Origin of the sequence: Luteimonas campi, assembly GCF_051162505.1 — a bacterium.
Lineage (GTDB): Bacteria > Pseudomonadota > Gammaproteobacteria > Xanthomonadales > Xanthomonadaceae > Luteimonas.
The window spans coordinates 57,672-169,435 of sequence record NZ_JBNWEM010000005.1 but is presented as its reverse complement, the minus strand read 5'-3'; the positions used below and the strand labels follow the sequence as shown (position 1 = coordinate 169,435).

Here is a 111,764-nt window from a genome sequence, read left to right as displayed (position 1 = left end):
CACTCGGCTCGGACTGCCCCTGACCCTGCTCCCCGCCGAGGCCCGCTCGGCGGAACCCGGCGAGCTGCGCCTGGTCGAGATTCCCGCTCCGGCGCCATGCACGCCCGGCGTCGCCGACCCGCGCAACGCGGCCTCCGTGATCGAAGCTCTCACCCGCGCGATGTCGGCCTGCGACGACGGCACCTGCCACGGCATCGTCACCGGTCCCGTGCACAAGGCCACCATCAATCTCGGCGGCATTCCCTACTCCGGTACCACCGAGCTGCTGGCGGCGCACGCGCGCTGCGAGGTGGTCATGATGCTCGCCAACGACATCGTCCGCGTCGCGCTCGCCACCACCCATCTGCCCTTGCGCGAGGTGGCCGATGCGGTCACGCCCCTGGCGCTGGAGCGCGTCCTGCGTATCCTGCACGGCGCGCTGCGACGCGATTTCGGCATCGATGCGCCGCGGATCGCGGTGCTCGGGCTCAATCCGCACGCAGGCGAATCCGGTCACCTGGGACGCGAGGAGATCGAGGTGATCGAGCCGCTGCTCGGCCGGCTGCGGGGGGAAGGCATGGACCTTCGCGGCCCCCTGCCTGCCGACACCGCCTTCCTGCCCGCGAAGCTGCGCGGCTTCGACGCGGTGCTGGCGATGTACCACGACCAGGGCCTGCCGGTGCTCAAGTACAGCGGTTTCGAACGCGCGGTGAACCTGACCCTGGGCCTGCCCTGGCCGCGCGTGGCGGTCGATCACGGTACCGCCTTCGATCTGGCCGGAACCGGGCGCGCGGATCCGGCGAGCCTGTATGCCGCAATCGAGACTTGTGCGCGACTTGCCCGGCGCGGCCGGCACTGACGGCGCGCCCGCTCGCAGGCAGGCCCGGCATGCACGGCGGGGCCGCCATCGGCATATCCTTTCCACTGCAATGACCGGCGCCGCGGCAACCGGCCGCCGCCCCAGGATCCACATGCACGAACCACCCGTCTCTTCGGACAACCCCGCCCGCAAGACCATGCAGGACATCGACTGGAACGACTTCCTGAAGGTCGAACTGCGCGTCGGCCGCGTACTGTCGGCACGCGCATTCGCCGAAGCGCGCAAGCCCGCCTATGTGCTGGAGGTGGACTTCGGACCCGACATCGGCGTGCGCAAGTCGAGCGCGCAACTCACCGCGCTGTACCGCGCGGACGAGCTGGTCGGCCGGCTGGTGGTGGGCGTGGTGAATTTTCCACCCAAGCAGATCGGCCCCCTGATGTCCCAATGCCTGGTGACCGGCTTCCACGACGCCGATGGCGCGGTCGCGCTGTGCGTGCCCGACCGCGACGTGCCGCTCGGGACCCGTCTGCTGTGAGCGGCTTCGGCAGTCCGGCCAAGAAGTCGCTCGGGCAGCACTTCCTGCACGAGCGCGGAGTGGTCGAGAAGATCGTCCTCGCGGTCGATCCCCGGCCCGGCGACCGCCTCGTCGAGATCGGTCCCGGCCAGGGCGCGATGACCTTCCCGCTGCTGCAGCGTCACGGCAGCCTGACGGCGATCGAGTTCGACCGCGACCTGCTGGCACCCCTCACCGAAGCGGCGCGCGCGCATGGCGAACTGACCCTGGTGCACGCCAACGTGCTCGACGTCGACTTCACCGCGCTGGCGCAGGGCCAGCCGATCCGCCTGGTCGGCAACCTGCCCTACAACCTGTCCTCGCCGATCCTGTTCCATGCGCTCGACCATGCGTCCGCGGTCCGGGACATGCATTTCATGCTGCAGAAGGAAGTGGTCGACCGCATGGCGGCGGACCCCGGCAGCAAGGTGTACGGGCGGCTGAGCGTGATGCTGCAGGCTTGGTGCCGGGTCACGGCGCTGTTCACGGTCGGGCCGGGTGCCTTCCGTCCGCCGCCCAAGGTCGATTCCGCGGTCGTACGGCTGGTGCCGCGAGCCCCTGAAACGGTCGGTATCGACGACCCGGCACGTTTCGCGGCCATCGTGCGCGACGCGTTTGGCCAGCGTCGCAAGACGCTGCGCAACGCCCTGTCCAACCTGTGTGACGAAGCCACGATCCGCGCGGCCGGGGTGGACCCGCAGGCGCGCGCCGAGCAGCTGCCGGTCGCCGACTTCGTCCGGCTGGCCAATCACGCCGCGGGCTGATCGACATGCGGTGCCGAAATCGCGGCCGCGGACGGTCAACGTAGTCGAACCGTTCACGGCCAGCGCATACACTGGGCACATGAGCCGGAACGCCGACTACAGCCTCGAGATCCAGATCGCGACCCAGTTCCTCGACGAGGAATCCGAGCCCGAGGACGACCGCTACGTGTTCGCCTACACCATCCGCATCCGCAACCTGGGCCGCCTGCCGGCGCAGCTGATCGCCCGCCACTGGATCATCACCGATGCCAATGGCCGCACCGAGGAGGTGCGCGGCGATGGCGTGGTCGGCGAACAGCCGCGGCTGGAGCCCGGCGAGCAGTTCGTCTATACGTCCGGCGCCACCCTGCCTACCGCGGTCGGCACCATGGAAGGCAAGTACGACATGGTCGGAGACGACGGCACCCGGTTCGACGCCCCGATCCCGCCCTTCACGCTGGCCGTGCCCCGCACCCTGCACTGACGCGCGCATGGCCGTCTGGGCGATCGGTGACCTGCAGGGCTGTTACGGGCCGACGCAGCGACTGCTGGAGAAGATCCGGTTCGATCCGGCGCGCGACCAGCTGTGGTTCTGCGGCGATCTGGTCAATCGTGGCGGCGAATCGCTGCAGACGCTGAGGCTGGTGCATTCATTGCGCGCCAATGCCGTCAGCGTGCTCGGCAACCACGACCTGTCGCTGCTGGCGATCGCCGAACGCAGCCGGCCGGAGCAGCGCAAGGTCAAGCCCGACCTGCAGTCCGTCCTGTTCGCCGAGGACCGCGACGTCCTGCTGGACTGGCTGCGTGTGCAACCGCTGGTCCACGTCGACCGCAGGCTGGGATGGCTGATGGTGCATGCGGGCCTGGCGCCCAAGTGGACCACCGCCATCGCCGAGCAGCATGCCCGCGAGATCGAGCGCAAGCTGCGTGGAGACGAAGCGCGCAAACTGCTGCGCAACATGTACGGCGACCAGCCGGCGTGGTCGCCGCGCCTGCGCGGATCCGATCGCGATCGCGCGATCATCAACGTGTTCACGCGCATGCGCTACTGCTCACCGCGCGGGCGCATCGCCTTCGAGGAAAAGGGCGCACCGGGCACGCAGCAGCCGGGCCTCTATCCGTGGTACGAGGTGCCGGGTCGGGCCGAGCGCGACCTCCGGATCGTCTGTGGCCACTGGTCGTCGCTGGGCCTGTTCATCGGCCACGGCGTGCACGCGCTCGACACCGGCGCGGTCTGGGGCGGCACGCTGACTGCCCTCCAGCTCGATGCCGAAGGACTGAACGTGGTGCAGGTACCCGGGCGCGAGGCCGCATCCTGAGGCGCGGTCGCTGGCGGAAGCCGGCGACGGAGTCGCGCGGTGCCCGGCCGGGTCCACCGCGGGGCGGCTATCGCGACACGGCGGGCGCGGCGCGCACGTAGTCCACGAACTCGAAGGCGAAACGGTGCCTGGCGTCGGCGTCGCGACGCACGCGCGACACGGGCGTCCACTCGGCAGCCTCGTAGGCCGGAAAGAAAGTGTCGGCATCCGCGACCACGGTCTCGACATGGGTCATCCGCAGGTCGGTGGCGCGCGGCAGCGCAAGCGCATAGACCTGCGCCCCGCCGATCACGCACAGCTCGCCTGCGCCCTCCTCCTGCGCAATGGCCTGCGCCTGGTCCAGCGACGCCACCTCGCGCATGCCCGCGAACGGGATGCGGTCGCCACGCGTCAACACCAGGTTGGTCCGGCCCGGCAGGGCGCGCCCCAGCGATTCGGCTGTCCTGCGTCCCATCAGCACCGGCTTGCCGAGCGTCAGCGCCTTGAACCGCCTGAGGTCGTCGGGCAGGTGCCAGGGCAGCGCATTGTCCCTGCCGATCGCACGCTTGCGATCCATGGCCACGATCAGGCCGATGCGCATCGGCGGATCCGTCTCGCCTGGCGCGGTCGCTGCGCCCAGGCGCGTGCCGGACGCTGTCGCGCTCACACCGCCACCGGCGCCTTGATCGCCGGGTGCGGGTCGTAGCCCTCGATGGCGATGTCGTCGTAGCCGAACGCGAACAGGTCCGTGACCTCGGGGTTGAGCCGCAGCCTCGGCAGCGCGCGCGGCGCGCGCGCCAGTTGCTCGCGCGCCTGCTCGAAGTGGTTCGAATACAGATGCGCATCGCCCAGCGTGTGCACGAAATCGCCCACGCCCAGGCCGGTCGCCTGCGCCACCATGTGGGTGAGCAGCGCATAGCTGGCGATGTTGAACGGTACGCCGAGGAAGATGTCGCCGCTGCGCTGGTACAGCTGGCAGCTGAGCTTGCCGTCGACCACGTAGAACTGGAACAGCGAATGGCACGGCATCAGCGCCATCTGCGGCAGTTCCGCCACGTTCCAGGCGCTGATCACCAGCCTGCGCGAATCGGGATTGCGGCGGATCTCGTCCACCAGCCACTGCATCTGGTCGATGTGGCCGCCCTTGCCGTCGGGCCAGGCACGCCACTGCCGGCCATACACCGGGCCGAGTTCGCCGGCCTCGTCGGCCCACTCGTCCCAGATACCGACGCCATTGGCCTTGAGGTAGCCGATGTTGGTGTCGCCCTTCAGGAACCACAGCAGTTCGTGGATGATCGAGCGCAGGTGCAGCTTCTTGGTGGTGACCAGCGGGAAGCCTTCCCCCAGGTCGAAGCGCATCTGCCAGCCGAACACGCTGCGGGTGCCGGTGCCGGTGCGGTCGGACTTCTCCGCGCCATGTTCCAGCACGTGACGCAGGAGGTCGAGGTAGGCCTTCATGGCGAACCTGCCGCGCGCACGGGCCGCAGCGTCGGCGCACTGCGCGACTTCCACAGCAGGAACAGGCCCAGCGCGACCAGCGGCAGCGACAGCAGCTGGCCCATCGTCAGCCAGCCGAAGGCCAGGTAGCCGATGTCCGCATCCGGCACGCGCACGAACTCGACCACGAAGCGGAAGACGCCGTAGAGCAAGGCGAACAACCCGCTGACCGCGTAGCGCGCCCGCGGCTTCGACGAATACCACCACAGCATCGTGAACATCACCAGGCCTTCGAGAAACGCCTGGTACAGCTGCGAGGGGTGGCGCGCGAACGCGTCGAGCGCGCCGCTGGCGAACTGCACCTGCAGTTGCTCGGCGGTCCGGCCGGCGAGTTCTGGGTCGGTCGGAAACACCACGCCCCAGCCCGCCTGCGTGTACTTGCCCCACAGTTCCGCGCCGATGTAGTTGCCCAGTCGCCCGAAGCCCAGCCCGGCCGGCACCAGCGGCGCCACGAAATCCATGGTGTCGAAGAAATGCAGCCGGTGCTTGCGCGACCACAGCCAGGCCGCGACCAGCACGCCCAGCAGGCCACCGTGGAAGCTCATCCCGCCTTCCCAGAGCTTGAGCATGCGCACCGGCTCGGCGAGATAGCCGTCGAGGTCGTAGAACAGGATCGACCCCAGCCGGCCGCCCAGCACCACGCCGATCATGCCGTAGAACAGCAGGTCGCCGAAGGCGTTCGCGTCCACCGGCAGGCGCCCGGCGCGGATGCGCCGGTTGCCCAGCCACCAGGCGCTTGCGAAGGCCAGCAGGTACATCAACCCGTACCAGTGCACGCGCACCGGCCCGAACGAGAACGCGACCGGATCGATCTGATGGAGATGGATCATGGGAACGCCTGGACTCCCGACGCTATGCGGTCATTGTGCCCGACGTCCGGCGGCCACCGGACGTCGGGCCTGCGGGTCTTCAGAGCGGAACGTCCACGCCGGTGGTAGGCTTCTCGCCACGCCGGCGCGCATTGCGCTTGACCCACAGGTTGAGGCACTCCACCAGCGCGGAGAAGCCCATCGCGCCGTAGATGTAGCCGCGCGGGATGTGCGCGTCCAGGCCCTCGGCGATCAGATACGCGCCGATCAGCAGGATGAAGGCCAGCGCCAGCATCTTGATCGTCGGATTGTTGTCGATGAAGTTGCCCAGCGGACGCGCCGCCAGCAGCATCACCGCGACCGCGATCAGGATCGCCGCCACCATCACCGGGATGTAGTCGCCGGCCATGCCCACCGCAGCGATCACCGAATCGAGCGAGAACACGATGTCGATGATGGCGATCTGCGCGATCACGCCGCCGAACGACACCTTGGGTTTGGTGTCGACATCCTCGGATTCCGGCTCGCCGACGACCAGGTCGCGGATCTCCATCGCGCCCTTCACCAGCAGGAACAGGCCGCCCAGGATCAGGACCAGGTCGCGCACCGAAATGCCCTGGCCCAGCACCGAGAACAGGTCCGTGGTCAGGCTCGCCAGCCAGGCCAGGGTCAGCAGCAGCGCGATGCGGGTGATGCAGGCCACGGCAATGCCGAACTTGCGCGCGAACTCGCGTCGTTCCGGCGGCAGCTTGCTGACCGCGATCGAGATGAACACCAGGTTGTCGATGCCCAGCACGATCTCGATCGTGCTCAGGGTCAGCAACAGGATCCAGACCTGCGGATCGCTCAACATCTCCAACATCGAAGCACTTCCTCTTTTCGGTTTCTAGAACCAGCGCGGACCCAGCACCAGGCCCCACACCAGCAAAACGTTGACCATGCACACGAACACCGCGGCCGATCCCATGTCCTTGGCGCGTCCGGCCAGCTCGTGCCGCTCGGGACCGTAGCGCTCGATCACCGCCTCGATGGCGGAATTGAGCAGTTCGACCGCCAGTACCAGCAGGCAGCTGCCCAGCAGCAGCGCGCGTTCCACACCGCTGTCGCCCAGCCACAGCGCCAGCGGGCCGAGCAGCGCCAGCAGATACACCTCGAGCCGGAACGACGACTCGTGCAGCCACGCCGCCCGGAGACCCTGCAGCGACCAGAGGGTCGCCAGCAGGATGCGGCGGGGACGTCGCGGCAGGTGTCCGGTCTCGTCGGCCATCAGGCGGCACCGCGGGCCGGCCGGCAGCCGGATTTTCCGGTCCGCCCGACGACCGTGCCGGGGCAGGACTGCGACGGAGTCGGCGGCATGCAGCGATCAGCAACGCGGCCACGGCCGCAACCGGGCAATTTTGCCATATCCGGGCGTGATTCCTGCGTCCGCGGGCGCGGTTGCAGCCGGCTCGCCCGTGCTCCACCGCGACCGCAGTCACGCGCGTCCCTGCGCCCACGGCAGGCCCATCCGCCCGCCTCCGTGGGCCTGTGACCGGCGTGCGCGGGATTTCGCCGGGCAACTTGGATCCGCCGCGACCCGGCCGCCGCGACGACCACAGCGCGGCTGCGCAGGCCCGGGGAATGTCCGGCCGATGGCTCCGGGACCCGGGCCTCCGGCATGCGGCCCAGCCGCTGCGCAGGGCGACCGCTATTGCTGTCGCAAGGCCTCGATCGGATCGAGCTGGCTGGCCTTGCGGGCGGGGTAGTAGCCGAAGAACAGACCCGTCGCGATGGAGAAGCCCGCGGCCAGGGCAACGACCTGGCCGTTGAGTTCGACCGGAAGCTCGCTGTTGAGCTGGCCCACCAGCAGCGCGCCTGCGATGCCGATCAGGATGCCGAGCAGGCCGCCACCCAGCGAGAGCAGCATCGCCTCGGCGAGGAACTGGCGACGGATGTCGGTCGGTCCGGCACCGACCGCCATGCGCAGGCCGATCTCGCGGATACGCTCGGTCACCGACACCAACATGATGTTCATGATGCCGATGCCGCCGACGATCAGCGAGATCGTCGCCACCGCCCCCAGCAGCCACGACATCAGCCGCGTGGTGGCGGTGCGCGTGGCCACGATCTCGGACATGTTGCGCACGCGGAAATCGTCCTCGGCGCCCGGCGCGATGCGGTGGCGCTGGCGCAGCAGCGATTCGATCTCGCCCTGCACGTAGGCCAGGTCGTCGGGATTGGCGACCGCCAGCGAGATCTCCATCACCGCGCCGGGCGGCATGCCCATCGATCCCAACAGCCGGCGGCGCGCGGTCTCCAGCGGCACCATCACGATTTCGTCCTGGTCGCGCCCCCAGCTGCTCTGGCCCTTGGGCGCGAGCGTCCCGGCCACGGTCAGCGGCACGCGTCCGATGCGGATGGTCTCGCCGATGCCGCTCTCTTCGCCGAACAGCTCGCGGCGCACGGTCTCGCCGATCAGCACGGACTTGTCGTCGCCCGCCTCGTCGAAACCCTGGCCCTCGTTCACCGTCCAGCCGTTGATGACCAGGTAGTCGGCATCCACGCCCTGCCAGCTGCTGTTCCAGTTGCGCTCGGCATAGACCACCTGGCTGCTGCCACGCAGCGAACCGGAGATGTACTGCACCTCGGGAACCTCGCTGCGGATCGCGTCGACGTCGCCCTGGCTGAGGGTGAAGAAGCTGCTCGCGCTCATGCGCACGCCGCCACTGCTGCGCGCGACGTTGGGCGAGATGTCCAGCCGCTGCGAACCCAGCCCGGCCACCATCTTGTCGATCTCGGCCTGGGTGCCCTGCCCCACCGACACCATCACGATCACCGAAGCGATGCCGATGATCACCCCCAGCGAGGTCAGCGCACTGCGCATCCAGTTGCCGCGCAGCGCGAACAGGGCGGTGCGCAGGACGTCGGTGAAGTTCATCTGGTTCGTGGATCCGTCATTGGTGACTGGGAAACATGTTTCGCGACGGCGTCCTGGCCTGCGATCGCGGTCGCGGTCGCGGGATGGCGGAGGAGCGCCGCCCGCCTTCCGCGCCGCCCCCGGCCGCCTGGATCACGGCTCCTCATGCAATTCGCCGTCGCGCATCACGCAGGTGCGGTCGGCGTGGGCGGCGACCTCCGCATCGTGCGTGATCAGCACCACCGTGTGGTCCTCGTCGCGCAGCCGCTTGAACAGGGCGAGAATTTCCTCCCCAGTCCTGGAATCCAGCGCGCCGGTCGGCTCGTCGGCCAGCAGGATCGGAGGCCGGTTGATCAGAGCGCGCGCGATCGCCACGCGCTGCTGCTGGCCGCCCGACAGTTCGCTGGGCCGGTGATGGGTGCGGCCGGCCAGCCCCACGGCGGCCAAGGCTTCCTGCGCCAGCCGCCGGCGTTCGTCGGGCGGCACCTGGGCGTAGCCGAGCGGCATCGCCACGTTGTCTTCGGCCGACATCCGCGGCAACAGGTTGAAGCCCTGGAACACGAATCCGATCTTGTCGCGGCGCAGCGCGGCCAGCTGTTCGCGATCGAGCGTGGCCACGTCGACGCCGTCGCACAGGTATTGCCCGGAGGTCGGCGTGTCGAGGCACCCGATCAGGTTCATCAGGGTGGACTTGCCCGATCCGGATGGCCCCATGATCGCGATGAACTCGCCGCGCGAGATGCGCAGGTCCACGCCCGCCAGCGCGACGACCTCGGCCTCGCTGCCTTCTGCATAGACCTTGCGCAGGGCGCGGGTCTCGATCACCGGTGCGTCGCTCGCGCTCATCGGCGCGACCGCTCGCCGGTGATGATCTCGTCGCCCGCCTCCACGCCGCCGCGGACTTCCGTGCTGCTGCCGTCGCTGGCACCCACGCGCACCTGCACCGCCTTGCGCTGCCCGTTCACCAGCCGGTACAGGGTGGCGCGGGTCGCATTGAGCGATGCGGCCAGCGCGGAGTTCCAGCGTGCGCGCTGCGTCTCGTCGAGCGTGCGGGTGAAACCGGCGAAGTTCTCCTGCATGCGCTCGAGCATGCGTTGACGCATCTGGGCACGCAGTGCGGGATCCGGCGCGCCGGCGCGCATCGCCATGCCCGGCGGACCGCCCGCACCGCCGCGCGGCGCCGCGGCTCCACCGGGCGGACGCTGCGCCTGGGCGCGCTCGCGCTGCGCCGCCACGGCCGCGTCGAAGGCGGCGCGCTGGCTGGCGTCGAGGTCGAGCTCGGCCGCCACGCGCTCCAGCTCCTCGATCATGCCGGCGCCGCCACGCCCTCCCCCGCCCTGGGCAGGCGCGGCATCGCCGACCGGCTTGTAGCGCAGCGCGGCGTTGGACACCTTCAGCACGTCCTGCCGGTTGCTGACCTCGATCTCGGCGTTGACGGTGAGGCCCGGCAGCAGCGTGTTGTCGGAATTGTCCACGCTCACCACGACCGGATAGGTCACGACGTTGTTGGTGGTGGTGGCGGCCAGGCGCACCTGGTCGACCACGCCGCGGAACTGGCGGTCGGGAAAGGCGTCGGCGGTGAACGAAACCGTCTGCCCGCGCTTGACCTGGCCGATGTCCGCCTCGTCCACCGCCAGTTCGATCTTCATCTTCGACAGGTCTTCGGCGATGGTGAACAGTTCCGGCGCCTGCAGGCTGGCGGCCACGGTCTGGCCCGGCTCGATCGTGCGGGTGAGCACCACCCCGTCCACCGGCGAGGTGATCACGGTGCGCTCGAGGTTGACGCGCGTGGTCTGGGTGGATGCGCTCTGCTGGCGGATCTGGGCCTGGGTGGCGGCCACCTGGGCGCGCGCCTGGTCGAGCGCGGCGCGCGCCAGGTCGATGTCGGCCTGGGCGACCAGCTTCTGGGTACCGAGGTCGGCCTTGCGGCGGTAGTCGAGTTCGGCATTGCGCAGGGTCGCCTGCGCCTGGTCCAGCGAAGCGCGCGCGCTGGCGATCTGCGCAGCCCCCTGTTCGATCTGCGCCTCGTAGGTGCGTGGATCGATACGTGCCAGCACCTGACCCTGGCTGACCTGGCTGTTGAAGTCCACCAGCACCTCGGTGACCTGGCCGGAGATCTGGCTGCCCACGGTCACGGTCGAGATCGCGCTCAGCGTGCCGGTGGCCGAGATCGCCACCCGGATGTCGCCGCGTTCGACCTGGACCGTACGCCAGGGCGATTCGTCGGCGTTCTCGCTCGCGCCGCCCCACCAGCGCCAGGCGATGGCGGCGAGCGCCGCGACCACGGCGGCGGCCACGAGGAGACGGGGGAACGGCCGCCGGCGGCGGGGCGCGGGTTTGCTCATGCAAGGGTCCGGGAACAGTCTGGCGTCGAAGCTGGCTAACGCACCATCCCGGCGCCGGTTGACAGCACCCGCGGCGGCAGTCAGGAAGCCGCGAGGGGCGCGAAGCGCAGGGTGGCCACCGTGCCGCGGGATTCCACGCTCTCCAGCCTGAGCTGCCAGCCGAACCGGCGCGCCAGGCGGCTGGCGATGGTCAGCCCGAAGCCCTTGCCCAGCGGGCTGAAGGCATCGGCGCGGAAGAACGGGTCGTACACGTGCTGGAGGGTCTGCGCCGACATGCCGATGCCGCTGTCGCGCACCACCACCGCGTCGGCCTCCACGCGCACCTCCACGCTGCCCTCCTCGGTGAAGTTGCAGGCGTTCTGGACGAGGTTGCGCACGATCATGGCCAGCACGCTCGGCGGCGCGAACAGCTTCGGTGCGGCGACGGCCTCCATGCGCAGTTCGACCGGCTTGTCGAGCAGCGAGGGGCGCGCTTTTTCCACTTCCTCGCGCACCACCGCACCGACGTCGAATTCCTCGCTCACCGGAGCGACGCCGCTCTCGCGCGCGAGCACCAGGAAAGCGTCGATCACCGCCTCCATGTCCCGTGCCGCGCGCTGGATCCGCTCCAGCGGCCTGCGTCCATGCGGCGGCAGGGCAGGATCGGCCAGCATCATGTCGCTGGCCACCCGGATCACGGTCAGCGGGGTGCGCAGCTCATGGCTGGCGTCGCGGGTGAAGTCGCGCTCGCGCTGCACGAATTCGCCTACGCGCGATGCCAGGCCGTGCAGCGCATGCGACAACGCCTGGACTTCGCGGCTCGGCTCCTCGACGAAGCCGGATACCGCCAGCGGCGTGGTCAGATCCCCCTGGGTGGGATCCCATCGCGCGACCTCCTCCGCCAACCGGTTCACGGGCAGGACCATCCTGCGCGACTTGCGGTAGGTGAGCAGGGTGACCGCCAGGGCAGTCATCAGACCGAGCAGGATCATCACTCCCGCCGCGGTCCACATCAGCTCGTCCACCGCCCGCGTGCGCAGTACCAGGTACAACACGCCCTCGGGCCTGCGCTGCACCAGCACCGCCTTGTGCGAGCGGTAGACGAAGTTCACCCCCTCGGGCAGCGAAGCGACGTAAGGTGGCAGCGCGGCCTCTTCGCTCGCCGGGCGGAAGTAGCCCTGCAGGGTGCTGGTCGCGGGCAGGTGGGTGCTGAGCCGGCTGCCCGACTGCCGCACCCAGAACGCCTGCGCCTCCACCGTCAGCCGCTGTCGGACCAGCGCGTCGCGCGTCACCAAGGTGAGCAGGCTTACGCCGAACACCACCGCAAGGACCAGCAGCAGCCCCTGGGTGACGAACGCGTAACGGATTTTCCGGGGCAACCCCTGCGGCATGCGTGGTTCCGCAGGATCAGGCAGGCGACTGGTCGATATCCGCGATCCGGTACCCGGCACTCTGCACGGTGTGCAGCAGCGGCTTGTCGAACGGCTTGTCGATGATCTTGCGCAGGTTGTAGAGGTGGCTGCGCAGGGTATCCGAATCGGGCAGCCCGTTGCCCCAGATCTCGCGTTCGATCTCCTGGCGGTTCACCACGCGGGGAGACTCGCGCATCAGGATGGTCAGCAGCTTCATGCCGATCGGCGAGAGCTGCAGTTCGGTGCCGCCGCGGGTGGCGCGCATGCTGGCCGGATCGAGCACCAGGTCGGCCACCTTCAGCACCTCGGAACCCACCTGGCGGCGCTCGCGGCGGATCAGGGCCCGCAGCCTGGCTTCGAGCTCCTGGATGGCGAAGGGCTTGGTGAGGTAGTCGTCGGCGCCCGAGGACAGGCCGCTCAGCTTCTCGTCCAGCGTGTCGCGGGCGGTCAGCATCAGCACGGGGGTGGACTTGCGGGCCTCGGCGCGCAGGCGCTTGCAGACCTCGACGCCGTCCAGGCGCGGCAGCATCAGGTCCAGCACGATCACGTCGTAGCTGTTCTCCACCGCCAGCCGGTAGCCGTCGAGGCCATCGGAAGCGTAATCGACCTCGAAACCGCGGCCTTCCAGATATTCGCCCACCATTTCCGAGATGTTGCGGTTGTCCTCGACGATCAGGACCAGCCCGCCGGTTTCCTGCCCTGCACGCATGTTTGGTTCCTCGAAGGGGTCTTCAGCTTTGTGAAAGGTGCCAGCCGGGCTGTACAAGCGCCGTGAAGACCGGGAATGCTTTACGCGCCGCCATTTCCCCTGGATCCGCCATGCCCCCCTTCGACCGATTCTTGCCGATCCTGCTCCTGCTCGGCTCCAACATCTTCATGACCTTCGCCTGGTACGGGCATCTGAAGTACAAGTCCTCGGCCCTGCTGCCGGTGATCCTGGTGAGCTGGGGCATTGCGTTCTTCGAGTACTGCCTGATGGTGCCGGCCAACCGGCTCGGTTCGGCGTTCTACTCGGCGCCGCAGCTCAAGGGCATGCAGGAGGTCATCACCCTGCTGGTCTTCGCCGGATTCTCGGCCTGGTATCTGCAGCAGCCGCTGAAGTGGAACCACTGGGCGGGCTTCGGCCTGATCGTGGTGGCGGCTTGGCTGATCTTCATGGACTAGATGCGCCTGGCGCTTTGCTTGCCTTCCATGCGCAACCGGCGGCGCGCACCCTGCGTGCACGACCCGAACACCTTGGACGAGGGCGCCCCGGCGGCGCGAACGCCGCCAGCCTGATGGTCAGAACCGGATCCTGCCCGTCAGGATGTCCTTGAACATCACCCAGTCGCCGGCGAAGGAATAGAACGGATGGCGGAAGGTCGCGGGCCGGTTCTTCTCGAAGAAGAAGTGCCCCACCCAGGCGAAAGCGTAGCCGCACAGCAAGGCCGCCAGCAGCCACCAAGGCTCGCGCTGAAAGATCGCCAGCGCGACCAGCACGATCGCGCCGCAACTGCCGATGAAGTGCAGGCGCCGCGATGTGCGGTTGGCGTGCTCGGCCAGGTAGAACGGATAGAACTCACGGAAACTGGCGAAGCGTCGCATTCCCTTCCTCCGGTCACGCCGGCCTGGGCGAGAACATGATGACGGCCATGCCCAGCAGGCACAACGCCACGCCGATCAGGTCCCAGCGCGTCGGCCTGACCGCGTCCACCCACCAGAGCCAGACCAGCGCCACGCCCACATAGACCCCGCCGTAGGCTGCGTAGACGCGTCCGGTCGCGGTGGGATGCAGGCTGAGCAGCCACACGAACAGCGCCAGGCTGGCCGCGGCGGGCAGCAGCAACCAGGCGCTGCCGCCCCTGCGCAGCCACAGCCAGGGCAGGTAGCAACCGACGATCTCGGCGATCGCGGTGGCGACGAACAGGAGCAGGGTCTTCATGGCAGGGCGCTCTGCGGCGACGGGTCCACGCGGGCCATCGGCGCGACGACCGTGCTCACCGTTCCGCGTCCTTCACCCGCGCCCAGTAGCCCTCCTGCGCTTCCAGCGACAGGTCCTGGAGACGATGTCCGTCGGCAGCCGCGAGCGATTCCATCGCCCGGAAGCGCCGCTCGAACTTGAGGTTCGCGCCACGCAGGGCCGACCTTGGATCGACCTGCGCATGCCGCGCAAGGTTGGCCGCGACGAATAGCAGGTCGCCGAGTTCTTCCTGCAGCCTCGCGCGTGCGGCCGCATCGTCCGGCGCCCCGGCCACGGCCGCGAACTCGGTCCGCACTTCCTCGATTTCCTCGTGCAGCTTGGCGATCACCGGGCCGGGGCCGGGCCAGTCGAAACCGAGGCGCGCGGCGCGGTTCTGCAGCTTCACGGCGCGCTGCCATTCGGGCAGGCCGCGCGGGATGCCCGCCAGCGCGGAGGTGTCGGCATCGCCGGCAGCGGCGCGCTCGGCGCGCTTGATCTGTTCCCAGTTCGCGGTCTGCGCCTGCGCATCGGCCACCGTCGCGCCGCCGAACACGTGCGGATGGCGCCGGACCATCTTGTCGCAGATCGCCGCGACCACATCGCCGAAATCGAACGCCCCCTGCTCCTGCGCCATGCGCGCATGGAACACCACCTGCAGCAGCAGGTCGCCCAGCTCGTCCTTGAGCGCGGGGAGGTCGCCACGATCGATCGCGTCGGCCACCTCGTAGGCTTCCTCGACCGTGTAGGGCGCGATGCTGGCGAAATCCTGCTCCAGGTCCCAGGGGCAACCCCCGTCGGGATCGCGCAGGCGCGCCATGATCGCGATCAGGTCCCGGATGTCGCGCTGCGGCTCACTCATCGCCGGCTCCTTGTACGTGGTGGAACCCGGGCGAGGCCCCGCGATCCGGACGCACCCCCGCCATCCACCTGCAAGGTCGACGCGACTTCGGATGCAGGGCAGGCATGCCCGCCCTGCCGGGGCAGGCGGGCGCGGCGTCGCCCGGTCACCCGTCCAGCCACGATCGCCACGGCAAGGCCGGGTCGCCCAGGGCGATGAACTCGCCATTGAGCAGCGTGTCCCGCTGGTTGTAGCGGAAAGGCCGGCCAGCCGGGTCGAACAGCACGCCGCCGGCGCCCTCCAGGATCGCCTGGCCGGCGCCCGTGTCCCATTCGCTGGTGGGACCGAAGCGCGGATACACGTCCATCGCGCCTTCGGCGATCCGGCAGAACTTGAGCGATGAACCCAGCCCGACCGGCTCCACCTCCCCCATGCGCGACATCACCGCTTCGGTACGCACATCGCGATGCGAACGGCTCGCCGCCACGCTCAGCGGCGCCGCCGCCGGCGATCGCGCGCGCGCGGGGCGCTCGCCACGCGGGTCGCGTACCCATGCGCCCTGCCCCGGGCCGCCGAACCAGACGATGCCGGTCACGGGCGCCTGGATCACTCCGAACGTCGCCACGCCGTCCTCGATCAGGGCGATGTTGACGGTGAATTCGCCATTGCGCTTGACGAACTCACGGGTCCCGTCGAGCGGATCGACCAGCCACAGCCTCCGCCAGCGGCGCCGGGTGGCGGTGTCGACCAGGTGCGCCGATTCCTCGGACAGCACCGGAATGTCGGGCGTGAGCGCGGCCAGCCCATCGACGATGCAATGGTGCGCGGCCAGGTCGGCCTGGGTGAGCGGACTCTCGTCGGCCTTGTGCTCGACCTCGAAACAGGACTCGTACACCTGCAGGATCGCCCGCGATGCGGCCTGGGCGATGGCGATCACGCCCTCGCGCAGGTCCGGGGGCAGCGCGGACGGCTCAGCCATCGGCTTCGCGCCGCAGGTACTGGCGCGCGGCCACCAGCGCGGCGATCGAACGCCCTTCCGAAAAGTCCTCGCGCAGCGCCAGTTCGTCCAGCGCATCGAAGCGCCACGGCACCACTTCCAGCTCCTCCGGCTCGTCGCCCGGCAGGCGCTCGGGATACAGCTCGCGCGCCAGCACCACGGTGGTCTCGTGGCTCATGTAGACGGGCGCCAGGGTGAGGGTGCGCACCACGTCGAGGCGGCGCGCGCCATAGCCGGCCTCTTCCTTCAGTTCGCGGTTGGCCGCCTGCAGGGGCGTCTCACCGGCGTCGATCCGGCCCTTGACCAGGCCCAGCTCGTACCGGTGCAGGCCGGCGGCGTATTCGCGCACCAGCAGCACGGTGTCGTCATCGAGCAGCGGCACCACCGCCACCGCGCCGTGGCCCCGCCCGCGCAGGCGTTCGAACTGGCGGCGCTCGCCGTTGCTGAACTCCAGGTCCATCCGCTCCATGCGGTAGGGCCCGGCGTCATGCTCGGTGATGCCGTGGATCGTCGGCAGGCGGCGGCTCACGACGTCGCCCCGAACGGACGCGCCTCGAGCGGGTCCGCTCCCAACAGGCCAAGGGCGATAATGGTGGCATGTCGAATCACGATGGCTCCATTCTAGACGAGGCGGATCGCTGGCGTTCGCGCGACCTGGCGGTGCTCTGGCACCCCTGCACTCAGATGCGCGAGCACCCCGATGTGCTGCCGCTGCTCCCCGTGGCGCGCGGGGACGGCGCCTGGCTGGTGGGTCACGACGGTCATCGCACGCTCGATGCGGTGAGCAGCTGGTGGGTCAACCTGCATGGACACGCGGAACCGCGCATCGCCGCGGCCATTGCGCGCCAGGCGAGCACGCTGGAACAGGTGATCCTGGCCGGGTGCTCGCACCCGCCCGCGGTCGAACTGGCCGAGCGCCTGCTGGCGATCGCCCCGCGCCAGGCCGGGCGCGCACCGCTGGCGAGGGTGTTCTACGCCGACAACGGCTCGGCCGGGATCGAGGTGGCGCTGAAGATGGCGTTCCACTGGTTCCGCAATCGCGGCGACGAGCCGCGACGCACCAAGTTCGTAGCGCTGCAGAACGGCTATCACGGCGAAACCATCGGCGCACTCTCGGTGGGCGACATCCCGCTGTACCGGCGCATCTACGCGCCACTGCTGCTGGAATCGGTGTTCGCGCCCTCGCCCGATGCCTTCCTCGCGCGCGACGGCCAGAGCGCGCAGGCCTGCGCCGAAGACGCCGCCGACGCGCTGGCCCACCTCCTGGACGAGCACGCCGGCGAGATCTGCGCGCTGGTGCTGGAACCGCTGGTGCAGTGCGCCGGCGGCATGCGCATGCACCATCCTGCCTACCTGCGGCGCGTGCGCGAGCTGTGCGACGTGCATGGCATCTTCATGATCGCCGACGAGATCGCGGTCGGCTTCGGCCGCACCGGCACCATGTTCGCCTGCGAACAGGCCGGGGTAATGCCCGACCTGCTGTGCCTGTCCAAGGGCCTGACCGGCGGCTTCCTGCCGCTGGCCGCGGTGCTGGCCACCGATGCCATCTACCAGGGCTTCCTGGACGACTCGCGCGAACGCGCCTTCCTGCATTCGCACAGCTACAGCGGCAATCCGCTGGCCTGTGCCGCGGCGCTGGCTTCGCTGGACATCTTCGCCTCCGACGACGTGCTCGGGCGCAACCGGCGCACCGCGGCGCGCATGGCCGAGCTCGCCGCCCCGCTGGCGGCGCATCCGCATGTCGCCGACGTGCGCCAGACCGGCATGATCCTCGCCATCGAGCTGGGCCAGGACGGCAGCCGGGCCACGCCGTTCGATCCGGCGCGCCGGGTGGGCCTGCATGCCTACCGGCACGCGCTCGCACGCGGCGTGCTGCTGCGCCCGCTGGGCGATGTGCTGTACTGGATGCCGCCCTACTGCATCGACGAGGCGCAGCTGCAGCTGCTCGCCGACGTCACCCGCTCGGCCATCGATGCGGCGACCGCCTGAGCCCCGCCATGCGGGCGCCGCATGGACGGCGACGGGTCGGGCATGCGTTCCGCGGCGTCCCACGGCGCCCGTCCCCGCCCGACCTCGCGCGGGCGACCAGGCTTCCTTCCGCCACCTCCGACCACGACCACGCACATGCGCCTGACCCGCACCCACGTCGATCTCGCTCTCGCCCCCGGTGCACGCCTGCGCCTGCCCGAGGAAGCGGCCAGCCATCTGCTGCGCGTGCTGCGCCTGCGCCTGGGCGATGCCTGCGTGCTGTTCAACGGCGACGGCCACGACTATGACGCGCGCATCGCGTCGCTGGACAAGCTCGGCGGCGAAGTGGAGGTGCTCGGGCTGCGCGCCGTGGAGAACGAGTCGCCGATGCGCATCACCCTGCTGCAGGGGATCGCCCGCGGCGAGAAGATGGACCTGATCCTGCAGAAGGCCACCGAGCTGGGCGTGGCTCGGATCGTACCGGTGGACGCCGAACGCACCGAAGTGCTGCTGGAAGGCGCGCGCCTGGCCAAGCGCGTCGCGCACTGGCGCGGCGTGGTTTCGTCGGCCTGTGGCCAGTGCGGCCGCGCCCGGCTGCCGCAACTGGACGATCCGGTCGACATCGCCGGCATCGGCGACGTGGCGCCGGACGCGGACCTGCGGCTCACCCTGGATCCCCAGGGCGCGCATGCGCTGTCGACGCTGACTGGCGCGTCCAGCGGCGCGGCGCCGGCTGCCATCGCGCTCGCGATCGGGCCGGAAGGCGGCTGGGCGCCACGCGACCGCGAACACCTGCGCGCGGCCGGATTCGAAGGGTTGCGGCTGGGCCCGCGGATCCTGCGGACCGAAACCGCCGGCCTGGCGGCGATCGCTGCGCTGCAGTCGCTGTACGGCGACCTGCGCGGCTGATCTCAGGCGGCCATGGCGCCGCGCAGGGCCAGTTCGATGCCGTCGATGTCGGGAACCAGCGCGGCCTCATCGTTGAAGCGCACCTGCGCCAGGACGCCCGGCGCCAGCGGGCCGCGCTCCTCGTCCTCGGACAGCCGGTCGCGCGACACCGTCACCAGGCGCGGGAAGCCGCGCGTGAGCAGGGCGAAGTACGGCATCGTCGGCTGCCCGCCCAGGGTCTTGAGCACGATCACCTTGTGGCCCAGCCCGCCCCGCTCCGGCCCGTGCCCGCTGAACGGGGCGAAGGCGACCAGCGGCAGCCGCCAGCCGCGCCAGCGGATCGTGCCCAGCAGCCAGTCGGGCGCATCGTCGACCGGGTCGGGTTCGGCGTAGGACAGCACCTCGGAAATGGTCGCGTTGGGCAGCAGCAGGCGCGCGGCTTCGGTCTGGATCAGCACGGCGCGGATGTCGGAAGGGGCGATATTCATCACGGCATCCCGTTCGGATCGGTGGGTGGGCGTCCGACGGGCGCCGGCCAGCGGGCCAGCAGCGCGGCCGCCAGTTCGGAGGGACTGCCATGCGCGGCCCCGGCCTCGATGGCCGCCCGCGCGGCAGCGGGGTCGTAGCACCCTTCGTCAGGGGTCTGGCCCAGGACCAGGCCACCCCAGCCTCCGCCGGCCAGCGACGGCACCAGCGCGGTATCCGCACCGCTGAGGAACAGCACGGCGCTGTCGTCGGCAGGCAGTCCGGCAGGATCCAGCGGCTCGGCGGCATCGAAGACCCAGCCCGAGCTCGCAGCGCGGAGACCCAGCCCCGGCGGCACGAAGTGGATGCTGCCCGCGGCAGCCTGCTCCCCGGCCTCGGCCACGCTCACCGGTACCGAGGTCGCGCGCGTCATCTGCTTGACCAGTCGGTCGTAGCGGCCGCCCTCCAGCTGCAGGCGGATGAGGATGGCCCTGGGGAAGCCGGCCGGCAGCGCGGCCAGCAACTGGCGCACCGCATCCGGCCCGCCCAGCCCGGCCTCGATCAACACCAGACCCGGCGTCTTGCCGTTGCCATAGCTGTCCGGATCCACCAGCGACAGACCGGCGCCCAGCGCGTCCAGGTCGAAGGACGGGGCGACCTTGGCCGCCGCGACGGGCGCCACGGGCAGATGGTCGTCGTCCACCAGGCTCAGCGCAGAGAAATCCAGCCGCGCCGGCGCGCCGCCGGCCTCATCGTCGCGCGTCTGGCTCGGCGGCGGGGCTGCGCTGTCGATCAACGGCTCGGCGGAGTCGCCCGGTGCGTCGTGACCCGGCTTGGCGGCGGCCGCCTGCGCGGCCAGGAATTCCTCGATGCCGGCCGGCGCATCTTCCGCCTGGTGGGCGCGGCTGAAGCGTTCGGGGTCGAACGACAATTCCTCCAGCTCCCCCGCCTGGCCGTCGTCGAGCGACAGGGTGAATGTGCTGAACGCCTGTTCGGGTTCGATGTCGTCGCCCGAGCCGGGGCTGGAACCGGCGGCGTCGGCCTGCCAGTCCACCGCCATGCCGGAGGGAACCTCCTGGCTCTCGTTCGGGCCCGTGCCCTCGACGCCTTCAAGGCCGGACTCAGGCGCGCCCGGATCGCCCGCGTGCGGCACGGATGGCGATGGGTCGAACGCGGGCAATGCCTGTTCCTGCAGCCAGTCCGCGCCAGCCGCGACCGGATCTTCCACGTCGGGCGAGGCCAGCAGACCTTCGAGCCCGTCTTGCGGCACGGCGTCGGCGCGACCCTGGGCCTCGTCCCTGAGCGAGACGATGGCATCGTCGAAATCCATGAGCGCCAGGGGCGCGCGCATCGGCTCGGCGGTCAGCTCGAGTTCGTCGCCGGCTCCCGCGCCCGCGGGCAGCACGTCGTGGTGCCGGTGCAGCTTGGCCGACAGGTGGCGCATCCAGCGCGCCGCATCCCAGCCGGTCCGCTGCGCAGCCTGTTCGGCCTCCTCGAAGATGACCATGTAGGCCGGGTCCGCGAGCACGTCCTCGAAGCGTTCGATCGCATCCTCGATCGCCGGCTCCAGCGCCACCAGCACCGCCTGCGGCTGCGCCTGACGGACCTGCTGCGGCTCGGCCTGCATCGGATCGGCCACCAGCACCACCTCCGCGCCGGCCTCGCGCAACGCGTCGGCGATGCGCTCGCAGGCTTCGCCCGCGCGGGCGAGCAGCGCGACGCGCGGCGCTGCCTCACTCGCGGCCATGCGAGACCTTCAGCAGCTCGTTCACGTTGCGCATCAGCTCCGGCTCCTGGTACGGCTTGCCGAGGTAGCGATCCACGCCCAGGTCGAAGGCGCGCTGGCGATGCTTCTCGCCGGTACGCGAGGTGATCATCATGATCAGCACGTCGCGCAGGCGCGGATCGGCCTTCATGTGCTTGGCCAGCTCGTAGCCGTCCATGCGCGGCATCTCGATGTCCAGCAGCATCAGATCGGGCACGCGTTCGTCCATCCGCTCCAGCGCGTCGAGGCCGTCCTTCGCGGTCAGCACCTCGAAGTTGTGGCGCTCCAGCACGCGGCCGGTGACCTTGCGCATCGTCACCGAGTCGTCGACCACCATCACCAGCGGCACCCGGCGACGCTCCACCTGCAGCGGTTCGGGCGTCGCCTCGCGCGGCAGCACGGCGTGACGGCGGGCCAGCGGCGCGACGTCCAGGATCACGACCACGCTGCCGTCGCCCATGATCGTGGCGCCGAAGATGCCCGGGATCGAGGCGACCTGCGGGCCGACCGGCTTCACCACGATCTCGCGGCTGCCGATGATCTCGTCCACCGCCACCGCGGCGCGCAGTTCGCCCGAACGGACCAGCAGCAGCGGCATCTGCAGCAGGCCTTCGGCACGCGCCGGCGCATGGCCCACGAGCTGACCGAGGTCGTGCAGCGCGTACTCCTCGCCACCGTAGGGATAGGCGGCCTCGCCCGAGGCCAGCAGCCCGCGTTCGATGCGGCCCACGCCGCGGACCGAAGCGATCGGCACCGCGAACTGGGTTTCGCCGATGCGCACGAACACCGCCTGGGTGACGGCCAGTGTCTGCGGCAGGCGCAGGGTGAAGCTGGTGCCCTGGCCGCGGCGGGTGGCGATGTCGAGCGACCCGCCGAGCTGGCGGACCTCGCTGGCGACCACATCCATGCCCACGCCGCGGCCGGCGAGGCGGCTCACCTCGTCTGCGGTGGAGAAGCCCGGCTCGAAGATCAGCGCATCCAGGTCGCCGTCGCTGAGCGTCGCGCCGGGACGCACCAGGCCCCGGTCCTCGGCACGGCGGCGGATCGCCTCGCGGTCCAGGCCCGAACCGTCGTCGCCGATCTCCAGCACGACTTCCGAACCTTCGCGGCGCACGGCGATACGCACCGTGCCCTCCTCGGGCTTGCCTGCGCCCTGGCGCTGCGCCGGGGTTTCGATGCCGTGGGCCACCGCGTTGCGCAACATGTGTTCCAGCGGCGCGGTCATGCGCTCGAGCACGTTGCGATCGAGCTCGCCCTGCGAGCCGTCGAGCCGCAGTTGCACCTGCTTGCCGGTTTCGGAAGCGGCCTGGCGCAATACGCGGCGCAGACGCGGGACCAGCGCATCGAACGGCACCATGCGCGTGCGCATGAGGCCTTCCTGCAGGTCGGAGCTGACGCGAGACTGCTGCAGCAGCAGGGTCTCGTACTGGCGGGTCAGTTCGTCGAGGGTCTGCTGCAGGCTGGCCATGTCGGCCGCGGACTCGCCCAGCGCGCGCGAAAGCTGCTGCAGGTTCGAGAAGCGGTCGAGTTCGAGCGGATCGAAGGTCAGGTCGCGCGCGTCGCTCTCGCGCTGGTAGCGGGCGATGATCTGCGCTTCGGTCTCGATGTCGAGGCGGCGCAGCTGGTCGCGCAGACGCGTATTGGTCTGCTCCATCTCGTTCATCGCCGCGCGGAACGCACCGAGCTGCTGCTCCAGGCGCGCACGGTAGATCGCCACCTCGCCGGCGTAGTTGACCAGGCGATCGAGCAAGTCGGCACGAATGCGTACCTGTTCCTGCGGCGCGCGGATCGCCATGTCGTCGTCGGTGCCGATGTCCGCGATCGGCGTGGACAGCGGTGCGAGCTCCGGCTTCGGCGCCGCAGCCGACGCGGTCGAGGACGGATCTTCCTCGGCCACCAGGGGGCGGCCACGCGCGAGCGCGTTGAAGGCGTCGATCAGCGGCTGCGGCATCGCGATGGCGCGCCGCTCGGCCACCCGGGTAACCATCGCGTGCAGCCGGTCGAAGCCGCCTTCCAGCAGGCCGATGCCGGTGCGGTCGAGCTCGCAGCGCTGTTCGACCACCGCCTCCAGCATCGATTCCATGGCGTGGCCCAGCTCGCCGATGGTGAACACCCCCGCCATGCGGGCGCCGCCCTTGAGCGTGTGCAGGTCGCGCTGCAGCGCGATCAGGGGCTCCCGGGCATCGGGCGATTCGCGCAGCTGGGTGAGCGCCGTATCGGAATGGTCGAGCAGGTCGCCGCTTTCTTCCAAGAAGATGTCGAGCAGCTCGATGTCGAGCCTGGAGGTATCGAAAGGTTCGTCCGGGTCCTCACTGGCCAGCACGCGCGCGAGGAGCGCCGCGACGGCCGCATCGACGCCGGGAAGCGCGGCGGGACGCGCCGACTCGGCTGCGGACTGGTCGTGTTGCGCCGTGTCCGCGGCGGACTCGGCGAACTCCGTGGCGATCCCCTCGACTGCTTCGGGTTCGGCTGGCGGCTCGGCACCTTCGGCTTCGAGCTGCTCCGCTTCAAGTTGCTCGGCTTCGAGGCGTTCGGCTTCGAGACGTTCGGCTTCGAGACGTTCGGCTTCGAGGCGTTCGACTTCGAGGCGTTCGGCTTCGAGGCGCTCGGCTTCGAGGCGCTCGGCTTCGAGACGTTCGGCTTCGAGACGTTCGGCTTCGAGACGTTCGGTTTCGAGGCGTTCGGCTTCGAGGCGTTCGACTTCGAGGCGTTCGGCTTCGAGGCGTTCGGCTTCGAGGCGCTCGGCTTCGAGGCGCTCGGCTTCGAGACGTTCGGCTTCCAGGCGTTCGGCTTCGAGGCGCTCCGTTTCGAGGCCCTCTGCATCGAGACGCTCAACTTCGAGACGCTCAACTTCGAGACGCTCTGCTTCGAGGCGCTCTGCTTCGAGGCGCTCTGCTTCGAGGCGCTCTGCTTCGAGGCGCTCTGCTTCGAGGCGCTCTGCTTCGAGGCGCTCTGCTTCGAGGCGCTCTGCTTCGAGGCGCTCGGCTTCGAGGCGCTCGGCTTCGAGGCGTTCGGCTTCGAGGCGTTCGGCTTCGAGGCGTTCGGCTTCGAGATCCGCTTCGTTGGGCCCCATCCCCGCATCGCCACGCGCGAGGTCCGTACCGTCCTCCGGGGCCACGCCAGTGGGCGCCGGTCCGATCTGCCTACCTTCCTGGATGAAGGCGCCGTACGCGCTCAGATCCTCGGTGGTGAGTACCGGCGCCTCGGCGTCCTCGACCTCCTCCATGGCCTGCGCGTCGACCAGGGCAGCCAGGCCGCTGGAGGCTTCAGGCAGGCTGTCGCGCAGCGCAATCAGCTGCGCGGACAACCCGTCCAGGGGCAGCAGGGCGGGCGCGGGTCCCTTCAGGATCTCGACCGTCGCCCGCACCGTGGTGGACAGCTCGGCAATCGCATCGACGCCCTCGGGCACGGCGGCGGCGCGCGATGCCAGCAGGCGCCTTGCGTAATGCTCGGCCGGGCCCAGCACGCTGTTGATGACCGGCACCTCGGTCATCGCGAACGCACCATTCATGGTGTGCAGTGCGCGCAGCAGGGCATCGCTGCCGCTGGTCTCGCCGGCGCGCGCCTGCGCAACCCAGGCATCGACCGTCTGCAGGTGGCCCTGCACTTCGGCGTCGAGGATCTCGAGCAGCAGCGCATCGATGCTGGCAGGCACCGGCTCATGCGCGGGCGCCGGGGCCGGTCCGGGCTCGGGCGCGGATTCCGGTGCGGGTTCCAGCGGCGCCTCGACAACATCGCGTACGGGCTCGGCGACATGCGTCTGCGCGTCCGGAACGACAATGGAGGCACGGGCCGCCTCGGGCGGCATGGTCTCCTCGCCGGCCGCGATCCGGTCGGCGGCGTCCTGCAACGGCCCCAGATCGGTGGTGAGGCTGCGCTCGCGTCGCAGCGCCGCCTGCAGTTCCGGCAGGGTATAGAAGGCGCGGTCGACCATCGCGATCACCGCCGCGCTGGGCGGACGCGACCGGTCGAGCACGCGGTTGAGCATGTTCTCGACTTTCCAGCTGAACTCGCCGAGAGCGCGCGCGCCAACCAGCCGTCCACTGCCCTTGAGGGTGTGAAACACGCGCCGGATGGGACGCAGCCGCTCCATGTTCTCGGGCGCCGCTCGCCACTGCGGCAGCAGCGAATCGAGATTGTCGATCTCCTCGGCGAATTCCTCGAGGAACACCTCGCGGATCTCTTCGTCGATCTCCTCGCCCACGGTCTCGAACCCGCCGACGATCGTCTGCTCCTGCTGCTCCGCCGCCTCCTGCACCGGTGCGGCGGCCTCGCCCGCCGCGGCCGCGACAGGAGTCTCGACCTGGGCCGGCGACACGCCTGCGTCGATCTGGGTCTCGGCGACCGGCGGCACCACCGGCTCGGGCGACGCCTCGATCGCTGCCGGCATCGGTTCCGGCAGCGGCCAGTAGCCCAGCGCTTCCAGGCTGCCCCGGGCGATGTCCAGGATCTCGTCGCGGTTGCCGCGCTGTTCGCGCAGCGCCTCGAGGTAGTACTCCAGGCTGGCCAGCGCATCGGCCAGCGTATCCAGCTGACGGCCGTTGGGTACGCGCTGGCGCGCGATCAGCTCGCGTTCGGTGTAGCGACTGACGGCGACCAGATAGTCGGCCGGCTGCCCAAGTTCCATCATGCGCAGCGCGCCGGCCACCTCGTCGAGCAGGCGCGGCACGTCGGTCAGCTGTTCGTGCTGCCAGCTGGTTTCGACGAAAGCCACCAGCGCCTGGCGCGCCTGCACGAAGTTGGCGATCGCCTCGCGCACGATGGTGTCGACCACCTGGCGGGCCTCGCCGGCGAACAGGTCGCCGCTCGCACCGGTCGTGGCCGATTCCGCCGCGCCCAGACGCGCCACCTGGTCGTCGAGCGTGGCATCGACGTAGAGCAGCGCACCGGCGACGTCCAGCAGCGCATCCTCGTTCGCGGCCATCGCGCCGTCGAGGATGGCCTGCATCGCGTCGCGCTGCTGCTGCACCACCTTGCGCGCCGCCCCGAGGCCGAGCATGCCGAGCGTGTCCGCGACCCGCCCCAGCGTCTCGGCGTGCGGCTGCAGCGCGGCGAGATCGTCGGAGCCGGTGCGCAGGTGCAGGTCGAGCGCGTCCTTGACGTGCAGCAGGTCGTCCTTCACCGCGGCCGACACGGTGTCGAGCAGGGCCCGGTTGCGTCCGCTGATGCTGCCCTGCGCGTGTTCGAGCTCGGACTGGGTGGGCAGTGCCGCCTCGAGTTCGAACAGCTCGCGCAGCTCGCGCAACGCAGGGTGGCCGTCCTCGGGATGATGGGCGACGTGGTAAAGCAGCTGACGCGTCGGCTCCTGCGCGGCTTCGCCGCTGGCCTCGGCGTAGCCGTCGTTGTCGAGCAGCGCGCGGCGCGTTTCGCGTTCCACGCCGGCAAAGACCTTGCGCAGCGCCGAAGATGGCGGCAACGCCCCGTCGGCCAGCGCGCGCGCCACGCGCGACGCCACCCACAGCATGCGCTGCACGGGCACCTGGCGCACGTGGCCCAGCAGCGCGTCGAGCGCGGGCACCAGCGCCGACAGCGCATCGGCCGTCGCGTGTTCCTGCCACTGGCCGATGGCACGCTGCAGCGCTTCGAGCAGCGGCGGGATATCGTCGTTGGACGCGGATCGCCCGCTGGCGATATCGCCCGGCAGTGGACGCTCCAGGTCCGGCGAGAACAGCACGCTCTCGCTGAGCAGGCTCTCGCCCCGCGACGCCCGCAGTTCGTTGAGCAGCGGCAGCAGCACGATCGGGATGTCGCGATGCCCGCCCTGCAGGCGTTCGAGGTAGTCGGGCAGCAGCACGATGCCGCGCAGCAGCGCGGCGCAGGCGGCATCGCGGTCGCCCACGGAGCCCGCGTGCAGCGCAAGCGCGACCTGCTCCATTTCCTCGGCGACCATCGCCGGTGCGTACAGCTCGACCATGCGCAGCGTGCCCTGCACCTGGTGCAGGTAGCCGGCGCACAGCCGCATGCGGCCGACATCGGCCGGGTCCTCGACGTAGTCCTCCAGCTCGGCCTTGGCCAGGCGCAGGGTTTCGTCGAGCTCCGGCTTGATCCAGCCCAGCGCAGTGTGTTCGAGGGCCTCGCGCAGGGCAGTCATCGGCTGTCTCCGCGCCTGCTGTCGTGCAGCGGCCTGCGACCGGTCGTCGTCGCGTTCATCCCGTGTCCTGGCTCCGTGCTCAGGCCGGCAGCTTGAAGTCGGCCACCGAGCGACGCAGGTTGGCGGCCAGCTGCGCGAGGTTGCCGATCGACTGCGCCGTCTGGTTCGCGCCCTGCGAGGTCTGCGCGGTGATCGACTGGATCGTGTTCATGGTCTCGGTGATGTTGGTCGCCGCGGCGGACTGCTGCTTGGCCGCAGTGGAGATCCCGAGAATCAGGCCGGCGAGGTTGCTCGACACGTTCTCGATCTCGCCCAGTGCGGTACCGGCGTCCTCGGCCAGGCGTGCGCCCGCGACCACTTCGGAGGTCGTCTGCTCCATCGAGCTGACCGCTTCGTTGGTGTCGGACTGAATCGTCTGCACCAGGGTCTCGATGCGCTTGGTCGCGTTGGATGCGCGTTCGGCCAGTCGCTGCACTTCGTCGGCCACCACCGCGAAGCCGCGGCCCGCCTCGCCGGCGGACGCCGCCTGGATGGCCGCGTTCAGCGCCAGGATGTTGGTCTGCTCGGAGATGTCGTTGATCAGTTCCACGATCGAGCCGATTTCCTGGGAGCTCTCGCCCAGGCGCTTGATGCGCTTGGACGTCTCCTGGATCTGGTCGCGGATCGAGTCCATGCCGGCGATCGTCTCGCGCACCACGCCCGCGCCCTTGGTCGCGATCTGCACCGAGCGCTGCGCCACGTCGGCCGATTCGGCCGAGTTGCGCGACACCTGGTCAATGCTCGATGCGATCTCGGTGATGCGGCTGGACGCGGAGTTGATCTCCTGGGCCTGGTGCTCGGCGGCCTCGGCCAGGTGCATGGCGGTGGCCTGCGTCTCCTGCGCGCTCGATGCCACCTGCGCCGAGGTGTCGTTGATGGTGCCTACCAGGTCGCGGAGGTTTTCTACCGCGAAGTTGATCGAGTCGGCGATGGCGCCGGTCATGTCCTCGGTGACGGTGGCCTTGACCGTCAGGTCGTTTTCGGCCAGCGCGCCGATTTCATCCAGCAGGCGCATGATCGCCTCCTGGTTGCGGTTGTTGAGCTCCATCGTGTCTTCGTAGCGCTTGCGCTGGGCGCGGTTCAGCGACCAGAGCAGGCCGCCCAGCGCGACGATGGCGAGCAGGCCGGAGATGATGCTGATCCAGACGTTGCCCAGCACGCTCTTGTCGTTGAGCGAGCCGAACGCGGTGAACGCGGAGAACAGGTCCTGGCTGTCGGACAGCAGCTTGTCCGAGCCGCCGGTGAGCGCGGCCGAAGCGGCCTGGGCCTGGAACAGCGCCGGAGCGCTGGCGATGATCGCGTCCAGGTCCTGCTTCATCGCGGTCCAGCGCTCGACCGCCTGGTTCAATGCGGCCACGGCGCCGCCGTTGCTCAGCGCCTGCACGTTCATCGTCTGGTCGCCGGCGCGCAGGCCTTCGAGCACCTGCTCGAACACGCCCACGTCGCGCGCCAGCGCGTCGCCCGCGATCGAGGCGCCGCTGCCGCCGGCCTGGATCTCGGCCACGCGGCGCGCCATGTTGCCGGCCAGCACGTTCTGGCGCAGGGCGATGTAGACCTGCGAGGCGGGCGAACCGCTCGAGGACATCGCGCGCACCAGTTCGTCCAGCTGCGCCTGCAACTGCGGCACCGCCTGGCTGAAGCGCTGCGCGTTGGCGGCGAAACCGCTCACCGCCTGCTCGCTGGCCGCCACCTGCTCGGCACTGGCCGCCAGCGGCGTCCAGGTCGCGGTCACGGTCTGGATCGGCCCGGCCACGCCCGTGGTGGTGCCGAAGTTGGCGTTGAGCTGCTCGACGTCGCGGTCGATCAGCGCCTTGGTCTCCTTGAACGCCGCGAAGGCGGCCGCGTCGCCGGCCACCGCTTCCCGGCCCTGGTTGGCCAGGCGCTGCGAATTCACCTGCAGGCTCGAGGCCGCGGTACTCGCGCCGCCCAGCCGCGCCGCCTTCCAGCCGGCGTAACCGGTATTGGCGCCGAAGATCACGAGCGTGGCGACCAGCGCCGCGATCCAGAAGTTGCTTCCCAGCCCGCGCCCCTTGCCGGCGACCGTATCGACTACTGTGCTCATGGTCCCTTACCCCTGCCCCTGCTTCTGTCCTGCGGACGCGACCGTCAGGCCGCCGCTTGTCTAAATTCCGGCGTGCGCGCCAGCCTGGCCAGGCTGAACACGCCCCACTCCTGGTCCGCCTGGCGGTACGCGCGCTCGATGAAGTGCACGTAGCGGCCCTGCGCGACGGGTTCGGCGTCCACCTGCTGCTCGTCGTGGAAGCTGCGCTGGCCGTACAGCTCGTCGATGGTGACCGCGACGTTGCCGTCGGGCTGGCGCACGATCAGCACGCGCTGCGCCTCATGCAGTACCGTGCGCTCGCCCTCGAGGAACTGGCGCAGGTCGACGATGGGCAGGAGGTTGCCGCGCACGTTGCCGACCCCGAGCATCCACGCCTGCGCCCCCGGCACCGGCGTGACCTGCGGCAATGGCAGGATCTCGAGCACTTCGTCGAAGGCCGACGCCAGCCGGCGCTCGCCGATCCGGTAGCCGACGCCGCGCCACAGGCCCGGCGCGTCGAACTGTTCCGGCAGGCCCGCGACGTGCGCCAGGCTGCGCTGCTCGTAGTCGAGCAGCATCGCGAACGGGTCGCGATGCGAATTCATCCCGCTGCCCCCAGCAGCCGGTTGACCTCGCTGATCAGCACGTCTTCCTTCACCGGCTTGACCAGGTAGCCCTTGGCGCCCTGGCGCATCCCCCAGGCCTGGTCGGTTTCCATGCCCTTGGTGCTCACGATCAGCACCGGGATCTCGCTGGTGCCGCCGTCGCGACCCAGCGCGCGCGTGGCCTGGAAGCCGTTCATGCCCGGCAGCACCACGTCCATCAGCACCAGGTCGGGCTGTTCGCGCTTGCAGGTCTCGATGCCGTCCTCGGCGCTGGACGCGGCCAGGACCTCGTGACCGTTGCGCTCAAGCAGCTGGGTGAGCACCGCGGTATCGGTCGGCGAGTCTTCGATCAACAGGATTCGGGCCACGGCGGTTCCCCCTTTCACGCCTTGACATGGGTACGGATCGCGTCGAGGAGTTCCTCGCGCGTGAATGGCTTGGTGACGTACTGCTCGGAGCCGACGATGCGGCCGCGCGCCTTGTCGAACAGGCCGTCCTTGGAGGACAGCATGATCACCGGCGTGTTCTTGAACAGCTGGTTGTTCTTGATCAGCGCGCAGGTCTGGTACCCGTCCAGGCGCGGCATCATGATGTCGACGAAGATGATCTGCGGCTTCTGGTCGGCGATCTTGGCCAGCGCTTCGAAACCGTCGACGGCCGTCACCACGTCGGCGCCTTCGCGCTTGAGCAGCGTCTCGGCGGTCCGCCGGATCGTCTTCGAGTCGTCGATGACCATCACCCGCAGGCCTTCGAGGCTGCCGGCGCGGCTTTCGTGTTCCGTCATGCGTCCTTCCCCCGGCGCACAATGCCGGGCCACTGCCCGCACTGCCGCGATCGCCGTATATTCCAGCCTCGCGCGGGACTGTCAAGCGTCGATGAAGAAGATTGCGCAAGTCGGCGCAGGCACGGGCGAAACGGGCTCTCGCGGCGACTGCTAACATTTGTCAGAAACTGCCACTGGTGGGTCATATGCAGCTGAACGTCGTGGTGGTGATGGATCCGATCGGGTCCATCAACATCGCAAAGGATTCGACTTTCGCGATGCTGCTGGAGGCGCAGCGCCGCGGCCATTCGCTGCTGTACGTGCAGCCGGGCAGCCTTGGCATGGTCCATGGGGAGGCGCATGCGCGGCTGGCGCCGCTGCGCGTGCGCGACGATCGCAGCGGCTGGTTCGAACTGGGATCGCCATCACATCGTGCGCTGAGGCCGGGCGACCTCGTGCTGATGCGCAAGGACCCGCCGGTGGACGCGGACTTCATCCACGACACCCAGATCCTGTCCATGGCGCAGCGCCAGGGCGCGCGCGTGGTGAATGATCCGCGCGGCCTGCGCGACATGAACGAGAAGCTCGCCGCGCTGGAGTTTCCGCAGTGCTGCCCGCCCACCGTGGTCAGCCGCGAGGCCGTCGCGCTCAAGGCGTTCGTGGCCGAACACGGCGACGCGGTGCTCAAGCCGCTGGACGGCATGGGCGGCCGCTCGATCTTCCGCGCGCGCGCCGGCGATGCCAACCTCAACGTGATCCTGGAAACCCTCACCCAGGGCGGCCGCCACCTGGCGATGGCGCAGCGCTATCTCCCGGAGATCGTGGATGGCGACAAGCGCATCCTGCTGGTGGACGGCGAGCCGGTCGACTACTGCCTGGCGCGCATCCCGCAGGGCGACGAGTTCCGCGGCAACCTGGCGGCCGGTGGCCGTGGCGAGGGACGCCCGCTGGGCGAGCGCGACCGCTGGATCGCCGCCCAGGTCGGGCCCGAGCTGAAGCGTCGCGGCATGCGATTCGTCGGCCTGGACGTGATCGGCGACTGGCTGACCGAAGTCAACGTCACCAGCCCCACCTGCATCCGCGAACTGGACGCGCAGTTCGGGCTGAACATCGCGGGGATGCTGTTCGACGCGATCGAGCGCGGCTAGGACCGGCGTCCCTGCATGTCGGCCCTCGCCCTGCCCCCGCCGCCGGTGATCGGCGAACGCGAGCGACTGAGCGCGACGCTGGTGCTGTCGCTGCTGCTGCACGGGATGCTGGTGCTGGGCGTGGGTTTCACGCTGGACGATGCCGCGCCGGTGCTGCCGACACTGGACGTGATCATCACCGAGACCACCAGCCCGCTGACCCAGGCCCAGGCCGACTTCCTCGCCCAGGCCAGCAACCAGGGGGGTGGCGAACACGAGCGCAGCACGCGACCGCGCGACGACCAGGCCGGCCTGGTGGCGCAGGCCGAATCGGGCGTGGCGCCGGTGGAGATGCGCGCGCAGTCGCCGTCGGCACAGCCGCCACCGCAGGCGCGCGCGGTCGCCAGCCAGCGCGGCCAGGCGGCGGCCCCGACCGCGGACGCGCGCCCCCAGGCCGAGGACAGCGCCCAGCCGCGGGGGCCGGAAAAGGTCGAGCGCGACCTGGCCATGGCGCGCTTGGCCGCGGAGATCCACCTGCGCTCGGAGCGTTACGCCAAGCGTCCCAAGCGCAAGTTCGTGTCCGCCAGCACCCAGGAATGGGCCTACGCCGGCTACCTTCGCGACTGGGTGGACCGCGTGGAACGCGTGGGCAACCTCAACTATCCCGACGAGGCGCGCCGTCGGCAGCTGTCGGGCGAACTGGTGATCAGCGTGGCGATCCGGCGCGATGGCTCGGTCGAACGCGCCGACATCCTGCGTTCCAGCGGCACCAGGCTGCTGGACGACGCGGCGCTGCGCATCGCCAAGCTGGCCGAGCCCTATCCACCGCTGCCGCGCACCGAGGAGGAGATCGACATCCTCCACGTCACCCGGACCTGGCAGTTCCTGCCGGGCGGCAGCCTGGTGGACGACTGAGCACACGCGCGATTCCATCGCAGCCGCGATGAGCGACGGCCTTCGTGCGGGAATCCGGTGCCGCTGCCCGGTCAGGCGTCGCCCCGCGACGGCGGCGAACCGTGGTGCCGACTACAGCCGGCGCCAGACCGGGCCCTGGCCGCGGCGCCAGTACACCCCCAGTGCCTTGCCGTAGAACGCCTGCTCCGGCACGAGGCCGAAGTAGCGGCCATCGGCGCTGGCGCCGCGATGGTCGCCCAGTACCAGCACCATGCCTTCGGGAATGGTCAGCGGCGCGATATCCGGTCCGCCGCCGTCGGCCAGATCGAGCCCTACCCGGCGCTCGCCGATGCGCTCCACCGTGGCGTCCGCCGCCTCGGCCAGCGGCCGCCCGTCGATCCACAGGCGTCCGTCCGCCAGGGCGACGGTCTGCCCGCCGACCGCGGCGACCCGCTTGATCAGGCGGGTGCCGTCCACGGGCGACTTGAACACCACCACGTCACCGGGCTCGGGACGGCCGCGTTCGGACAGCGCGATGCCGGTGAACGGCACCCGCAGGCCATAGGCGCTCATGTCCACCACCACGCGGTCGCCCGGAACGAGCGCGGGCAGCATCGAGCCGCTCGGGACCTGGTAGTGGTTGGCGAACGACGAGCGTGCCAGGACGAGCAGCGCGATGGTCAGGGCCAGCGGCGGCAATTCGCGCCGCACCCAGTGGCGCAGCCTGCCGCTGCGGTCGTCGGCGTGGGTGGGTGGTTGCATGGCGTCGTCCTGCTCTGGTCCGACTTCCCAGACCCGTCGCGCCGCCCGCAGTTCCCGGACGTCAGCGGCGGGCGTCGCGCAGGGCCTGCTGTTCGCGCGTGGTCAGGGCCACGTTGTCGCGCAGGTAGGCAGGCTCCAGCCGCTCGGGCGCGATGCCTTCGCCGCGGGCGAACGCCGCCGCCGCCAGCCGCGCCACATCGGCCGCCCGCGGCAGCGCGGCGGCGTCGACGCCAGCCAGCACGCCGCCCAGGCGATCGCGCAAGGCGCCGCCTGCCGCATCGAAACCGGTGCCGACGCCCCGCCAGCCCGTCCCCTGCGGCAGCACGGCCAGTGCCGGATTCACGACCACTTCCTCGGCGAGCGGTTGCAGCGCGTCGCCGCGGCGCTCGAAGCTGCCCAGGTACACCTCGCCCATGCGCGCGTCGATGGCCGCCATCACCCGCGCACCGGTCGCGCCCATCGCCAGCGCCGCCAGGGTCGACACCGGCAGCACCGGGCGGTCCAGCGCCAGTGCGATCCCCTGGGCCAGCGCCACAGCCAGCCGGACGCCGGTGAACGCCCCCGGCCCGCGCCCGACCGCGATCGCATCGAGTTGCGACTTCGCCACGCCCGCCTCGCCCAGCAGCGCCTCGGCCCAGGGCAGGGCCAGATCGGCGTGGCGGCGCGGCGCGATCTCGAAGCGCTCCCGCACCTCGCCCTCCACGTACACGGCGACGGAACAGGCTTCGGTGGCGGTCTCGAACGCGAGCAGTCTCATCCGGCCATGGTAGCGGCGCGGCGGCGCCGGTACGAAGTCTCCGGCACCGCCCGTTGCACAAGCCCGCTCAGGGCGCCGGCAATTCGCCGAAGTGCACCCTGCCCTCCGGCGACTGGAAGCAGGGAGTATTGAAGAACGCGGCCAGGTACGCCTCGGGCGCGGGCTTGAATCCCGAATCCAGGGTGTAGGTGTTGCCGCTGGCGGGGTCGGTCGCGGTCAGGTTGACGCCGCCGCTGTCGAGGTGACGGAAGCGCGTGATCTCCCAGCCCTCGGCCTGCCAGCGCGCGTGCGCGGCCTCGATCTGGCGGGCGATGTCGTTGCCGGGCGCCAGGCCGCGCAGCCCCACCCAGACGTAGAACAGGTCGTCGCGAGTCTCGCCGCGCTGGCCCTCGCAGCGGTTGGCGCGCACCTCGAGCGACTCGCGCTGGATCGAGAGGCCGGCCAGCACCTGCTCGACCTGCGGCAGTAATTCGGCGGCCGCCTGTTGCGGCGTCTTGTGCTGCATGGGTTCGGTGTCCTTGGCGCCGGCGCAACCGGCAAGCAGCAGGCACGCCAGCGCGCCCGCGACGGGGAGACGACGTGCGCCGCGATCGGGTCGGGTCTCCATGCGCGCCAGCATAGCGCCCTGCGCGGGATCAGCCGAAACGGCGGCCGACCGTGTCCACCTGGTCGTAGTTGCCGGTCAGGATGTAGGCCTGGTTGCGCAGCGACTCGATGCCCGGGTTCCAGTAGTCGCTGTGCCCGGACGCGCCGTCGGTGGTGATGCGCTGGCCACCGAAGCTCCAGTCCACCGGGCTGTTGCCATGCACCTCGGTGTAGCTGACCACGTCGTCGCTGGCGGCACCGGCCCAGAAGTGGTCGGCGTCGATGTGCATGTCGCTGGTGTCGTCGACCAGCGGGCTGTCGAACCAGCCCTGCCGTTCAGAGGCTTCGTAGCCCATGCCCGGGCTGCCCATGGCGATGATGTCGTCCACCGCCAGGCCGTCGCCGGCCATGGCGTCGGCGGTGCCGACCACGGTGGAGCCATAGGAATGGCCGATCACGGTCACGCGCGCGTCGGGTCCCTGGTGGGACTCGCGCAGGCCGAAGGTGAAGTCGCGCAGGTCGCCGGCGCCGTCCTTCGCATAGCCGGCGCCGAGGGCGTCGGGAAAGATGTCGTCCGGCGCGTCGTAGCCGAGCCAGACGATGGTGGAGGTTTCGCCCGAGCCCGGGATCGTCTCGGCCTGGGCCTGCAGGTCGGCCATGCGGTCGATGTTGCCGCCCAGGCTGGCCACGTCCGAGGTGGTGCCCGGCACGAAGATGGCCACGTTGTCCGCGGTGTCGGGGTTGCTGATCGCCACGATCGCCTGCGCGTCGGCGCCGTCGGCGGCGGGCTGGAAGCCGAGCAGCAGCAGGCGGTCGCTGGCCGGCCCGGCCTGCGAGGCCTCGATCCGGTCGAGCAGCGCCTGCGAGGCCTGGCGGTCCTGGCCCGCGGCGGCGTCCTGCCGCAGCGCGGCCAGGTTGGCCTCGTGCCGCACCTCGGAGGGCAGCCCGTCGAGGTTGCCGATCAGCGCGCCATGGGTGGACAGGTGGTTCGCCTGCTCCTGGGGCGAGAGATCTGCCCACCACTGCGCGTTCTCGCGTGCGCTGCCCGAAGGCGGCAGGCCGGCCGGACAGGCATTGGGCGGCGGCAGTTCGAGCTGGGTGGAAACCGGGCCAAGGGTGGGACTCATGCGGCGCTCCGGCGGCAGACGGGGATCCTGCGCCCAGCGTGCGCGATGCCGCCGCGGCCGGCCAGCTAGGGCTGACCCTTGGCGCGCGTGCCGGTGCCGAAGAACGCCTCCACGGCGGCGACGTCGCGGGTGGTGGCGAAGGGCGGCAGCGAGTCGAGGAAGGTGTCGCCGTAGGACTTCTGCGTCAGGCGCGGGTCGCACAGCACCAGCACGCCGCGATCGCGTTCGGTCCGGATCAGGCGGCCGACGCCCTGCTTGAGCGCGATCACCGCCTGCGGCAGCTGCTCGTCGCGGAACGGGTTGCCCCCGGCGCGGCGGACCGCCTGCAGCCGCGCCTCGAACACCGGATCGTCCGGCGCGGCGAACGGCAGCTTGTCGATCACCACCACGCTCAGCGCCTCCCCGGCCACGTCCACGCCCTCGCGGAAGCTGGCCGCGCCCAGCAGCACGCCATTGCCCGACTCGCGGAAACGCTGCAGCAGCACATGCCGCGGCGCCTCGCCCTGCAAGAACAGCGGCCAGTCGCCCTCCTCGCGCAGCAGTCCGGCCGCCTCGCGCAGCGCGCGGTGCGAGGCGAACAGCACGAAGGCGCGGCCGCCGGAGGCCTGTAGCACCGGGCGGATCGCGTCCACGACCGCCCAGGTGTAGTCGCGGTCGGCCGGCTGCGGCATGCGCGTGGGCAGGTAGCACAGCGCCTGCGCCGGCCAGTCGAAGGGGCTGGGCACCAGCAGGGTCTCGGGCGCGTCCAGGCCCAGGCGTGCGGACAGGTGGTCGAAGCTGCCGTCCACCGCCAGCGTGGCCGAGGTGAACACCCAGGCCGCGCGCGACTGTTCGCGATGCGTGCGCAGCGGCCCGGAAACGTCCAGCGGCGTGCGCTGCAGGCGGAAGCCGCGCGGCGAGAGTTCGTACCAGCGCACGTCGTCATCGCTGCCCCGGCCCGGCAGCGCCGGCTCGGGACGGATCTTTCCGCCTGATGCATCCGCAGCAGCCGCATCCGCGGCAACCGCCTGCGCTGCCTGTGCCTGCCCGCGTCCTTCGGCCTCGCGCCCGCGCGCGCCTGCCCAGCGCGCCAGCCGCGACGCATTCTCCTGGGCACGCGCGTGGCAGGCATCGAATCCCGGAGAGGATTCGCGCAGCGGCCCGAGCGCGTCGCGCAGTGCCACCACCGCGGCCGACACCGCGTCCAGGCCGCTTTCGAACGCCGGCCAGTGCATCGCGCGGTCGCGGGTGCCGCGGCTGGGCAGGCCTTCCATCGTGGCGCGCAGTGCGCGCGTGGCGTGCTCCAGTTCGCGCACCGGCTGCTGCAGCACGGCCAGCGCGCCAGGCTGGTCCTTGCACTCGGCCAGCGCGTCGCGCGCCAGTTCCACCAGCGGCCGCGCCGACAGGCTTTCGCCGAAGCACTGCGCGGCCAGTTCCGGCAGCTGGTGCGCCTCGTCCACCACGAAAGCCTGCGCGCCGGGCAGGATCTCGCCGAAGCCCTCCTGCTTGAGCGCCAGGTCGGCCAGCAGCAGGTGGTGGTTGACCACCACCAGGTCGGCCGACTGCGCGCGCTGGCGCGCCTGCACCACGAAGCAGTCGTTCCACATCGGGCATTCGCTGCCCAGGCAGTTGTCGGCGGTCGAGGTGACCATCGGCTGCAGCGGCGAATCCTCGGGCAGCGCCTCGAGTTCGGCGAGGTCGCCCATCCGCGTGCGGCCGCTCCAGGCGACGATGCGCTGGAACTGGCCGATCTGCTCGCGCGTGCTGAAGCGCGGCTCGCCCTTGGCCTGTTCCAGCCGGTAGCGGCACAGGTAGTTGGCGCGCCCCTTGAGCAGGGCGGTCTTCAGGCCGGTACCGAGCGCGTCGCGCACGCGCGGCAGGTCGCGATGGTAGAGCTGGTCCTGCAGCGCGCGGGTGCCGGTGGACACGATCGCCTTCTGTCCCGACAGCAGCAGCGGCACCAGGTAGGCGAAGGTCTTGCCGGTGCCGGTGCCCGCCTCGGCCAGCAGGGTGCCGCCCTGGTCGAGCGCCTGCGACACGGCCGCGGCCAGGCGCTGCTGCGCCTCGCGTGCGACGAAAGCAGGGATCTGCTGAGCCAGCAGCCCGCCTTCGGCCAGCGCGGCGGTGCTGCGCTTGGCCAGGGGGCTTGCCTGCACCGCGTCCTGCGTCGCCACCATCTCAGAAACGGCTCGGCCCCTCGACCTTGCAGCCCAGGACCTGGGCCTGCGCCGACTGCGCGCCCTCGGCATCGCCCTGGACCAGCCGCACCTGCTCGATCGTCGCCCAGTGCCGGCGGCACAGCGGGCCGACCTGCGCACCTAGCGCGAAGGCGCGTTCGGCCAGTTGTCCGGCGCGCTCGAAATCGCGCTGCAGCAGCGCGGCCTCGGCGCGCTCCTGGAGCAGGGCCGGATCGTCGGCGACAAGTTCGAGGGCGCGGTCGAGCGCGGTGGCCGCATCGTCATGGCGGGACTCCGAGCGCGCCTGGCGAGCCTGTTCGCGCAGGTCCTCGACCATGGGATCGCGCAGCGGCTGCACGGCGAGTTCGCCCTCGCCATCGCCGGCCGCCGCGTCGATGGTGGCGATCATCTGTTCGGGCGTGGCCGTGGTGAGGGCTGCCGGCGCCTGGACGGGCGGCGTGCTGGAACAGGCGGACAGCACGGCCAGGGCCAGCGCCGCGATGGCGTAGGGGAACTTCATCAGGGACTACTCGCTGGGTGGGGGAAGCGGCTGCGCCGGCACCGGTTCGGCCGGCGCGGGTTCGGGCTGCGGCGCGGGCTGCGGATCGCGGCGGCCGAAGCCGAACCATTCGCGCCATCCGCGCCGTCCGGTCCCGTCGTCTTCGCCTTCCAGCGCGGGGTCGGCATACGGATCGGATGGCAGCAGCGCCGCGCACGGCTGGTAAGGCGGGGCGAAGCCGGAGACGAAAGCGAAGCGGCGCGCTTCGGGGCACTCGGCGTCGGTGGCATTGGACTGCAACACCCACTGCCAGTCCAGCCCCTCGTCGCCCACCCGGAGCGCGGCGCTGGGCAGATGCTTGAACAGGCCCGACCAGATCCGCATCGCCCCGGTGGCGCCGTACAGGCCGGTCTGCTCGTTCTGGTCGTTGCCCACCCAGACCACGGCCAGGTGATCGCCGGTCCAGCCGGCGAACCAGCTGTCGCGGCCGTCGTTGCTGGTGCCGGTCTTGCCGGCGGCATTGAGCCGGCCCAGCCCGTCGTTGACCAGCTGGCGCCCGGTGCCGGACGACACCGCGTGCTGCAGCGCCAGCGTCACCAGGCGCGCTGCGATGGCATCGCCCTCGGTCGCCGGTGCCGGATCCTTGTCGTAGCGCTTGACCACGTTGCCTTCCGGATCGAGCACGCCGCGCACCGCATGCAGCGGCTGGATCTCGCCGCCCGAGGCCAGGAACTGGTAGAGCTGCGCCATCGCGTAGGGGCTCTGGTCCACCGAGCCCAGGATCAGCGAGGGATTGGCGCTGGCCTCGATTCCGGCCAGGGTTCGCACCAGGTCGGCCAGGCGGCGCGGATCGACCTGCATGCCGATGCGCACCGTGGCCTGGTTGTACGAGCGCGCCAGCGCATCGATGGTGCGCACCGTGCCATGGCTGCGGCCGTCGGAATTGCCCGGCGACCAGCGCTTGCCGTTCTCCAGCGTGACCGTGATCGGCGAGTCGTCCACCCAGGTCGCCAGCGACCAGTTGCGCGGACTGGCCAGCGCCAGCAGGTAGACGAAGGGCTTGAGCAGCGAGCCGACCGGCCGCCGCGCCTCGACCGCGCGGTTGAAGCCGTGCACGGTGGGGGTTCCGCTGCCGACCACCGCCACCACTTCGCCATCGTGCACGTCGGTGACGATCAGGCCGGTTTCCAGCGGCGGCCGCTTGCCGGTCTGCAGCGCTTCGAGGGTGCGCGTGGCCGACGCTTCGGCATAGGCCTGCGCCGACGGCGACATGCCCGTCATCACGCTCAGACCGGCGCCCTGCAGGGCGTCGGCCGGGTAATCGCGGGCCAGTTGCCGCCGCACCAGGTCGACGTAGGCCGGGAAGCGGTTGGCGGCCACGCTGCCGGGGGTGGCGGTGATGCCGAGCGGCGCGGCCACGGCGCGATCGTGCGCCGCCTGGTCGATCAGGCCGGTCTCCAGCATGTTGGCCAGCACGAAGTCGCGCCGCGTCTTGGCCCGCTCGGGCTGGCGCCGGGGATCGTAATGGGACGGTCCGCGCACCATGCCCACCAGCAGCGCGATGTGCTCGGTGTCCAGGTCCTCGAGCCGGCGCCCGAACCAGAACTCCGCGCCTGCCGCCATGCCGTGGATGGCCTGCGCGCCGCGCTGGCCGAGGTAGACCTGGTTGAGGTAGGCCTCGAGGATCGTGCCCTTGTCGTAACGCGCCTCCATCAGCAGCGCGTACAGGATCTCGTTGAACTTGCGGCTCCAGGTCTGCTCGCGGCCGATGCCGAGCAGGCCGCTGCGCGCCAGCTGCTGGGTGAGCGTGCTGGCGCCCTGGCGCTTCTCGCCGGAACGCAGGTTGACCCAGGCCGCGCGCGCCATGCCGCTGAGGTCGATGCCGATGTGGTGGGCGAAGTCGCGGTCCTCGACCGCCTGCAGGGTGTCGGTTACCAGCGCCGGCACATCCTCGACCCGGACCAGGCGCCGCTCTTCCTGCTGCTGTCCGTACAGCGTGGCAATCCGGGCCGCGTCCAGGCGTGCGGACTTGATCGTGCGCCCGCCGCCGAGATCCTTGAGCGTGCGCACACGGCCGCCGGACACCGTCGCCTCGATGCGGCTCGGTCCCACGGCGCCGTCCACATCGCGGAAGCCGCGGCTGGAAATCGTCCAGCGGCCGTCCTCGCGGGCATAGGTGCCGGGGCGGATGCCATCGCCCTCGCGGTACGACGCGGCGTCGAGTTCGGTCTTGAGCGTCTGCGCGTCCATCGCCAGCCCGGGCGCCAGCCGCAGCGGTCGCGCGTACACGCGCGTGGGCACCTGCCACCGCAGCGCACCGAAGCGCTCGCTGATCTGGTGGTTGAGGTACAGCGTGTACGGCACCAGGAAACCGATCCCCAGGCCGATCGCGGCCAGGGTCCAGGTCACGACCCGGCGCCGCCAGTCGCCCGCGGGCGGACGCTTGCCGCCCTCTTCGTCTTCGTCGTATTCGATTCGCGCCATGCACCCTGCAGCCTGCACCGGCAATCAGCCGCGGGATGCGACAATCGGCGCGATGCCGAGTCTAGCCCACCCCCCTGCCCACCGCCCGGCCGCTGCCGTTGCGCGGTCAGCTGGAGTTGCATGCGGATGAGCAGGCCGTTCGCGCAGATCCGTCTGTGGCTGGTGCGTGGCGAGAGCCTGGCGCGCCGTGGCGCGGCCAGCCTGCGCACGCGTGGCTGGCGCCAGACCTGGGAGCGGGTGAAGCTGCACTTCAGCCGCACGTCCGCACCCGCGGCGGCCACCCTGCTCGGCGCCGATCGCAGCCCCTTCGCGCCGTTCTCGGTGCCGGCAGCGCAGGCGCCCGAGGCCAGCATCGTGATCCCGGTCTACGGCCAGTGGCCGCATACGCTGGCCTGCCTGCGCGCGATCGCGACGCATCCGCCGGCCGCTGCGGTGGAGGTGGTCGTAGTCGACGACGCCTCGCCGGACGATACCCTGGCCTGGCTCGCCCAGGTGGAAGGCGTCCGCGTGGTGGCGCGCGCGGTCAACGGGGGGTTCATCGCCGCCTGCAACGCGGGCGCGGCCGCAGCGCGCGGGCGCGTGCTGGTATTCCTCAACAACGACACCGTCCCGCAGCCGGGCTGGCTCGATGCATTGCTCGAGACGTTCCGGACGCACCCGGACACCGGCCTGGCCGGCGCGCAGCTGCTGTATCCGGACGGGCGGCTGCAGGAAGCGGGCGGCGTGGTCTTCTCCGATGGCAGCGCCTGGAACTACGGACGGTTCGAATCCCCCGACGACCCGCGCTTTGCCTACGTGCGCGAGGCGGACTACCTGTCCGGCGCCGCCATCGCGATCCCGCGCGAACTGTTCGGCGATGTAGGCGGCTTCGATGCGCGCTACGCCCCGGCCTACTACGAAGACACCGACCTGGCTTTCGCCGTGCGGGCCGCCGGGCTGCGCGTGCGCTACCAGCCCGCGGCCCGCGTGCTGCACGACGAAGGCGCGACCGCGGGCACCGATGTCTCGCAGGGCCCCAAGGCTGCGCAGGCGAGGAACCAGGCCGTGTTCGCGCGCCACCGCGCCGCCGCGCTGGCGCTGCAGCCGCCGCCGGGCACCATCCCCACGCCGGCCACCCTGCACCGCGGCCAGCGCCAGATACTGGTCGTGGATTCGACCACGCCGGCGCCGGATCGCGATTCGGCATCGCTGCGCCTGGTCAACCTGATGCGGCTGCTGCGCGAGGAAGGCGCGCACGTGGTGTTCCTGCCCGCCGATCTCGCCCATGCCGGGCGCTATACCCGGGCGCTGCAGCAGCTCGGCATCGAGGTCTGGCACGCGCCGTTCGTGCGGCGCCTGCCGGCCTGGCTGAAGCAGCACGGACCGCGGTTCGGCACGGTCATGGTCAGTCGCCACTACGTGATGCGCGCATTGCTGCCCCTGCTGCGGGAGTACGCCACCGGCGCGCGGCTGGTGTTCGACAGCGTCGACCTGCACTACGTGCGCGAGACGCGGACCGCGCAGCTGGCGGGAGACGCGGTGCTGCTGCGCAATGCCGCGCGCACGCGCCGGCTGGAGCTCGAAGTGGTGGCCGGCAGCGACATCACCACCGTGGTCAGCCAGGCCGAGGTGGCGGAGCTGGCCTCACAGGCACCCGGCGTGCGGGTCGAACTGCTGTCGAACGTGCACGAGGTCGCGGATGGCGGCCTTCCATTCGCGCAGCGGCACGACCTGGTGTTCGTCGGCGGGTTCAGGCATCCGCCCAACGCCGACGCGGTGCGCTGGTTCTGCGACGAAGTGTTCGGGCTGGTGCGCGCTCGCCTGCCCCGGGTGCGACTGCATTGCATCGGCATGGATCCGCCGCCGGACATCCAGGCGCTCGCCCGGCGCGAGGGTGTGCTGGTGCATGGGCATGTGCCCGACCTGTCGCCCTACATGGCGGGCTGTCGCGTTGCGATCGCGCCGCTGCGGGTCGGCGCGGGCGTCAAGGGCAAGGTCAACCTGAGCATGGCGCATGGCCAGCCGGTGGTCGCGACCTCGGTCGCGGTTGAAGGCATGCACCTGCAGCACGAGGTGGACGTACTGCTTGCCGACGGCGCACAGGACTTCGCCGAAGCGATCCTGCGCCTGTACGGCGACGAGTCGCTGTGGCGCCGGCTGAGCGCCAACGGCCACGCCAACATCGCGCGGCACTTCTCCGCGGACGCGGCGCGCGCGGCGGTCAGGCGCATCTTCTTCGAGGATGGAGCGGCCGCAGGCTGATCGGCGGTCGCGCCACCCCTGCGTCCCCTCCCGCAGGGCTATGCGTGCGGCGGGCCGGACGCCCGCGCCGCATCGCACCCTCGCGCAAGGATCCGATGTGGCCTGGGCCACTGGTCGAAGGCGTGGCACGGAGGCTAGTGGCCCGCGCCGGAAGCGATGCGCAGGCGCCGGTCGAACTCGGCCAGTCCCGGCGCCGAGGAATCCAGCGATCGCGCGGCATCCCGCGCGGCCGTGGCAGGGCCCAGCTGTCCTGCCGCCAGCCGTTCGTCCCCGATCGCGAGCCAGCGCAGGGCCAGCCTGCGTTGCGCCGCCGCGAGGCTGCGAGGCTGTTCGCCGAGCGCGTCGCGCGCCTCCAGGCAGCGTCTGGCCAGCGCCAGATTGTTGGCGCTGAGCGCGCGCTCGTAGCAGTCGCGCGCGGAAGGCAGCAGGCGTGCGATCGCGCGGCGCACGTCGGCATCCTGCGGGGCCAGCGCCTGTGCGGCACGCAGCCGGTCGTAGGCGCTCTCCCCAGGCGGGGTCAGCAGCTGGCCGCGGGCCTCGGCTTCCGCGGCCTGGCGCAGCAGCTGGGGCACGCGCGCGAGGTCGGCCGCCGTCGCCGGCGCCTGCAGGCGCCGGTGCCGGCGTTGCGCGCGCTCCATCGCCGCTTCCGCCGCGGCGACGCCGGGCGCCTCGGCCGCCAGGGCGCGTGCCTTGTCCAGCGCGCGCGCGGCGTCGGCGAAACGGAAGTCCGCCGCCAGTCGCGTGGACCGCGCTGCATAGGCATCGGCCGCCTGCCGCAATCCCTCGACCGCGGCCGTGTCGCCGGGCTCCAGCCGCGCGAGCCGCTGCCAGGCGGCGACCGCGGCGTCGATGCGGCCGCGCTGCAGATCGGCACTGGCGCGTCGGCGCAATGCGTCCAGTTCCTCGGTGAAGCGCGCCTGCGTGTCGGGCAGGTCGACATGTCCCGCGTCGTAGCGACGCGCGGTGGCGATGGCGTCGGCCGCCGCGGCGAGATCGCCGACGCGCAGCTGGTCGCGGGCCTGGTCGAGCAGCGTTCCCAGGGCGTCGTCGCGTCCGCGCAAGGCCTGCGCGTGCGCGGGCTGCAGTTCCAGCACGCGCGCATACAGCGCGAGCGCGGCGTCGTCGCCCTCGCGCAGGCGCCCCTCGGCATGGGCACGCGCGGCGCGCTCGATCAGCCCGTCGATGCCGGCCAGCGCAGCTTCGCGCTCGCGCAGGCACTCGGCCAGCAGGTCGGCCTGCTGGCGCGGCACCGACAGTTCGCGCGCCAGCCGCAGATGGGCGTGGGCCGCGGCCAGGCGGTCGGCCGCCAGGTCCTCGCGTGCACGCGCCAGGGCAGCCGTGGCCACCCGCGCCAGCCCCGCGCGTGGTTCGGTGCGATCCGGGTCCATCGCCACGGCCGCTTCGTAGAGTTCGCGCGCGCCGCTGCCATCGGCGGCGCTCAGGTGCCCGCGAGCAAGAGCCAGCCCCGCCTGCGCGCTCAGCTCATGCACGCGGGCCTGCGGCCAGAGCCGGTCCCCCAGCGGTCCCCGGCCGATCCACAGCGCAAGCAGCACCACGGCGCCCACCACGGCGCCGACCATCCACCAGCGCCGGCCCGCGTCGTGCGGCGGCGGGCGCCCGCCTGCGCGCCGCGGCTCCAGGCGCAGCCCACGCAGGTCGCCCACGACCGGTTCCCGGCGCGCGCCAGCCGCTGTCTCGGGGATGTGTTCGCTGCCCACCGCGCCAGAGTACGCGGGACGACTGAACGCGTGCGTGACCGCGCCGCTACTCGCGCCGGGCCTGCTCCACGCCCGGCAGGCCGTCGAGCTTGGCCAGCACCCGCGACAGCTGCTCGTAGCCCTCCACCCGCAGCCGCAACCGCAGCCGCACGCGGCCGTGGCGTCCGGCTTCGCCGCGGATCGACACCACGTGCGCCTCCTCCTGCGCGATCACGTTGCTCACATCCTTCAGCAGGTGCTTGCGGTCCACCGCATCGACCACCGCCGCAGCCTCGTGCACGCCACCCTGCCGTCCCCAGTCGACCGGGAGCACCCGCTGCGGCTGCGCGGCGGCCAGGCGCTGGAACGCGGCGCAATCGGCACGGTGCACGGTCAATCCGCGCGTGCGGGTGAGGTAGCCGACGATCGCCTCGCCCGGCAGCGGCTGGCAGCAGCGCGCCACCTGCACCAGCAGGTTGCCCACGCCGACCACGGTAAAGCCCGCGCTCGCCGGCTTCGGCACGCGCCGGCGCGGCGAAGGCGGTTCCGGCGAGCCATCGCCTTCGGCGCGCGCCTGCGCACGCTCATGGTCCTGCAGCGCGCGCCCGACCTGGTGCGGGCCGACGTCCCCCAGCGCCACCAGCACCAGCAGGTCGTCGACCGTGGCCACGTTGAACTTGGCCAGCACCGGCTGCAGGTCGGCCTGCAGCAGGCCCATGCGCCGCAGTTCGCGATCGAGCATGTCGCGCCCGGCATGCAGGTTGCGGTCGCGGTCGAGCCGGTGGAACCAGCTGCGCACCTTTTCTCGCGCGCGCGGACTGGCCAGGAAGCCGTTGGCCGCGACCAGCCAGTCGCGGCGCGGCTCGGGTTCCCGGGCCGTCAGGATCTCGACGCGGTCGCCGCTGCGCAGCTTGTGGTCGAGCGGCACGATGCGCCCGTCGACCTTGGCGCCGCGGCAGCGATGCCCGACCATGGTGTGCACGTGGTAGGCGAAGTCCAGCGGCGTGGCCCCGCTGGGCAGGTCGATCACCTCGCCCGCCGGCGTGAGCACGTAGATGCGGTCCTCGACCAGTTCGGTGTCGAAACCGTGCGCCAGCGCCGCCCCTTCCTCGCCCTCCGCGTGCGCCTCCAGCAGCCGCCGCATCCATTCGATCTTGCGCTCGATCGCGGCGTTGCCGGCGGCCGAACGCTGCGAGCCGCCGGTCTCCTTGTAGCGCCAGTGCGCGGCCACGCCCAGCTCGGCCTGTTCGTGCATCTCGCGAGTACGGATCTGGACCTCGAGGGTCTTGCCTTCCGGGCCCACGACCGCGGTGTGCAGCGAACGATAGTCGTTGTTCTTGGGGCGCGCGATGTAGTCGTCGAACTCGCCAGGCACGGGTGCCCACAGCGCGTGCACCACGCCCAGGGCGGCGTAGCAGGCGGGGAGGTCCTCGACCAGCACCCGCACCGCGCGCAGGTCGTAGAGTTCGCCGATCGGCACGTCCTTCTTCCGCATCTTCTTCCAGATGCTGTAGATGTGCTTGGCGCGTCCGGCGATGTCGGCGGCGATGCCCTGGGCCTGCAGCGCGCGCCCCAGCTCGGCGCTGACCTGGGCGATGTAGCGCTCGCGCCCGGCGCGCTTGTCGTCGAGCAGGGCGGCGATGCGCCGGTAGGTCTCCGGTTCCAGATGGCGGAAAGCCAGGTCCTCGAGCTCCCACTTGAGCTGCCAGATGCCCAGCCGGTTGGCCAGTGGCGCGAGGATGTCGCGGGTGAGGCGGGCCAGCGCCTGCCGCTCGGACTCCGGCAGCGCATCGGCGTGGCGCATCCGCGCCAGCTGGCGCGCCAGCAGGATCGGCACCACGCGCAGGTCGCGCACGATCGCCAGCAGCAGCCGGCGCAGGCCTTCGGTGTTGCCGGCGCCGCTGGCCTCCGCGTGCAGGGTCCAGACCTGGTTGGCCGCACGCTGGCCCTCGAGCAGGGCGGCGACCGAAGCGTGCCTGGCCGGCAGGATCGGCTCCACCCGCGCCGCCAGCTGCGGCAGTTCGAACAGGATCGCCGCGGCCACCGAGTCGCCATCGGCACCGAGCAGGGCCAGTGATGCCAGCGTGTCGGCCAGCACGGCGGCGGTGGCCGGCGCGTCGTCCAGGCCCTGGCCCGCGGCCCGCATGGCCTCGCGCAGCGCCGGCGCGATCGCCGCGGCCGCAGGCGCGGCAAGCCAGTGGTCCAGGCCGGAGGTCACAGCGGCACCGCATCATCTGTGGAGGGAGGTCCTACACTAGCCGCCTCCCGTCGAGAGGAACAGCCATGCGACCGATCCGCTCCCTGCTGCTGGCCACCCTGCTTGCCTGGCCCGCGCTGTCCTTCGCGCAGGACGCGCCGCCACTGGAACAGGCGATGAGCGCCGAGGAATTCCGGGCCGCCGGCCTGGAGAAGCTCAGCGCCGACGAACTCGCCCGGCTCAACGCATGGCTCGACCGCCGCGTGCAGCAGCAGGCCTCGGTCGCGGTGGCGGCTGCGGTCGAGCAGGCACGCGAAGAAGGCCGCAAGGAAGTGGTCGAGAAGAATCGCGGCTTCTTCCACTTCGGCTCCGAGGAGCCGATCGAGGCCAGCCTCGCGGGCGAGTTCACCGGCTTTGGCAGTCGCAAGCGCTACACCCTCGACAACGGCCAGGTCTGGGAGCAGACCGATGCCACCAGCATGGCCGGCGTGCGCAAGGCCAACCCCAGGGTGCGGATCAAGCCCGGCGCGCTGGGCGTCTGGTGGCTGCGGGTGGACGGCTACAACACCCAGGCCAAGGTGCAGCGGGTCGAATAAGCGCCTCGGCGGCGCCGCCCTTAGTCCTGCGGTGCGGCGACCGCCGAACGGCAACGGTCGAATGCGCATCGCCGGTGCGCACCGACCGGTGATATCGGCAAGCGCCGGATGACACTCCCTGGCGCCGAGGCGGACTGCCTCACTCCAGTGCGGCGATCCTCGCCGCTAGCTTCTTGGCGGTCGCGCCGCCGCGGGCGGCCAGCTCCTGCGCATAGGTCGCCACGCGCACCTCCTCCAGCTCCCAGCGCAGTTCGCCACGCGCCTCGGCGCTGCCGCGACCGGCGGCCTCCGCCGCGGCCAGCGCGTCGGCCAGGGGCTTGAGGTCGAGCATGCGCTGCTGGTCGCGCAGCGGATCGCGCTGCGCGCGCTCGGCGCGGGCCGACAGGGCCTTGAGATAGCGCGGATACGCGGCCAATGCAGCCGCCGGCGCGTCGCGCAGGAAGCCCGGGTGCGCCAGGGCCGCCAGGTGCGCCTGCATGTCGTCCAGGTTGGCGCGGGCCCAGCCGATCAGCCTGGATTCCAGCCGCGCGCGCACCTCGGCCACCAGCGCCAGGATCGTTTCGGCCTGCTGCAGCCGCGCCATCGCTTCTCCGAACAGGGCGCGGGCCGCGGCATCGCGGCGCTCGGCGAACGCGGCCGGGTCGCGGATCGCACCGAGGCCATCGGCCAGCAAGGCCGCCAGCGCGCCATCGACCAGGTCCTCGCGCAGGCGATCGCCGCCCCGCGCGTCGCGGCGCACCTCGCCGGCCGATTCGATCGCGGCGTACAGCAGCGCGGTTTTCGGCTGCACCGGCAACTGCTTGCGCGCCTGCTTCAGCTTGTCCTGCAAGGCGATGACCAGCAGCCGGCGCACGCCCTGCGGATGCAGGCGCGCCGCCAGCGCCCGGTCGGCATGCACGGCCAGCGAGGCGCTGTCGCCCGCATCCTCGAGCGCCGGCCAGGCCGGTACGCCGCCGGCGCCAGGCACCGACAGCGGGATCGGCGTGGCCGGGAACTCACGCAGACCCACCTGCGCCAAGCCTTCGGCCGCATGCGCGGAGAACGCCTCGGCCGCGCGCGCGCCGAAACGCTGGCGCAGTTCGTCCAGGTCCCGCGACTCGGCCAGCACCTGGCCGCCGCCGCGCCCGCGCACATCGACCAGGCGCAGGTTGGCGCGCAGGTGCGGCTCGAGCGACGACTCGTCGAAATCGGCGGGCAGCAATTGCACCCCGGTCATGCGCGCGAGAAAGCGCGCCAGCGCGCCGGTGAAGGCATCGGCCTCGGCGGGCCCATGCGCTTCGGCGAAGGCGCGGGCGAAATCCGGCGCCGGCACGAAGTTGCGGCGTAGCGCCTTGGGCAGCCCGCGGATCAGCGCCGCCGCCTTGTCGGCGACGAAGCCCGGCGCCAGCCAGGACAGCCGTGCCGGGTCGAGCGCGTTGAGCAGGTGCAGCGGCACCGAGGCGGTCATGCCGTCGTCGGGCGCGCCCGGTTCGAAGCGGTAGCGCACCGCCAGGCGCGCGTCGCCCAGCGCGATGAACGCCGGGAAGCGCACCGCATCGGCGCCCTCGCCCATCAGCAGCTCGTCGCGCGTCCATTCCAGCGCACGCCGGCGCTCCGGCGGCAGCTTGCCGTACCAGGCATCCAGCGAGCGCGCGTCGACGATGTCCGGCGCCACGCGGTCGGCATACCACTGCCGCATCCAGTCCTCGTCCACCACCAGGCCGGCACGGCGCTGTTTGGCCTCTTCCTCCCGCGCGGCCTCCAGGGTCTTGAGGTTGCGCGCCAGGAAGGGGCTGCGCAGATTGATCTCGCCCGCCACCAGGCCGTCGCGCAGGAACAGTTCGCGCGCCTCGGCCGGGTACAGGCGGCCGTAGTCCACCGGCTTCTTCGGCGCCAGCACCAGGCCGAACAGGCTGACCTGCTCGCTGCCCAGCACGCGTCCCTGGGAACGCGACCAGCGCGGATCGTGATGGCGCCGCGCCAGCAGGTGGGGCAGCTCCGCGATCGCCCAGTCCGGCTCGATCGCGGCATTGGTGATGGCCCAGACCTTCTCGGTATCGAGCAGGGTGGCCGACAGCACCCACGGCGGCGGCTTGCGCGCCAGCGCCGAACCCGGGAACAGCTGGAAGCGGCGGCCGCGCGGGCCTTCGTAGAGGCCGCGCTCGACCAGGTGGCCGATCTGCGTCGGCAGCCCGGCGACCAGGGCACGATGCAGCAGGGCGTAGCGCGCGGCCTCGTCGACCGGCGCTTCGGGCGCGGGCTTCGCATGGGAACCCGATCCCTCGACCGGACCCGGACCCGGCTCGCCGCGACGTCGGCCCCTTCGCGCCCGGCCTGCGCCGCCGGCGTGACCGGCGGCCGCGGCCACGTCGGGCCACAACTCCTCGCACTGCAGCTTGAGCTGCCGATGCAGCTCGCGCCATTCGCGCATGCGCAGGAAGCCGAGGAAATGCTTCTCGCACCACTTGCGAAGCTGCGACTGCGTCAGTTCCTCGTGCGAGGCGCGATAGGCCTCCCAGAGCCTGAGGATGCCGACGAACTCGCTCTTCGGATCGCCGAACAGCGCATGCGCGTTGTCCGCGGCCGCGCGCTGGTCCGCGGGACGCTCGCGCGGGTCCTGGATGCCGAGGAACGAGGCGATCGCCAGCATCTCCTGCAGGCAGCCGTGGCGCTGCGCGGCGATCAGCATGCGCGCCAGCTTCACGTCCACCGGCAGCCGCGCCATCTGCCGGCCGATCCCGGTGAGGCGGCGCTGCGCGTCGATCGCGCCCAGTTCGGTCAGCTGCTGCCAGCCGTCGGCCACCGCGCGCGGATCGGGCGGTTCGACGAAGGGGAAGGCGTCGATATCACCCAGCCCCAGCGACAGCATGCGCAGGATCACCCCGGCCAGCGCGGCGCGGCGGATCTCAGGATCGGTGTATTGCGGGCGCGAGAGGAAGTCGGCTTCCGAATACAGGCGGATGCAGGTGCCCGGCGCGATGCGCCCGCAGCGCCCCTTGCGCTGGTCGGCGCTGGCCTGCGCCACCGGCTCGATGTGCAGCCGGTCCAGCTTCTGGCGCGGACTGTAGCGCTTGACCCGGGCCAGGCCGGGATCGACCACGTAGTGGATGCGCGGCACCGTCAGCGAGGTCTCGGCCACGTTGGTGGCCAGCACGATGCGTCGCTGCGGCCCCGGATTGAATACCCGGTCCTGGTCGCGCGCCGACAGCCGCGCGTACAGCGGCACCACTTCGGTATGGCGGTACTTGCGCCGCTCCAGCGCCTGGTGCGCGTCGCGGATCTCGCGCTCGCCCGGCAGGAACACCAGGGTGTCGCCGGTGCCGCGCTCGCGCGCGATCTCGTCGCAGGCGGCGACGATGCCGTCGAGCACCGAAATGCCGCCGTCCGCATCGGAGCGGCCGCGCCCGCCCGCCGGCGCCCCGGCCGCCCCCTCGCCCTCATCGCTGGACAGCTCCTCCAGCGGCCGCCAGCGCACCTCCACCGGATAGCCGCGCCCTTCCACGTTCACCACCGGCGCGTCGTCGAAATGCCGCGAGAAACGTTCGGTATCGATCGTGGCCGAGGTGACGATCAGCTTGAGGTCGCGGCGCTTGCGCAGCAGCTGCTTGAGGTAGCCGAGCAGGAAGTCGATGTTGAGGCTGCGCTCGTGCGCCTCGTCGACGATGATCGTGTCGTAGCGCGAGAGCCAGCGGTCGGAGGCGATCTCGGCCAGCAGGATGCCGTCGGTCATGAACTTGACCGCGGTGTCGTCCGAGACGTTGTCGTTGAAGCGCACCTGGTAGCCCACCAGGCCGCCCATCGGTACCTGCAGTTCCTCGGCGACGCGGCGCGCGACCGCGCGCGCCGCGATCCGCCGCGGCTGGGTGCAGCCGATCATGCCGGCCGCGCCGCGACCGGCCTGCAGGCACAGCTTGGGCAGCTGGGTGGTCTTGCCCGAACCGGTCTCGCCGGCGACCACCACCACCTGGTGGGCGCGGACCAGGGCCACGATCTCCTCAGCCTTGCCGGCGATCGGCAGTTCCGCGGCCACCGCCGCGGCCGGCAGGCGCGCGGCCCGGGCTTCGCGCGCCCGCACCGAGGCCTGCAGCGCAGCGGCGAACGCCGCCTCCGCATCGCCCTGGCCGGGCTGGCCGTTCCAGCGCGACCACAGCGCCTGCAGGCGCCCGCGGTCGCGCGACAGCGCGCCGTCGATGGCGCGCCGTGCCTGCTTTAACGCATCCGTCGCAGGGGCGCGCCTAGACTCCACCGGCACCCTTGCAACCGCGACAATCATTCACATATCCCGCGTGCATTCGCCTATTGTCGCCAAAACCACCTGAGTCGAGGTCATCATGTCGAAGACGAGTTCGAAGAAGAAGCAGTCCGCCGGGTCGGGCCAGGCCAAGCCGGCCAAGGCCGAAAAGGTCAAGAATGCCGGCAATGGCGACACCGCCAATGCCGCCCGGACCGTGGTGCCCGCCGCCTCGCCGGCCAGCGGCGCCAGCGGCCCCGGCATCGACATCGGCATTTCCGCCGAGGACCGGCAGCAGATCGCCACCGAACTGTCGCGCTTCCTCGCCGACGCCTACACCCTGTACCTGAAGACCCACAACTTCCACTGGAACGTGACCGGGCCGATGTTCAATGCCCTGCACAACATGTTCGAGGAACAGTACACCGAGCAGTGGAACGCGCTGGACGACGTGGCCGAGCGCATCCGCGCGCTGGGCTACAACGCTCCCGGCTCCTATGCCGAGTTCATGAAGCTGACCTCGATCAAGGAGGAGCCGGGCGCCACCGAGGCGCCGGACTGGCGCGAGATGGTGCGCCAGCTGGTGATCGGCAACGAGGCGGTGTGCCGCAGCGCGCGCAAGGCCATCGACGTCTGCGACGACGCCGACGACGAACCCACCGAGGACCTGCTGATCCAGCGCCTGCAGACCCACGAGAAGTACGCCTGGATGCTGCGCTCGCTGCTGCAGTGACGCGGCGCCCGCGCTGGCGGGCGGCCCCGGCCCCGACGACGGCGCGGCGACGCGCCGTCGTCGTATCCGGGACCGGGAAGTTTTCCTACAGGCCGCGCCGGGCGCGGCTGGCTATCCTGTACGCATGAGTTCCAACGCCCACCACCTGCTCGAGACGATTTTCGGCCACCGCGAGTTCCGCGGCGAGCAGGGCGAGATCGTCCGCCACGTCGCCGAAGGCAACGACGCCCTGGTGCTGATGCCCACCGGCGGCGGCAAGTCGCTGTGCTACCAGCTGCCGGCGCTGCTGCGCGACGGGGTCGCGATCGTGGTCTCGCCGCTGATCGCGCTGATGCAGGACCAGGTGGATGCGCTGCGCCAGCTGGGCGTGCGCGCGTCCTGCCTCAACTCCAGCCTCGACGCCGCGGCGGCGCAGGCGGTGGAGCGGCAACTGCTGGAAGGCGGGCTCGACCTGCTTTACGTCGCGCCGGAGCGCCTGCTCACGCCGCGTTTCCTGTCCCTGCTCGAACGCGCCCGGATCGCCCTGTTCGCCATCGACGAGGCGCACTGCGTCTCGCAGTGGGGCCACGACTTCCGTCCCGAATACCGCGAGCTGACCATCCTGCACGAGCGCTGGCCGCAGGTGCCGCGCATCGCCCTGACCGCGACCGCCGATCCGCCCACCCAGCGCGAGATCGCCGAGCGCCTGCAGCTGGAGGACGCGCGCCGCTTCGTCAGTTCCTTCGACCGCCCCAACATCCGCTACACCGTGGTGCAGAAGGAGAACGCGAAGCGCCAGCTGCTGGACTTCCTGGAGCCCCACCGCGGCGCGGCGGGCATCGTCTACTGCCTGTCGCGGCGCAAGGTCGAGGAAACCGCGGAGTTCCTGGCCGGCCACGGCATCGATGCGGTGCCGTATCACGCCGGCATGGATGCGGCCCTGCGCACCGCCAACCAGCACCGCTTCCTGCGCGGCGAGGGCGTGGTGGTGGTCGCGACCATCGCCTTCGGCATGGGCATCGACAAGCCCGACGTACGGTTCGTGGCCCACACCGACCTGCCCAGGTCGATCGAGGGGTATTACCAGGAAACCGGACGCGCGGGCCGCGACGGCGAGCCGGCCGAGGCCTGGATGTGCTACGGCCTGGGCGACCTGGTGCTGCTGCGGCAGATGATCGAGCAGTCCGAGTCCGGGCCCGAACGCAAGCGGCTCGAACACCGCAAGCTCGACGCGCTGGTGGGCTATTGCGAGACCATGCGCTGCCGCCGCCAGGTACTGCTGGACAACTTCGGTGAAGCCCTGCCCCGCGCCTGCGGCAACTGCGACAACTGCATCGCGCCGCCCGAGTCTTGGGACGGCACCGAGGCCGCGCGCAAGGCGCTCAGCTGCGTCTACCGCACCGGGCAGCGCTTCGGCGCCGCCCATCTGATCGACGTGCTGCGCGGCGGCGACACCGAGCGCATCCACCAGTTCGGGCACCACCAGCTCGGCGTCTACGGCGTCGGCAGCGATCTCGACGCGCGCAGCTGGCGCGGCGTGTTCCGCCAGCTGGTCGCGCTGGGCCTGCTGGAGGTCGATGCCGAAGGCCACGGCGGCCTGCGCCTGGCCGAGGCCGCCCGCCCGGTGCTGCGCGGCGAACAGGGCGTGCGGCTGCGCAAGGAGGCGCTGAACAGACGCGAGCGCGCACGCGGCGACACGCGCGCGGCAAGGCCCGTCATCGAGGTCGCGGCGGCCGACCGGCCGCTGTTCGAAGCCCTGCGTGGCCTGCGCACACGGCTGGCGCGCGACCAGGGCGTCCCGCCCTACGTCATCTTCCACGACGCCACCCTGCGCGAGATCGCCCGCCAGCGCCCGCAGACCCCCGGCGACCTCGCCCTGATCGGCGGCATCGGCGCCGGCAAGATCGAACGCTACGGCGACGAGGTGCTGGACGTGGTGGCGGAAAACGAGGCGGCGTAGCGGCGCCGGCGAGAAAGGCATGGGCGCGGCCCGCATGCCGGCGCGTGGTCACTGGAGCGAGCACCAGCCCGCTGGAGCGCAAGCGCCGCGCCCCGCAGGACGCCCACCACCGGCCAGCCACAGGCCAGATGCGGGCAAGCATGGGTGGCGTTGACGCGAGGTTACGTCGGCGGCAGACGATGCCCGCCATGCCGACCCGCTCGACGGGTCTTCGGCTGGACGATACGGAGCGCCACACGTGGGCGGAACCGCCCGAAAGGCTGGTGGCCGTGATGGGGCCGCATGACTTCCTCAACCCAATGTTCTGAAAGGACATATCGGCCAGAACCACTCTTTTCTGCCCCCACTTATGCCCCCAAACCGCCGCGGCTGGCAGGCGTTTGCCGGGTGCAGCTCGTGGGCCGTTCCTAGACAACAGGCTGATTGGACCCCTCGCAGTCGATGTCTCGATTCTTGCGCTCGGTCACAGTGGGCAACTACCCCCTGCCGGCACATTCGATCGGCCAGCAGTGCACGGACGCGACGCGACCACACCAGCGCAGATCCTCCCCAGCCATGCGTGCGCCCCGGAGGGGCACGGCTGGCACAACCCTGATGCGGAAGGAGCGCCGTCATGGCCAGCGCCAAGCAGGAAAGGCTGGAGCAGGAGAGCGAGGCGACCGAGGGATACCAAACGGTCAGCTTCGACCCCCGCCTCTACAGCCGGGAGCCAGGGGTGCCTGTGGTCAGCCTCGAGGGCAACTTCAGTGCGGCCGACCTGCGTCGGATCATCGATGCCCTTGAGAACCCGTAGCTCCCCCCGTTAGAGGGAGCGTCAAGGCCTTGCCCACCCTGGCCGGACGAACTTCTTGAACTCGCGGCTGATCTGGGCGAAGTAGCACATACATCGCCTCCATCTGGACCGGCAGGTTATCGCGCCCGCCATGACCTTGGGGTCAGACCTCCCCTATAGCCAGCCGCGGAGAACCCCGACTAGCCGCTCTAAGCCACCGTCGGCAAGCTCGCTTCACCAGCAACGCATGGTGCGCGCTGCCCGGACCAGGACCGCCTAGGACCGTCCACCTCTCCGGCCACCCCGCCATCCAGCCATGCGGGCCTCTGCAGGGATGCGGGGGCTGCTGACTCTGCTGTTCAAGCAAGCCGAGCGCTCGCACGCCGGACTGCGCTCCGCCCAACGCCTCCTCGGTCTGCGCTCGCCAGCAGGCAACGCCGAGGCCTTCCAGCGGGGCGCTGCGCGGCCCAGCAGACTAGTCGTCCCGCAATTTCAGAGGACCGAGATAGTCCTCCTTGTTGAACAGCCGAGGGGGCAGACCGAGGTAAGTGGCGAAGTCCTCGGCGAACTGCTGCGCGAGATGGAATAGATTGTCCAAGTGTTTGCTCAGCTTGGCGAAGTCAACCTCTGTATCACCTTCGTAGTTCATCCCGCCGAGGTAGCGCTGAAAGTCGCTTTCGAGGACGGCCTGAGCCCCTGCGTTCATCGTCCGAACCGCGCCTATCAGTGTCGCCAAGTCGTGGCCAATTTTGTCGGGAAAGTAGTGCAAATGATCAATCTGATCGCTTGCAAGCTGCAGTGGGTTCGAAGCAGCCATTCTCAACGCCGTGTCCATCGCTTCAACGTCTTTGACCTTGCCGTTCGGTTGTATCCCACTCACGTGCAGATAGTTCTGCGTGTACGCAACATGCGCGGCCAGATTGACCACCTCGTGGAACAGAAGCCGCCCGCGTATTTGCCCGACTGCATCGCGATCGCGGGCCGCGTTCTCCTCTTGCCGCTGGGCAATGTTCTTCGCTGCGACAGCCGTACACCAAGCAAGCAAGCCCAGGATTACAGTGGAAATTGCGACCCATGCATCCCAGTTGACCTGACAAGTTGGCCCCGGCCACCAACACTGGCTTATGCCTTGGAGGAATCCCATGCGTGAGCGTCCCATCCTGTTCTCGGCGCCGATGGTGCGCGCCCTCCCCGACGGCCGCAAGACAGAGAGCCGAACGATGCGCCTACAGGCGCGCGCAGCGCGGTTGGTTCGTGACTGAACGGTCAGGAATTGGTCAACCGACCTGCTGGAAGCCGCGTAATTCCTAGCTTCACCGGGGGTGCACTGTCCTCGATAGCGCGTCTCCTTTCCTCGTGGGGCCTAGATCGGGGTAGATTGAAGCTCCTTCAGCACGGGGCTGATCATGCGCGCGATCCTGGCAACGCCGCAGTTTCCGCCCGACGGGCCGGAATACATAGCCGACCGGACACTCAGACCCAGCCTTACCTTGGAAGGGCTTGTCGCCTCCTGCCTCCGAGACGCGAGCGGCGATCCTGTGGCGGCTGCTCTGCTGCTGGAAGATCGCATCGGAGATCACGCGGCCATGCTGGCCGAACTCGTCCAGCCGTACTTGGCCGACGCCTGCTGGAAAGCTGTCCAGCGGCGCCTGGAGGCGGTACGAAAGCCAGGGACCGCATCGGAGACCGCGCCGAGCTGCCCCGACACTTCCGAGCGCTTGCACGCCTTGGCGGACTCACTGTTGGACTTCCGACTGCCGAGCGGGACCTTGCTCAGGGACGCCTTCCGCCACGACGTCGAGCAGGCAGCGCAGTGGTATCTCGGCCGGGCACGCTCACTGCAGAGGAAGGGAAAGTGGCTCGCGGCGATCGCACCCCTGGTGCCGCGTGCGAAGGTGGTAGGCCACGTCCTGGACGGACACCAGTTGCAGCACCTCTTGAATAGCGCCACGCCCGACTAGTGGTCCTGGTCCTCTGCTAGATTCGTTCCGCGGGGCCGGCCAGCGCCCGTGTGCCACTTGGCCATCTACCCCCTGCCGGCCTCGCTCCCTTCCTATGGTGAGGTTGGCCAATCGTCCCCTGCCCACAAGGGCCACCAGCCTCGTGCCAACCTCACCACCACACTCCGTGCTGATTGATGAAACCCTGGCAGGCCGGCGGCGCGCCATATGCATGCGCATTCAAGAGCGCCATCGGCAACGTCAAGACCTCCAATGCGCCGAGGTCCGCCTGACCCTGCAACTCAAGGCGATCTGTCGCAGGTTCACAAACGGCGACAAGGACGAAGCGCTTGCGCTATACGCCTCGACCGATGGCGATGGCGCTCACCGGCTGTCCCGGGCTTTCCAAGTGTCCGCCGCGCCGCTTCTCGCCGCCCGCCAAGCTCTTTCCACCGCAAGGAAACACCTTGAGCGCGAGATGGAACGGGACGTTCGCATGCTTCCGATATGGCCAAGAGTCGCAGCTACCAGGGGACTCGGCGCTCTGGGCTTGGCATCCATCGTCGGAGAGGCAGGCGACCTCAGCAACTACAGCTCGCACAGCAAGCTCTGGAAGCGGCTTGGCTTGGCAGTGATAGGCGGAGAGCGCCAACGTCGCGTGCAAGGTGCCGCAGCGATCGCACACGGCTACAGCCCGTCTCGCCGGGCAATCGTTTGGCAGGTTGGCAGCTCACTCTTTCGTGCGCAGTCGGAGCGGCGGGATCAGCACACCGGCGCGGTGATACGTGAGGCGGGTTCGTACCGGCTGGGATACGACGCACGCAAGACTTACGAGCGACCCCGGGTCGCGTCAGCTGCACACGCCCACAACCGCGCGAGCAGATACATGGAGAAGAAGCTGATCCGCAATCTTTGGGACGGCTGGCGCGTCGCGAATAGGATTGGCTAGTTATTCGGGAACAGGCGGGAGGGGGATTAGGCGGCCATTTCCAACAACACAGACGCGCCAGCAGCGGACGTATGGACTGGTCGATACATCACACCAGCGGACTCGGCCTCTTCTCGAATCTCAGCGCGAGTTTCTGCCAGTTGCGTCCGCTGCCTCTCGCCAAGCGTTGCATCGTCATCTCGATTGACTGCGCTGATCAGAACCGCGTAAGGAAACCAGGCCACGCGTCTTGCGCTTTGCAGTTCGAACAATCTAGCCCGTGAATCCCTGAGGCTTGCACTTGGACGGGCCGCATGAAACACGTTGAAGTGGGCGACCAACCGGGGAGAACAGAACCCGAACCTCACCGGCTGTCCGCCATCGACCAGAGTCGCAGTACGTCCAAAATAATTGATCAGACCTGGCTCGTGAGAAAGAACTTGCTCACGGACCTCCGTGCCGAATCGGCGATTGACTTCCTCCGGGAGAGGAGCATCACCTTCTTCCAACTCATCGAGCTTGTCTAGATTGGTAAGGCTGGAGTGCATTAGTGCCGCAGTCCGAAGTAGCTCGGACAGCGACCTTGCTGCGGTCAACCTAGGTGTGCCTGCATGCATGCCAAGCAGACTTTCAGGCAGGCCTCGGACGCCACCCGCCCCCCTTGCTGCCTCTTGGTAAAGATTCAGAGCCTGATCGATCAGCCTGCTTGCTGCTCGGGACTGCTTTCCGAACAACGCATCTAGCGTATCGTCGCGCAGGAATCGCACGGCCGCGACGGCACCTTGGTAATCGTACAGGACACCCGCAAGCAGTCGTTCGCCCGTACCCGACACGGGCTCCCAGAAGATCGGGCGCCAAGGATGCCGCGCATCCTCGAACCGAGCGAAATTTCCATCCGATACAGCGCTCATTGGATTCCTGCTAGAAGGTCATCCGGCGGTGGAAATCGGTTGACGAGCCGCATTCCTATCGTAGCGAGCCTAGTCGAGACTAGATCGCACCAAGCTTCAACGTCATGCAGCTCCGCCACATGCTCCTGGCCGGCTTGGACAGCGGCGACACCAATGTCTGGCCACTGCTGAATCACTGCCTCCATGAACTTCGCGTGATCTCCACTATTCACTGCCATGGCGCACAACTTGTTCACATCAACGAACCCTGCGGAAGCTCCTAAGCCGAATGCATGTGCATGGTCAATCCACACTTCCTCGGAGCCGTCCCAGAGAATATTGCCGAGGTTCCGATCTCGGTTGTCTATCGCCTCGTCAATTACAGCAGCAAGGGGTGCGCTAGGAAGCGTAAGTGCCATTTGCACAGCACAAGCGATCGCAGCAGGGTATGCCGGATTGCCAGGGGGGAGTGAATCAATTGCCATCCGCTTCTTGAGATTCGGGTAGCCAACGTCTGCGCTGGCAAACCACACGTCGGAGCCATCGCGCACGAGGTAGGGTGAAGGCACGGGCAGCCCCCAATCCTTCAGGAGGATAGCGGCGAGAACCTCTGCGAACACCATCTCCACCGGATCCTTCTTGAGGAACCCTGCAACCAATGAGTGATCCGGCAACTTCAAGATGCAGCGCATTGCGCCGGTGCTGCCATCTCCTGCCGGGGTTTCAGTCCCAGCAACTACAGTCGCCCATTGCACCGCCATCCCGCCCCCAAGGCTATGCCGTCTCCGACAGGCATCGGGACTGAATCATGGGGTGCCGGGCCAGCCCGTGCAACCGGAAGCGAATCCTGGCCACCATGGCTCGCAAATGCTGCGACTGGATGGCTTTACCTGGTCGTCGCCGCCTATACCGCCTTCACGGGACCCTCGAGCCCCAGCCCACGAATCGTCGCAGTCTGGTAGTACTGCGAGAAGAGGATGCGCGCCTCCCGCGGCTGATCGTCCCCTTCGAGCATGGCCGTCCCGAAGGCCACGGCATCCTTCTGCCCGGGGGTGCGGAACGCGAGCTCACGGTGGACATAGCGGACGGGGAAAGTCGCTGAGCCGCCGGCTTCGAAATACTCGAGCAGGAGCAGGGACCGTTCTTCGCCAGGCGCCATCCGCTCGAACTCTGCGACCAAAAGCGGGGGCAGGTCTTCAAACACGGTCCTTTCGGCTGCAGACATTGCCATTCTCCCCGTTGGCGCAAGGCCTACTTTACCGCAGCCCTTGCGCCTAGCGGGCGGCGGGCGCTTGGGAAGCGACTTCCCCCAGTTGCGACGCCAATTCAGCCAGTTCCTGGTCACCATCGCGCTCGGCGACCTGCCGGAGCATCTGCAATTGGCCCAAGAGCTCACCCACCGGCTTCGTCGTGTTCGAGGCGAGCCAGGCGACCGCCTTGGGGTTCGTGAGTAGGCGGGCCATCCGGTTGGCTGCGATGGCCGAGCCGGCGGACGCCGCGATTGTCAGCACGGCGGCGCCGACGTTGCCCATGATGGCCTGCTGAGCCGACAGGAGGCCGGTGCCGCCTGTCTGCATGAGCGCGGCCTGGCGGGTCGTCCCTGAGGTGTTGCGAAACACCCGGCTCCCCTCGCGGACGCGCTCCGCCATTCGGGCGATCCGATCCATATTGTGACTGAACGTCGCACCGTGCCGGTCGAACAGGGCGCGGCGGGCCTCCGGGCTCACCTTGTCCCAATTGGTGAGGAAAGTCTCCATGCTGAACGCGTCGCCGGCCGCATTCTGCTGACTACTGCTCGCTCGGCCCATCCGGCGGATGAATGAGGCCGTCAGCTCACGCTGCGCCGCCTTGTCCAGCGATTGCATCACTGAACGAAGAGTTGTGGCGCCCTGGTTGATGCCGCCGAAGGCCGCGGCGTACACCTTCTCCGGACCGCCGCTCTTGTCGATGACGTGCTCGATTCGTTCGAGCCTGGCCGTGCCGTACTTGAAGTGGTTGTTCGCGCGGGTGAACGCCTTCTCGGCTGCGGGCCCTGCAGCTTGGGCGGCGGCGCGCATGTCCTGGGAGAGCGCCCCGTAGAGCCCCCTGAGCTGGCGCGTCGGGATATCGGGCAGCAGACCAGCCTCGGAGATCATCTCGCCCACCCGGCTCCTGACGCTCGCGAGCGCCTGGTACGGAAGCTGGCCATTGCCCGCGTTGATGTCAGCCTCAAGCGCCTGGCGGATGGAAGCAAGCTTCGGATTCGCCAACATCGCTGAAGTCGCATTGGCTCCGGCGATTGGCGATGCCTGCCTGGAAAGATAGGCCGCCGCGTTCGATGCGGGCACCTTTGTACCCTGCGGGATCTGCTGATCCAGTTCGCCATACAGGCGGTTCGACAGCGTCCGGAATCGCGCCATGTAGCCGCCCGGACCTTCGATGCCCTGCACGATCGTGCGTCCCGTCTGTTGAGGTGTAGCGCTTCCACCGCGTGGCGACAGGCCAGCGGCGATGTCGTCCATGCGCTGTGCGACTGCTTGGGTCTGCTGTCGCCCAAACCGCTCCATCCGGCCCGCTCCACCCGGCACATTGCCGACCAACGTCTCCAGGGCTTGGGCGGGCCGACTTCCGGTCGCCTGGCCGACCGATGGCGTCGCGCCGGACGCGGCGAAGTCGCCGATTGCGTCGCGCACGTGCCCCGCATCACGGCCGCGCACCGCCACCCGGGTCAACGCCTGTGCGGCCGCGGGGACCGTTCCTTGGGACCGTACGAACGGCGTGACGAGGCCAGCCGCACCCGGCGCCATACCCCCGATCAGCCCGGCCGCCAGCTGCTGCCAGCGGTTGCCCCCGCCTTCCCGCGACATCGAGGCGGCGCTGGCACCGGTGGCCGCGCTGGCCGCCTGCAGACCGGGCTGGGCCCCCAGCAGTTGCCCGACGCGATTGGCGACCGTGGGCACCAGTGGCCGGGCGGCATTGAGCGCGGCACCAGCCCCCAGCGTGGCCGCGGTCCCGGTCAGCGCCTCGCCCACGTCCGACAGCACGCGCTGGCCTCGGGTTTGCGGCTCAGGCAGGCCCATCCGATCGGCTAGGGCCGCGGCGCGCTCGCGCATCGGCACGCTCTGTACGTCTCGCCCGGTCACCGCGCGCTCGATCGGGTCGGCGACCAGGTAGTTGACTGCATCGCCCCCCAGCATGCCGACGAGGCTGCCGGCGCCCTGGATCATCGAGCGCACGCCCATGCCAGCACCTTGGGCCTGACGGTCGAGCCACGATGGGGCCTCCTGGCCTGGGATGGTCGTGGCGCCGCTCTTGACGTTGGAGAAATCGGGGGCGCTGCGGGCGACGATCGGGTCAGCATCCCAAGGGTTGCCCATGCCTGCGGTGGGCGCAGGCGCGACGATCTCGTCTTGGTCCCAGGGGTAGCCGGTTGAGTCGAGGGTCGTGCCCGCGTAGCGCTGCCACGGTCCGCCGGGCTGGCCCTTCGTCGCCGCACCGACGGCGGCCTGTTGATACTTCTCCCATGGGCCTCCCTGCGCCGTGTACTGCTCCTGCAGCACTCGCTCGATGTCAGCGTCCGACATACCGGCTGGGAACTCGGCAATGCTGCCGTCGGGAAGGTCGACTTCGATCATGCGCTGCGGGCCCGCGGGACCGCTTGGCTCATCCTCCAGCACAAAGCCTGGTGGAAGCGGAGGCGTGTCCTCCTCAAGCACGAACCCTGGCGGGAGCGGTGGCAATGGGTTCGCCCGTGCCTGGTACTTCTCCCAAGGGCCAGACGGCCGCATTACTTGCCCGTGCGTCGGCCCGCCGTACCGCTTCGCCATCGCCGCGCGCATCGTTTCGCTGTCGGTGTCGCCTGCGAACTCGTACAGCTGGCCGTCCGGCCCTTGCACGCGAATCGGCGCGGTGTTGTAGGTGAGCATGATCGGCTGATCCTCAGTTGCGGAGCTCTGGGACAAGTGAGTTGTCGGTGATCGGGTTGCGAGATCTTCGCGGCGTGTTCGAAGTGACGCCGCGCTTTGCCCGGCGCGGCACGGGAGGCGCTCGTGGGGGCGAGAGTCCTGCAACCAATTGTGGCGATCGCTGGGGGTGTTTCGTTCCCGATGAGAACCGGTCTCGGGCTTCCTGCAGTTGGCGGGAGAACATCGCGATCGCTGCCGCGCGCAGCGCGTGGTACTGGCTATTGCGGACTCCCAGCCGCCGCGCCCGTGTCGCTACCGACTCTGGCGCTCGCCGGCACCACATCACGGCGAGCGCGTCGCCGGCGGCAAGTTCCAGCACCTCGCGCCGCGTGCGAATACCCCTGCGCCGGCAGACTGTCGAGAGGAAGCCGACGCCATAGCGATGGATGATTTCGAACTGGCGCCCGTCCTGCGCATGGAAGAGCAAGAGCAGGCTTGGTCGGATGTCGCCCGGACCGTCGCGCATGAAGGCCAGGGTCGCAGCCGCGGCCGGCAAGTGCCGGCTCGCCCATCGATTGAGCTCGCTCGGATCCAATTCGCCCCCACGGCGGTCGGTCAGTTTTTGCGGAAGATCTGGTATCGAAGCTCGGAGTCGATCGCCACGAGCTTGGTCAGCCCGGCGAACCACGCGATGAGCCCGCAGTCGCAGTCGGCCCCGGCGATGAGCGCGCACTTGTCCAGGTGAGTGATCCAGTACCCGGTCAGGAGCTCGTCGATTGCAGCCACGCCAACCGCTTGGCGGATGCGCCACTCCTCGCGTTCCATCTCGGCTTCGATCGCGAACTCAGCCATCGGCTGTCTCGAGCGCATCACACGCGTAGTTCGGCACGTACCGCCGGCCCGACGTGGACTCGTAAGTGATGATCCAACCGGATTCGATTGCTGCCTCTAGTGCGTCGTCGAAGCTCTCGAATCGCGAGCGCGCCCGGTTGGCCCTGGCCCGCGAGTGGGATTCCAGCTCCCGGCGGGTCGCCCCCTGCAGCTCTAAGGGGGACCTGATGCCGCGGTCGCGAAGCAGCCAGACGAGTGTCCGGGCGATGCAGGAAGGCTGCGGGACATCGAAGGGCCCGGGCTCGGCCGGCCACCGGCCAGCAGCCTCGCGCGCACGCGCGCGCGCCTGCGCAATGGCGGCGGATTCCCCTCGCCTCCCGCCCCTCCCCACCTCGCGCGCAGGCGCACGCGTCGCGCTAGGGTGCAAGTCGGTGCTGGGCCGGGTCATCCGGGGTCCCCCGACTGCATCGCCTTGCGACGGCGGGTGACGTGGTACGGGGTCAGGACGGCGTGCGCTTTCAGGTCGGCGGACGGGCGCGGGCCGTCGCTGGACTCCCAGACCTTCGGGGTGAGCTCTCCGGCCAGGGCGACGCTGTCGCCGGCGGTCAGGGCCAGCAGGGCGCTGACGGCCGCGGTGTCGAACGCGATGACACCGACGCTGAGGCTGTCGTCGCCTCCGGTGCTGACCCATACGCGGCAGGTGGCATAGGCGTTGCCGTTGCGGCTGGTGCCGGCCTTCGGGGCGGACGCGAGGCGCCCGGTAATCAGGGCGTCGATCATCGCCAGCTCCTTGTGACATCGCGGCGTTCCGTGGCACTGCGCAGCAGTCGGGGGATCCGTGGGGCGAGGCTGCTATTCCGCCATTCCGCCGCTATTCCGCCGCATTCCGCCGCGGGGCGCGGCGGACTGGAACGCGGAAGGGCGGCTTCTATTCCGCCATTCCGCCGTTCCCTATAGGGCGGCGGATTGAAAGTGGCCTGAGTCTGCGGGGGCCAGAGCCGCCCAAACCGCCCGCTCCGAAGGGGTCTATTCCGCCGCCGCTCTCCGTCTCCGCGTGGCCAGGGACAGCCCATTGCTGCTAGCCGGTCGAGCGCTCCGTCAAGGGCCAGCGCGCTACCCATGGGCACCTCCCGCAGCCTGACCCTCGGCCTGCTCACAGGGCCACGCCTCGACCGGTTCGTCGGCTCGGAATTCCGGCAGTTCGAGGAACCCGTGGACCAGCGATGGGTCGATATGCCGATAGCCGTCGTACCAGCGCGCGTCGCGGTCGTTCCATCGCGCCAAGGCGGTCCAGCCACCACCGAGGAACAGCACGAACTGGCCGGTGGTCGCGCCGTCGGGGCGGCCGGCGTAGGTCCAGCCCGTCTCAGAGTGCCCGGACATGGTCGCCTCCCTTCTCCAGTCGCCCAGCCCGCCACCCTCCGCCGCGGGTGAAGTCGACATGCTCCCAGCGCCTGCTCCTTGGGCAGTAGCGCTCGTCAGGCCACCCGAGAGCATTGCGATGGGTGGTCTGCCAACCGTCTCTTGCAGCCGGGTCTCGGTGTCGGCCCGTGAAGCACGCCGGACATCGCATGACGCGACGGAGCCCGCCTTCCAACCGCACGCGTGCGCGCCGGATCCAATCAGTGACCACTGGCGGCCTCCTTGTATCGATCGGCGCTCGAGGGCGGACTGGCGAGCGCGAGGTAGGTCTTCTTCCGGCCGCGGGGTTGCGGATGTGGCTGCTCGAGCAACAGCCCGCGATCCAATGCCCACCTGAGCGCTGAGCGTCGTCTGTTCCTCGCGCCGAACTTCTCTGGCAGATCGTCGACCGTGCTGCTCGTGGGGAACTGCACCTCGCTCTGGGTAACGAACCAGTCGCGCAGCGCATCCCAGGCGCTTTGCATGTCCGTCTTCGGGAACTCCGGCTCGAACAGCTGCAGGCGTGCTGCGTGCGGGGTAATGACGCGTTCGAGGTAGAAATCGGGCTGTCCGGGCGGCACCCCGTTTACCTTGACCAGGGATAGCCGAAGCAGTCGCTTCTCGGCGACCAGGTCCGCCGCATTACTGGGGCACCCTTCGTCGCCTGGCTTGACTAGCGCCAGGTGCATGTTCGATCGGCCGTTGTCTGATAGCGAGCTGCCGCCGCGGCCGCTGTACTGGTCGACGACGTTGTCGCGGTGCTGCTGCTTGCCGGTGTGATGCGCGACAAGCGTCGTGGCATCGGTCTGGCGGCTAACCCGCTCCATGGCCGAAACGATGCGCGCCAAGTCTTCGTTGTTCTCCTCGCCGCCGTTGAGGCGGCTCAGGGTGTCGAACACCACCAGCCTGAGGTCCGGAATCGCCCGCGCGTACTCGACCAGACGGTCGAGGTCCTGGGCGACCTCCGTCTGCCCGTTGACGTGGCGCGTGAGCATGAAGCCAACGCCGACCATGTCCTTCACGATGAAGTGCCGCGCCACGAGCTCGAGCTGATCCGGCCCCAGTCCTTGGGCATTCGCCCAGACATGCTTACGGATTACGTCGCGCCGGTCCTCAGCGCTCACGTACAGCACGCTGCCCTGCTCCGGCCACTCACTGCCAAACCGCAGGCCGGCGCAGATGTGGATGCAGAGCTTGGCCAGGAATCCCGTCTTGCCAGCCCCGCCCGCGCCGGTGAGCACGCAGGCCAAGCCGGCCGGCAGCAGGGGCTTGAGAGTCCAGCGCGTCGCAGGCGGTTCTGTCCTCAGTTCGTCGATTGAGAACCGGTCAGTGACGCCTGCCGCCCAAGGATCGGGCTCCGGCTCAGGAGGCCCCGGAAGGAGCGGTATGTCGTCCGATTCAAGCCAATCCAGATCGCGAGCGCTCTCCCCTATCGTCTCGAACAGGTCGACGATGTCGCCGTGGGGCGGCAGGCCGAAGACCGAAACGTCCACCACCTCGACCCGGCAGCCCAGGTCGCGAAGGATCGCCGCGACCTCGTCGGCGTATTGCGCGCCTGGTTCGTCGTTATCCGGCCAAATGCGCACCCGCCGGCCGGTGATCGGCGACCAGTCGGCTGCTTTTCCGCTGCTCGCCGATCCGCTCGTCGTTGCAACCGCGCCGATGGCGGCCAGAGCGTCAGCACAAGACTCTCCTTCCACCACCCAGACCAGTGTCTCGGGATCCGCCGTGGCGAGGCCGCGCAGCCGGTAAAGAAGCTTGCCCGCCTTCGGCGGCTTCGGCTCTCCCAGAACGAAGCGGGCGCCTTCGTGACGGATCGGTCGGATGACCTTCTCGCCGCTCCCCGGATTCCGCAGACGCGCCCGGTAGAAGCCATGGGCGCCCGACGCGTCCGTGTATTCGTGCAGCGCCTCCAGCTCGAAGCCTTCCCGAATGTGGGCGCGCGCGAGCCGCGAGACGGCTTCTGCTGGCGACTCGACCGGCTGCACTGTGCTCATCCGCGCCACCCCAGCAGCACCCAAGCCGCTTCACGGAAATCGATCCCGTTGCGGCGCATATGGAAGCCGACGATGTCGCCCTGACCGCAGCCCGCGAAGCACTTCCAGCCGCCTCGTGGCGATGTGAGGTGGACGCTCAGGCTGGCGTTGCCGTCCTCATGGAACGGGCACTTGCCCTTCGCCCACCCGTCGCTGTTCGGCCTGCCGAGCTTGTCGATGTGCTTGCGGTAATAGGCGTCGGGCTCTGGGAGGCGATCGCGCCAGTCCTCAGGGAGACGCCCCCGGCGCTGCCCGCTCATTGGCGTCGGCTCCGCTCGAGGACCGCGCCGCCCGTGCCGATCACGAGGACTTCGTCGCCGACGACCGCCGAGATCCGCGGGTGGCAGGCGCATGGCGATCGCGGGCATCCGTACCCGTGCTCCACCTCCACGCTCGTCACGTGACCAGGCTGTGCGGGCAGCGCCCCAACCGCGACCGCTTCTGAGATTCGGGACCAGTACTCGTTCACCGGCTCAGCCTCGCGCCGGCTTCTGCTGCGCATCGTCAGTCGCGTTCAGGCGCTGCGGTAGCGAATACAGGCTGTCCAGGTAGACGAACCGCCTGCTACCGATGTGAACTGTTTCCAGGACGCCAGCGTTGGCGAGCTCGTATGCCTTGGAACGGCCGATGCCGACCCTTGCGCATTCCGGGATGAAGGGCCGGAATTCCCTGTGTCCGTGTGTATCCATTGACTGCACCATGTGACCGCTACGCGGCGGGTGCAGCTATTGCGTCACGCGGACTCCAACCCTGTAAGCCTGCGTGCGTGCAAGGCGAGCAGATTGCCTGCACGCCCTACGGTCTGCACGCAAAGCGCAGATCAACAGCCTTTCAGATGCTCGCGAGCCGTTCGGAACGTCATGCCAAACAGGGGCGCCAGTTTCTCGGCAGCAGCGTCTTTGCTCTTGAAGTCTCCGCTCAGGTACGCGGCGCGCAGCCGCTCGGCACGGGCGCGGTTCGGAGCATGACGAACGTTCGCCGCATGCCGCGCCAAGTCTTCAACCGTCCTTCGCCCGGCGCCCTCAGCCACTTCCTCCTGGCCATACTTGCCATGCATATCCCACCCCATACGGCAGCCAGCATGATCCATCGCGTCGGCTGCTTCGGCCATCAGGGTAAGCAAGTTCTCCGGCCCCAGCGCCGCCGCATCCATCCAAGTAAGCGCCATCGCGTACAGCATCTCGTGCCCTTGAACATCGTTTCCGACTTCGCATGATGGGGCGCGCGTGAGGTATGCAGGTCGCTCATGGTCCTCTGGATTGACGTTCCAAAGCCACTCGTTGAAATCTCGAGCCGAGCAATCGTCACCCCAAAGTGGTACGGGGGCTCGGGCTACGCTGTCAGCGTCCTCCCAAGCAGTCTCTCGCAAGATTGCCGACACCCGCTCAGCATCACCTCTCGGACGAAACTGCGGATCGGACACGAACGATAGCCACGCAGTCACCGTATTAAAGTAGCTGCGCGTGAACTCACATCGCGCTGCGGCGATTATCGAGAACGCCAGGCTCGGTGACTTGCATCCACCAATCAGCCGCCAGGCGCGATCAACGCAGTTGGAGAGGCTCCTCGGAACACCCTCAACGGTTGGCACCAGTACGACATCGGAACCGCCATCATCTCCATGCCAGTACGGAGAATCTGCAGTTTGGAATGCACGAAGTTCTCCAGTTCCTCGCGTGTCGAGTTCAGCGGCGAGCTTGGCTAGATCATCGGCGCCTTGCTTGAAATTCTCCCTCTGATCAACGTCACCGAGCGAGGGAAGACCCTCTAGGATGCGAATGGCTTCTGCAATTTTTTTGTTCATCTCGCCCCCACCGCGCCCCCATCGAAAGATCGCACCAAGCCGGTGGGAAGCCGGCCTTTCGCCCCTTGGGCTAGGTGCGAGTTAGTTACAGCATGGACTGAGCGTCAGGCATCTGCCTCAGGTAGCGAACGTACGAACGCTCGTCGCTCTTCGTCCGTCCATCCTACGGTGCTCAGGATGTCGAACTCCCCCGCAACGACCATCCTTAGCAGGTGCAGAATCTTGCGATTCTCTGCCGGAGTGAGTTCGCCTGTGATTTTCAAGAACTCGTGCCTGTCATCATCGGGGGACACGAGTTCGCCGTCTGGCAGAACGTAGATCGCTTCTCCTGCCACCTGCGCGCTCATGACCGCACTCCTTGCGGCTGCCAAAGGCAGTTCGACCAACTGATCGGTTGGCGGCCAGTGCCCTTTCGAAATCGGGGATTCTTCACGATTTCCATCGTCGGGGCCGCGTCCTTCGGACACTCGTGGAGCGCTACGGCAAGGTCGACCCACACCTGGGCGCCGGGCGTATCCTGCAGACGTTTCCTCAGCTCGCTTTCGCCGATCTCACCATCGTCGAGAAGGTGCATCATCTCGAGCACCGCCGTCAGGATCTCGCGGGAGTCACTCGTAGACATCATGAGCCTCCCCGACCAGTTCGGCGGTTGCCGCTATCCCGTACCAATCGGCCACGAAACGTGCGAAGTCTGGAGAGTATCGAGCAGCATGCCTCACCATCGCGCGACGCTCCGCGCGTTCCCTCCTAGGCCGGCTCATCTTGCCGAGCTTGCGCTCGCAATCCGCGCAAGCACAGCGCGCGAAGCCACCGGCAGGGGTTTCTCGCGCGGTGCGAGAGTAGCCGCTCTCGTAGGTCACAGCGCAGCCGCAGCTGTCGCAGAAGTTGTGGAAGCGGGGGAACTGATCGCGAAGTGCGATCGCGCCCTGCGCGCCGGCCGGGGCCATGTTGTCCTCGCGAGCGCCCTCGTCACGTTCAGTGGTGTTGGCAGCGGCGGGAAGCGTGCCCGACATTGACCGCTGCGATACGCTTTCAGAACCCATGATCGTCTCCTCAGTAGACGGTGGTGGTTAGGCCGGCCGGGAGCTGCAACTCCCGGTTCGGCCGCTTTGATGGCTGCGGCTATCTCACGCCGCACGCCCCTTGAGCGGTACGACCTTCTTGTCGCCCGTTCGAAGCTGGTCCAGGTAATCTGCCCACGCCTGCATCATGTTGCGTCGCTCGGGCAGGTGCTCGGCCTTGTTGTAGACGCCACGCACGCCTGGCTCTTTGTGGGCCAGCTGGCGCTCGATGGCGTCGCGATGAAATCCCATTTCGTTGAGCAGGGTCGACGCCATGTGCCGGAACCCGTGCCCGGTCATGGTGTCTTTGTCGTAGCCCAAGCGTCGCAGGGCCGCGTTGATCGTGTTCTCCGACATCGGCCTCTGCGGATCCCGCAGACCGGGGAATAGATGCTTGCGCCGCCCCGTGAGCGGCTGGAGCTCGCGCAGGATCTCGATCGCCTGTCGGGACAGCGGGACCAGGTGCGGCGGCGTGCGCGGGTTCTCCTTGAGGGCCTTCCGCAGCTTGCTCCGCGCCGCCGGGATCGACCAGAGCGGTTCCTTCGCATCGAGGTCGAACTCACTCCACTCGGCTGCCCTGAGCTCTCCTGGGCGCACGAAGACCAGTGGGGCCAGTTTGAGGGCGCACGCCACGGGGAACGAGCCTTGGTAGCCGTCCATTGCCCGCAGCAGCTCGCCCACCTGATCGGGAACCAACACGCTCGCGAAGTTCTTCTTCGTGTGCGCAGGCAAGGTGTCGCGCAGGTCACCAGCGGGGTCACGCTCCGCCCGATCCGTGGCGATCGCGAAGCGGAATATCCGGCTGAGTTGCTGGCGCAGTCGGTGCGCCTGCTCGAGCTTGCTCGCCTTCACCAGACGGGCCAGGAGCGGCTTGACGTCGGCCACCGCGACTTCACCAACGGGCGTGCGACCGATCCAGGGAAAGGCATGGTTCTCGAGGCGCGCCACCTCCTTGAGGAACTGCCCGGCCGTCCAGTTGGGCCTGCGGACCTCCAGCCACTCGCGCGCCACGGCTTCCAGGCTGTTCTCCGCGGCTTGGGCAGCCCGCACCTTCGCCGCCCGCTTCTCCCCGCTCGGGTCCCTGCCATCGCGCAGCAGGGCGCGCGCGTTGTCGCGTGCCACTGACGCTTGCTTGAGGCTGACCTCGGGGTATACGCCGATCGCCAAGCGCTTCTCCTTGCCGGCGAAGCGGTACTTCATTCGCCAGTACTTGGAGCCCATCGGCATCACCTCAAGGTACAGGCCGCCGCCCGCCGCAAGCTTGTACGGCTTCTCCTTCGGCTTCGCGCTGCGCGCTGCAATGTCCGTCAGCTTGGACTGCACATGACCCCCATCGATCGTACCAGGGGCACAAGATCCGGGGGCATTAGCCGCTTGAGCCCGGGGCATTCGTGCCTGTGGCCCCAAATATGCCCCCACTCTGCGGCGGATGCAAGCGGACGCCGACGGACGCCGACGGTCAAGCGGAAGGCTGTTTTCCCGGGGAAATGCTTGGGCGGCGGACACAGGCGGACGTCGGCGACTGCAGATTTGGTGGGCCGTGATGGATTCGAACCATCGACCAGCGGATTAAAAGTCCGATGCTCTACCGACTGAGCTAACGGCCCGTGCAGCCCGGCGATTATAAGGCATGGGCCGCATCGGCCCCGCGACTGACCTGGGTCAAGGCCGCTGCGGCGGCGACGGCGCACAATGGGCGCATGGCCAGTTCAGGTGCACAGCCGCTTTCGCCGCCCGACGAGGCGGCCCATCTCCCCGATGAAGCCGCCATCGCGCGCCTGGTGCATGCGTTCTACACCCGCGCCCGCGGCGACTGGTTGCTGGGGCCGGTGTTCGAGGCCGCGGTGGACGACTGGGCCGGGCACCTCGACACCCTGGTCCGGTTCTGGTGTTCGGTGCTGCTGCGTGCCGGCAGCTATCGCGGCAATCCCATGGCGGCGCATCATCCGCTGGGCCTGGGCGACCAGCATTTCGCGCGCTGGCTGGCGCTGTGGGACGCGACCGCGCGCGAGGTGTTGACCCCGCTGCAGGCGCGACACGTGTTCGAGACCGCGCAACGCATCGGCCGTTCGCTGCGCATCGGCCTGGACATCGATCCGCTGCGGCGCGAACGCCGCAAGGCGCTGGGGCCGGGCTGCAGCCACCGCCCCACCGCGACTGGCGACGGTCAGTCCACGTAGCGGGTCGGGTCGGCGACGCCGGCGGCGCCGAAGCCATCCGCGCGCAGCCGGCATGCATCGCAGCGGCCGCAGGCACGGCCCAAGGCATCGGCGCGATAGCAGGACACCGTCGCCGCGAAATCCACGCCCAGGCGCAGGCCCTCGCGCACGATCTCGGCCTTGCCCATGCGCAGCAGCGGCGCATGCACGCGGATGCCCGCCCCTTCCACGCCCGCCTTGGTCGCCACATTGGCGAGGCGCTCGAAAGCCTCGATGAACTCGGGACGGCAATCCGGATAGCCCGAGTAATCGACCGCGTTGACGCCGCAGAACAGGTCATTGGCGCCCAGCGTCTCGGCCCAGCCCAGCGCCAGCGACAGCATGATGGTGTTGCGCGCCGGCACGTAGGTGACCGGGATGCCGGCGCCGCCGGCCTCGGGCACCTCGATGTCGTCGGTCAGCGCGGAGCCGCCGAAGGCCCGCAGGTCCACCTGCACGGTCTTGTGTTCGCGCGCACCGAGCAGCGCCGAGACGCGGTCGGCCGCTTCGAGTTCGGAGGTGTGGCGCTGGCCGTAGCTGAGGCTCAGCGCGTGCACGGCGAATCCCTGTTCGCGGGCGATGGCCAGCACGACGGCGGAGTCCATGCCACCGGAGACGAGGACGACGGCTTTCTTCATGGCAATCAGGCTCGACAGTTCGGGAGATCCGGGCGTCGCCGGCTCAGCGGCCCGGTTCGTCGTTCCACAGCAGCTTGTGCAACTGCATCTGGAACTTCACCGGCAGCCGGTCGGCGACGATCCAGTCGGCCAGGTCGGTCGGCGAAAGCTCGGATTTGCTGGGCGAGAACAGCACGTCGCAGCGCGCATGCAGGGCGTGGCGATGCAGCACCTCGCGCGCCCACTCGTAGTCCGCGCGGCTGCAGATCACGAACTTGACCTGGTCGTGCGGGCTGAGCAGCGGCAGGTTGTCCCAGCGGTTGCGCTCGACCTCGCCGGAGCCCGGGGTCTTGATGTCCAGCACGCGGGAGACGCGGGGGTCGACCCCGGCGATGTCGATCGCGCCGGATGTCTCCAGCGACACCACGTGTCCGGCGTCGCACAGGCGCGACAGCAGGGCCAGGCAACGCTTCTGCGACAGCGGCTCGCCGCCGGTCACGCAGACATGGCGCACGCCGTGGCGCGCCACCTCCGCCAGGATCGCATCGATCTCCCACCACTGTCCGCCGTGGAAGGCATAAGCGGTGTCGCAATACAGGCAGCGCAGCGGGCAGCCGGTGAGGCGCACGAATACCGTCGGCCAGCCCGCGTCGCGGGCCTCGCCCTGCAGCGAGAGAAAGATCTCGGTGATCTTGAGTCGGCCCGCCGTCGATGCGGCGGCCGCATCGGGCGCGACGGCGTTCATCGGTCAGCGGCTGACGCGCGCCAGCTGGATCGCGTGCAGCCGATCCTCGGCAGTGCGCGCCGCGTCGGTGCCGGGGAACTGCGCGGTCACCTGCGACAGGGTCGCTTCGGCGCCGTCCAGGTCGCGCAGCCCGTACTGCGACAGACCGATCTTGAGCAGCGCGCCGGGGGTCTTGTCATGGGTCGGATAGCGTTCCACCAGCGCCTGGAACTGTTCGCGCGCCAGTTCGTAGTTCTGGGTGACGTAATAGCTCTCGCCCAGCCAGTAGCGGGCGTTGGGCGCATACACCCCTTCCGGGTGCACGCGCAGGAAATCCTGGAACAGCTGCGCGGACTCGGCGTAGTTGCCGGCCTTGAGCGCATCGAACGCAGCCTCGTAGGCACCCCGCTCGCCCGCGGTATTGGCGACCAGGCCCGCGTCCCCGTGGACGGTGGGCGCTGGCTCGGACGGGCGCGCGGTAGCGGCGCCCACGGGAGCGGCCGGAGTCGTCGGCGTGGCACCGTCCCCGGGCAGCGCAGGCGGTGGCAGCCCTGCTCCCTCGAGCCGGTTGAGGCGGCCATCGAGGTCGAGGTACTGGCTGCGGCCGGTCGACTTGAGCTGCTCGTTCTGATGCTGCAGCTCCTCGACCTGGGAGCGCAGGACCTGCACTTCGCGACGCAGCTCGGTCACCTGATTGAGCAGGTCGACGTTGCCACTGTTGTCCGCCGCGCGCTGTTCGAGCACGGCGACGCGATCGGCCAGGCTCGCGCGCTGGGCCGATGCGGGCGCGGCGGCCATGAAGGCCGCCGCGAACGCAACTGGAACAAGGAATGCACGCATCTTCGGGTCTTACTTCGCCGTGTAGACGATCTCGACGCGACGGTTCTTCGCCCAGCAGTCCTCGCTGGACTCGGTGCAGGTCGGGCGCTCTTCGCCGTAGCTCACCACGGTCAGCTGGCTGCCCGCGCCGCCGTTGGCCTGCAGGGCCGACGACACCGCGTTGCCGCGACGCTCGCCCAGGCCGAGGTTGTACTCGCGGCTGCCGCGCTCGTCGGCGTTGCCTTCCAGGGTGATCCGCGAGGACGGACGGTCACGCAGGTACTTGGCGTGGCAGGACATGGCCGCCTGGAACTCCGGACGCAGCGCGTCCTGGTCCAGGTCGAAGTACACCACGCGCTGGCGCAGGCAGGCATCGGTATCCAGGTCCGACGGGCCGTACGCGCCCGGGGTGGTGGTGCCACCGGTCTGGGCCGGGGGCGGAGTGGTGTCAGCCGGGGGGGCTTCCTTGACCTTCTTCGAACAGGCGGCCATGGCAACGCACATCATCGCGATGAGCAGGGCCTTGCCGAGCACGGCGGACTTGTCGGTGTTCATTCTCGTCGATCCTCAGGCGTAAAAACGGACGTTCAGGTTGATTGAAAGGCTGTGCAGAACATGTCAGCGCGGAGCCCGATAGGGGCCCCACGCGGGCTCGCGTACGTCACCGTCGGCCAGGACCAGGCGCTGTCGCACGCGGCCATCGGCCGAAACAGCATACAGGACGCCGCGCCGGCCTTCACGCGCCGCGTAGAGGATCATGCTGGCGTTGGGAGCGAAGCTGGGGGACTCGTCCAGCGAGCCCGGGGAGATGGTCGACCAGCGCGGCGAACCCATGCTGCGGTCCATGACCGCGACCCGGTAGGTATTGCCCGCGCCCTGGGCCACGGCGATCTTCTGGCCGTCCCAGGAGATGCTCGGATCGGCGTTGTAGCTGCCCTCGAAAGTGACCCGGCTGGCACCACCGCCCGAGGCCGGGGCCTGGTAGACCTGCGGCCGGCCGCCGCGGTCGGAGGTGAAGTAGATGCTGTTGCCGTCCGGACTCCACACCGGGGCGGTGTCGATGCCGAACTGGTTGGTGATCTGGGTCAGCGCCTTGCTGCCCAGGTCCATCACGTAGATCTCGGGATTGCCGCTGCGCGAGAGGGTCAGGGCCAGGCGGCGGCCGTCGGGCGAGAACGCCGGGCCGCTGTTGATGCCGCGGAAGCTCGACACCAGTTCGCGGCTGCCGGTGGTGATGTCCTGGATGTAGATCGAGGAGTTGCCGCGTTCGAAGCTGACGTAGGCCAGGCGGCGACCATCCGGGCTCCATGCCGGCGAGAGCAGCGGCTCGTTGGAGCGCACCACCGTCTGCGGGTTGTAGCCGTCGGCGTCGGCCACCATCAGCGCGTAGCGCGTGGCCTGGCCGGCACCGGTGGCGGTCACATAGGCGATGCGGGTCCAGAACGCACCGCGCACACCGAGGATCTTCTCGTAGATGGCATCGGCCATCTGGTGGGCGACGTCGCGCATGGCGCTGCCCGGCGCGGTCAGCGCCAGCCCCAGCAGGCGTTCCTGCTTGGCGACATCGAACAGTTCGTATTCGACCCGATAGCTGCCGGAACCGGCGTCGGCCATGCGCCCCACCACCAGGAAGTCCTGGCGCAGCGCGCGCCAGGCCGGATAGTCGACCTCCGAACCGCGGGTCGGGCGGCTGACCATGTCGCGCTCGGGCAGCGCGCGGAACTGGCCGGAACGTTCCAGGTCGGCACGGACCACGGCGGCGACGTCGGTGGCCGGCGCGGTGCCGCCGCCCTGATAGGGCATCGGTACCACAGCGATCGGCAGGGCCGAGGCGTTGCCGCCGATGATGTCGATTTCCAGGCCCTGCTGCTGCGCGGCCGCCGCGAACGGCAGCAGCAAGGCGAGCATGGCGAACAGGCAGCGTTTGGCGAAGGTCATCGGAAACTCCCTCGTAGCGGTAGCAGTGGGCGGCGGACAGCTTGGCCGCGAATCGTCACATGAAGATGAACGGGGTTGGACTCTGCCGTGGCCGAGCCGGCCGTCCCCAGAAGAACGACCCAGCGGCGGTGCGAACGCTCAACCCCGAGAAGGTAGGCGCGGCCGCGTGAAGGCCACGGCGCGGCGGATCAGCGGTCCTGCGCCTGGAAGTTGAGCGTGATGGTGCGCTGGAATACCGACTCGAAGCCGACGTAGGGCAGCGGCTGCGCCTTGAGGACGGCGGCCTCCACCGAGCGCCGGCCCAGCTCGTCGTAGGGGCAGGACGGATCCACCCGTGCCTCCACCACTTCGCCGCCCGGGATCTGGCGGATCACGATGCGGCAGCGCTGCCCGATCGCCACCGTATCCGGGCGCGTCCAGTTGCGCAGGATCGCCTCCTGCAGCGCGGCGGCATAGCGCGCCGACAGGCCGGTGTCGGCGCCCTGGTTGCCGGGCGACGGCGGTGCCGCGGCCGACTGCTGCGCCTGTTGCGAGGCCTGACGCGCCTCGCGGTCGGCGATCTGCTGCAGGCGCTGCTGCGCCAGGCGTTGCTCGCGCTCGAGCTTCTCGCGCTCGGCGCGGATCTTCTCCAGCTGCTGCTGCGCCAGGCGCCGCTTCTGCTCCGCTTCCTCCTGCCGCTTGCGCTCGGTCAGGTCGATCTGCTCCTGGCGCCGCTTCTCCTCCTGCTCGCGATCCACGCGCGCACGCTCGGCTTCGGCGTCGCGGCGCACCTCGTCCTGGTCGACCTGCTCGGGATCGGGCACCCTCTCCTGCGGCGTGGGCTGGCGCTCGACCGGGGCCTCGTCGGGCACCGGCTCGGGCAGCGGCTGCGGCGGCGGCGGCACAACCTCTTCCTCGATCGGCTCGGGCAAGGGCTGCACCACCGGCTCGGGCAGGGGTTCTGGCTCCAGCGCCAGGGCCCGCTCCACGGCGCGCTGGTCGGAACTCGACACATCCAGCACCGCCTCCATCGACGGCGCGCCCGCCACGCTGATGCGGTCCGGATCCCAGTTCAGCAGCGGCGACAGCAGCAGCACCGCGACCACCAGCGCGTGCACGACGATCGCCCAGGCGATCGCTCGGCCCAGGCCCTCTTCCTGCGGCGCCCCGGCGGGACGCTGGATGGCGTCAGCGTGCATCACCGCCCGCGTTGGTCATCAGGCTGACATTGCTCACCTTCGCGCGGCGCAATACGTCCATCGCATCGAGGACGTTCTGGTAGGGCGCATCGCCCTGTGCGGCGACCATGACCCGAAGCCCGTCGCCCTGCTGTTCGCGGATCGGGGCCAGCATGCCTTCCATCTGCGCCGCGTCGATCACGCGCGGGCGGCCGTCGCCGGGCAGCTGCAGGCCCAGGCTGCCGTCCGGATAGGCGATCACGATCACCGGATCGGTGCGCTCCTGCGTCGCCCGCGCCTCGGACGAGGGCAGCCTGACGTCCACGCTCAGCGTCAGCAGCGGAGCGGTGACCATGAAGATGATCAGCAGCACGAGCATCACGTCGATATAGGGCACGACGTTGATCTCGGACTTCAGCTTGCGCCGCTTGCGGTGGATGATGCCTCCGGCCATCGGATGTCCCCGCCTACTCGATCGTGCTCTGGCGCTGCAGGATGGTGCTGAACTCCTCGGCGAAGCTCTCGTAGCGCACGGCCAGCCGCTCCACGCGCGTGGTGAAGCGGTTGTAGGCCCATACCGCCGGGATCGCCACGAACAGGCCGATGGCGGTGGCGAACAGCGCCTCGGAGATGCCCGGTGCCACCGCGGCGATGCCGGTCTGCTCGCCGCTGTTGAGCATGTCGTGCATGGTCACCATGATGCCGAACACGGTGCCGACCAGGCCCACGTAGGGCGCGGTGGAGCCGATGTTGGCCAGCAGCTCGAGGTTGCGCTCGAGCTGGTCGACCTCGCGCGTGTAGCTGACGCGCATCGCGCGCTGTGCGCCTTCGAGCTGGGCGCGCGCATCGAAGCCGCGTTTCTCGCGCAGGCGGGCGAACTCGCGGAAGCCGGCCTCGAAGATCGCCTCCAGGCCGGTGACGCGGCGATTGCGGTCGGTCGCGCCGGAGTACAGCTTGCCGAGGTCGGCGCCCGACCAGAAGCGGTTCTCGAACTCGTCGGCATCGCGGTTGGCGAGCTTGAAGATCCGCGCCTTGCGGAAAATGATCACCCAGCTGATCACCGAACCGACCAGCAGCAGCAGCACGATCAGCTGCACCGGCAGGCTCGCCTTGAGCATGAGGTCGATGTAGTTGATGCCCTCGTGCGCGGTGGCGGCTGCGGCGGCGGTCGCGGTGTCGGCCAGTTCGCTGGTCGTCGCGGCGGCCTCCTCCGGCAGCGGCTCGATCTGGGTGGCCTGCAGCAGCATCGCGAGGGGAATCATTCGTCCTGGGCTCCGGGTTCGACGAGTCGGGTGAGTTCCTGGTACAGCGCATCGGGGATCGCACGCGGGCGGAACGTCGACGCTTCCAGCGCCGCGCACCGCACTTCCGCATCCAGCAGCAGCTCGCCATCGCGCCGGATCGACTGCGCGAACACGACGCTCGCGTGCCGGCAGCGGCGCAGCGACACCGTCACCTGCAGTGCATCGTCCAGCCGCGCCGGCTTGCGGAAGTCGATCCGCATGGCCCGCACCGCGAACACCAGGCCGTGGGTCAACCGCAGCGCGTCCTGCCCGTACCCCAGGGCGCGCACCCACTCGGTGCGCGCGCGCTCCAGGAACGCGACGTACTGCGCGTGATAGACCACGCCACCAGCGTCGGTATCTTCCCAGTAGACCCTTGTCGGGATGCTGAACGTCGACGCACCGGCGCCGCTGTCGGGGGATGGGGAATGCAAGGCTGGACGCTCCAGTCGATGAAACAGGGTCTGCAGGCGGTCAGAACAGCGGTTCGCTCTCGCCGATCCCCGCCCCGGCGCCATTCTTCGGCTGCAGGCCCAGATGCCGCCAGGCCTTCACGGTGGCCATGCGCCCGCGCGCGGTGCGCACCAGGAAGCCCTGCTGGATCAGATAGGGTTCGATCACGTCTTCCAGGGTGCCGCGCTCCTCGCTCAGCGCCGCGGCCAGCGAGTCCACGCCCACGGGCCCGCCGTCGAAGTTCTCGATGATCAGGTTGAGCAGGCGCCGGTCGAGTTCGTCGAAGCCTTCCGGGTCCACCTTGAGCATCTTCATGGCCGCATCGGCGACGTCGCGGTCGATGCGCCCGCCGGCGCGCACCTGGGCGTAGTCGCGCACCCGGCGCAGCAGGCGGTTGGCGATGCGCGGGGTGCCGCGGGAGCGGCGCGCGATCTCGGCGGCGCCCTCCTCGGCGCAGTCCACGCCCAGGATGGTGGCCGCGCGACGCACGATCCGGGTGAGTTCGGCCGCGCTGTAGAACTCCAGCCGCTGCACGATGCCGAAGCGGTCGCGCAGCGGCGCGGTCAGCAGGCCGGCGCGGGTGGTCGCACCGATCAGGGTGAACGGCGGCAGGTCGATCTTGATCGAGCGCGCGGCCGGCCCCTCGCCGATCATGATGTCGAGCTGGAAGTCCTCCATCGCCGGGTACAGCACTTCCTCGACCACGGGCGAAAGGCGGTGGATCTCGTCGATGAACAGCACGTCGTGGGGCTGCAGGTTGGTCAGCAGCGCGGCCAGGTCGCCGGCCTTCTCGATCACCGGGCCCGAGGTCACCCGCAAGCTCACTCCGAGCTCGTTGGCGATGACATGGCTGAGCGTGGTCTTGCCCAGGCCGGGGGGGCCGAAGATCAGGACATGGTCCAGCGCTTCGCCGCGATGTTTGGCGGCCTCGATGTACAGGCCCATCTGCTCGCGTACCGGCTGCTGGCCCAGGTATTCGGCCAGCCGCTTGGGGCGGATGCTGGCCTCGATGGCCTCGTCCTCGCGGGTCGCGCCGGCGCCGATGATGCGTTGTTCTTCCATCGCGCTATGGTCGCACGGCCGCCTGGCGGCCGCACCGGCGCCGGCCCCGTTGGCCGGCCAGGCCGACCGCGTCGCCCCGCCTTGCCAGGGCGAGCCTGCCACCGTCCCGGCCTCCAGTCACGACTGCACACAGGTGTCGTGCCCGCGAACGCGCGAATCCTGCCGCTTCCAATGATCCGACAATGGATCCCCGCGTTCGCGGGGATGACGACGGCGACCCGGGACTTCCCTAATGCGGGCTGGCCGTGGCCGGCGCCGCCTGCACCCCCTGCGGCACGCCGGCCATGCTGGGCAGCTTGTGCGCGATGCCCTTGTGGCAGTCGATGCAGGTGGCCTCGCCCGTCGCCAGGTAGGTTCGGTGGGTGCGCGCGGCGCGGCTGGCCTGGCGGGTCAGGTCCATCGACTCGTAGTCGTGGCAGTTGCGGCACTCCAGCGAGTCGTTGGCCTTGAGCCGCACCCATTCGTGGGTGGCCAGCACCAGGCGCTTGTCGAGGAACTTCTCGCGGGTGTTGATCGTGCCGAAGATCTTGCCCCAGACCTCCTTGGAGGCCTGCATCTTGCGCGCGATCTTGTCGGTCCAGTCATGGGGCACGTGGCAGTCCGGGCAGGTGGCGCGCACCCCGGACCGGTTGCTGTAGTGGATGGTGGTCTTGAGCTCCTCGAAAACGTTGTCGCGCATCTCGTGGCAGCTGACGCAGAACTCCTCGGTGTTGGTCGCCTCCAGCGCGGTGTTGAAGCCGCCCCAGAACACCACGCCGGCGAGGAACCCGCCCAGGGTGAGAAAGCCCAGGCTGAGGTAGCGCGCCGGCGCGTTGAACTGGCGCCAGAAGCCGCGCAGGGTGGCGACAACGCGGTGCACCAGGCTCATTGGTGTGCCTGCCCGGCCCGTGCGGCGCGCTCGTCGCGCAGCATGGTGTCGATGTCGCGGAACTGGTTGCCGACCAGCGGCTGGGCATCGGTCTGCACCACGTGGCACTGCACGCAGAAGTAGCGCCGCGGGGAAACCTCGGCCAGGAACTGGTCGTCGCGGTCCATGTAGTGGGTGACGCTGACCGGAATCGCCTGGAACTGCGCCGCCGTGTTGCGCGCGTGGCACAGCATGCAGCGGTTGGAATTGAGGTCGACCTGGTAGCCCTCGATGCTGTGCGGGATCGTCGGCGGCTGCATCGGGTAGGCGCGTTCGCGGCGCAGGTCGAAGTTCTCGACGTCGGCCATGGGCAGCGGGGTGATCTCGGTGGTGATGGGCACGTTCCTGCGCAGGCCGTCGATGTCCTGCCCAGGGGTGCCGCGGGCGCCGACCTCAGGCGCGGGCGCGACCACCTGCGGCCGCGGTTCGTCGCGACCGCAGGCCACTAGCACCAGCAGGGCCAGCGCCAGCAGGGTCCGGGTGATGATCGCGCGCATGTCAGGCCCCTCCCACGGCGGCCACGCGGACCGCGCACTTCTTGAAGTCGGTCTGCTTGGAGATCGGGTCGGTCGCGTCCAGCGTGACCTTGTTGATCAACTGCGCGGCGTCGAACCAGGGCACGAAGATCACGCCGCGTGGCATCCGGTTGCGGCCGCGCGTCTCCACTCGGGTGCGCATCGCCCCGCGCCGCGAGATCACTTCCACCTCGTCGCCGCGCTTGAGGCCACGCTCGCGCGCATCGTCCGGATGCATGAAGGCCACGGCCGAGGGGACCGCCTTGTACAACTCGGGGATGCGCATGGTCATCGAGCCCGAATGCCAGTGCTCGAGCACGCGGCCCGTCACCAGCCACAGGTCGTACTCGTCGTCCGGCGATTCCGCGGGCGGCTCGTACGGCAGCGCCCAGATCACCGCGCGGCCATCGGGCTGGCCATAGAACTCGAAGCCTTTGCCAGGCTTCACGTAGGGGTCGGCACCCTCGCGGTAGCGCCAGCGCGTTTCCTTGCCGTCGACCACCGGCCAGCGCAGGCCGCGCACCTGGTGATAGGTGTCGAACGGCGCCAGATCGTGGGCATGGCCGCGGCCGAACTCGGCGTATTCCTCGAACAGGCCCTTCTGCGGGTAGAAGCCGAACGCGTCGGCCTCGTGGTTGGCGTAGCCGGCTTCGACCTCGTTCACGCCGAAGGCATCGACCTTGCCGTTGCGGTAGAGCACGTCGAACAGGGTCTTGCCCCTGAACTGCGGGTTCGCCGCGAGGATCTCGGCCGGCCAGCATTCGTCGGTGGTGAAGCGCTTGGAGAACTCCATCAGCTGCCACAGGTCCGAGCGCGCATCGCCAGGCGCGTCCACCAGCTGATGCCAGAAATGGGTGCGCCGCTCGGCATTGCCGTAGGCGCCCTCCTTCTCGACCCACATCGCCGAAGGCAGGATCAGGTCCGCGGCCTGGCAGGTCACCGTGGGGTAGGCATCGGACACCACGATGAAGTTGTCCGGGTTGCGATAGCCCGGATAGCCCTCCTCCAGGATGTTGGCCGCCGCCTGCATGTTGTTGTTGACCTGCACCCAGTAGGCGTTGAGCTTGCCGTCCTTGAGCGCGCGGTTCTGTTCCACTGCGTGGTAGCCGGGCTTGTCCTTGATGATGCCGCGCGGGATCTTCCAGATATCCTCGGCCATCGCCCGGTGCTCCGGATTGGCCACGATCATGTCCGCCGGAAGGCGATGGCTGAAGGTACCGACCTCGCGCGCGGTGCCGCAGGCCGATGGCTGACCGGTCAGCGAGAACGGGCTGTTGCCGGGGGTGGCGATCTTCCCGGTAAGCAGGTGGATGTTGTAGACCATGTTGTTGGCCCACGTGCCGCGCGTGTGCTGGTTGAAGCCCATGGTCCAGAACGACATGACCTTGACCGCCGGATCCGCGTACAGCTCGGCCAGCTTCTGCAGCCAGCCGCGCTCCACGCCGGTCATCTCCACCGCGTGGTCCAGCGTGTACGGCGCCACGAAACGCGCGAAGGTCTCGAAATCGATGTCGGTGCCGCCCTCGGGGTCGTGCCCGTGCGTGGCCGCGACCTGAAGCGGATGCTCGTCGCGCAGTCCGTAGCCGATGTTGTCGTGACCCTGGCGGAATTTGGTGTGCTTCTCGACGAACTCGCGGTTGACCCTGCCCGAGCGGATGATGTGGTTGGCGATGTAGTTCAGGATGACCAGGTCGGTCTGCGGCTTGAACACCATCGGGATGTCGGCCAGGTCGAAGCTGCGGTGCTCGTAGGTCGACAGCACCGCGACCTTGACGTGCGGGTTCGACAGCCGGCGATCGGTGACCCGGGTCCACAGGATCGGATGCATCTCGGCCATGTTCGAGCCCCACAGCACGAACGCGTCGGCCGCCTCGATGTCGTCGTAGCAGCCCATCGGCTCGTCCATGCCGAAGGTGCGCATGAAACCGGTGACCGCCGAGGCCATGCAGTGGCGCGCGTTGGGGTCGATGTGGTTGCTGCGGAAGCCGGCCTTCATCAGCTTGTTGGCCGCATAGCCCTCCCACACCGTCCACTGGCCGGAGCCGAACATGCCGATGCCGTCGCCGCCCTTGGCCTTGAGCACGGCGCGGAACTTCTCCTCCATCACGTCGAAGGCCTCGTCCCAGCCGACAGGGGTGAAGTCGCCCTCCTTGTCGTAGACGCCGTTCTTCTTGCGCAGCAGGGGCGTGGTGAGCCGGTCCGCGCCGTACATCACCTTGGACAGGAAATAGCCCTTGACGCAGTTCAGGCCACGATTGACCTCGGCATGCACGTCGCCGTGGGTGGCCACCACGCGGCCGTTGTGCACGGCGACGTTGATACCGCAACCGGTGCCGCAGTAGCGGCAGGGCGCCTTGCTCCACTTCAGGGCGGCATCGCCCTCCACCACCGGCTCGACGACCTGGGCAGCCAGCGGCAGCCCGGCCGCGGCGGCGGCACTGGCGATGGCGGTGTTGCGGATGAACTCGCGGCGGCTGGTACTCATCGCAAAGACTCCTGCGCGGCTGTTGCGGACGCGGCGTCGTCGGCCGTGGCCGGCGCCTGCGGTTCGATATGGTGATAGACGAGGTTGACGGCGTAGACGCCGGGCACCGACTCGATCAGGCGGATGTTGTCCATCAGCCCCGCGGTGCCGTCGCTTTCCTGCAACAGCACGCTGCGGGTGTCGTCCTGCAGGGCGAGTTCGAGTCCATCGCCGCTGGCGATGGCGGCAGCCAGGGTGGGGATCGCGTCGGGACGATGGCGGACCACCAGGCTGGCCAGGTGCCATTCGCGCGGGCGATCAGCCATCGATCGTCTCCCCGGCAGCCAGCGAGATGGCCGCCGTCGGGCAGCCGGACACGCAGGCGCCGCAGCCGGTGCAGTGGTCGGCCAGCACCTCGGGCACGGGCACGGTGCGCGCGGGGGCGAAGCGGATGGCGGAATCGCCGCAGGCATCGCGGCAGCTGAAGCAGACCACGCCGCTCATCGCGAGACAGGCCGACCCCACCTGTGCACGCAAGGTCCACGGCCGCTGGGCGAGCGGCGCGAACAGGCCGGCTTCGCAGACAGAGGCGCAATCGCCGCAGAACGTGCACTCGCCTTGCGCCGGCTCGAACACGGGCAGGCCGCCCGCGCCGCGGACCAGCACCTGCTGCTGGCAGGCGCTGACGCAGTCGCCGCAGCCGGTGCAGGCGTCGCTGAAACGCGATCCGTCGAGCGCCCAGGGCGGACGCAGGGTCGGCTCGTCATGCAGGCGGCCACGCAGCAGCGCCCTGCGCGTGGGACGGCAACGTTCGATGGTCGCGTCCGCCACGTCCGCCCTCAGCCGCCGGGCGGCCCCGGGGGACCGGCGATCATCTGGAAGATCCAGACCGCGAAACCGAACCCGCCCACGATCATCACGGCGAGAACAGGAAACAGCACCACGGTAATGAACAGGAACAGGAGGATTTCCCGTCGCTTCCTGGGTTGGCCGGCATTGGTTTCCACCTGCCCCGCTCCGCTGGCGCCATCGGCTCGCTGCGTCCTAGCCTAACGTCACCGCGGCGCGAGGCCAAGCGCCCGGGCAAGCAGCGTCAATGCAGGTATGCAAGAGCACCAGGGTTTGCCCGGGCTTGCGTCGGCCGTGGAAGGATGCCCTATCGCCTCATCGCGGTGCATGCGGAGTCCGCCGCGGCGGACTCCGCATCCAAGGTACGGATCAGCGGGGTGCCAACGCCTCCGCCGCGAACCGGAACGAGTGGCGTCGCGCCTGGTGGTCGAACACGTTGGCGGTCAGCATGAGTTCGTCCGGACGATGCCGCGCGGCGAACCGGGCGATGCCTTCGCGCACGTCGTCCGCGTCGCCGACCACGGAGCAGGCCAGCGCCTGCTCCACCATCGCTTTCTCCTGCGGGGTCCAGAAGGCCTCAATGTCGTCGATCGGCGGTGGGATCAGGCCCGGCGGCCCCGCGCGGCGCAGGCGCACGAAGCTCTGCTGCTGGGTGGTGAACAGGCGCTGCGCCTCGGCACGGGTATCGGCAGCCACCACGTTGAGGGCGAGCATCGCGTACGGCGCGCGCAGATGCTTCGATGGCCGGAAGTCGCGATGGTAGAGCGCGAGCGCCTCGGTCATGGCCGCTGGCGCGAAGTGCGAGGCGAAGGCGTAAGGCAATCCGAGCGAAGCGGCGAGCTGCGCGCCGAACAGGCTGGAGCCGAGGATCCACACCGGCACATCCAGGCCAGCGCCCGGCACGGCCTGCACCGGCTGGCCGGGCTGGACCGGCTCGAAGTAGCGCAGCAGTTCCATCACGTCGGAGGGGAATGCGTCGGCGCTGGCGTAGTAGCGGCGCAGCGCGCGCGTGGTTGCCTGGTCGGTGCCCGGCGCCCGGCCGAGGCCGAGGTCGATGCGGCCCGGATACAGCGAAGCCAGAGTGCCGAACTGCTCGGCCACCTGCAGGGGCGCGTGGTTGGGCAGCATCACCCCGCCTGCACCGACGCGGATGCTGGTGGTGCCTCCAGCGATATGGCCGATCAGGACCGCCGTCGCCGCGCTGGCGATGCCGGGCATGTTGTGGTGCTCGGCCAGCCAGAACCGCCGATAGCCCAGCGCCTCGGCATGGCGCGCCAGATCCAGCGAATTGGCGAAGGCCTCGGCCGGCGTGCTGCCTTCGCAGACGGGCGCGAGGTCGAGCAGAGAGTACGGGATAGAAGGAGCGGGATGGGTAGGCATGGGATCGAGATGGGGACGCCCGGGTGGATTTCCATGATGGAGCGCTGCTTCCGGCCCTGCCACGGCTGCAGCCCCGGTCCGCAGGTGCTAGAAAGCCAGCATCGGCTCAGGAGGAGCGCGGCATGAAATGGATATCGAGCATCGCCTGGCTCGCGGCCCTCCTGCTTGGTCTCGCGGCTCCGGATACGGTCGCCGGCGGCGGCGATCCTATCAATCCGGCAGACCTGGATAACGCTGAACCCGCATCGCCAACGGTGGCCGGGTATCCGGCCGAGTTGCACGGCACATGGCTGCCGCTCGACATCACCTGTGCGACGCTCGACGGCGCGGGCAGCGATGCACTGGTAGTCATCCAGCGCGACCGGCTCCGAGGGTATAAGAACGTCCACCTCATCCAGAAGATCGACAGGATTGCCGACGCGCCTGTCGCCTGGCTGATCGGATCGGAGTTGAGCCTGGGTGGCGAAGGCCTCGTTACCCACTCGCGCGTTCCGGGGACATGCACGCCTGGCTCGAGCGCGGACGCGCGGCACTCGACATCCAGCAGCACGCTGCCGTCGATCGCACCCATCCGCACGCGCCGGAGTCCATGCCCCAGGGCTGAGCCCGACGTTCCAGATCGGCAGGCACGGTCGCCGGCCCGCGAAGACGGCTTGGCGATCGCGACCGCGGGCGACGCCGCCACCCGCCCTACCCCGCCATCACCACCCGGTTGCGCCCACCGGCCTTGGCCAGGTACAGGCGGCGGTCGGCATCGGCGAGCAGCCGGTGCAGATCGTCGCCCGGGGCGGCAATGCGTGCGCCGATGCTCACGGTCATGCGCAACTCGCCGCCCGGGGTGCGCACGCGGAGGTCTTCGATCCGCTGGCGCAGCGCGTCGAAATACGAGTCCAGCGCCTCGGCATCCAGGTCCGGCACCAGCAGGCAGAACTCCTCGCCGCCGAAGCGCGAGACCACGTCCTGCGGCCGCGCATGGCCCGACAGCACGCTCGCGACCGCGCGCAGCGCATGGTCGCCGGCGTCGTGGCCCCAGCCGTCGTTGATGTGCTTGAAATGATCGATGTCCAGGATCGCCATCGCCAGGGGGCGACGCACGGCAAGCAGCTTGGGGACCAGGCGCTCGGCCTGTTCGAGGAAGTGGCGGCGGTTGGGCAGGCCGGTCAGGAAATCGCGCGTGGCCAGGTCCTGCAGACTGCCGATCAACTCCAGCTGGTCCACGTTCTGCGATACCCGGCAGAAGAATTCTTCGCGCGAGAACGGTTTGCGCAGGAAATCGTTGGCTCCGTTCTTGAGGAACCTGGCGACCAGCCCGCCATCGTCGCGCCCGGACACGCCGATCACGGCCACGCGGTCGCGGGCCCGCAGCGCTCGCAGGCGACGCGTGAGTTCCACCCCCTGCATGCCCGGCATCTCCTGGTCCACCATTGCCAGGCGGATGGTCGGGTCGCGTTCGAGCAGGCGCAACGCGGCATCGCCGTCGCCGGCTTGCACCACCCGGTAGCCGTAGGTCTCGAGCAGGTTGGCGGTGTGCATCCGCGCGGAGGCCGAGTCGTCGACCACCAGCGCCGAGATGCGACGGTTGCGCTCAAGGCGCTTCACCAGCCAGACGATGTAGTCCAGGCTGCCTGGCGTGCTCTTGAGCACGAAATCGATGACCCGCCGCCGCAGCAAACGCTCGCGCAGGTCCTCGTCGTAGACGCCGGTGACCACCACGGTGGACAGGCCGCGCCCCTGCAGACAGTTGACCACCTCGTCGCGATCGCCATCCGCCAGCACCAGGCCGGTGAGAGCGAGGAACCAGTCGTCGTAGCGGTCCAGCAGCGCGCGCGCCTCCGCCAGGGTCGAGGCGACCGCAACAGGCAGTTCAAGCTGCTGTTCGATGGCACCCGCGACCGCCTGCACGTACGCACGCGAGTTCTCCAGCAGCAGCACGCGCTGCGGCAGGGGCGAACTGGGCACGATGGTCTGGAGCACGGTCACGCGTCCGCACCTTGGGTGGCGTCCCCCGAATTAACGGCCCCGTATGGTGCGACTTGAACCGGCGACCCGGGCGCGTCGCCATGCACGCGGCGCGGCGCAAAGCGACGCTTCCGGTCAGATTTCGACCTGCGCGCCGAGCTCCACCAGCCGGTTTCCGGGAATCCGGAAGAACTGGTTGGCCGGCGCGGCGTTACGGTGCATCACCGCGAACAGGCGGTCGCGCCAGACCGGCATGCCGCGCTTGGCGCTGGAAACGATGGTCTCGCGGCTGACGAAGTACGTGGTTTCCATCGGGTCGAAGCTGAGCGTGCTGTGGTCGGCCGCCTGCATCAGCGCCTGCGGCACGTCCGGGGTTTCCATGAAGCCGAAGCGCACCAGCACGCGGTAGAAGCCGTCGCCGACCGAGTCCACTGTCAGGCGCCTGCCCGGGGTGGCGTAGGGCACGGTCAGCGTTTCGACGGTCAGGAACACATTGCGTTCGTGCAGCACCTTGTTGTGCTTGAGATTGTGCAGCAGCGCATGCGGCACCACGCCCTTGTCGCTGGTCATGAACACCGCGGTGCCCTCGACCCGCACCGGCGGCGCCAGCATCAGCCCGGGGATGAAGGTATCCAGCCGGATGCCTTCCTTCTGCATCTCCTCGCGCAGCGTCTCGCGCCCGCGGCGCCAGGTGCGCAGCAGCGTAAACAGCACGATGCCCAGCACGACCGGGAACCAGGCCCCCTGCAGCACCTTGGCGCCGTTGGCGACCAGGAAGGCGGCGTCGATGAGCAGGAACAGCCCGCACAGCGGCAGCAGCCAGCTGCGCCATTCCGGCCACAGCGCGCGTGCCACCAGCGCCAGCAGCAGCGTGTCGATCAGCATCGTGGCCGAGACCGAGATGCCGTAGGCCGCGGCCAGCGACGAGGAATTGCCGAACGACAGCACCAGGCCGACGACGATCACCATCATCGTCCAGTTGATCGCCGGGATGTAGATCTGGCCGATGGTCTCGCTGGAGGTGTGCTTGATCCGCATGCGCGGGATGTAGCCCAGCTGCATCGCCTGCCGCGCGATCGAATAGCCGCCGGTGATGACCGCCTGCGACGCGATCACCGTGGCCAGGGTGGCGAGCACGATCATCGGCCACTGCGCCCAGTCCGGCACGCCGACATAGAACGGATTGCGGATCGCGGCCGGATCCTCCAGCACCAGGGCGCCCTGCCCCAGGTAGTTGAGCATCAGCGAGGGCAGCACGAAGAAATACCAGGCGTAGCGGATCGGCTTCGGCCCGAAGTGGCCCATGTCGGTATAGATCGCCTCGCCGCCGGTGACCGCGAGCACCACCGCGCCGAGGATGAAGATCCCGCCCCAGGTGTGATCGATGAAGAAACGCACCGCCCACCAGGGATTGATCGCGTGCAGCACCTCGGGCTCGTGCAGGATGTTCATCAGCCCCAGGGCCGCCAGCGCCGCGAACCACAGCATCGTGATCGGTCCGAAGATCCTGCCCACCTTGGCCGTACCGAAACGCTGGGTCGCGAACAGCGCCACCAGTACCACCAGGGTGATGGGCACGATCCAGGCGTGCAGGCCGGGCGCCACCACCTCCAGCCCCTCCACGGCCGACAGCACCGAGATGGCCGGCGTGATCACCCCGTCGCCGAAGAACAGCGAGGCCCCGAGGATGCCGAGGATGCCCACCATGTAGGCCGAGCGCGACCCCTTGGGGAAGCAGCGCTGGGCCAGCGCCATCAGCGCCATGATGCCGCCCTCGCCGTCGTTGTCGGCGCGCATGATGATGGTGACGTACTTGAGCGTGACCACCAGGCTCAACGCCCAGAAGATCATCGAGAGCACGCCGAGCACGGTGTCGTGGTCGGCCACCAGCCCGTAGTGCGGCGAGAACGCCTCGCGGATCGTGTAGAGCGGGCTGGTGCCGATGTCGCCGAACACCACGCCGATCGCGCCGACCACCAGCCCGGCCATTCCGATGCTGCCATGGCCGTGCGCGGCCGTCCCGGGTCCTGCAGGCTGGGGGGCGTTGTGCGACATGTGGGCGGGTGTCCCGGCGGGGTCAGCGAAGCGCGGACTGTAGCGCCTTGCGGATGATGGATTCCGCAGGATCGCCGTCGGCCGCGGCGGCCTTGGCCATCTTCTGCGCCTCGGCCGGCTTGTAGCCCAGCTGCTGCAGGGCGACGATGGCCTCCGACAACGGATCGGCCGGCACCGGGCCCGTGGCGCCGGGTACGCCGCCGGCCACCAGGTCGGCGGCACGGTCGCGCAGCTCGACCACGATCCGCTCGGCGGTCTTCTTGCCGATGCCCGGGATCCGGGTCAGCGCTGCGACATCGCCGGTCTGCACCAGCAGCGCGAACTGGTTGACCGAGGCGCCGGACAGGATCGCCAGCGCGATCTTCGCGCCGATGCCGCTGACCTTCTGCACGTCGCGGAACAGGCGCCGCTCGGCCTCGCCCAGGAAGCCGTACAGCGAGACGCTGTCCTCCTTCTGCGCGTAGTGGGTGAACAGCGCCACCTCGCGCCCGACCTCGGGCAGGTCGTAGAAGGTGCTCATCGGCGCTTCGAGTTCGTAGCCCACGCCGTGCACGTCGACGACCAGCCAGGGCGGCTGCTTGTGGACGAGGATGCCCTTGAGTCTTCCGATCATGGGTGTGCCCTCCGGGCACGGGAATGGGGAATCGGGAATCGGGAATCGTGGCTGCGGCTCGCGCCGCCCTTGCGATTCCCGATTCCCCATTCCCGATTCCCGGCTGCCGTCACTTCCTGCTCCAGGCCTGCTGCGTGCTCACGCCCAGGCGCCGCGCGGTGGCGCGCACGTGGGCGTGGGTGATGGCGATGGCCAGGGCGTCGGCGGCGTCGGCCTGCAGCCTGCCCTGCAGGTTGAGCATCAGCCCGACCATGTGCTGGATCTGCGCCTTCTCCGCGCCGCCCTTGCCGACCAGGGCCAGCTTCACTTCCTTGGCGGCGTATTCGTGGACCGGCAGGTCGCGCAGCACCACCGCGCTGATCGCCGCGCCGCGTGCCTGGCCGAGCTTGAGCGCGGAGTCGGGATTGCGCGCCATGAACACGCGCTCGATCGCCACTTCCTGCGGGCGCCAGGTCTCGATCACGTCCGCCAGCCCCAGCAGCAGGCGCTTGAGCCGCTGGGCGAAGTCGCCTTCGCCCAGCAGCACCAGGGCGGCGTTGTACACGTGCGTCGCCCGCCCCGCGGCATCGACGTCGATGATGCCGACACCGGTGCGCTGCGAACCCGGGTCGATGCCGAGGATGCGGGTCACGTTGCGGGATTCGGGAATGGGGAATCGGGAATCGGAAAACCGGTCTCGCAAAAGGATCGGGAACCGCCTTCCGACGATTCCCGATTCTCCGTTCCCGATTCCCGGCGCTCAGCCATAGGCCTCGTCGCCCAGCTCCGCGTTCGAGTACACGTTCTGCACGTCGTCCATGTCCTCGAGCCAGCGCAGCAGCTTGACCACCTGCTGCGCGGTTTCGCCGTCAACCGCGATGTCGTTGTCGGCGCGCATGGTCACCTCGGCCAGGTCGGGCGCCAGGCCCGCGGCTTCCATCGCCTGCTTCACGCCGGCGAAGGATTCGGGCGAGGTGATCACGTCGATCGCGCCGTCCTCGGGATAGACCACCACGTCGTCGGCGCCGCCCTCGATCGCGGCCTCGGTGATCTTCTCCTCGTCCGCGCCGGCGCCGTACGACAGCACGCCCATCTTGCGGAACATGAAGGCCACCGAGCCTTCGGTGCCCAGGTTGCCGCCGAACTTGCCGAACGCATGGCGCACATCGGCCACCGTGCGCACGCGGTTGTCGGTCAGGCAGTCCACGATCACCGCCACGCCGCCCGGAGCGTAGCCCTCGTAGCGGATCTCCTCGTACTCCACGCCCTCGAGTTCGCCGGTCGCCTTCTTGATCGCGCGCTCGATCACGTCCTTGGACATGTTGACGCCCAGGCCCTTGTCGATCGCAGCGCGCAGCCGTGGATTGCCCCCGGGATCCCCCCCGCCGGCGCGTGCGGCCACGCCGATCTCGCGGATGATCTTGGTGAAAATCTTGCCGCGCTGTGCGTCGACGGCGTTCTTGCGTGCTTCGATGGAAGGACCGCGTCCCATGGATCGTCAGGCCGGTTCGGGAGAGTTGCCGATTATACGTTTCGCGCGTCGCCGCCAGCGGCGAAGCGCCCGGTGCGCAGGAAGCAGGCCGCCTGCCGCGCGGCCTGCGGCGACAGCAGCAGGCCGCTGTGGCTGGCCGGCACGATGCAGTGGTCGCGCAGCCCGGGGATCCGCGTTTCGGCGATCGCCACGGTGCCGTCCGAATCCGGGTCGACCACCGACAGCAGCCGCCCCAGCCCGCGCGGCACGCAGCCGGCCACCACGCCGACCTCGGTCGACCCCGACCAGTCCTCCAATCCACGCTGCAGCAACCCGGCGCTGCGCCCCAGCAGCGGCGAAGACCAGCGATGCGCGCCCAGCGAGCGTGCCGTGCAGCTGCCGCACAGCGGCGAGCCCAGGCACACCACCCGCCGCACCGGGAGATCGGGCTCCGCGCGCAGGGCCTCCAGCGCCACCAGCCCGCCCAGGCTGTAGCCGAGCAGGTCCACCGTCGGGCCGCCGCGCAAGCGGTCGGCCAGCGCGCGGGCGGCATGCGCCGGGTCGTCGAACACGCTGCGATAGCCCCATACCCGCGCATCCAGGCCGGCCGCGCGCAGCTTGCGCGCCAGCGGCAGCAGCCACAGGCGCGCGTTCCAGATGCCGTGGATCAGCAGCACCGGAGGCGCGGCGGCGGCCTCAGGAGCCGGCGACGATCGTCCGGACATGCGTCGATCGAACCCTTGCCGCGTCGGCGGCGCAAGTCGCGTTGATGTGGCGCGCGGGAATACGCGGCGGTCCCGATGTCATCGGCGCGCCGCCTGGCCGGAAGCCGGGCCGGCCGCGTCGGGATCGCACGCGGGGCGCCGCAGGATGTATTCCAGATCGCGGGTGGCGCCGACCGCGAACAGGTACTCCCCTACCCGCTCGAAGCCGCGGCGCGCGTAGAAGCGTTGCGCGCCCAGGTTCTCGGACCAGACGCCGACCCAGAGCGTGCGCGGTCCGTTGCCCAGCAGCCAGTCCATCGCCGCGGCCATCAGCCGCCCGCCGTGGCCGCCGGCCTGGAAGCCACGCAGCAGGTACAGGCGCTTGATCTCGCCGTCGCCAGGCGCGACCTCCGGGTGCGGCAGGCCACAGGGTCCGGCCGCGACATGGCCGACCGCGGCGCCCTCGCATTCGAGCAGCCAGACCGCGTAGTCGGGATGGCTCAGGATCGTGCGCTGGCGATCGACCGAATAGGCGTCCCGCAGGAACCCGGCGAGGTCCGCCTCCGGATACAGGTGACCGAAGGTTTCGGTGAAGGTGCGTTTCGCCAGCGCAGAGAGCGACTCTGCATCACCGGGGTCTGCGCGGCGCAGGCGGCATTCTCCCCGGGGCTGCGCGACGTGGGCGGGAACGGACATGCTCATCCGCGCATTGTGGCAGCCGCGCCTCGCGCGGCGGTAGCATTGACCGGCCGACCGGACACAGCGCCATGACTGCCTCGATCCGCCTGCGCTGAAACAGCATCGCAATGCCCCATCCCGTCTCGCCCCGGCGAGGCGCGTTGCCTGCTGTTTCAGACACGGAACGACACTCATGCAAGATTTCGATTTTCCGGCCGGCCAGGCGTTCTGGCAGGCCCCGGCCGCGTTCTTCCAGACCGCCCTGGCCACCGGGCCGGCCATTCGAGGTGCCGGCGAAGGCGCCGTCGCCATCCTCGGCCATGCCGCCCTGCACGCGCTGGCCCGCGCCCCGGGCGCCGATGGCCACCCACCCGGCAATGCCGGGCAACTGCCCGGCCAGGACGCGCTCGCCGACCTGCTGCGCTGGGGCCTGTTCATGCAGTCCTCGCCCCTGCATCGGGAACTGCGCAAGGCGGTGATCGCAGGGCTGTCGACCCGGCGCATGGACGCACTGCAGACGGTGGCCGCCGCGACCGCCCGCGAGCTGGTCCAGGCGCTGCACCTGCGGTCCGACCCCGACCTGGTGGCGCATGTCGCTCGACCCCTCGCCGCGCGCGTCTTCTGCGCCCTGGTCGGGCTCGATGCCGCGCGCGCCGATGACCTGGCCCGGACCATGGCCGCCGCGGCGCAGGCGTTCGAGGACCAGGCATCGCCCGGGATGCTGGAGATCGCGACGGGGGGCGTACGTGCCCTGCTGGCCGACCTCGATGCCCTGGAGGCGCGGGGCGACTCCGCCCTGCTGGCCGACATCGCCCGCGAACTGCCCGCGCAGTCCCCGGCCAGCGCTGCCGGGCTGGTCGCGGGCTTCGCCTTCGACGCCATCGAGAGCGTCGGCTCAGGGCTGGCTTGCGCCCTCGACGTACTGCTGCGCCACGACCTTGGCGCGGCGATGGCCGGCCAGGCCCAGTACTCGATCGACGATGCGGTACAGGAAGCGTTCCGGCTGACATCACCGACCATGTTCAGCGTCCGCATGGCGCGCGAGCCGCTGTCCTACGGCGGCACGACCATCGCTCCCGGCACGACGCTGCACATGTGGTGGATTTCGGCCAACCACGATCCTCGCGCCTTCCATAGGCCGGAGCTGTTCGATCCTGTCCGGGGCGCCCGCGGACACCTCACGTTCGGCGGCGGCGGACATGCCTGCCTGGGTCGCCGGCTGGCGGGAATGCTCGCACGCGAAGCCCTGGGCGCGCTTCGACCAGCGCAGGGGCCTGGCTATGTCCGCCTGGGGCAGACGCGCTTCCTGCCGCGCTACGCGCGGATGCCGGAAGCGGCGCCCCTGCACCGCGTCGGCTGAGCCTCGCCACGCGCTCGCCGGCCCGCGGGTGAGCGCGGGACCCGTACAGGCGCGCCAACAGATGGCGCGCCTGCACGAACCTGCGGCTGCAGGCACAACCAGGTCCCCGCTGCCGGGTGACCGGGTGGTGGCCGCATCAATCCCGCGGACGCACCTGCACGTGCACCTCGGCCAGCTGCGCGTCCGGGATCGGCGACGGCGCGCCGGTCATCAGGCACTGCGCGGAGGTGGTCTTGGGGAAGGCGATCACGTCGCGGATCGACTCGGTGCCGGCCATCAGCGCGGCGATGCGGTCGATGCCGAAGGCGATGCCGCCGTGCGGCGGCGCGCCGTAGCGCAGCGCGTCGAGCAGGAAGCCGAACTTCAGCTCGGCCTCTTCCCTGCCGATGCCCAGCAGCTCGAACACGGCCGACTGCATCGACGAGCGATGGATACGGATCGAACCGCCGCCGATTTCGTTGCCGTTGAGCACCATGTCGTAGCCGCGCGACACCGCGGTGGCGGCGTTGGCGCGCAGGTCGGCCTCGTCGTCCACCGCCGGCGCGGTGAAGGGGTGATGCAGGGCGACGTAGCGCTGCGCCTCCTCGTCCCACTCGAACATCGGAAAGTCGGTGACCCACAGCGGGCGCCAGCCGTCCTCGACCAGGCCGAAGTCCCTGCCGGCCTTGAGCCGGATCGCGCCCATGAAATCGCTCACGGTCGAATACTTGCCGGCGCCGAAGAACACGATGTCGCCGTTGCCGGCGCCGACATGCGCGATGAGCGCGGCGAACGCCGCCTCGTCGAAGAACTTCTGGATCGGCGAGGCGATCTCGCCGTTCTCGCCGATCTTGATGTAGGCCAGGCCCTTGGCGCCGAACTTGGCGGCGTGCGCGCCGTACTCGTCGATCTGCTTGCGCGACAGCGAAGCGCCGCCGGGAATGCGCAGCGCCGCCACGCGTCCGCCGGGATCGACGGCCGGGCTGGTGAACACGGCGAAGCCGCTGTCCTTGACCAGATCGGCCACGTCCACCAGCTCCAGCGCGATGCGCAGGTCAGGCTTGTCCGAACCGTAGCGGCGCATCGCCTCGGCGTAGGTCATGCGCGGGAATTCGGCCGCCAGCTCGACCCCGGCCACCTCGCGGAACACGTCGCGGATCATCGCCTCCACCGTGTCCTGCACCTCGCGCTCGGACACCCAGGCGAACTCCATGTCCAGCTGGGTGAACTCCAGCTGGCGGTCGGCGCGCAGCGCCTCGTCGCGGAAACAGCGCGCGATCTGGTAGTAGCGGTCGAAGCCCGCCATCATCAGGATCTGCTTGAACAACTGCGGCGACTGCGGCAGGGCGTAGAACTCGCCCGGATGCATGCGTGCAGGCACCAGGAAGTCGCGCGCGCCCTCGGGCGTGGCCTTGGTCAGGATCGGGGTCTCGATGTCCTGGAAGCCGCGCGCGTCCAGCCAATGGCGCAGCGCGCTCACCAGCTTCGTGCGGGTGCGCATGCGGCGCTGCATCTCCGGGTGGCGCAGGTCGAGGTAGCGGTACTTCAGCCGCGTCTCCTCGCCCGGATTCTCGTGGTGGTGGAACGGCAGGGGCTCGGCCTTGTTCAGCACCTCGATCGCCTCGGCCACCACTTCCACCTGGCCGGTGCGGATCTTCGCGTTCACCGAATGGCGCCGACGCACGGTACCGGTGATGCGCAGGCAGTCCTCGTAGCCGATCTTCTCCGCCATCGCCACCACATCGGCGTTGCCCGCCGCATCCGACGGCTCGGCGACCACCTGGACGATGCCCTCGTGGTCGCGCAGGTCGATGAAGCAGACCCCGCCGAGGTTGCGGGCGACGTCCGCCCAGCCGCACAGGGTGACGGTCTGCCCGACCGACGTCTCGTCGATCAGGCCGCAGAAATGGGTACGCATGGAACGGGAACTCCGCAGGTCGTGCCGGCCGCGCCGGCAAACCGCCAGTCTAAGGGGCTTGCGGCCCGCGCGCGACGGAAGGTGAACCGGGAGACCCCGCCGGAGGCCTGTCGACGGAAGATTCAGCAATATGACGGCATGGTGTCAGCCGGTCCCGTCATGCGGGTCCGGCCCGTCCCGATCGAGGAAGCCCGTCCGCATGACGCTGATCCTGCCGCTGTCGCTGTCGCTCCTGGTCTACCTGCTGCTGGCCTCGCGGCGCTGGTCCTGGCTCAAGGCCGGACTGCTGTCGGCGCTGCTGCTGGCGCTGAGCGTGTGGTGGCTGGTCGACAGGATGAGCGGCAACGGCATCGACCCGGCCACGCTGTACCACCTGCAGGCGGGCATGCAGGGCGCGGGCGTCGGCGACTTCAGTGCCGATATCGCCCGCTTCCTGGGCCTGGCCCTGCTGTCGCTGCTGCCGCTGGCCCTGGTGCCGTTGCTGCGCGGGCGGCTGCAGCGCTTCCGCCATCGCCACCACGCGCCAGCCGTGTCGGCCGGCTTCGCAGCGGCATTCGCCGTTGCCGTCCTCGCCAGCCCGCTGCATTCCGACCTGCAGCGCCTGCGTGGCCATCTGGCCCCGGTCGATGCCAGCGGCGTGGCGCCGCAGTACCAGGTGCCCGGGGGCGAGCTGGCGCGGCGGCCCAACATCGTCTGGATCTACGCCGAAAGCCTGGAGCGGACCTACCTGGACGAGACCGTCTTCCCGGGCCTGATGCCGCGGCTCGCGCAGCTGGTCAGGCAGGGCCTGGACTTCCGCGACATCGCCTCGCCCGAGGGCGGCGGCTGGACGATCGCCGGCCTCGTCACCTCGCAGTGCGGGATTCCGCTCACGGCCGCGCGCGGCGACGAGAACAGCCTGGGGCGGATGCGCGAATTCCTGCCCGGCGCGCATTGCCTGGGCGATTTCCTCAAGGCGCAGGGGTATCGCAACCTGTTCCTCGGCGGCGCCGACTCGGGCTTCGCGGCCAAGGGGCGGTTCCTGGAGCAGCACGGCTTCGACGAGGTGCGCGACCTGGCCCACTACCGCCAGGCCGGCATCGACAACGCGCACTTCTCCAGCTGGGGCCTGCACGATGATGTGCTGCTCGAGGACGCGTTCGAGACGTTCCTGGCGCTCTCGGCGGCAGGCACGCCGTTCATGCTCAACGCACTGACCATGGATACGCACCATCCGGCCGGGCACCTGCCGGAGGCCTGCCGCGACGTCCGCTACGAGAGTCCGCTGGGCGACATCGGCCTGCTGCATGCGATCAAGTGCAGCGACATGCTCATCGCGCGGCTGATCGACCGCATCCGCGCCAGCGACTACGCCGACGACACCCTGATCGTGCTGGCCTCCGACCACCTGGCCATGCCCAACCACCTGAGCCACGTGCTGAAGGACATGCGCCGCGAGAACCTGCTGCTGTTCCTGGGTCCCGACATCGCGGGCCAGCAACTGGCGGTGCCCGGCACCACGCTCGACTCCGGCGCCACCCTGCTCTCGCTGATCGACCCGGCGCGCACCGCGCTCGGCTTCGGCCGCTCGCTGCTGTCGCCCGAGCCTGCGCCCTCGGCGAGCATGGCCGCGCTGGACCGGTCGGCCGACGGTTACGCGCCATACCTGGCCTATGCGCGCGGGCTGTGGACCGGCGGCGACGCGCGCACCCTGCGCGTGGACGACGGCCAGATCCGCATCGGCCTGCAGCACGTGCGGCCGCCGGCGATGATCGAATACGAGCGCGACTGGACCCTCGGCGCGATCACCATGGAAGACGCACCGCGCCAGTTCGGCATCGACGATCCCGCCAACGTCCGCGCCTACGTCGACCGCTGCACCGCCTTCGACGACGACGCCCTGAGCGGCGAATGGTGCGCGCTGCTGGTGGACGCGCAGAACAACCGCAAGCTGTTCGCCGACGCCGACCTGCAGCGCGGCGTGCGCGTGGACGCGCCGCTGGAGGCCGCCGACGGACCCCGCCCGCGGCCGCGGCGTGCGATCTGGCTGGGCCACGAGACCGAGGTGGTGGCGGGCCAGTACCAGCTGCGCGTACGACCGCGCGAGTGGCCGACGCATCCGTTCTGGCTGGAGGCGGTAGACTCGGATGGACGCGTGGTGGCGCGCGAGTGGATCCAGCCGAAGGGCCGCAGGCCGACCGGCCCGATCCGCCTGCAGATCGGCGTGGACGAGACCGTCACCGATCTGGAATTCCGGGCCTGGCTGGACTGGGCCGAGTACATGGAGCTCGACAGCCTGGCGATGGTGCGCACCGCGCCGCGCTCCCGTTCCTGAGCGCGGACACGGCGGCTGGCGTGCCGTCGCCGCCGCTCGCGCGGCTGCGGCGCTGCGGAGCGCGCCTGGATCAGGCGTCGGCGGATTTCGGGGTGGCTGCGGCCGCCGCAGGCGCGGCCGCCGGCTTGGCTGCATCGCCCGCGGGCGCATCGGACTTCGGCGCCTTGGCCTCGTCGCCACCTGCGAGGTTGCGCTTGCGGTCGCCGTCCTTCTTGAAATCGGTCTCGTACCAGCCGCCGCCGGCCAGACGGAACGACGGTGCGGTCACCGCGCGCTTCACCGCGGCCGCGCCGCAGGACGGGCAGACCTCGGGATCCGGATCGGACAGCTTCTGCAGGCGGTCGAAATCGTGGCCGCACTGCTCGCAACGGAACGCATAGATGGGCATGGCGATGGTTCGGAAAGGGGTGGTGACGTCGGCGCGCAGTGTGGGGACGCGCCGGCAGGATTCAAGTCCGGACGCATCCCATTCCGGCCGGCGCCTGGCAGCGCCGGCGCGCAAGGTCAGGGCTGCTCGCTGCCCCACGGCGCCGGCGGCAGGTCCACCGGGCGGGTGAGGTCGAATTCCACCTTGAACTCGCGTCCGCCCGGGCGGGTGAGCTCGTAGAGGAAGCGCTGGCCGGGTTCGATCTCCATCGCCCAGGTGTTGGTGATCGAGGCGTCGAGCCCCTCGCGGCGGAACATCGCGATCGACTCGGCGTCCACCGGGAACTCCTGGCGCACGGCCGTGCCGGCGCTGGCGGTGTCGCCGCCGTACATGGTCACCGCATCGTCGCTGCCGTCCTGGTGGCGATGGTCGTGCTTCAGGCGCAGGCCTTCGCCGGTGCGGGTCAGCACCCAGGTACGCGAATGATCGTCGCCGACGTGGAAGGGCACGCGCAGTTCACGCGCCGGATCCTCGCAGCCGCGCACGTGCATCACCAGGCGCTTGCCCTCGAACGCATCGGGTTCGGGCGAGGCCGGGACGTTGGACGCGATCCGGCCCTCGAAGGCCTGGCCGCAGTGCGTGGCCAGCGCAGCGAGGAAGCCGTCGGCGGGCGCCTGGGCGTCCGCCGACGGTGCCGGATCGACGTGCTCGGCTGCGGCATCGGCCTGGGCGGCCGCGCTGTTGTCGCTGTCGACGGAGACGCTGCAGGCGGACAGGGAAACGGCGAGTGCCGCGACGGGAAATAGGCTGCGCATGGAAGTCCTGACGTTGGTGTGCATCGCTGCACCGTAACCGCGCCGATGCACGGCGGGCAAGCCGGAGCGCGGATCAGCCGTACAAGGCCAGCAGTGCGCCCTCGGCGTCGTCGAGCTGCGCGCGCAGCGCCGCCTGCTTCTGCCCGATGGCCGTGACCCGGCTGCCGTCGGCATAGATCGCCGGATCGGCCAGCTCGGCCTCCAGTGCCGCCAGCGCCTGCTCCAGTTCGGCAACACGGGCCTCGGCCTTGCCCAGCTTGTGCGGATTGACCTTCGGCGCGGCCTTGGGCGGTTCCGGCGCGGGCTCGGGCGTTTTCGGCATCGCAGGGGCGCGCGCCTGCTCGCTGGCCGGGCGCGAGCGCAGCCAGGCCGCGTACTCGTCCAGGTCGCCGTCGAAGGGCTTGACCACGCCGTCGGAGACCCGCCAGAAAGTGTCGCTGACCAGGCCGATCAGATGGCGGTCGTGCGAGACCAGCACGATCGCGCCGTCGAAGTCGCTCAGCGCCTCGGCCAGGGCCTCGCGCATGTCCAGGTCGAGGTGGTTGGTGGGTTCGTCGAGCAGCAGCACGTTGGGCTGCTTCCAGGCGATCAGCGCCAGCGCCAGGCGCGCGCGCTCGCCGCCGGAGAAGCCGTCGATGCTTTCGAACGCGCGGTCTCCGGGGAAGTACCACTTGCCGAGGAAGTCGCGGAAGGCCTGCGTCGGCGACTCGGGCGAGAGCTCGCGCAGATGGTCGATCGGCGAGGTGCCGGCCTTGAGCGACTCGACCGTGTGCTGGGCGAAATAGCCGATGCGCAGGTCCGGGTGCGCATAGCGCTCGCCTTCCAGCAGCGGCAGCTCGCCCACCAGCGACTTGACCAGGGTCGACTTGCCCGCGCCGTTGGGGCCGAGCAGGCCGATGCGGTCGCCGGCTTCCAGGCCGAAGCCCACGTTGGACAGGATCCGCGCACCGCCCCCGTAGCCGCATTCGCCATCGTTGATGCGCAGCAGCGCGTGCGGCAGCCGCAGCGGCGCCGGGAACTCGATGCGGAACTCGCGCTCGGCGCGCACGGCTTCCGTGCCGGCCAGCTTGGCCAGCCGCTTCATGCGGCTCTGCGCCTGGCGCGCCTTGCTGGCCTTGGCCTTGAAGCGGTCGATGAACTTCTGCAGGTGGGCGCGCTCGGCCTGCTCCTTTTCGTGCGCGATCTGCTGCTGGCGCAGGTGCTCGGCGCGCTGGCGCTCGAAGGCGGTGTAGTCGCCGACGTAGAGCTTGGCCTTGCCGTCGTTGAGGTGCAGGGTGTGGGTGGACACGCCGTCGAGGAACTCGCGGTCGTGCGAGATCAACAGCAGGGTGCCCGGGTACTTGAGCAGCCACTGCTCCAGCCACAGCACCGCATCCAGGTCGAGGTGGTTGGTGGGTTCGTCCAGCAGCAGCAGATCGCTGGGCATCATCAGCGCGCGCGCAAGGTTCAGGCGCACGCGCCAGCCGCCGGAGAACGCGCTCACTGGGCGGTGGTGGGTTTCGGCCGGAAACCCTAGGCCGTGCAGCAGGCGCCCGGCACGGGCCTCGGCATCGTAGCCGCCCAGCTCGGCCAGCTTCTGGTGGGCTTCGGCCACCGCTTCCCAGTCCTCACGGGCGTTGGCCTCGGCCTCCGCCTTGATCACCGCGTGGATCACGTCGTCGCCGCCCAGCACGAAGTCGATGGCCGGGTCGGGCAGCGACGGGGTCTCCTGCGCCACGCTGGCGATGCGCACCCGGTTGGGCACGTCGATGTCGCCCTTGTCGGGCTCGAGTTCGCCCCGCACGGCGGCGAACATGGAGGATTTGCCGGTGCCGTTGCGCCCGACCACGCCCACCCGGTAACCGGCGTGGAGACTCAGGTCGACGTTGGACAGCAGGAGGCGTTCGCCGCGGCGGAGGGCGAAATTGCGGAAGGCGATCATGGGGCGCGGATTCTACCGGAGCCCGGCGCAACCGCCTTCAGGCGCGGCGCAGGGCCACTTATGCAAAAACGGCATATGAAGATGGCTCATTCCGTTTTGTTTGTTTGTTAGGAGCGAGTTAATTTGCCCCTATCCCCCGCGTTGCCCCCAAAGGAGTCCCCATGGTCCGCCACCCCCTCGCCGCCGCCCTGCTGATCGCCCTGGCCGCACCCGCGGCGCTCGCCCAGTCCGTCGATGCGCCGACCGCCGGGACCCTGGACACGGTCATCGTCACCGGCACCCGCGTGGCCGACCGCACCGTGGCCGAGTCGCAATCGCCGATCGACATCATTAGCAGCGAGGCCCTGCAGGCCACCGGCACCACCGAGCTGGCCACCGCCCTGGCCCGCGCCCTGCCCTCGCTGAACTTCCCGCGGCCGGCCCTGACCGACGGCACCTCGGCCATCCGCCCGGCCCAGCTGCGCGGCCTCGCGCCCGACCAGGTCCTGGTGCTGGTCAACGGCAAGCGCCGCCACACCTCGTCCCTGCTCAACCTCAACGGCACCATCGGTCGCGGCTCGGCCCCGGTCGACCTGAACACCATCCCAGTCTCGGCCATCGAGCGCGTGGAAGTGCTGCGCGATGGCGCTTCGGCCCAGTACGGCTCCGACGCCATCGCCGGCGTGGTCAACGTGGTGCTCAAGGGCGAGCGCGAAGGCGGCAGCCTGCTGGTCCAGCACGGCCAATTCTCGGCGGGTGACGGCGCGCAGTCCCAGATCGCCGCCGACAGCGGCCTGGCGCTGGGCGAGGAGCGCGGCTTCCTGCACCTGTCGGCCCAGCTCGGCCAGCAGGACGCGAGCAACCGCGCCCGCCCCTTCGCCGGCACGCCCGGCCCGACCCAGCCGGCGCCGGGCCAGAAGGCCTTCGTGATCGGCGAGCCGGAGGTGGACTTCGGCGCGGTCGCGCTCAACCTCGACTATGCGCTGACCGATGCGATCTCGCTGTATGCCTTCGGCACCGCCAGCAACCGCGACATCACCTCGTTCGCATTCTTCCGCGCACCGGGCAACCCCACCCAGAACATCCCGTCCATCTACCCCGACGGCTTCCTGCCGGAGATCAACAACATCTCCAAGGACCGCTCGCTCGTGGCCGGGCTCAAGGGCTTCACCGCCGGCGGCTGGAACTGGGACCTGAGCTTCAACCACGGCTACAACCACCTCGAGTTCTATACCCGCAACACGCTCAACGCGAGCCTGGGCGCGAGTTCGCCCACCGAGTTCTACGACGGCGCGCTGGAGACCACCCAGAACATCGTCAACCTCGACGTCAGCCGCCAGCTCGACTGGGGCCTGGCCTATCCGGCCACGCTCTCGTTCGGCGTGGAAGCGCGCAACGAGAAGTGGAACCAGTCGCCGGGCGAGTACGGCTCCTATGCCGATGCCGGCCAGGGCCCGGCAGGCGCGCCTGGTGGCGCGCAGGGCTTCGGCGGCTTCGCGCCGGAAGTCTCGGGCGCCTACGACCGCGACAGCCATGCCGCCTATGTCGGCCTGGAAGCGGACTTCAACGACCGCTTCTCCGGCGGCGTCGCCGCGCGCTACGAGGACTACGACGACTTCGGCAGCCAGGCCTCGGGCAAGGTCTCCGCGCGCTACGCCTTCAGCGACGCGGTGGCGTTGCGCGGCACGGTGTCCTCGGGCTTCCGTGCGCCGTCGCTGGCGCAGCAGTACTTCCAGACGGTGAGCACGGTGTTCCTGCCGGGCGTGGCCACGCCATTCGAGATCCGCACCTTCCCCGCGAGCAGCGCGGTAGCGCAGGCCTTCGGTGCCGAGCCGCTGCAGCCCGAGGAGTCGCTGTCCTACAGCCTGGGCCTAGTGCTGCAGCCGGCCGACGGCCTGTACGTGACCGTGGATGCCTACCAGATCGACGTCGACGACCGCATCGCGCTCTCGTCCAATCTCACCGGCGACGCGGTACGCGCCCTGCTCGAGTCGCGCGGCATCTTCGGAGTGAACGGTGGCCGCTACTTCACCAACGCCATCGACACCCGCACCCGCGGCATCGACGTGGTCGGCACCTGGCGCGTACCGCTGGCGGCCAGCACCCTGGACTTCACCGGCGGCTACAACCACACCAAGACCGAGATCACCCGCATCGCGCCCAACCCGCCGGAGCTGGAGCAGAGCGGGCTGAACCTCGAGCGCATCGACCGCGTCGAGGCCGGACGCATCGAGCAGGGCTTCCCGCGCAACAAGCTGCTGCTGGGCGGCGTGTGGACGGGGCAGCAATGGTCGTTCTCGGCCAATGCCACGCGCTACGGCAGCGTGCGCACCACGCCCAACAACGCCGCGCTCGACCAGGAGTACGGCGCCAAGTGGCTGCTCGACGTGTCCACCAGCTTCCGCCCGGACGACCGCTGGACGCTCACCCTGGGCGCGGACAACGTGCTCAACGAATACCCGGACGAGAACATCTTCGGCAACTCGACCAACGGGCAGTTCCCGTACAGCAACCTGTCGCCGTTCGGGTTCGGCGGCGCGTTCGTCTACGGCAAGGTCGGCTACCGCTGGTAGGCGGGGACGTCTGCCCCGACAGGGACCGGTCCGGCGCCTGTAGCTGGGCGCCGGACCGGGGATTGCTCCTCGGCTGACCGAGCACAGATCGGTCCCTGGATGACAGCGTGCGGCGTTCCCGGAAGCGGGAACGACAGACTGTCCCTGTGCAGGTAGCTCTCGGCGCTGGCAACAACCTTTTCCGACCGCCCGCGCGTCAGGCTTCGCCCTGCGGTCGCGCTACTCCCGCCTCCATCCCGGCTCCTTGCATCCCTCGGGGCGGAGACAGATGCAGCAGCAGCGACCGCGAGCCTGTTTCACCTTGCGCGCACGCGCAGCGCACCGCGCAGCCGGCGGGATCCGCGCGAACGGAACCGCGAGAACGCCGGAATCCGCCTGATTTGATCGCATCGCCCGCATCCGCCAAACTGCAGCCCCATGATCAGGCAATACCGCGGGCCTCGATGCATCATGACACCGACCTGATCAACATCGTCGCCGTTGGCCTTGCCGTCGCGTTCGTGCTCGGTGCCCTGGCCAACCGCCTGCGCATGTCTCCGCTGGTGGGTTACCTGGCCGCGGGCATCATCGTCGGACCGTTCACTCCCGGATTCGTCGCCGACCAGGAGCTGGCCAACCAGCTCGCCGAGATCGGCGTGATGCTGCTGATGTTCGGGGTCGGCCTGCACTTCTCGCTGAAGGACCTCATGGAGGTCAAGGCGATCGCCATTCCCGGCGCGGTCGCGCAGATCACCGTGGCCACGCTGCTGGGCTGGGGACTGTCCGCGATCCTCGGCTGGCCCACCCTGCATGGCGTGATCTTCGGATTCGCCCTGGCCACGGCCAGCACCGTGGTGCTGCTGCGGGCCATGGAAGAGCGGCGCCTGCTGGACACCACGCGCGGGCGGATTGCGGTGGGCTGGCTGATCGTCGAGGACCTGGCCTGCGTGATCGCGCTGGTGATGATGCCGGTGATGGCGGACATCTTCGTCGGCACCGCCGGCGCGCCGCCGCCCACCTTCGGCGGCGTGGTCAATACCGTGCTGTGGACCATGTTCAAGGTCGCCGCCTTCGTGGCGGTGATGCTCGTGATCGGCCGGCGCGTGATTCCGAAGCTGCTGGAGCTGATCGCCGGTACCGGTTCGCGCGAACTGTTCACGCTGTCGGTGCTGGCGATCGCGCTGGGCATTGCGTTCGGTTCGGCGCTGCTGTTCGGCGTCTCGTTCGCGCTGGGCGCGTTCTTCGCGGGCATGCTGCTCAACGAGTCCGAGCTCAGCCACAAGGCCGCCAACGACTCGCTGCCGCTGCGCGATGCCTTCGCCGTGCTGTTCTTCGTGTCGGTCGGCATGCTGTTCGATCCGATGATCCTGGTGAACCGGCCGCTGGAAGTGCTGGCCACCGCCTTCATCATCATCTTCGGCAAGTCGGCCGCCGCGTTCTTCATCGTGCGCGCTTTCGGCCATCCGACCTCGACCGCGCTCACCATCTCGGCCAGCCTGGCGCAGATCGGCGAGTTCGCCTTCATCATCGCGGGCCTGGGCGTGGCCCTGCGCATGCTGTCGGTGGACGAGCAGTCGCTGGTGCTGGCCGGCGCGCTGATCTCGATCATGCTCAACCCGATGATCTTCCGCCTGCTCGACCGGCGCCTGGCCAGGCGCGCAGCGGCCGAGGCCGCGGCCGCCGACGCGCAGCAGGGCGAGGAGGAAGAGGATCCGCTGGCGCATCCCGGGCTCGACGTGGACGACCACACCATCGTGGTCGGCTATGGCCGCGTCGGGCGCCAGCTCGCACTGCTGCTGCGCGATCGCGGCGTGCCGGTGGTGGTCGTGGAGGAAGACGCTGACCTGGCGCACCGCGCGCGCGAGGAAGGCCTGCTTACCGTCCGCGGCAACGTCGCCTCCGAACCGGTGATGCTCGAGGCGCTGCCAGGGCGCGCCAAGCTCGCCGTGTTCGCGATTCCACGCGCGCTCGAGGCCGGTGAAACCATCGAACGGATGAAGCGGGTCAATCCGGCGCTGACGGTGCTGGCGCGCGCGCACAGCGAAGCCGAAGTCCGCCATCTGCTGCAGCACGGCGCCGACGGGGCGGTGCTCGCCGAGCGCGAACTGGCCTTCTCGCTGGCGGAGATGGTGATGTCGACGCCGCCCTATCGTCCGGCCCGCAAACCCGCAGGCGACGATACCGCGCCGCCCAGCGCCCCGGCGCCGGCGGCGGCGTGACCGGGCACGACGCAGGTCGTCGCGACATCGCGCGCGGATCTTGCCGCAGGCTCGGCCGACGACCGCCTCCCGCCGGCATGCAGCGCTATCGCGTCGCGTCCAGGCGTGCGCCGGGAAGTCCAGCAACGGCACGATGCGGCGCGCGACGACCGGACCGGCTCCAGACGCAACGCCGATGCGCATCGTCTTCCTGACTGGTGCGGGCATGTCCGCGGAGAGCGGCGTGCCGACCTTCCGCGACGCCCTGACCGGGCTGTGGTCGCGCTACGACGCCGAGCAACTGGCCACCCCGGAGGCGTTCATGCACGATCCGGCGCTGTGCTGGGGCTGGTATCGCTGGCGCGCCGCGCTGGTGCGGCGCGCGCGGCCCAATGCCGGGCACCTCGGCATTGCGGCGCTGGCTCGCGGCGGGCACGCGGTCTCGGTGATCACGCAGAACGTCGACGACCTGCACGAGCGCGCCGGCTCCAGCGGGGTGGTGCACCTGCACGGCAGCCTGTTCGCTTCGCGCTGCATGGACTGCGCCCACCAGCCCACGCCGGATCCGATCCTCGACGGACAGGACGCGCTGCTCGAGGGCGCACGCGAATCGCCCCCGCCCTGCCCGGCCTGCGGCGGAATGATCCGGCCTGGCGTCGTCTGGTTCGGCGAAGCGCTCCCGGACGAGGCCTGGAATGCCGCTTGCGCGGCGCTCGAGGACTGCGCGTTGCTGGTCGTGATCGGCACTTCGGGCCTGGTGCATCCCGCTGCGTCGCTGCCGCAGCGCGCGCGCCGCGGGGGCGTGCGCGTGCTCGAGATCAACCCGGTCGAGAGCGCAGTGTCGGCGTACGCGGACGAACGACTGCCGATGACCGCGAGCGCGGGAGTGCAGGTCCTGCTCGATCGCCTGGCCTGAGCCCGGGCACGCGGTGCCGCTGCGGGCCGCGGCATGGGAGGCAAAGGCCATCGCACGACGCGCTGGCGGCGCCGGACAGACGGTCCGCTCCGCCTGGAATGACCGACGTTTCGCTCGCCCCCGCATGCCATCGGGCGTGCGGACGACGGCTCGAACGGGGCCGCCAACGCGGCGGGCGGCATGGACCATCCTCGCGCCGTCCCACGCAGGAGTTCGCGCGGGACGAGGTGGCGCCGGCAATCCCGCTGCCGGTCAGGCGTGGGCCAGCGCCTGCTCCAGGTCGGCGAGCAGGTCGTCGAGGTGCTCGATGCCGACGCACAGGCGCACCGTCTCCTCGCTGACGCCGGCCTGCGCCAGCTCTTCGGGCGACAGCTGGCGATGCGTGGTCGAGGCCGGATGCGTGGCCAGCGAGCGCGTGTCTCCGATGTTGACCAGCCGCGTGAACAGCTGCAGCGCATCGAGGAAGCGCGCGCCCGCCTCGCGGCCGCCGGACAGGCCGAAGGTGAATAGGCCCGAGGCGCCGCCATCGCGCAGGTATTTGCGCGCCAGCGCATGGTCGGCGTGACCTTCCAGGCTGGCGTAGTTCACCCATTCGACCTTCGGATGCGCCTGCAGGTGGCGCGCGACGGCCAGGGTATTGGCGTTGATGCGGTCCATGCGCAGCGGCAGGGTCTCGATCCCCTGCAGGATCAGGAAGGCATTGAACGGCGACAGCGCCGCGCCGGTGTTGCGCAGCGGCACCACTCGCGCGCGGCCGATGTACGCGGCCGGACCCAGCGCCTCGGTGTAGACCACGCCGTGATAGCTGACGTCCGGCTCGTTGAGGCGGCGGAAGCGCGCCTTGTGCTCGGCCCAGGGGAACCTGCCCGAATCGACGATCGCGCCGCCGATGCTGTTGCCGTGGCCGCCGAGGTACTTGGTCAGCGAATGCACCACGATGTCGGCACCGAAGTCGATCGGGCGCAGCAAGTAGGGGGTGGGCACGGTGTTGTCGACGATCAGCGGCACGCCATGGGCATGCGCAACCTTCGCCACCGCCTCGATGTCGGTGATGTTGCCGAGCGGATTGCCGATCGATTCGACGAACACGGCCTTGGTGCGGTCGTCGATCAGCCGGGCGAAGGATTCCGGGTCGCGGTGGTCGGCGAACCGCGTCTCGATCCCGAACTGCGGCAGGGTGTGCGCGAACAGGTTGTAGGTGCCGCCGTAGAGCGCGGCGGACGAGACGATGTTGTCCCCGGCCTCGCTGATGGTCTGGATCGCGTAGGTGATCGCCGCCTGGCCCGAGGCCAGCGCCAGCGCGCCGATGCCGCCTTCCAGCGCCGCCACGCGCTGCTCGAGCACGTCGGTGGTCGGGTTCATGATGCGGGTGTAGATGTTGCCCGGCACCTTGAGGTCGAACAGGTCGGCGCCGTGCTGGGCGCTGTCGAAGGCATAGGCCACGGTCTGGTAGATCGGGACCGCGACCGCACGCGTGGTGGGGTCGGGCGAATAGCCGCCGTGGACGGCGATGGTTTCAGGCTTCCAGTTCGGATCCATGGTCAATGCTCGGGTCGAAACCGCTGGACCATACACCAGCGATGGCGCGCGCGGCGGCGCGGTTGCAGGCGCAACGATGCGGGTGCGCCGGCCTGGCAGGAAGCATGGGGAGATCTCTCGATACCTTTTCGCGCGCAAGCGCGCTCCCACAGGCAGGCGGCGGTGCGCAACGGCCTAGCGCACCTATGGGAGCGACCCTGGTCGCGAACGCCACGACCGAAGCTTCACATGTGGGAGCGACCTTGGTCGCGAACGCCTGGGCTGTACCAGCTATGGGTTCGGCCCTGGTCGTGAACGCCTCGGCCAATGCCGAGCTGTGGAAGCGACCTCGATCGCGAACGCCTTCGGGCCAGTCATGCGCTCATGCATGGGTTGGCAGCACGCCGGGTCAAAGCGCCAGCGGTTCGGTCCGCACCGACTACCGATACCCCTGCCGACGCACAAGCTTCCCTGACGTGCTGCAGACGATTGTCCCGACTGCGAAGCCGCCATCGATCGCCGAGGCTGCAGGACATGTCGGCCCATCGCACCATCGCACAATCCCATCGGCTCCGGCTGGGACGGCACTCCGTCGCCGGACAGCCCTACCTGCTGACGTTCACCACGGCAAGACGCCAGCCGTTCTTCCGCGGCTTCGATGCTGGTTGCCAGGTGTCGCGGATCCTCTCCGCGGCGGAGACCTGGCCGCATGGCGCCCTCCTCGCCTGGGTGCTCATGCCCGATCACTGGCACGGCCTGTTCGTGCTAGGAGACGGCGAAGATCTGTCGCGCAGCGTGGCCCGGGCGAAGTCCGCGCCAACGCGGCAATGGCATTTCCACTCAGGTTCCGGCCCACTGTGGGCACCGGGGTTCCATGACCACGGCCTGCGCCGGGAGGAATCGCTGCTGCATGTCGCCCGCTACATCGTGCTCAACCCGGTACGCGCGGGACTGGTGCGAACGTGTGCCGACTACCCCTTCTGGGATGCGGTCTGGCTCGAGAGCCAGGCTGTCGGCTACGCAGGTGAATGAGCGATGGCCGCCGGTACTGGATGTGGGAGCGGCCGGGGTGGGCCCCTTCGCGCGCAAGCGCGCTCCCACGGGTGATGCGGTGGCAGGGTCTGTGCGTGGGAGCGGCCTTGGCCGCGAATGCCGTTCGCACGCGAGCGCGCTCCCACAGGTGACTGCGGTGGCAGGGTCGGTGTGTGGGAGCGGCCTTGGCCGCGAATGCCATTCGCGCGCGAGCGCGCTCCCAGAGGTGACTGCGATGGCAGGGTCGGTGTGTGGGAGCGGCCTTGGCCGCGAATGCGGTTCGCGCGCAAGCGCGCTCCCACGAGGCTCGAGAACTACTTCCCGAGCACCTCTGGGAGCGCCCTGCACTTCGCGGAATGGCCGCCGTCAGCCCTTCCCGAACACCAGCTTCCCGCCCTCGGCATCCACCCGCACCGTATCGCCGTTGCCGAACGCGCCCGACAGGATCTGCTGCGCCAGCGGGTTCTCCAGCTGCTGCTGGATGGCGCGCTTGAGCGGACGCGCGCCATAGACCGGGTCGAAGCCGACGTTGCCGAGCAGCTCGAAGGCGTTGTCCGAGACCTCGATGCGGATGCCACGCTCGTGCAGCCGCCGCTCCAGCCCGCGCAGCTGGATCCGCGCGATCGCCTTGATCTGCGCCTTGTCCAGCGGGTGGAACACGACGATGTCGTCGAGCCGGTTGATGAACTCGGGACGGAAATGCGCCTGCACCACGCCCATCACCGAGGCCTTCATCTGCAGGTAGGCCTCGGGCGAATCGTCGCCGGCCATCTCCTGGATCTGGTGCGA

The 111,764-nt window shown here is 69.7% G+C and carries 101 protein-coding genes, 1 tRNA gene and 7 pseudogenes (2 of these 109 cut by a window edge); 27 read left to right on the top strand and 82 right to left on the bottom strand.

Features of this window, described 5'->3' with window-relative positions; genetic code table 11:
- The 5 genes and pseudogenes from pdxA to ACQYVW_RS14785 form a co-directional block, all read left to right on the top strand.
- Positions 1-838, top strand: partial view of a 4-hydroxythreonine-4-phosphate dehydrogenase PdxA gene (pdxA, locus tag ACQYVW_RS14805; protein ID WP_434934910.1) — the 3' portion only. Its footprint begins 134 nt before the window's first position; 838 of the gene's 972 nt are visible here — the last part of the coding sequence; its start codon lies off the left edge, out of view; it ends in the stop codon at positions 836-838.
- A 112-nt stretch (positions 839-950) separates the two neighbouring features.
- Positions 951-1,334, top strand: coding sequence for a tRNA-binding protein (locus ACQYVW_RS14800; RefSeq protein ID WP_434947517.1), 384 nt, complete (start codon positions 951-953; stop codon positions 1,332-1,334).
- Positions 1,331-2,116: a 16S rRNA (adenine(1518)-N(6)/adenine(1519)-N(6))-dimethyltransferase RsmA gene (gene rsmA / locus ACQYVW_RS14795; protein ID WP_434934907.1), complete on the top strand. Its 786-nt coding sequence runs from the start codon at positions 1,331-1,333 to the stop codon at positions 2,114-2,116. The genes ACQYVW_RS14800 and rsmA overlap by 4 nt, the downstream gene beginning before the upstream one ends.
- A gap of 79 nt (positions 2,117-2,195) precedes the next feature.
- A complete protein-coding gene (gene apaG / locus ACQYVW_RS14790) occupies positions 2,196-2,579 on the top strand; it encodes a Co2+/Mg2+ efflux protein ApaG (RefSeq protein WP_434934906.1) in 384 nt (127 codons plus the stop codon).
- A gap of 7 nt (positions 2,580-2,586) precedes the next feature.
- Positions 2,587-3,402: pseudogene (locus ACQYVW_RS14785) on the top strand (symmetrical bis(5'-nucleosyl)-tetraphosphatase); the annotation flags it as partial.
- 79 nt (positions 3,403-3,481) lie between these two features.
- On the opposite strand, the gene ACQYVW_RS14780 reads toward ACQYVW_RS14785, so the two are convergent.
- The 10 genes from ACQYVW_RS14780 to ACQYVW_RS14735 form a co-directional block, all read right to left on the bottom strand.
- The gene (locus tag ACQYVW_RS14780) at positions 3,482-3,994 is read right to left on the bottom strand and encodes a dihydrofolate reductase (protein WP_434947516.1); all 513 of its coding nucleotides are present in this window, start codon (positions 3,992-3,994) and stop codon (positions 3,482-3,484) included.
- A gap of 62 nt (positions 3,995-4,056) precedes the next feature.
- A complete protein-coding gene (locus ACQYVW_RS14775; protein ID WP_434934904.1) occupies positions 4,057-4,851 on the bottom strand; it encodes a thymidylate synthase in 795 nt (264 codons plus the stop codon).
- Entirely contained in the window at positions 4,848-5,720 is an 873-nt protein-coding gene (gene lgt / locus ACQYVW_RS14770; RefSeq protein WP_434934902.1) for a prolipoprotein diacylglyceryl transferase, read from the bottom strand. Before lgt ends, ACQYVW_RS14775 begins: the two co-directional genes overlap by 4 nt.
- A 79-nt stretch (positions 5,721-5,799) precedes the next feature.
- Positions 5,800-6,561: a TerC family protein gene (locus tag ACQYVW_RS14765; protein ID WP_434934901.1), complete on the bottom strand. Its 762-nt coding sequence runs from the start codon at positions 6,559-6,561 to the stop codon at positions 5,800-5,802.
- 24 nt (positions 6,562-6,585) lie between these two features.
- On the bottom strand, positions 6,586-6,966 hold the full coding sequence (locus ACQYVW_RS14760; protein WP_434934899.1) for a diacylglycerol kinase: 381 nt from the start codon (positions 6,964-6,966) through the stop codon (positions 6,586-6,588).
- Between the two features lie 420 nt (positions 6,967-7,386).
- Complete coding sequence (locus ACQYVW_RS14755) at positions 7,387-8,616, bottom strand: ABC transporter permease (protein ID WP_434947515.1); 1,230 nt, start codon at positions 8,614-8,616, stop codon at positions 7,387-7,389.
- Between the two features lie 132 nt (positions 8,617-8,748).
- Positions 8,749-9,441 (bottom strand): ABC transporter ATP-binding protein, encoded by a 693-nt coding sequence (locus tag ACQYVW_RS14750; RefSeq protein WP_434947514.1) that lies wholly within the window; start codon positions 9,439-9,441, stop codon positions 8,749-8,751.
- Positions 9,438-10,940, bottom strand: a complete 1,503-nt coding sequence (locus ACQYVW_RS14745) for an efflux RND transporter periplasmic adaptor subunit (protein ID WP_434947513.1) — start codon at positions 10,938-10,940, stop codon at positions 9,438-9,440. The genes ACQYVW_RS14750 and ACQYVW_RS14745 overlap by 4 nt, the downstream gene beginning before the upstream one ends.
- A gap of 80 nt (positions 10,941-11,020) precedes the next feature.
- Positions 11,021-12,298: a sensor histidine kinase gene (locus ACQYVW_RS14740; RefSeq protein ID WP_434947512.1), complete on the bottom strand. Its 1,278-nt coding sequence runs from the start codon at positions 12,296-12,298 to the stop codon at positions 11,021-11,023.
- A 28-nt stretch (positions 12,299-12,326) separates the two neighbouring features.
- Positions 12,327-13,040, bottom strand: coding sequence for a response regulator transcription factor (locus ACQYVW_RS14735; protein ID WP_298581041.1), 714 nt, complete (start codon positions 13,038-13,040; stop codon positions 12,327-12,329).
- Positions 13,041-13,150: 110 nt separating this feature from the next.
- On the opposite strand from ACQYVW_RS14735, the gene ACQYVW_RS14730 reads away from it, so the two are divergent.
- The gene (locus ACQYVW_RS14730) at positions 13,151-13,495 is read left to right on the top strand and encodes a DMT family protein (RefSeq protein WP_434933738.1); all 345 of its coding nucleotides are present in this window, start codon (positions 13,151-13,153) and stop codon (positions 13,493-13,495) included.
- A 117-nt stretch (positions 13,496-13,612) separates the two neighbouring features.
- Here ACQYVW_RS14730 and ACQYVW_RS14725 read toward each other — a convergent pair whose 3' ends face one another.
- From ACQYVW_RS14725 to nudE, 5 genes are all read right to left on the bottom strand, one after another.
- Positions 13,613-13,915 (bottom strand): Mpo1-like protein, encoded by a 303-nt coding sequence (locus tag ACQYVW_RS14725; RefSeq protein WP_434933737.1) that lies wholly within the window; start codon positions 13,913-13,915, stop codon positions 13,613-13,615.
- Between the two features lie 13 nt (positions 13,916-13,928).
- Positions 13,929-14,252, bottom strand: a complete 324-nt coding sequence (locus ACQYVW_RS14720) for a YnfA family protein (protein WP_434933736.1) — start codon at positions 14,250-14,252, stop codon at positions 13,929-13,931.
- A gap of 55 nt (positions 14,253-14,307) precedes the next feature.
- A complete protein-coding gene (mazG, locus tag ACQYVW_RS14715; protein WP_434947511.1) occupies positions 14,308-15,129 on the bottom strand; it encodes a nucleoside triphosphate pyrophosphohydrolase in 822 nt (273 codons plus the stop codon).
- A gap of 145 nt (positions 15,130-15,274) precedes the next feature.
- On the bottom strand, positions 15,275-16,087 hold the full coding sequence (gene cysQ / locus ACQYVW_RS14710; protein ID WP_434933734.1) for a 3'(2'),5'-bisphosphate nucleotidase CysQ: 813 nt from the start codon (positions 16,085-16,087) through the stop codon (positions 15,275-15,277).
- A complete protein-coding gene (nudE, locus tag ACQYVW_RS14705) occupies positions 16,080-16,634 on the bottom strand; it encodes an ADP compounds hydrolase NudE (RefSeq protein WP_434947510.1) in 555 nt (184 codons plus the stop codon). Before nudE ends, cysQ begins: the two co-directional genes overlap by 8 nt.
- A gap of 68 nt (positions 16,635-16,702) precedes the next feature.
- Here nudE and bioA point away from each other — a divergent pair, with 68 nt between their 5' ends.
- Both bioA and ACQYVW_RS14695 read left to right on the top strand, forming a co-directional pair.
- Complete coding sequence (bioA, locus tag ACQYVW_RS14700; RefSeq protein ID WP_434947509.1) at positions 16,703-18,094, top strand: adenosylmethionine--8-amino-7-oxononanoate transaminase; 1,392 nt, start codon at positions 16,703-16,705, stop codon at positions 18,092-18,094.
- A gap of 135 nt (positions 18,095-18,229) precedes the next feature.
- Positions 18,230-18,982, top strand: coding sequence for a 16S rRNA (uracil(1498)-N(3))-methyltransferase (locus ACQYVW_RS14695; protein ID WP_434947508.1), 753 nt, complete (start codon positions 18,230-18,232; stop codon positions 18,980-18,982).
- Between the two features lie 2 nt (positions 18,983-18,984).
- On the opposite strand, the gene ACQYVW_RS14690 is transcribed toward ACQYVW_RS14695, so the two are convergent.
- The 3 genes and pseudogenes from ACQYVW_RS14690 to ACQYVW_RS14680 form a co-directional block, all read right to left on the bottom strand.
- On the bottom strand, positions 18,985-19,449 hold the full coding sequence (locus ACQYVW_RS14690) for a chemotaxis protein CheW (protein WP_434933730.1): 465 nt from the start codon (positions 19,447-19,449) through the stop codon (positions 18,985-18,987).
- On the bottom strand, positions 19,449-21,173 hold the full coding sequence (locus tag ACQYVW_RS14685; RefSeq protein ID WP_434947507.1) for a chemotaxis protein CheB: 1,725 nt from the start codon (positions 21,171-21,173) through the stop codon (positions 19,449-19,451). Before ACQYVW_RS14685 ends, ACQYVW_RS14690 begins: the two co-directional genes overlap by 1 nt.
- Positions 21,160-23,448 (bottom strand): annotated as a pseudogene (locus ACQYVW_RS14680) (response regulator); the annotation flags it as partial. The pseudogene ACQYVW_RS14680 and the gene ACQYVW_RS14685, both read right to left, overlap by 14 nt.
- Positions 23,449-23,579: 131 nt before the next feature.
- Between ACQYVW_RS14680 and ACQYVW_RS17345 the strand changes: the two are divergent.
- Positions 23,580-23,768 (top strand): annotated as a pseudogene (locus ACQYVW_RS17345) (hypothetical protein); the annotation flags it as partial.
- On the opposite strand, the pseudogene ACQYVW_RS17340 reads toward ACQYVW_RS17345, so the two are convergent.
- A pseudogene (locus ACQYVW_RS17340) lies at positions 23,704-23,871 on the bottom strand (hypothetical protein); the annotation flags it as partial. The pseudogenes ACQYVW_RS17345 and ACQYVW_RS17340 overlap by 65 nt on opposite strands.
- On the opposite strand from ACQYVW_RS17340, the pseudogene ACQYVW_RS17335 reads away from it, so the two are divergent.
- Positions 23,841-24,083, top strand: a pseudogene (locus tag ACQYVW_RS17335) (pentapeptide repeat-containing protein); the annotation flags it as partial. The pseudogenes ACQYVW_RS17340 and ACQYVW_RS17335 sit on opposite strands and share 31 nt — an antisense overlap.
- Here the strand turns inward: ACQYVW_RS17335 and ACQYVW_RS17330 are convergent.
- A pseudogene (locus ACQYVW_RS17330) lies at positions 24,070-24,234 on the bottom strand (hypothetical protein); the annotation flags it as partial. The pseudogenes ACQYVW_RS17335 and ACQYVW_RS17330 overlap by 14 nt on opposite strands.
- On the opposite strand from ACQYVW_RS17330, the gene ACQYVW_RS17325 reads away from it, so the two are divergent.
- Positions 24,159-24,350, top strand: coding sequence for a pentapeptide repeat-containing protein (locus ACQYVW_RS17325; protein ID WP_492012003.1), 192 nt, complete (start codon positions 24,159-24,161; stop codon positions 24,348-24,350). The pseudogene ACQYVW_RS17330 and the gene ACQYVW_RS17325 overlap by 76 nt on opposite strands.
- A gap of 763 nt (positions 24,351-25,113) precedes the next feature.
- On the opposite strand, the pseudogene ACQYVW_RS17320 reads toward ACQYVW_RS17325, so the two are convergent.
- The 5 genes and pseudogenes from ACQYVW_RS17320 to pilG all read right to left on the bottom strand — a co-directional run.
- Positions 25,114-27,066, bottom strand: a pseudogene (locus tag ACQYVW_RS17320) (FimL-related protein); the annotation flags it as partial.
- A gap of 295 nt (positions 27,067-27,361) precedes the next feature.
- Complete coding sequence (locus ACQYVW_RS14665) at positions 27,362-29,383, bottom strand: methyl-accepting chemotaxis protein (RefSeq protein ID WP_434947506.1); 2,022 nt, start codon at positions 29,381-29,383, stop codon at positions 27,362-27,364.
- A gap of 44 nt (positions 29,384-29,427) precedes the next feature.
- Entirely contained in the window at positions 29,428-29,967 is a 540-nt protein-coding gene (locus ACQYVW_RS14660) for a chemotaxis protein CheW (RefSeq protein ID WP_434947505.1), read from the bottom strand.
- Positions 29,964-30,335, bottom strand: coding sequence for a response regulator (locus ACQYVW_RS14655; protein ID WP_434947504.1), 372 nt, complete (start codon positions 30,333-30,335; stop codon positions 29,964-29,966). Before ACQYVW_RS14655 ends, ACQYVW_RS14660 begins: the two co-directional genes overlap by 4 nt.
- A gap of 14 nt (positions 30,336-30,349) precedes the next feature.
- Positions 30,350-30,751, bottom strand: a complete 402-nt coding sequence (gene pilG / locus ACQYVW_RS14650) for a twitching motility response regulator PilG (protein ID WP_280942833.1) — start codon at positions 30,749-30,751, stop codon at positions 30,350-30,352.
- A gap of 185 nt (positions 30,752-30,936) precedes the next feature.
- Here pilG and gshB point away from each other — a divergent pair, with 185 nt between their 5' ends.
- The gene (gshB, locus tag ACQYVW_RS14645) at positions 30,937-31,878 is read left to right on the top strand and encodes a glutathione synthase (RefSeq protein ID WP_434947503.1); all 942 of its coding nucleotides are present in this window, start codon (positions 30,937-30,939) and stop codon (positions 31,876-31,878) included.
- Between the two features lie 15 nt (positions 31,879-31,893).
- Positions 31,894-32,772: an energy transducer TonB gene (locus tag ACQYVW_RS14640; protein ID WP_434947502.1), complete on the top strand. Its 879-nt coding sequence runs from the start codon at positions 31,894-31,896 to the stop codon at positions 32,770-32,772.
- Positions 32,773-32,883: 111 nt separating this feature from the next.
- On the opposite strand, the gene lepB is transcribed toward ACQYVW_RS14640, so the two are convergent.
- The 7 genes from lepB to mrcB form a co-directional block, all read right to left on the bottom strand.
- Positions 32,884-33,513, bottom strand: coding sequence for a signal peptidase I (gene lepB, locus ACQYVW_RS14635; protein WP_434947501.1), 630 nt, complete (start codon positions 33,511-33,513; stop codon positions 32,884-32,886).
- Between the two features lie 61 nt (positions 33,514-33,574).
- Complete coding sequence (tsaB, locus tag ACQYVW_RS14630; RefSeq protein ID WP_434947500.1) at positions 33,575-34,270, bottom strand: tRNA (adenosine(37)-N6)-threonylcarbamoyltransferase complex dimerization subunit type 1 TsaB; 696 nt, start codon at positions 34,268-34,270, stop codon at positions 33,575-33,577.
- A gap of 67 nt (positions 34,271-34,337) precedes the next feature.
- Positions 34,338-34,877 (bottom strand): hypothetical protein, encoded by a 540-nt coding sequence (locus tag ACQYVW_RS14625; protein WP_434947499.1) that lies wholly within the window; start codon positions 34,875-34,877, stop codon positions 34,338-34,340.
- Positions 34,878-34,905: 28 nt separating this feature from the next.
- Positions 34,906-35,982, bottom strand: a complete 1,077-nt coding sequence (locus ACQYVW_RS14620) for an alpha/beta hydrolase (protein WP_434947498.1) — start codon at positions 35,980-35,982, stop codon at positions 34,906-34,908.
- Positions 35,983-36,047: 65 nt separating this feature from the next.
- A complete protein-coding gene (gene yoaA / locus ACQYVW_RS14615) occupies positions 36,048-38,138 on the bottom strand; it encodes a DNA repair helicase YoaA (RefSeq protein ID WP_434947497.1) in 2,091 nt (696 codons plus the stop codon).
- Position 38,139: 1 nt separating this feature from the next.
- Positions 38,140-38,658 (bottom strand): tetratricopeptide repeat protein, encoded by a 519-nt coding sequence (locus tag ACQYVW_RS14610; RefSeq protein ID WP_434947496.1) that lies wholly within the window; start codon positions 38,656-38,658, stop codon positions 38,140-38,142.
- A 6-nt stretch (positions 38,659-38,664) separates the two neighbouring features.
- Positions 38,665-41,121, bottom strand: a complete 2,457-nt coding sequence (mrcB, locus tag ACQYVW_RS14605; protein ID WP_434947495.1) for a penicillin-binding protein 1B — start codon at positions 41,119-41,121, stop codon at positions 38,665-38,667.
- A gap of 126 nt (positions 41,122-41,247) precedes the next feature.
- On the opposite strand from mrcB, the gene ACQYVW_RS14600 reads away from it, so the two are divergent.
- On the top strand, positions 41,248-43,362 hold the full coding sequence (locus ACQYVW_RS14600) for a glycosyltransferase (protein ID WP_434947494.1): 2,115 nt from the start codon (positions 41,248-41,250) through the stop codon (positions 43,360-43,362).
- A 134-nt stretch (positions 43,363-43,496) separates the two neighbouring features.
- On the opposite strand, the gene ACQYVW_RS14595 is transcribed toward ACQYVW_RS14600, so the two are convergent.
- Positions 43,497-45,026 carry a hypothetical protein gene (locus ACQYVW_RS14595; protein ID WP_434947493.1) on the bottom strand — a complete coding sequence of 510 codons (1,530 nt, stop codon included), beginning with the start codon at positions 45,024-45,026 and terminating at the stop codon, positions 43,497-43,499.
- 100 nt (positions 45,027-45,126) lie between these two features.
- Positions 45,127-47,205 (bottom strand): RelA/SpoT family protein, encoded by a 2,079-nt coding sequence (locus ACQYVW_RS14590; RefSeq protein WP_434947581.1) that lies wholly within the window; start codon positions 47,203-47,205, stop codon positions 45,127-45,129.
- Between the two features lie 137 nt (positions 47,206-47,342).
- On the opposite strand from ACQYVW_RS14590, the gene ACQYVW_RS14585 reads away from it, so the two are divergent.
- Positions 47,343-47,852, top strand: coding sequence for a hypothetical protein (locus ACQYVW_RS14585; RefSeq protein WP_434937033.1), 510 nt, complete (start codon positions 47,343-47,345; stop codon positions 47,850-47,852).
- Positions 47,853-47,991: 139 nt separating this feature from the next.
- On the opposite strand, the gene hrpA is transcribed toward ACQYVW_RS14585, so the two are convergent.
- The gene (hrpA, locus tag ACQYVW_RS14580; protein ID WP_434947580.1) at positions 47,992-52,077 is read right to left on the bottom strand and encodes an ATP-dependent RNA helicase HrpA; all 4,086 of its coding nucleotides are present in this window, start codon (positions 52,075-52,077) and stop codon (positions 47,992-47,994) included.
- An 85-nt stretch (positions 52,078-52,162) separates the two neighbouring features.
- On the opposite strand from hrpA, the gene ACQYVW_RS14575 reads away from it, so the two are divergent.
- The 3 genes from ACQYVW_RS14575 (at position 52,163) to ACQYVW_RS14565 (ending at position 55,527) form a co-directional block, all read left to right on the top strand.
- Positions 52,163-52,795 carry a Dps family protein gene (locus ACQYVW_RS14575; protein WP_434933026.1) on the top strand — a complete coding sequence of 211 codons (633 nt, stop codon included), beginning with the start codon at positions 52,163-52,165 and terminating at the stop codon, positions 52,793-52,795.
- Positions 52,796-52,919: 124 nt separating this feature from the next.
- A complete protein-coding gene (recQ, locus tag ACQYVW_RS14570) occupies positions 52,920-54,734 on the top strand; it encodes a DNA helicase RecQ (protein WP_434947492.1) in 1,815 nt (604 codons plus the stop codon).
- A 613-nt stretch (positions 54,735-55,347) separates the two neighbouring features.
- Positions 55,348-55,527 (top strand): hypothetical protein, encoded by a 180-nt coding sequence (locus ACQYVW_RS14565; RefSeq protein ID WP_434947491.1) that lies wholly within the window; start codon positions 55,348-55,350, stop codon positions 55,525-55,527.
- 454 nt (positions 55,528-55,981) lie between these two features.
- Here ACQYVW_RS14565 and ACQYVW_RS14560 read toward each other — a convergent pair whose 3' ends face one another.
- On the bottom strand, positions 55,982-56,650 hold the full coding sequence (locus tag ACQYVW_RS14560) for a hypothetical protein (protein WP_434947490.1): 669 nt from the start codon (positions 56,648-56,650) through the stop codon (positions 55,982-55,984).
- A gap of 262 nt (positions 56,651-56,912) precedes the next feature.
- Here ACQYVW_RS14560 and ACQYVW_RS14555 point away from each other — a divergent pair, with 262 nt between their 5' ends.
- The gene (locus tag ACQYVW_RS14555; RefSeq protein ID WP_434947489.1) at positions 56,913-57,467 is read left to right on the top strand and encodes a hypothetical protein; all 555 of its coding nucleotides are present in this window, start codon (positions 56,913-56,915) and stop codon (positions 57,465-57,467) included.
- Between the two features lie 166 nt (positions 57,468-57,633).
- Positions 57,634-58,395: a hypothetical protein gene (locus ACQYVW_RS14550; RefSeq protein WP_434947488.1), complete on the top strand. Its 762-nt coding sequence runs from the start codon at positions 57,634-57,636 to the stop codon at positions 58,393-58,395.
- 26 nt (positions 58,396-58,421) lie between these two features.
- On the opposite strand, the gene ACQYVW_RS14545 is transcribed toward ACQYVW_RS14550, so the two are convergent.
- From ACQYVW_RS14545 to ACQYVW_RS14470, 16 genes are all read right to left on the bottom strand, one after another.
- Complete coding sequence (locus ACQYVW_RS14545; RefSeq protein ID WP_434947487.1) at positions 58,422-59,285, bottom strand: hypothetical protein; 864 nt, start codon at positions 59,283-59,285, stop codon at positions 58,422-58,424.
- A complete protein-coding gene (locus ACQYVW_RS14540; RefSeq protein WP_434947486.1) occupies positions 59,282-60,025 on the bottom strand; it encodes a hypothetical protein in 744 nt (247 codons plus the stop codon). Before ACQYVW_RS14540 ends, ACQYVW_RS14545 begins: the two co-directional genes overlap by 4 nt.
- Before the next feature lie 143 nt (positions 60,026-60,168).
- A complete protein-coding gene (locus tag ACQYVW_RS14535; protein WP_434947485.1) occupies positions 60,169-60,489 on the bottom strand; it encodes a hypothetical protein in 321 nt (106 codons plus the stop codon).
- A 49-nt stretch (positions 60,490-60,538) separates the two neighbouring features.
- Positions 60,539-63,169, bottom strand: coding sequence for a hypothetical protein (locus ACQYVW_RS14530; RefSeq protein ID WP_434947484.1), 2,631 nt, complete (start codon positions 63,167-63,169; stop codon positions 60,539-60,541).
- 13 nt (positions 63,170-63,182) lie between these two features.
- Positions 63,183-63,674 (bottom strand): hypothetical protein, encoded by a 492-nt coding sequence (locus ACQYVW_RS14525; RefSeq protein WP_434947483.1) that lies wholly within the window; start codon positions 63,672-63,674, stop codon positions 63,183-63,185.
- 89 nt (positions 63,675-63,763) lie between these two features.
- A complete protein-coding gene (locus tag ACQYVW_RS14520; RefSeq protein WP_434947482.1) occupies positions 63,764-64,000 on the bottom strand; it encodes a hypothetical protein in 237 nt (78 codons plus the stop codon).
- A 423-nt stretch (positions 64,001-64,423) separates the two neighbouring features.
- A complete protein-coding gene (locus ACQYVW_RS14515) occupies positions 64,424-64,759 on the bottom strand; it encodes a single-stranded DNA-binding protein (protein WP_434947481.1) in 336 nt (111 codons plus the stop codon).
- A gap of 333 nt (positions 64,760-65,092) precedes the next feature.
- On the bottom strand, positions 65,093-65,362 hold the full coding sequence (locus ACQYVW_RS14510) for a hypothetical protein (RefSeq protein WP_434947480.1): 270 nt from the start codon (positions 65,360-65,362) through the stop codon (positions 65,093-65,095).
- Positions 65,363-65,601: 239 nt separating this feature from the next.
- Positions 65,602-67,377, bottom strand: coding sequence for an ATP-binding protein (locus tag ACQYVW_RS14505; protein WP_434947479.1), 1,776 nt, complete (start codon positions 67,375-67,377; stop codon positions 65,602-65,604).
- Positions 67,374-67,676, bottom strand: a complete 303-nt coding sequence (locus ACQYVW_RS14500; protein WP_434947478.1) for a CHC2 zinc finger domain-containing protein — start codon at positions 67,674-67,676, stop codon at positions 67,374-67,376. The genes ACQYVW_RS14505 and ACQYVW_RS14500 overlap by 4 nt, the downstream gene beginning before the upstream one ends.
- Positions 67,677-68,236: 560 nt before the next feature.
- On the bottom strand, positions 68,237-69,220 hold the full coding sequence (locus ACQYVW_RS14495) for a hypothetical protein (RefSeq protein ID WP_434947477.1): 984 nt from the start codon (positions 69,218-69,220) through the stop codon (positions 68,237-68,239).
- A 104-nt stretch (positions 69,221-69,324) separates the two neighbouring features.
- Complete coding sequence (locus ACQYVW_RS14490) at positions 69,325-69,567, bottom strand: hypothetical protein (RefSeq protein WP_434947476.1); 243 nt, start codon at positions 69,565-69,567, stop codon at positions 69,325-69,327.
- On the bottom strand, positions 69,564-69,842 hold the full coding sequence (locus ACQYVW_RS14485) for a hypothetical protein (protein WP_434947475.1): 279 nt from the start codon (positions 69,840-69,842) through the stop codon (positions 69,564-69,566). Before ACQYVW_RS14485 ends, ACQYVW_RS14490 begins: the two co-directional genes overlap by 4 nt.
- Positions 69,829-70,263 (bottom strand): hypothetical protein, encoded by a 435-nt coding sequence (locus ACQYVW_RS14480; protein WP_434947474.1) that lies wholly within the window; start codon positions 70,261-70,263, stop codon positions 69,829-69,831. The genes ACQYVW_RS14485 and ACQYVW_RS14480 overlap by 14 nt, the downstream gene beginning before the upstream one ends.
- Positions 70,264-70,347: 84 nt before the next feature.
- Entirely contained in the window at positions 70,348-71,604 is a 1,257-nt protein-coding gene (locus tag ACQYVW_RS14475; protein ID WP_434947473.1) for a tyrosine-type recombinase/integrase, read from the bottom strand.
- A gap of 208 nt (positions 71,605-71,812) precedes the next feature.
- Positions 71,813-71,888, bottom strand: a tRNA-Lys gene (locus tag ACQYVW_RS14470).
- Positions 71,889-71,981: 93 nt separating this feature from the next.
- On the opposite strand from ACQYVW_RS14470, the gene ACQYVW_RS14465 reads away from it, so the two are divergent.
- Positions 71,982-72,461, top strand: coding sequence for a group III truncated hemoglobin (locus ACQYVW_RS14465; RefSeq protein ID WP_434947472.1), 480 nt, complete (start codon positions 71,982-71,984; stop codon positions 72,459-72,461).
- Here ACQYVW_RS14465 and queC read toward each other — a convergent pair.
- From queC to ACQYVW_RS14345, 24 genes are all read right to left on the bottom strand, one after another.
- Positions 72,449-73,117, bottom strand: coding sequence for a 7-cyano-7-deazaguanine synthase QueC (gene queC, locus ACQYVW_RS14460; RefSeq protein WP_434947471.1), 669 nt, complete (start codon positions 73,115-73,117; stop codon positions 72,449-72,451). The two genes, ACQYVW_RS14465 and queC, sit on opposite strands and share 13 nt — an antisense overlap.
- Before the next feature lie 43 nt (positions 73,118-73,160).
- The gene (gene queE / locus ACQYVW_RS14455; RefSeq protein ID WP_434947470.1) at positions 73,161-73,841 is read right to left on the bottom strand and encodes a 7-carboxy-7-deazaguanine synthase QueE; all 681 of its coding nucleotides are present in this window, start codon (positions 73,839-73,841) and stop codon (positions 73,161-73,163) included.
- Positions 73,842-73,844: 3 nt separating this feature from the next.
- On the bottom strand, positions 73,845-74,660 hold the full coding sequence (gene ybgF, locus ACQYVW_RS14450) for a tol-pal system protein YbgF (protein ID WP_434947469.1): 816 nt from the start codon (positions 74,658-74,660) through the stop codon (positions 73,845-73,847).
- A gap of 9 nt (positions 74,661-74,669) precedes the next feature.
- Positions 74,670-75,146 carry a peptidoglycan-associated lipoprotein Pal gene (gene pal / locus ACQYVW_RS14445; protein ID WP_434933066.1) on the bottom strand — a complete coding sequence of 159 codons (477 nt, stop codon included), beginning with the start codon at positions 75,144-75,146 and terminating at the stop codon, positions 74,670-74,672.
- A gap of 111 nt (positions 75,147-75,257) precedes the next feature.
- Positions 75,258-76,577 carry a Tol-Pal system beta propeller repeat protein TolB gene (tolB, locus tag ACQYVW_RS14440; RefSeq protein ID WP_434933032.1) on the bottom strand — a complete coding sequence of 440 codons (1,320 nt, stop codon included), beginning with the start codon at positions 76,575-76,577 and terminating at the stop codon, positions 75,258-75,260.
- Between the two features lie 188 nt (positions 76,578-76,765).
- Entirely contained in the window at positions 76,766-77,755 is a 990-nt protein-coding gene (tolA, locus tag ACQYVW_RS14435; RefSeq protein WP_434947468.1) for a cell envelope integrity protein TolA, read from the bottom strand.
- Positions 77,745-78,188, bottom strand: a complete 444-nt coding sequence (locus ACQYVW_RS14430; protein ID WP_434933034.1) for an ExbD/TolR family protein — start codon at positions 78,186-78,188, stop codon at positions 77,745-77,747. The genes tolA and ACQYVW_RS14430 overlap by 11 nt, the downstream gene beginning before the upstream one ends.
- A 13-nt stretch (positions 78,189-78,201) precedes the next feature.
- Positions 78,202-78,996 (bottom strand): protein TolQ, encoded by a 795-nt coding sequence (gene tolQ / locus ACQYVW_RS14425; RefSeq protein WP_434947467.1) that lies wholly within the window; start codon positions 78,994-78,996, stop codon positions 78,202-78,204.
- Positions 78,993-79,451, bottom strand: coding sequence for a tol-pal system-associated acyl-CoA thioesterase (gene ybgC / locus ACQYVW_RS14420; protein WP_434947466.1), 459 nt, complete (start codon positions 79,449-79,451; stop codon positions 78,993-78,995). Before ybgC ends, tolQ begins: the two co-directional genes overlap by 4 nt.
- 40 nt (positions 79,452-79,491) lie before the next feature.
- Positions 79,492-80,532, bottom strand: a complete 1,041-nt coding sequence (gene ruvB, locus ACQYVW_RS14415) for a Holliday junction branch migration DNA helicase RuvB (RefSeq protein ID WP_434947465.1) — start codon at positions 80,530-80,532, stop codon at positions 79,492-79,494.
- Between the two features lie 229 nt (positions 80,533-80,761).
- Entirely contained in the window at positions 80,762-81,400 is a 639-nt protein-coding gene (locus tag ACQYVW_RS14410; RefSeq protein WP_434933039.1) for a cytochrome c3 family protein, read from the bottom strand.
- A complete protein-coding gene (locus tag ACQYVW_RS14405; protein ID WP_434947464.1) occupies positions 81,397-81,936 on the bottom strand; it encodes a nitrate reductase cytochrome c-type subunit in 540 nt (179 codons plus the stop codon). Before ACQYVW_RS14405 ends, ACQYVW_RS14410 begins: the two co-directional genes overlap by 4 nt.
- A 1-nt stretch (position 81,937) precedes the next feature.
- Positions 81,938-84,439: a periplasmic nitrate reductase subunit alpha gene (gene napA, locus ACQYVW_RS14400; RefSeq protein ID WP_434947463.1), complete on the bottom strand. Its 2,502-nt coding sequence runs from the start codon at positions 84,437-84,439 to the stop codon at positions 81,938-81,940.
- Positions 84,436-84,744 (bottom strand): chaperone NapD, encoded by a 309-nt coding sequence (locus ACQYVW_RS14395; RefSeq protein WP_434947462.1) that lies wholly within the window; start codon positions 84,742-84,744, stop codon positions 84,436-84,438. Before ACQYVW_RS14395 ends, napA begins: the two co-directional genes overlap by 4 nt.
- Positions 84,737-85,249 (bottom strand): ferredoxin-type protein NapF, encoded by a 513-nt coding sequence (gene napF / locus ACQYVW_RS14390; protein ID WP_434947461.1) that lies wholly within the window; start codon positions 85,247-85,249, stop codon positions 84,737-84,739. The genes ACQYVW_RS14395 and napF overlap by 8 nt, the downstream gene beginning before the upstream one ends.
- A gap of 8 nt (positions 85,250-85,257) precedes the next feature.
- Complete coding sequence (napE, locus tag ACQYVW_RS14385; protein ID WP_434933044.1) at positions 85,258-85,425, bottom strand: periplasmic nitrate reductase, NapE protein; 168 nt, start codon at positions 85,423-85,425, stop codon at positions 85,258-85,260.
- A 211-nt stretch (positions 85,426-85,636) separates the two neighbouring features.
- On the bottom strand, positions 85,637-86,647 hold the full coding sequence (locus tag ACQYVW_RS14380; protein ID WP_434947460.1) for an LLM class flavin-dependent oxidoreductase: 1,011 nt from the start codon (positions 86,645-86,647) through the stop codon (positions 85,637-85,639).
- Positions 86,648-87,337: 690 nt separating this feature from the next.
- Complete coding sequence (locus ACQYVW_RS14375) at positions 87,338-88,627, bottom strand: diguanylate cyclase (protein WP_434947459.1); 1,290 nt, start codon at positions 88,625-88,627, stop codon at positions 87,338-87,340.
- Between the two features lie 114 nt (positions 88,628-88,741).
- On the bottom strand, positions 88,742-90,661 hold the full coding sequence (locus ACQYVW_RS14370; protein ID WP_434947458.1) for a potassium transporter Kup: 1,920 nt from the start codon (positions 90,659-90,661) through the stop codon (positions 88,742-88,744).
- Between the two features lie 22 nt (positions 90,662-90,683).
- Positions 90,684-91,274: a Holliday junction branch migration protein RuvA gene (ruvA, locus tag ACQYVW_RS14365; protein ID WP_434933048.1), complete on the bottom strand. Its 591-nt coding sequence runs from the start codon at positions 91,272-91,274 to the stop codon at positions 90,684-90,686.
- A 109-nt stretch (positions 91,275-91,383) separates the two neighbouring features.
- On the bottom strand, positions 91,384-91,905 hold the full coding sequence (gene ruvC / locus ACQYVW_RS14360) for a crossover junction endodeoxyribonuclease RuvC (protein ID WP_434933049.1): 522 nt from the start codon (positions 91,903-91,905) through the stop codon (positions 91,384-91,386).
- Between the two features lie 108 nt (positions 91,906-92,013).
- Positions 92,014-92,745: a YebC/PmpR family DNA-binding transcriptional regulator gene (locus ACQYVW_RS14355; RefSeq protein WP_434947457.1), complete on the bottom strand. Its 732-nt coding sequence runs from the start codon at positions 92,743-92,745 to the stop codon at positions 92,014-92,016.
- 32 nt (positions 92,746-92,777) lie between these two features.
- A complete protein-coding gene (locus tag ACQYVW_RS14350) occupies positions 92,778-93,449 on the bottom strand; it encodes an esterase/lipase family protein (RefSeq protein ID WP_434947456.1) in 672 nt (223 codons plus the stop codon).
- Positions 93,450-93,527: 78 nt separating this feature from the next.
- Entirely contained in the window at positions 93,528-94,124 is a 597-nt protein-coding gene (locus ACQYVW_RS14345; protein ID WP_434947579.1) for a GNAT family N-acetyltransferase, read from the bottom strand.
- Between the two features lie 175 nt (positions 94,125-94,299).
- On the opposite strand from ACQYVW_RS14345, the gene ACQYVW_RS14340 reads away from it, so the two are divergent.
- Positions 94,300-95,466 carry a cytochrome P450 gene (locus ACQYVW_RS14340; RefSeq protein WP_434947455.1) on the top strand — a complete coding sequence of 389 codons (1,167 nt, stop codon included), beginning with the start codon at positions 94,300-94,302 and terminating at the stop codon, positions 95,464-95,466.
- A gap of 136 nt (positions 95,467-95,602) precedes the next feature.
- Here the strand turns inward: ACQYVW_RS14340 and aspS are convergent, their stop codons facing one another.
- Entirely contained in the window at positions 95,603-97,363 is a 1,761-nt protein-coding gene (gene aspS, locus ACQYVW_RS14335; RefSeq protein ID WP_434933053.1) for an aspartate--tRNA ligase, read from the bottom strand.
- A gap of 199 nt (positions 97,364-97,562) precedes the next feature.
- Between aspS and ACQYVW_RS14330 the strand changes: the two genes are divergently transcribed.
- Positions 97,563-99,677, top strand: a complete 2,115-nt coding sequence (locus ACQYVW_RS14330) for a phosphoglycerol transferase I (protein ID WP_434947454.1) — start codon at positions 97,563-97,565, stop codon at positions 99,675-99,677.
- A gap of 70 nt (positions 99,678-99,747) precedes the next feature.
- Here the strand turns inward: ACQYVW_RS14330 and ACQYVW_RS14325 are convergent, their stop codons facing one another.
- The 3 genes from ACQYVW_RS14325 to ACQYVW_RS14315 form a co-directional block, all read right to left on the bottom strand.
- A complete protein-coding gene (locus ACQYVW_RS14325) occupies positions 99,748-100,065 on the bottom strand; it encodes an FmdB family zinc ribbon protein (protein WP_434947453.1) in 318 nt (105 codons plus the stop codon).
- Positions 100,066-100,181: 116 nt separating this feature from the next.
- Complete coding sequence (locus ACQYVW_RS14320) at positions 100,182-100,859, bottom strand: hypothetical protein (protein WP_434933056.1); 678 nt, start codon at positions 100,857-100,859, stop codon at positions 100,182-100,184.
- Positions 100,860-100,932: 73 nt separating this feature from the next.
- A complete protein-coding gene (locus ACQYVW_RS14315) occupies positions 100,933-102,780 on the bottom strand; it encodes an ABC-F family ATP-binding cassette domain-containing protein (protein WP_434933057.1) in 1,848 nt (615 codons plus the stop codon).
- 161 nt (positions 102,781-102,941) lie between these two features.
- Here ACQYVW_RS14315 and ACQYVW_RS14310 point away from each other — a divergent pair, with 161 nt between their 5' ends.
- The 3 genes from ACQYVW_RS14310 to ACQYVW_RS14300 all read left to right on the top strand — a co-directional run bounded on the left by ACQYVW_RS14310 (position 102,942) and on the right by ACQYVW_RS14300 (position 108,425).
- On the top strand, positions 102,942-105,332 hold the full coding sequence (locus tag ACQYVW_RS14310; RefSeq protein ID WP_434933058.1) for a TonB-dependent receptor plug domain-containing protein: 2,391 nt from the start codon (positions 102,942-102,944) through the stop codon (positions 105,330-105,332).
- Between the two features lie 443 nt (positions 105,333-105,775).
- Positions 105,776-107,530, top strand: coding sequence for a YbaL family putative K(+) efflux transporter (gene ybaL, locus ACQYVW_RS14305; protein ID WP_434933059.1), 1,755 nt, complete (start codon positions 105,776-105,778; stop codon positions 107,528-107,530).
- A 175-nt stretch (positions 107,531-107,705) separates the two neighbouring features.
- The gene (locus ACQYVW_RS14300; RefSeq protein WP_434947452.1) at positions 107,706-108,425 is read left to right on the top strand and encodes an SIR2 family NAD-dependent protein deacylase; all 720 of its coding nucleotides are present in this window, start codon (positions 107,706-107,708) and stop codon (positions 108,423-108,425) included.
- Between the two features lie 252 nt (positions 108,426-108,677).
- On the opposite strand, the gene ACQYVW_RS14295 is transcribed toward ACQYVW_RS14300, so the two are convergent.
- Positions 108,678-109,964 carry an O-acetylhomoserine aminocarboxypropyltransferase/cysteine synthase family protein gene (locus ACQYVW_RS14295; protein ID WP_434947451.1) on the bottom strand — a complete coding sequence of 429 codons (1,287 nt, stop codon included), beginning with the start codon at positions 109,962-109,964 and terminating at the stop codon, positions 108,678-108,680.
- A 513-nt stretch (positions 109,965-110,477) separates the two neighbouring features.
- Between ACQYVW_RS14295 and ACQYVW_RS14290 the strand changes: the two genes are divergently transcribed.
- On the top strand, positions 110,478-110,975 hold the full coding sequence (locus tag ACQYVW_RS14290; RefSeq protein WP_434947450.1) for an REP-associated tyrosine transposase: 498 nt from the start codon (positions 110,478-110,480) through the stop codon (positions 110,973-110,975).
- A 366-nt stretch (positions 110,976-111,341) separates the two neighbouring features.
- On the opposite strand, the gene clpB is transcribed toward ACQYVW_RS14290, so the two are convergent.
- Positions 111,342-111,764: the end of an ATP-dependent chaperone ClpB gene (gene clpB / locus ACQYVW_RS14285; protein WP_434947449.1), read on the bottom strand. The gene runs 2,163 nt beyond the window's last position; 423 of the gene's 2,586 nt are visible here — the last part of the coding sequence; its start codon lies off the right edge, out of view; the stop codon is at positions 111,342-111,344.

What these genes read in the sequence shown, in the direction of transcription:
- cysQ (WP_434933734.1), bottom strand. Translation starts at nt 16,087, where the DNA reads ATGGCTGAGCCGTCCGCGCTGCCCCCGGACCTGCGCGAGGGCGTGATC.
- ACQYVW_RS14340 (WP_434947455.1), top strand. Translation starts at nt 94,300, where the DNA reads ATGCAAGATTTCGATTTTCCGGCCGGCCAGGCGTTCTGGCAGGCCCCG.
- apaG (WP_434934906.1), top strand. Translation starts at nt 2,196, where the DNA reads ATGAGCCGGAACGCCGACTACAGCCTCGAGATCCAGATCGCGACCCAG.
- ruvA (WP_434933048.1), bottom strand. Translation starts at nt 91,274, where the DNA reads ATGATCGGAAGACTCAAGGGCATCCTCGTCCACAAGCAGCCGCCCTGG.
- ACQYVW_RS14530 (WP_434947484.1), bottom strand. Translation starts at nt 63,169, where the DNA reads ATGCTCACCTACAACACCGCGCCGATTCGCGTGCAAGGGCCGGACGGC.
- ACQYVW_RS14555 (WP_434947489.1), top strand. Translation starts at nt 56,913, where the DNA reads ATGCGCGCGATCCTGGCAACGCCGCAGTTTCCGCCCGACGGGCCGGAA.
- tolQ (WP_434947467.1), bottom strand. Translation starts at nt 78,996, where the DNA reads ATGATTCCCCTCGCGATGCTGCTGCAGGCCACCCAGATCGAGCCGCTG.
- aspS (WP_434933053.1), bottom strand. Translation starts at nt 97,363, where the DNA reads ATGCGTACCCATTTCTGCGGCCTGATCGACGAGACGTCGGTCGGGCAG.
- pal (WP_434933066.1), bottom strand. Translation starts at nt 75,146, where the DNA reads ATGATGTGCGTTGCCATGGCCGCCTGTTCGAAGAAGGTCAAGGAAGCC.
- gshB (WP_434947503.1), top strand. Translation starts at nt 30,937, where the DNA reads ATGCAGCTGAACGTCGTGGTGGTGATGGATCCGATCGGGTCCATCAAC.
- ACQYVW_RS14640 (WP_434947502.1), top strand. Translation starts at nt 31,894, where the DNA reads ATGTCGGCCCTCGCCCTGCCCCCGCCGCCGGTGATCGGCGAACGCGAG.
- yoaA (WP_434947497.1), bottom strand. Translation starts at nt 38,138, where the DNA reads ATGGTGGCGACGCAGGACGCGGTGCAGGCAAGCCCCCTGGCCAAGCGC.
- ACQYVW_RS14465 (WP_434947472.1), top strand. Translation starts at nt 71,982, where the DNA reads ATGGCCAGTTCAGGTGCACAGCCGCTTTCGCCGCCCGACGAGGCGGCC.
- ACQYVW_RS14355 (WP_434947457.1), bottom strand. Translation starts at nt 92,745, where the DNA reads ATGGGACGCGGTCCTTCCATCGAAGCACGCAAGAACGCCGTCGACGCA.
- ACQYVW_RS14295 (WP_434947451.1), bottom strand. Translation starts at nt 109,964, where the DNA reads ATGGATCCGAACTGGAAGCCTGAAACCATCGCCGTCCACGGCGGCTAT.
- ACQYVW_RS14540 (WP_434947486.1), bottom strand. Translation starts at nt 60,025, where the DNA reads ATGGCGGTGCAATGGGCGACTGTAGTTGCTGGGACTGAAACCCCGGCA.
- ACQYVW_RS14600 (WP_434947494.1), top strand. Translation starts at nt 41,248, where the DNA reads ATGAGCAGGCCGTTCGCGCAGATCCGTCTGTGGCTGGTGCGTGGCGAG.
- lgt (WP_434934902.1), bottom strand. Translation starts at nt 5,720, where the DNA reads ATGATCCATCTCCATCAGATCGATCCGGTCGCGTTCTCGTTCGGGCCG.
- ACQYVW_RS14525 (WP_434947483.1), bottom strand. Translation starts at nt 63,674, where the DNA reads ATGCGCGACGGTCCGGGCGACATCCGACCAAGCCTGCTCTTGCTCTTC.
- ACQYVW_RS14300 (WP_434947452.1), top strand. Translation starts at nt 107,706, where the DNA reads ATGCGCATCGTCTTCCTGACTGGTGCGGGCATGTCCGCGGAGAGCGGC.
- ACQYVW_RS14745 (WP_434947513.1), bottom strand. Translation starts at nt 10,940, where the DNA reads ATGAGCAAACCCGCGCCCCGCCGCCGGCGGCCGTTCCCCCGTCTCCTC.
- ACQYVW_RS14370 (WP_434947458.1), bottom strand. Translation starts at nt 90,661, where the DNA reads ATGTCGCACAACGCCCCCCAGCCTGCAGGACCCGGGACGGCCGCGCAC.
- ACQYVW_RS14545 (WP_434947487.1), bottom strand. Translation starts at nt 59,285, where the DNA reads ATGAGCGCTGTATCGGATGGAAATTTCGCTCGGTTCGAGGATGCGCGG.
- ACQYVW_RS14495 (WP_434947477.1), bottom strand. Translation starts at nt 69,220, where the DNA reads ATGAACAAAAAAATTGCAGAAGCCATTCGCATCCTAGAGGGTCTTCCC.
- ACQYVW_RS14610 (WP_434947496.1), bottom strand. Translation starts at nt 38,658, where the DNA reads ATGAAGTTCCCCTACGCCATCGCGGCGCTGGCCCTGGCCGTGCTGTCC.
- ACQYVW_RS14720 (WP_434933736.1), bottom strand. Translation starts at nt 14,252, where the DNA reads ATGAAGACCCTGCTCCTGTTCGTCGCCACCGCGATCGCCGAGATCGTC.
- ACQYVW_RS14430 (WP_434933034.1), bottom strand. Translation starts at nt 78,188, where the DNA reads ATGGCCGGAGGCATCATCCACCGCAAGCGGCGCAAGCTGAAGTCCGAG.
- ACQYVW_RS14350 (WP_434947456.1), bottom strand. Translation starts at nt 93,449, where the DNA reads ATGTCCGGACGATCGTCGCCGGCTCCTGAGGCCGCCGCCGCGCCTCCG.
- ACQYVW_RS14725 (WP_434933737.1), bottom strand. Translation starts at nt 13,915, where the DNA reads ATGCGACGCTTCGCCAGTTTCCGTGAGTTCTATCCGTTCTACCTGGCC.
- ACQYVW_RS14690 (WP_434933730.1), bottom strand. Translation starts at nt 19,449, where the DNA reads ATGAATATCGCCCCTTCCGACATCCGCGCCGTGCTGATCCAGACCGAA.
- ACQYVW_RS14380 (WP_434947460.1), bottom strand. Translation starts at nt 86,647, where the DNA reads ATGCCTACCCATCCCGCTCCTTCTATCCCGTACTCTCTGCTCGACCTC.
- ACQYVW_RS14320 (WP_434933056.1), bottom strand. Translation starts at nt 100,859, where the DNA reads ATGCGCAGCCTATTTCCCGTCGCGGCACTCGCCGTTTCCCTGTCCGCC.
- ybgF (WP_434947469.1), bottom strand. Translation starts at nt 74,660, where the DNA reads ATGCGTGCATTCCTTGTTCCAGTTGCGTTCGCGGCGGCCTTCATGGCC.
- recQ (WP_434947492.1), top strand. Translation starts at nt 52,920, where the DNA reads ATGAGTTCCAACGCCCACCACCTGCTCGAGACGATTTTCGGCCACCGC.
- ACQYVW_RS14750 (WP_434947514.1), bottom strand. Translation starts at nt 9,441, where the DNA reads ATGAGCGCGAGCGACGCACCGGTGATCGAGACCCGCGCCCTGCGCAAG.
- ACQYVW_RS14685 (WP_434947507.1), bottom strand. Translation starts at nt 21,173, where the DNA reads ATGGCCGCGAGTGAGGCAGCGCCGCGCGTCGCGCTGCTCGCCCGCGCG.
- ACQYVW_RS14780 (WP_434947516.1), bottom strand. Translation starts at nt 3,994, where the DNA reads ATGCGCATCGGCCTGATCGTGGCCATGGATCGCAAGCGTGCGATCGGC.
- tsaB (WP_434947500.1), bottom strand. Translation starts at nt 34,270, where the DNA reads ATGAGACTGCTCGCGTTCGAGACCGCCACCGAAGCCTGTTCCGTCGCC.
- ACQYVW_RS14490 (WP_434947476.1), bottom strand. Translation starts at nt 69,567, where the DNA reads ATGAGCGCGCAGGTGGCAGGAGAAGCGATCTACGTTCTGCCAGACGGC.
- ACQYVW_RS14520 (WP_434947482.1), bottom strand. Translation starts at nt 64,000, where the DNA reads ATGGCTGAGTTCGCGATCGAAGCCGAGATGGAACGCGAGGAGTGGCGC.
- ACQYVW_RS14290 (WP_434947450.1), top strand. Translation starts at nt 110,478, where the DNA reads ATGTCGGCCCATCGCACCATCGCACAATCCCATCGGCTCCGGCTGGGA.
- napA (WP_434947463.1), bottom strand. Translation starts at nt 84,439, where the DNA reads ATGAGTACCAGCCGCCGCGAGTTCATCCGCAACACCGCCATCGCCAGT.
- ruvB (WP_434947465.1), bottom strand. Translation starts at nt 80,532, where the DNA reads ATGGAAGAACAACGCATCATCGGCGCCGGCGCGACCCGCGAGGACGAG.
- ACQYVW_RS14325 (WP_434947453.1), bottom strand. Translation starts at nt 100,065, where the DNA reads ATGCCCATCTATGCGTTCCGTTGCGAGCAGTGCGGCCACGATTTCGAC.
- ACQYVW_RS14345 (WP_434947579.1), bottom strand. Translation starts at nt 94,124, where the DNA reads ATGTCCGTTCCCGCCCACGTCGCGCAGCCCCGGGGAGAATGCCGCCTG.
- ACQYVW_RS14765 (WP_434934901.1), bottom strand. Translation starts at nt 6,561, where the DNA reads ATGTTGGAGATGTTGAGCGATCCGCAGGTCTGGATCCTGTTGCTGACC.
- ACQYVW_RS14410 (WP_434933039.1), bottom strand. Translation starts at nt 81,400, where the DNA reads ATGAGCCTGGTGCACCGCGTTGTCGCCACCCTGCGCGGCTTCTGGCGC.
- ACQYVW_RS14575 (WP_434933026.1), top strand. Translation starts at nt 52,163, where the DNA reads ATGTCGAAGACGAGTTCGAAGAAGAAGCAGTCCGCCGGGTCGGGCCAG.
- tolB (WP_434933032.1), bottom strand. Translation starts at nt 76,577, where the DNA reads ATGACCTTCGCCAAACGCTGCCTGTTCGCCATGCTCGCCTTGCTGCTG.
- ACQYVW_RS14755 (WP_434947515.1), bottom strand. Translation starts at nt 8,616, where the DNA reads ATGAACTTCACCGACGTCCTGCGCACCGCCCTGTTCGCGCTGCGCGGC.
- bioA (WP_434947509.1), top strand. Translation starts at nt 16,703, where the DNA reads ATGTCGAATCACGATGGCTCCATTCTAGACGAGGCGGATCGCTGGCGT.
- mrcB (WP_434947495.1), bottom strand. Translation starts at nt 41,121, where the DNA reads ATGGCGCGAATCGAATACGACGAAGACGAAGAGGGCGGCAAGCGTCCG.
- ACQYVW_RS14775 (WP_434934904.1), bottom strand. Translation starts at nt 4,851, where the DNA reads ATGAAGGCCTACCTCGACCTCCTGCGTCACGTGCTGGAACATGGCGCG.
- ACQYVW_RS14800 (WP_434947517.1), top strand. Translation starts at nt 951, where the DNA reads ATGCACGAACCACCCGTCTCTTCGGACAACCCCGCCCGCAAGACCATG.
- ACQYVW_RS14330 (WP_434947454.1), top strand. Translation starts at nt 97,563, where the DNA reads ATGACGCTGATCCTGCCGCTGTCGCTGTCGCTCCTGGTCTACCTGCTG.
- ACQYVW_RS14310 (WP_434933058.1), top strand. Translation starts at nt 102,942, where the DNA reads ATGGTCCGCCACCCCCTCGCCGCCGCCCTGCTGATCGCCCTGGCCGCA.
- ACQYVW_RS14395 (WP_434947462.1), bottom strand. Translation starts at nt 84,744, where the DNA reads ATGGCTGATCGCCCGCGCGAATGGCACCTGGCCAGCCTGGTGGTCCGC.
- ACQYVW_RS14480 (WP_434947474.1), bottom strand. Translation starts at nt 70,263, where the DNA reads ATGGGTTCTGAAAGCGTATCGCAGCGGTCAATGTCGGGCACGCTTCCC.
- ACQYVW_RS14625 (WP_434947499.1), bottom strand. Translation starts at nt 34,877, where the DNA reads ATGGAGACCCGACCCGATCGCGGCGCACGTCGTCTCCCCGTCGCGGGC.
- ACQYVW_RS14485 (WP_434947475.1), bottom strand. Translation starts at nt 69,842, where the DNA reads ATGTCTACGAGTGACTCCCGCGAGATCCTGACGGCGGTGCTCGAGATG.
- ACQYVW_RS14660 (WP_434947505.1), bottom strand. Translation starts at nt 29,967, where the DNA reads ATGAATTCGCATCGCGACCCGTTCGCGATGCTGCTCGACTACGAGCAG.
- ACQYVW_RS14585 (WP_434937033.1), top strand. Translation starts at nt 47,343, where the DNA reads ATGCGACCGATCCGCTCCCTGCTGCTGGCCACCCTGCTTGCCTGGCCC.
- lepB (WP_434947501.1), bottom strand. Translation starts at nt 33,513, where the DNA reads ATGCAACCACCCACCCACGCCGACGACCGCAGCGGCAGGCTGCGCCAC.
- ACQYVW_RS14665 (WP_434947506.1), bottom strand. Translation starts at nt 29,383, where the DNA reads ATGAGCACAGTAGTCGATACGGTCGCCGGCAAGGGGCGCGGGCTGGGA.
- queE (WP_434947470.1), bottom strand. Translation starts at nt 73,841, where the DNA reads ATGAACGCCGTCGCGCCCGATGCGGCCGCCGCATCGACGGCGGGCCGA.
- ACQYVW_RS14405 (WP_434947464.1), bottom strand. Translation starts at nt 81,936, where the DNA reads ATGCGCGCGATCATCACCCGGACCCTGCTGGCGCTGGCCCTGCTGGTG.
- ACQYVW_RS14315 (WP_434933057.1), bottom strand. Translation starts at nt 102,780, where the DNA reads ATGATCGCCTTCCGCAATTTCGCCCTCCGCCGCGGCGAACGCCTCCTG.
- ACQYVW_RS14620 (WP_434947498.1), bottom strand. Translation starts at nt 35,982, where the DNA reads ATGAGTCCCACCCTTGGCCCGGTTTCCACCCAGCTCGAACTGCCGCCG.
- ACQYVW_RS14590 (WP_434947581.1), bottom strand. Translation starts at nt 47,205, where the DNA reads ATGCGGGCCGCGGGCCAGGGCCTGGACGACGCGCCGGCCACCGCCGCC.
- ACQYVW_RS14760 (WP_434934899.1), bottom strand. Translation starts at nt 6,966, where the DNA reads ATGGCCGACGAGACCGGACACCTGCCGCGACGTCCCCGCCGCATCCTG.
- ACQYVW_RS14560 (WP_434947490.1), bottom strand. Translation starts at nt 56,650, where the DNA reads ATGGGATTCCTCCAAGGCATAAGCCAGTGTTGGTGGCCGGGGCCAACT.
- ACQYVW_RS14565 (WP_434947491.1), top strand. Translation starts at nt 55,348, where the DNA reads ATGGCCAGCGCCAAGCAGGAAAGGCTGGAGCAGGAGAGCGAGGCGACC.
- queC (WP_434947471.1), bottom strand. Translation starts at nt 73,117, where the DNA reads ATGAAGAAAGCCGTCGTCCTCGTCTCCGGTGGCATGGACTCCGCCGTC.
- ACQYVW_RS14510 (WP_434947480.1), bottom strand. Translation starts at nt 65,362, where the DNA reads ATGTCCGGGCACTCTGAGACGGGCTGGACCTACGCCGGCCGCCCCGAC.
- ACQYVW_RS14505 (WP_434947479.1), bottom strand. Translation starts at nt 67,377, where the DNA reads ATGAGCACAGTGCAGCCGGTCGAGTCGCCAGCAGAAGCCGTCTCGCGG.
- ACQYVW_RS14695 (WP_434947508.1), top strand. Translation starts at nt 18,230, where the DNA reads ATGCGCCTGACCCGCACCCACGTCGATCTCGCTCTCGCCCCCGGTGCA.
- ACQYVW_RS14500 (WP_434947478.1), bottom strand. Translation starts at nt 67,676, where the DNA reads ATGAGCGGGCAGCGCCGGGGGCGTCTCCCTGAGGACTGGCGCGATCGC.
- pilG (WP_280942833.1), bottom strand. Translation starts at nt 30,751, where the DNA reads ATGACGGAACACGAAAGCCGCGCCGGCAGCCTCGAAGGCCTGCGGGTG.
- ACQYVW_RS14730 (WP_434933738.1), top strand. Translation starts at nt 13,151, where the DNA reads ATGCCCCCCTTCGACCGATTCTTGCCGATCCTGCTCCTGCTCGGCTCC.
- ybaL (WP_434933059.1), top strand. Translation starts at nt 105,776, where the DNA reads ATGCATCATGACACCGACCTGATCAACATCGTCGCCGTTGGCCTTGCC.
- tolA (WP_434947468.1), bottom strand. Translation starts at nt 77,755, where the DNA reads ATGCACGCTGACGCCATCCAGCGTCCCGCCGGGGCGCCGCAGGAAGAG.
- ACQYVW_RS14535 (WP_434947485.1), bottom strand. Translation starts at nt 60,489, where the DNA reads ATGTCTGCAGCCGAAAGGACCGTGTTTGAAGACCTGCCCCCGCTTTTG.
- mazG (WP_434947511.1), bottom strand. Translation starts at nt 15,129, where the DNA reads ATGAGTGAGCCGCAGCGCGACATCCGGGACCTGATCGCGATCATGGCG.
- ACQYVW_RS14515 (WP_434947481.1), bottom strand. Translation starts at nt 64,759, where the DNA reads ATGATCGACGCCCTGATTACCGGGCGCCTCGCGTCCGCCCCGAAGGCC.
- ACQYVW_RS14735 (WP_298581041.1), bottom strand. Translation starts at nt 13,040, where the DNA reads ATGCGTGCAGGGCAGGAAACCGGCGGGCTGGTCCTGATCGTCGAGGAC.